Raw genomic sequence first — 113,449 nt, 5'->3', positions numbered from 1 at the left:
CCGGGCGGTGTCCCGTGCGGGTGCCGTCGCCGCGGACGGGGAAAGGGCGTACGTCATCTCGGACCTCCTTGGGTGGGTGGGGCGTTGACACCGTGCCACGCCGCAGGTCCCGGGCTCCATGACCTCCGAGGTCATGGACGGGTGGCCGCGGCCCCCGGATACGGTGAGGTCATGGAGACCGAAGAGCCGCCCCGCGTAGGCCTGTTGCTGCGCGAGTGGCGGCGGCGTCGCAAACTCAGCCAGCTCGACCTGGCTCTGCTGGCGGATACCTCCACCCGGCACCTCTCCTGCGTGGAGACGGGCCGCGCCCGGCCGAGCCGGGAGATGGTCCTCCGTCTCGCCGAACACCTCGACGTCCCGCTGCGCGACCGCAACGGCCTGCTGCTGGCGGCCGGTTACGCCCCCGCCTACCGGGAGTCGCCGCTCGACAGCGAGCGGATGGTGATGGTCCGCTCCGCGGTCAGGGCGATGCTGGCCGGCCACGAACCGTATCCGGCCGCCGCGATCGACCGGATCTGGAACATCGTCGACCACAACGGCGCGATGTCCCTCCTGCTCGGCACCGTGCCGCCGCACCTGACGGAGTCGGGCGGCAATGTGATGCGGCTGATCCTCCACCCGGAGGGGCTCGCCTCGCAGTGTCTGAACTTCGCCCAGGTCCGCGCCCACGCCCTCGGCCGGCTGCGGCACCAGGTCGACACCACCGGCCACAGCGACCTGCGGGAGCTGTACGAGGAGGTGTCCGCCTGCCCGGCCCCGCCGGACCTCGACACCGACCCCGGGCCGGTGGACCCGACGGGCATCGTCGTCCCGCTGCGCATCCGTACGCCGCTCGGCGACATGGCGTTCTTCAGCACGATCGCCACCTTCGGAGCCCCCGCCGACGTGACCCTCTCGGAACTCGCCGTGGAGTCGTTCTTCCCGATGGACGAGCAGACGGACACCCTGCTGCGCACCCTGGCGGCGATGAGCGAGACGGGCGAGACGAGCGGCGAGGGCCGGTGACGACGCGCGCCCCGGGCCGGTAGCGGTCCTGGGCCGCCGAAGGTCAGCGGCGGCCCGGTCCTGAGGTGGATCCCGGACTTCCGTGCGGGTGGGCCCGGTAGTCCCGCCCGTTGCTCCGCAGCTGCTGCGCCCGCAGCCGGGCCTCCTGCTCGATCAGCAATCCGTCCGCGTTCTCGGTGGGCCCGCGGCGGCCGCGCCGCACCAGAACCACCGCACAGCACGCGGCCACTCCGCCCAGCACTGCCAGTAACGCGACCAACGTCCCCATGAAGTCCCGCTTCCCCCTGCTCCGGCCTGCCCGATGGTGGCGATTCTCCTGGCTCCGATCCTCTCTCCGCAAGGACGGCCACGGTGCGAAGGACCACCCGGCGGCCGAGGAGAGCGCGGAGAAGGGTGCGGGGGAGGGGGCGGAGCTGTCCGGCGGTCTCCAGGTCTCCGACGGAGGATTCACCCTCGACCTCAGCACCAAGCGCGTCGAGGCGGGCGAGCCGGCCGAGCTGCGCTTCGCGGTCGTGGACGAGGACACCTCGCGCAACGTGACCGCGTTCAGCCGCGAGCACGGCAAGGAGCTGCACCTGATCGTGGCGTCGAGCGACCTCACCACCTACCGGCACCTGCACCCCGTGCGGGCCGCCGACGGCACCTGGTCCGCCCCCGTCGAGCTGCCCGAGGCCGGCGGCTACCGGGTCTTCGCCGACTTCACCCCGGACGTGGAGAACGCCGAGGGCGTCACCCTGGGCGCGGACCTCGCCGTATCGGGCGGCGCGCGCCCCGAGCCGCTGCCGCGCGAGCAGCGGACCGTGACCGTCGACGGGTACGAGGTGACGCTCGACGGGGCGCTGCGCCCCGGGTCGGGCAGCGAGCTGAAGCTGGAGGTCGAGAAGGACGGCAGGCCGGTCACCGACCTCCAGCCCTACCTCGGCGCGTACGGCCACCTCGTCGCCCTGCGCGCCGGAGACCTGGCGTACCTCCACGTCCACCCGAACGGCGAGCCGGGCGACGGCCGGACGGAGCCCGGGCCGGAGGTCTCCTTCACCGCGACGGCTCCGAGCAAGGGGGCCTACCGCCTCTTCCTCGACTTCCGGCACGAGGGGAAGGTCCGTACGGCCGCCTTCACCGTGCACGCCGGAGGAGCCGCGCCCGAGAAGTCCGCGCCGGAGCACGGCGAATCCGCCGGTCACGGTCACTGAGCGGACAGCCGCGCCCTCCGGTCGGGGCGTCAGCTCACATCGAGGATCTTGCCCACCAGCCGGGTCGGGGTCCGCCGCTCGGCGGCCGTCAGCGAGCCGAAGGCGCGGTCCAGCAGCCGCGGCACCCCGCCCTCCGCCTCCGCCGGCCCCGGCCCCGCCTCCGGGGTGAGGGTCACCGCACAGGCCCGGCGGTCCCGGGAGTGTTCGAACCGGCCACATAACGATCAGCGCACGGGTGCCGCGCTCCGCCGTACGGACGAGAGGCCCTGCCGGCGGCTTCGGCCGCCGGGGGCGGTTCAGCCGCTCTCCACCGGAGTCGCCTCGGGGAGGGCCGGGCGCGAGACTCGGTCCGGCGGCCGTACGACGGGCCGTCAGCGTCGTGAACCCGGGCACCTTCAGGAAGGGTGCCGTCGCGCCGGTGCTGGGCAACGACGTTGCCTGCGGGGCCAGTACGCGGATCGCCGTGCTTGCCCGTGGCGATGCGCAGGCGTGGGGCACCGGACTCGACGGTGCGGAATTATCGTCTTCACATAGATCATCCCTATGCGGATTGCATGGCTCAGGATGATGTCGCGCCCTTGTTTCTCGGGCGCCGGCGGCGGCCTCCGCCGAGTCATCGGACCCGAGGCGTGGCACGGGCTTCCCGGAAGGCGGAAGGGGGGCCTGTCGGAGCGCCGGCGCGGCTGGCTTAGGCTTACCTAACCTTCACCTGCTCGGCCAACCTGAGGACCCTCCATGCTCGGCTTCACCCGCGTGCGTCGCCACACCCTCGCCGCCACGGCCACCACCGTCGCCCTCGCCGTCGCCCTGGTCGGCTGCTCCTCGGAGGACGGCGGCGACAAGAAGAAGGACGAGGCGGCCGTCACGATCAAGAGCTCGCTCGGCACCGCGACGATCAAGGGCAAGCCCGAACGCATCGTCACCCTCGGCCAGGGCTCCGCCGAGACCGCGATAGCCCTCGGCCAGACCCCGGTGGGCATCGAGAGCTACCCGTGGGGCAGTGACAAGTCCGGCTACCTACCGTGGATCAACGAGGCCGTGAAGAAGTCCGGCGACAAGCTCCCCAAGCAGTTCACGGGCGGCGAGGAGATCGACTTCGAGGCGATCACCGAGCTGGAGCCGGACGTCATCCTGGCCCCTTGGTCGGGCATCACGCAGAAGCAGTACGACGTCCTCAAGGACATCGCACCCACGGTCGCCTACCCGGACCAGGCGTGGAGCACCGACTGGGACCAGCAGATGGACATCATCGGCAAGGCGCTCGGCCGGACGAAGGACACCGACGCCCTCAAGAAGAAGATCGAGAAGCAGCTCGCCGACGCCGCGGCCACCCGGCCGAACTACAAGGACGTCACCTTCTCCTACATCTACAACTCCGGCCCCGGCACCCTCGGCGTCTTCAAGCCCGAGGAGCAGCGCGTCAAGATGGTCTCCTCGCTCGGCCTGAAGGTCGACCCGGTCGTCAACGGCTTCAAGGAGACCCCCGGCACCGACTCGGCCCTCATCGGCCTGGAGAACGCCGAGAAGCTCAAGGACAGCGACCTGATCTTCACGTTCTACACGGACGAGAAGAACCGCAAGGAGATCGAGGGCCAGAAGCTGTACGGCGCGATCCCCGCGATCAAGAAGGGCGCCGTCGTCGCGAGCAACGACAACTCCTTCGTCACCGCCTCCTCGATCATCAACCCGCTGACCGTGCCCTGGACGATCGAGCGCTACCTGCCGATCATCGACCAGGCCGTCAAGACCGCCGGCAAGTAACCCCGGCCGGGTATCCGGAACACCAGGGCCACCAGGCACACTCCACTCCCATGGCAACCACCACGGTCGCACCGCCGAGCGGCGCCGGTACCTCCCGTACCGGCGCCGCTCGGACGGCGTTCCTCCTGCTCCTCGGGCTGGTCGCGCTGGCCATCGCGCTCTGCGCGAGCGTCATGTTCGGCAGCCGCTCCACCTCGTTCGGCGATGTGCTCGACGTCCTGCGCGGCAGCGCCGACCCGAACATCACCGTCATCATCGAGAGCCGCTACCCCCGCACCGTCCTCGGTGTTCTCGCCGGACTCTGCCTCGCGGTCGCGGGCACCCTCATGCAGGGCGTCTCGCGCAACCCGCTGGCGGAACCGGGCCTCCTCGGCATCAACGCCGGAGCCTCCGCGAGCATCGTCGCCGCGACCGCCTGGCTCGGGGCCTCCGGCGCCACCGACACCATGTGGTGGGCGCTGCCCGGAGCGCTGGTCGCCGGAGTCCTCGTCCATGTCATCGGCTCCGCCGGTACGGGGACGAGCGTGGTGCGCCTGGTGCTCGCCGGGGCCGTGCTCACCGCCGTACTCATGGCGTTCATCCAGGCGGTGACGCTCAGCAAGCCGCAGGTCTTCGACAGCTACCGCTACTGGGTCGTCGGCGCCCTGGGCGGCCGGGACTTCGACGTGTTCTGGTCCGTCCTGCCCTTCGCCGCCGTCGGCTTCCTGCTCGCCCTCGCCCTCGGCCCCGGCCTCAACGCCCTGGCCCTGGGCGACGCGACCGCCGTCGCCCTCGGCTCGCACCCCGGGCGCACCCGGGGCGGCGGACTGCTCGCCGCCACCCTGCTCAGCGCCGCCGCGACAGCCGCCGTCGGCCCGATCGCCTTCGTCGGCCTCGCCGTCCCGCACGTCGTACGGGCCCTGGTCGGCGTCGACTTCCGCGTCCAGACCCTCTTCTCCGCCCTGCTGGGCCCCACCCTCCTGCTCTTCGCGGACGTGGTGGGCCGGGTCGTCATGCGCCCCACCGAACTCATGGTCGGCGTCGTCACCGCCTTCATCGGCGCACCCGCGCTGCTCATCGCCGTACGCAGGATGAGGGGCACCTCATGACCGTCACCGACCGCACCGTCACCGACCGGACCACCCGTGTCCGCAAGGCCCCCCGCGGCTATCTGGTCATCGGCCGCACCGTGGCGATACCCGTGCGCCGGGCCTCCGCGGCCGCCGGCGCCGGGCTCCTCGTCCTCCTTCTCGCGGCCGCCGTCACGACGCTGACCTGGGGACGCCTCGGCATCGACCTCGCCGACCTGCCCGCCGCGCTGCTCGGCGACGCCGAGGGCAAGGACCGGTTCGTCTTCAACCGGCTGCGCGGCCCCCGTCTCACCGTCGCCATCGGGGTCGGCGCGGCGCTCGGCCTGTCCGGCGCGCTGTTCCAGTCCGTCACCCGCAACCCGCTCGGCAGCCCCGATGTCATCGGGCTCTCCGCCGGAGCGGGCGCGGGCGCCGCGTTCTGCGCGCTGATGTTCCCCGACACCGTCCCCGTACCCGTCGGCGCGCTCATCGGCGCGATCCTCGCGATGGCACTCGTGTACGTCTCCACCGGAACTGGTTTCCGCAACCCCGCCCGGCTCGTCATCGCCGGGATCGGGGTCGCCGCGATGGGCGCGGCTGTCACCCAGTACGTCGTCTACGCCCTCGAACGCGACAAGGCCTCCGTTCTCACCGCCTACGTCAACGGCAGCCTGACGGCCCGCTCCTGGACCGACGCCACCACCGTCTGGCTGGTCCTGCTCGCCGCCACCCTGCCGGCCGCGCTGATCTCCCGGCGGCTCGACATCGGCGAGATGGGCGACGACATCGCCGAGGGGCTCGGCTCCGAGCCGAAGAAGGCCAAGACCCTCGCCGTGCTCCTGGCCATCGCCCTCTCGGCCGCCGCGGTCAGCGTCTCGGGCCCCATCGCCTTCATCGCCCTGACCGCGCCCCAGATCGCCAAACGCCTCACCCGCTCCTCCGGCCCGCATCTGCTGCTCTCCGCCCTGACCGGCGGTCTGCTGCTGGTGCTCGCGGACCTCTGCTCCCAGCAGCTGGCGCTCTTCGACGATCTGCCGGTCGGGATCTACACCATGGCCATCGGCGGCGCCTACCTCGGCTATCTGCTGGTACGGGAGTGGCGCAAGGGCGTGCTCTGAGGGCCCGGCATGCCGAAACACGGCGGCACTCTCGTCCCTCGTCGAGGACCACGACCCGATCGGCGCAGGTCACGGTGGACGGTTGGTGACAGGGCTTCGGCCGTTCCGTGGACGGGAGTTCGCCCGGGCGGCGGGGGCCGGGAGCCGCGCCGCGGCGGTGGCGACTGGTCACGTACAGGTTCGTCGACCATACTGCCCGCCGTGGAGCAGAGCATAGATTCGAACAAGAAGCCCGAGTTCGCCGCAGGCACCGACCCGGCGTTCATCCCCCTGCCCGGACTGGCGGCGCCCGTCGCGACCCGGAAGCCCGAAGCGGAATCGGAGGACGGTCCGGAGGACGCCGCTCCGGAGTCGGAGTCGGGATCGGAGGCGGTGTCGGAATCGGCGTCGGAGTCGGACCGCGACGACGAGTCCGGGGCGGCGGCCGCGCAAGCCGGGGCCGGGGCCGATGCGGAGACGGAAGCGGCCGCGGACGCCGCCGAAGCGGAGGACGGGACCGAGGGTGACGGGGCCGAGGAGGGCCCCGTATTCGAGGTCAGCGACCGGCGCGGTTCGATCCGGGTGGCCCGGGAAGGCGTCCGGTTCCGGCTGGACGACCAGGAGGCCGAGTTCGGCTGGGACGAGATCGGCGCCGTGGAGACCACCCCGGCCCGCTTCGGCCGCAGGTTCACGGTGACCGTCCACCTCTCGACCCTCCGCTGGTTCAACGCCGAGGTCGAGGCGGCGAGCCGCAGCGAACTCAAGGGCTGGCCGGCCGAGCTGGACAAGGTCCTGGACGCCTATTTCGAGGAGTGAGGCCTACGTCGGGTCCGGAGCGGTCGTGCGCGAGACGCCCTCCCGGGGGTGTCTCGTCGACCGGGCGGCCAGGGCGGTCCGGGCAGCGCCTGCGGCCGTGCCGGGCCGAGCCCTGCCGTCAGGGGCGTTCACGCTTGCGGCCCCGGACGCGCAGCGCGACGTAACCGATCAGGGCGACGACGGTCAGCGCCAGCACGGCCTTGGACACGACACCGGCGTACGCCCCGACCACGTCCCACCGGTCGCCGAGCCAGTATCCGGCCATCACCAGCACGGTGTTCCACACCAGGCTCCCCGTCGCCGTCAGCGCCACGAACACCTTCAGCGGCATGCGCTCCACGCCCGCGGGCACCGAGATCAGGCTCCGGAACACCGGCACCATCCGGCCCAGCAGGACCGCCTTGGTGCCGTGCCGGGCGAACCACGCCTCCGTCCGCAGCAGGTCGGACGACTTGACCAGCGGCAGCTTCGCCCACCAGGCGTGCATCCGCTGCCGCCCGAACACGGCCCCGACCCCGTACAGGACCACCGCCCCGACGACCGAGCCGAGCGTCGTCCAGAAGAGGGCCGAGGCGATGCTGAGCACGCCCTGCGAGGCGGCGAACCCGGTCAGCGGCAGGATGATCTCGCTGGGCAGCGGCGGAAACACGTTCTCCAGCGCGATGGCCGCACCCGCGCCGGGCCCGCCGAACGCTTCGACGAGACCGGCGGCCCAGCCGGCGATACCCCCCTGAGGCTCCGTGCCGGCCGACAGCTCCCGGGCCGCTGACAGGGTCAGGTGCATGGGTCCATGGTCCCTCAGGCCCCGTCGAGCACCACCGAACGGCTCAGGTGGCGCGGCAGATCCGGGTCGAGCCCCTGCGCGGCCGCGCGGGCGAGGGCGAGACGCTGTACGCGTACGAGGTCGGCGAGCGGGTCGAGGGCGTCGTCCACCCACCGGGCGCCCGTCGCGCGCACCTGCTCCGGCAGCCCCTCGGGGGCCTCACCGAACATCCAGGTCGCGGTTCCGGCGGTGGAGATGCTGATGGGCCCGTGGCGGTACTCCATCGCGGGGTAGGACTCGGTCCAGGAGAGCGACGCCTCCTTCATCTTCAGCGCCGCCTCATGGGCCAGACCGACCGTCCACCCCCGCCCGAGGAAGGAGAACTGGGTGCTCCGCAGCAGCTCTTCGGGCAGCGGCTCGGCGAGCGCGGTCTCCGCGTCCGCGACCACGGAATCGGAGTGCAGGCCGAGGTGGGCCCGCAGCAGGGTGAGGGCGGTCGTGGCGAAACGCGTCTGCACGACGGACCGTTCGTCGGCGAAGTCCAGGACGACGAGATCGTCGGCCGCCGCCCTGACCGGAGTCTCCGGGTCCGCCGTGACGGCCACCGTGGGGCAGGTGCCGCGCAGCCGGTTCAGCAGCGCCAGCACCTCGGTCGTGGTCCCCGACCGGGTCAGTGCGACGACCCGGTCGTAACCGCGTCCGAAGGGGAACTCGGAGGCGGCGAAGGCGTCCGACTCGCCCTGGCCCGAGCCCTCGCGGAGCCCGGCGTATGCCTGCGCCATGTAGGAGGAGGTACCGCAGCCGACGACCGCGATCCGCTCGCCCGCGACGGGCAGGGCTGCGGCCTCGGGGCCGTCGGCCAGGGCGGCGGCGCGCCGCCAGCATGCGGGCTGACTGGCTGTCTCGGTCTCGGCATACGACACGTCTGCACTCCACGGGAACGAGGTGGGCCACGGGAAAGGGGCTGATGAAGCTCGCATGTAGAATTCTGCACGGTACATGCAGTTATCAAGCAAAAACAAGCAAGGTGCAGGTGGGTGAGGGGCCCGCGAGGGACCCTGTGCGACGCTTGCGGCGGTCCGGCCACCGGCGACCGCGTTCCCGCGAAACGCGGTGCCCGCGCCGGACGGTGAGGAGACGCTCTTGTCCAGGGACGCCCGGTGGGACGCGCTGCTGGAACTGGTCGGCAAGCACGGCAGGGTGGACGTCGAGGAGGCGGCGACGGCGCTCGACGTCTCGGCCGCCACCATCCGCCGCGATCTGGACCAGCTGGCCGAACAGCATCTGCTCACCCGGACCAGGGGCGGCGCGGTCGCGCACGGGGTCTCCTACGAACTGGCGCTCCGTTACAAGACGGGCCGTCACGCCCCGGAGAAGCAGGCCATCGGCCGCGCGGTCTCCGGCCTCGTCGCCGTCGGCGAGGTGGTCGGCCTGACCGGCGGGACGACCGTGACCGAGGTGGCCAGGGCGCTGGCGGTACGCCAGGACATCGTGGGCGAGGCGACGGTGGCGGGCGGACACCCGACGCTGACCGTGGTGACCAACGCCCTCAACATCGCGAGCGAGCTGGCGATCCGGCCGCAGATCAAGATGGTCGTGACGGGCGGGGTCGCGAGGCCCCAGTCGTACGAACTGACGGGCCCGCTCGCCGTCGGCGTGATGAACGAGATCACCCTGGACGTCGCCGTCCTCGGGGTGAACGCCATCGACATCGAACGCGGCGCGTACGTCCACCACGAGGGCGAGGCCAGCGTCAACCGGCTGCTCGCGGAACGGGCCCAGCGGGTGGTGGTCGCGGCCGACTCGTCGAAGATCGGCAAGCGGGCCTTCGCCCGGGTCTGCGACCTGGGGCTCGTCGACGTCCTGGTCACCGACTCGAACATCGCGGCGGAGGCCAGGGACCGGTTCGCCGACGCCGGGGTTCAGGTCATCGCGGTCTGAACCGGCGTCCCCCGGGTACGGGAAGCGCCAGGTGCGGGAGGCCGGATGCGATAAGGGTGGGAACCGGAAGCGATACGGGTGAGTACCGGAAGTGACACAGAGGCCGACTTCGCCGTGTCGTTGGTACGCCGAACGGGTGAGGGACGAGAGGATTGCCCGATGAACAGTGAGTGCAGCCGGCGGCGACCCGACCGGCTCGACGACGGGGTGGCCGCGTGAGCAGGTACGACAGGTACGACAGATACGACGCCACCGACGAACAGTGGGAGGGGCTCGCCCAGGTCGTACCGCTGCGCGGCCGCGACGAGTGGCCGTCCCGGATCGACCACCGCACCGTCCCGGACGAGCGCGCCGCCGAACAGCGCCGCCTCGTCGTGCTGCGGGTGCAGGTCTTCGCGGACGCGCGCGAGGTCGCCGAGTACCTGGTCGCCCAGGTGCCGGTGCTGCTCGACCTGACGGCGGCGGAAACGGACGTGGCGAAGCGGATTCTCGACTTCAGCAGCGGTGTGGTCTTCGGCCTCGGCAGCGGCATGCACCGCGTCGATCGCAATGTCTTCCTGCTCGCGCCGGTCGGCATGGAGGTCGAGGGGGTCACGCCCGCGGGTATCGCCCACTCGTAGGAAGCGGCAGCCGGGGCGGCAGCCGGCTCGGACCGCCGCCCCCGGCCGCGCACGTGCCTCCGCTTCCGCGGGCGGGCGAGAGGGCGCTGTCGGTGGCCGGTGATAGACCTGGGGCTGTGACGGACATCGATGTGGCAGAACTCCAGCGGCGGCTGGCCGCGTTCGCGGCGGCGCGGGACTGGGGGCAGTACCACACCCCGAAGAACCTGGCGGCCGCGCTCAGCGTCGAGGCCTCCGAACTGCTCGAGATCTTCCAGTGGCTGACGCCCGAACAGTCGGCGCGGATCATGGAGGACCCCGGATCGGCCCACCGGGTCGCCGACGAGGTGGCGGACGTGCTCGCCTATCTCCTGCAGTTCTGCGAGGTGTTGGGCATCGACCCGACGGCGGCGCTGGCGGCCAAGGTGGAGCGGAACGAGAAGCGATTCCCCGTGCCGGGCGCTCCGGAACCCCGCGATCGTCACTCTTCGGAGTGATCGAGATATCCACATTCGACTTCCTGTCCACAGATTTCCGATTTCCTCTGGCCTTACGGTGCTGTCTACCTCACTGTGGGTAATGAATGAGGTGAGCGGGTTTTCGTACGGACGGGGGAGACACATGGAAGCGGAGCGACTCATCGAGGCGGGTCGGCGGGCTCTGGCGGGCAGCCGGGGCGCGCTGGACGTCATGGCGGAGGCCTGGCAGGCACAGGCGATCGCCCGGGCGATCGGCAGCCGGCTGGCGCTGTACGGCCCGGTGGAATTACGGAGCGAGGCGCGGGCGCTGGGGGAGATCGGCGCCGGATGCTCGGCGCTGGACCATCCGTCGGTGCTCTCCGGCGGCGCCAGGGCGGCCCAGCTGTCCGGGATCGCCGATGTGCGGCCGGCCCTGGCGGGACTCGCGCTGCTGCTGGGCGAGGCCGGCATCGCGCTGGTCGGGGTGGCCTGCGACACGGGGGAGGACGGTCTGTACTGGCAGTGCATCGAGGCCATGGACGCGGCCGACGAATCACTGGACCGTGTGCACGGGATGCTGAGACGGCTGGCGGAGCGGGAGAGGGAGCGCGACGGCCCCTACGGCGGCATACGCGGCCCCGCGCCGTCGGCGGCGGGGCCCTGAGGAGCCCGGGGAGAGGTGGAGATATCGAGGGGCCCGGCCGGGCCGGTCAGGAGGACCGGGAGCCGGAGGGGCAGGATGGAGGCATGGATCTTCGCATCTTCACCGAGCCCCAGCAGGGGGCCGACTACGACACCTTGCTCACCGTCGCCAAGGCCGCCGAGGACCTGGGCTTCGACGCCTTCTACCGCTCCGACCACTATCTCCGCATGGGCTCCGGCGACGGCCTGCCCGGACCGACGGACGCCTGGATCACCCTGGCCGGGCTGGCGCGCGAGACCCGGCGGATCCGGCTCGGCACGCTGATGACCGCCGGCACGTTCCGGCTTCCGGGGGTGCTGGCCATCCAGGTCGCCCAGGTCGACCAGATGTCCGGCGGCCGGATCGAACTGGGCCTGGGGGCGGGCTGGTTCGAGGAGGAGCACAAGGCCTACGGCATTCCGTTCCCGAAGGAGAAGTTCGGCCGCCTGGAGGAGCAGCTCGCGATCGTCACCGGCCTGTGGGCGACGGAGGTCGGCAAGACCTTCAGCTATGACGGGACCTACTACCAGCTCACCGACTCGCCCGCGCTGCCCAAGCCCGCCCAGGCCAAGGTGCCTGTCCTGATCGGCGGCCACGGCGCGACGCGCACGCCGAGGCTCGCCGCGCAGTACGCCGACGAGTTCAACATTCCGTTCGCCTCGCTGGAGGACAGCGAGAAGCAGTTCGGCCGGGTCCGGGCCGCCGCGCAGGCGCACGGGCGCTCACCGGACGACCTCGTGTACTCCAACGCGCTGATCGTCTGCACCGGCAAGGACGATGCCGAGGTCGCCCGCCGGGCGGCGGCCATCGGCCGGGACGTGGAGGAGCTCAAGGCGAATGGGCTGGCGGGATCGCCCGCCGAGGTCGTCGACAAGATCGGCCGCTACGGGGCGATCGGCTCGTCGAGGATCTATCTCCAGGTCCTCGACCTCGACGACCTGGACCATCTGGAACTGATCTCCTCGCAGATCCAGTCCCAGCTGACCTGACCTGACCTGACCTGACCTGACCTGACCTGACCTGACCTGACCTGACCTGACCTGACCTGACCTGACCTGACCCGAACGAAGGAGGAGGTGGTGGCCGTGAGTACCGGCAGCACGCTCGCCGAGGCACTGGACGCCGGGCCCGTCCTGCTGGACGGCGGGCTCTCCAGCCAACTGGAGGCGCAGGGCTGCGACCTGTCCGACGCGCTCTGGTCGGCCCGGCTGCTGGCCGACGCGCCGGAACAGATCGAGGCCGCTCACCTCGCCTACCTCCGGGCCGGGGCACAGGTGCTCATCACGGCCAGCTATCAGGCCACCTACGAAGGGTTCGGGCGGTACGGGATCGACCGGGCCGGGGCAGACGCCCTGCTCGCCCGCAGCGTGGAGCTGGCCCGGCGCGCCGCCGCCGCGGCGCGCCGGGCCGGACCCGGGCGGCGGACCTGGGTCGCCGCATCCGTCGGGCCGTACGGGGCGATGCTCGCGGACGGCAGCGAGTACCGGGGGCGCTACGGGCTGAGCGTCCGGGAGCTGGAGCGGTTCCACCGCCCCCGGGTGGCGGCGCTGGCCGCCGCCGGGCCCGACGCCCTGGCGCTGGAGACGGTGCCCGACCTGGACGAGGCCGAGGCGCTCGTCCGGGTGGCCGAGGAGACCGGACTGCCGTACTGGCTCTCCTACAGCGTGGCGGGCGGCCGGACCCGGGCCGGCCAGCCGTTGGAGGAGGCGTTCGCGGTGGCGGCGGGGCGGGCGTCGGCCCTCGCGGTCGGGGTCAACTGCTGCGAGCCGGAGGAGGCGCAGGAGGCCGTGGAGCAGGCGGTGGCGGTCACGGGCAGGCCCGCGGTGGTCTATCCGAACAGCGGGGAGGGCTGGGACGCCGGAGCGCGCGGGTGGACCGGGCGGTCCACCTTCGATCCGGGGCGGGTGCGGGCCTGGACCGGGGCCGGGTCCCGGCTGGTCGGGGGCTGCTGCCGGGTGGGGCCGGACCTGATCACGGAGCTGGCCGGGCGGCTGGAGAGCTAGGAAAGCCCCGGGAAGTCCCGGGTGCGTCGCGGGGGTGTCCTGGAGTACGGCGAAAATGCCTGGTGGGGGCGGGGGGTGAGGATCATACTCGGACAGGTGTTCCTGACAATCGGTACGACCGGCACCCCTGAACGCCCCGCCACGGATCTGGGCTTCCTGCTGCACAAGCATCCCGACAAGGCGCAGACGTTCTCCACCTCGCACGGCACCGCGCACGTCTTCTACCCCGAGGCGTCCGCCGAGCGCTGCACGGCCGCACTCCTGCTGGAGGTGGATCCGGTGGCGCTGGTGCGGCGCGGCAAGGGCAAGGGCCGGGGAGGCGCGCCCGACGCGGCGCTCGCGCAGTATGTCAACGACCGCCCCTACGCGGCGTCCTCGCTGGTGTCGGTCGCCATCTCCGCCGTGTTCAAGTCCGCGCTCGGCGGTGTCTGCCGGGCCATGCCGGAGCGGGCCGGAAGCCCGTTGCCGCTACGGATCGAGGTGCCCGCCCTGCCCGCCCGGGGCGGTGCCGAGCTGGTGCGCAAGTTGTTCGCGCCGCTCGGCTGGGAGCGGGTCGAGGTCACGGCCGTACCGCTGGACGAGCAGTTCCCCGCGTGGGGCGACTCGCGCTATGTACGCCTGGTGCTGGAGGGCGAGTTGCGGCTCGCCGACGCGCTGCGACAGCTCTATGTCCTGCTGCCGGTGCTCGACGACGCCAAGCACTACTGGGTCGCACCCGACGAGGTGGACAAGCTGCTGCGGGCCGGGGAGGGCTGGCTGGCCGACCATCCCGAGCGGACGCTGATCACCCGGCGCTATCTGTCCCGGCGCTGGGGGCTCACCCGCCAGGCCGAACAGGCCCTGGAGCTGGTCCGGCTCGCCGAGTCGGACGACCTCGACGTGGAGAGCGTCGACAACGCGGTGGACGAGAACACCGACACCGAGGAGAAGCCGGTGCCGCTCGCCGCGCAGCGGCGCACCGCGATCCTCGACGCGCTGCGCGCCGCCGGGGCGAGCCGGGTGCTCGACCTCGGCTGCGGGCAGGGCCAGTTGGTGCAGGCGCTCCTCAAGGACGTGCGGTTCACCGAGATCGTGGGCGTCGACGTCTCGATGCGCGCCCTCACCATCGCCTCGCGCAGGCTGAAGCTGGACCGGATGGGAGAGCGCCAGGCGGACCGGGGCACCCTGCGGCAGGGTTCGCTGACCTACACGGACAAGCGGCTGGCGGGCTACGACGCGGCCGTGCTCAGCGAGGTCGTCGAGCATCTGGACCTGCCCCGGCTGCCGGCCCTGGAGTACGCGGTGTTCGGCGCGGCACGACCGGGGACCGTGCTCGTGACCACGCCGAACGTCGAGTACAACGTCCGCTGGGAGACCCTCCCGGCCGGACACGTCCGGCACGGCGACCACCGCTTCGAGTGGACCCGCGCCGAATTCCGGGACTGGGCCGGGCAGGTGGCCGAACGGCACGGATACACCGTCCGGTACGAGCCGGTCGGGCCGGACGACCCCGAGGTGGGGCCGCCGACCCAGATGGCCGTGTTCACCCGCACCACCGAGCAGACCGGCAAGACCGACAAGACCGAGCAGACCGAGAAGAAGAAGGAGGCGGAAGCCGCATGAACAGCGACCACAGCACCACCGGCGCGGAGACCGCCGAGACCGCCGAGACCGCCGAGACCGCCGAGACCGCCGAGACCGTCGGCCGGGCCACCGCCGCCGCCCAGAGCCCCGTGCGCACCCTGCCGGTGACCGACCTCTCCCTCGTCGTTCTCATCGGCGCCAGCGGATCGGGCAAGTCCACCTTCGCCCGCAAGCACTTCAAGCCGACCGAGGTCATCTCCTCGGACTTCTGCCGGGGCCTGGTCGCCGACGACGAGAACGACCAGAGCGCCAGCCGCGACGCCTTCGACGTGCTGCACCACATCGCCGGCAAGCGCCTGGAGGCCGGACGGCTCACCGTGATCGACGCCACCAGCGTCCAGTCCGAGAGCCGCAAGCAGCTCGTCCAGCTGGCCCGGAAGTACGACGTCCTGCCCATCGCCATCGTCCTCGACCTCCCAGAGGAGGTCTGCGCCGCGCGCAACGCGGCCCGCCCCGACCGGGCCGGCATGCCGCGCCACGTCATCCAGCGGCACCGCCGCGAGCTGCGGCGTTCCCTGCGCGGCCTGGAGCGCGAGGGTTTCCGCAAGGTGCACGTCCTGCGCACCGAGGAGGAGGCCGAGAGCGCCGAAGTCGTCCTGGAGCGCCGCTTCAACGACCTGCGCCACCTCACCGGCCCGTTCGACATCATCGGGGACATCCACGGCTGCCGCTCCGAGCTGGACACCCTGCTCGGCAAGCTCGGTTACGTGGACGGCGCCCACCCCGAAGGCCGTACCGCCGTCTTCGTCGGCGACCTCGTCGACCGGGGCCCCGACAGCCCCGGGGTGCTGCGCCGCGTCATGTCCATGGTGGCGTCGGGCGACGCCCTCTGCGTTCCCGGCAACCACGAGAACAAGCTCGGCCGCTATCTCGCGGGCCGCAAGGTCCAGCTCACCCACGGACTCGCCGAGACCGTCGAGCAGCTGGAGCGCGAGGACGCCGAACACCCCGAGTTCCGGGGGCAGGTGCGGGAGTTCATCGACGGGCTTGTCAGCCATTACGTCCTGGACGAGGGCAAGCTGGTGGTCTGTCACGCCGGGCTGCCCGAGAAGTACCACGGCCGCACCTCCGGCCGGGTCCGCTCGCACGCGCTGTACGGGGACACGACGGGGGAGACCGACGAGTTCGGCCTGCCCGTGCGCTACCCGTGGGCCGAGGAGTACCGGGGCCGTGCCACCGTGGTCTACGGCCACACCCCGGTGCCCAGCACCTCTTGGATCAACAACACCATCTGCCTGGACACCGGGGCCGTCTTCGGCGGGAAGATGACCGCGCTGCGCTGGCCGGAGCGCGAACTCGTCGACGTACCCGCCGAGAAGGTCTGGTACGAGCCGGCCAAGCCGCTGGCCACCGAGGCGCCCGGGGGCCGGGAGGGCCGGCCGCTGGACCTCGCCGACGTCCAGGGCCGCCGGGTGGTGGAGACCCGGCACATGGGGCGCGTCGCCGTGCGTGAGGAGAACGCCGCCGCCGCGCTCGAAGTGATGAGCCGGTTCGCCGTCGACCCGCAGCTCCTCCCGTACCTCCCGCCCACCATGGCCCCCACCGCCACCTCCCGCGAGGACGGCTTCCTGGAGCACCCGGCCGAGGCCTTCGCCCAGTACGCCGCCGACGGTGTGCAGCGGGTCGTGTGCGAGGAGAAGCACATGGGCTCCCGGGCCGTCGCCCTGGTCTGCAAGGACGCGGAGGCGGCGACCGCGCGCTTCGGCACGACCGGTCCCACCGGCGCGCTGTACACCCGCACCGGCCGCCCCTTCCTGGACGACCCGGCCATGACCGAAGCGGTCCTGGACCGGCTCCGTACCGCCGTCACCGCCGCCGGGCTCTGGGCGGAGTGGGACACCGACTGGGTGCTCCTGGACGCCGAACTGATGCCGTGGTCGCTCAAGGCCGGCGGGCTGCTGCGCTCGCAGTACGCCGCCGTCGGCGCGGCCTCCGGCGCGGTCTTCCCGACGGCCGTCGCCGCCCTGGAGCAGGCGGCCGCCCGGGGCGTCGAGGTGGCGGAGCTCACCGGGCGCCAGCGGGACCGGGCCCACGACGCGGCCGCGTTCACCGAGGCCTACCGGCGCTACTGCTGGCCCACCGAAGGGCTGGACGGGGTGCGCCTGGCCCCGTTCCAGATCCTCGCCGTCCAGGGCCGCTCGATGACAGGCGTCCCGCACGACGAGCAGCTCGCCTGGCTGGACCGGCTGGTGGAGCACGACCCGACCGGGCTGCTCCAGGTCACCCGCCGGCTCGTCGTCGACACCGGCGACGAGGCCTCCGTGCGCTCCGGTGTCGACTGGTGGCTGGAGATGACCGGACGCGGCGGCGAGGGCATGGTCGTCAAGCCGCTCGGCGCCCTCGTCCGGGACGCCAAGGGCCGGCTCGTCCAGCCCGGCATCAAGGTGCGTGGCCGGGAGTATCTCCGCATCATCTACGGCCCCGAGTACACCCGTCCGGAGAATCTGCAGCGGCTGCGCTCCCGGTTCCTCGGCCACAAGCGCTCGCTGGCGCTCCGGGAGTACGCGCTGGGCCTGGAGGCGCTGGACCGGCTGGCGGAGGGCGAGCCGCTGTGGCGGGTCCACGAGGCGGTGTTCGCCGTCCTGGCCCTGGAGTCGGAGCCGGTGGACCCCCGGCTCTGAACGAACCGATGAGCCGTTCGCCGGGTGAACGGCGCTCCGCGCGGTGAGGATGAAGGCATGGGATTCCATGTCGACTCCGAAGCCGGGCGGCTGCGCCGCGTCATACTGCACCGCCCCGATCTGGAGCTGAAACGGCTCACCCCCAGGAACAAGGACGCGCTCCTGTTCGACGACGTCCTGTGGGTGCGCCGCGCCCGGGAGGAGCACGACGGGTTCGCCGATGTGCTCCGCGATCGTGGGGTCGCGGTGCACCTCTTCGGCGATCTCCTGCGCGAGTCCCTCGACATCCCGGTCGCCCGGCGGCTCGTGCTGGACCGGGTCTTCGACGAGAAGGAGTACGGCCCGCTCGCCACCGAGCATCTGCGGGCCGCCTTCGAGGAGTTGTCCTCGCAGGAGCTGGCGGAGGCGCTGGTCGGCGGCATGACCAAGCGGGAGTTCCTGGAGCGGCACAGCGAGCCGACCTCGGTCCGCTTCCATGTGATGGACCTGGACGACTTCCTGCTGGGCCCGCTGCCCAACCACCTGTTCACCCGCGACACCTCGGCGTGGATCTACGACGGGGTCTCCATCAACGCGATGCGCTGGCCGGCCCGGCAGCGTGAGACCGTCCACTTCGAGGCCATCTACCGCCACCACCCCCTCTTCACCGGCTCGGAGGCGGGCGCCTTCCACCACTGGTCGGAGGGCCAGGACGACTACCCCTCGACCATCGAGGGCGGTGACGTCCTGGTCATCGGGCAGGGCGCGGTCCTGATCGGGATGAGTGAGCGCACCACCCCGCAGGCGGTGGAGATGCTGGCCCGGGGCCTCTTCGACGCCGGTTCGGCGCGCACGATCGTGGCGCTCGACATGCCGAAGGCCCGCGCGTTCATGCACCTGGACACGGTGATGACGATGGTCGACGGCGACACGTTCACCCAGTACGCCGGTCTCGGCATGCTCCGCTCGTACACCATCGAGCCCGGCAGCGGCCCCCGGGAGCTGAAGGTCACCGACCATCCGCCCGAGCACATGCACCGGGCCATCGCCGCCGCACTCGGCCTCGACTCCATCCGCGTGCTCACCGCCACCCAGGACGTCCACGCGGCCGAGCGCGAGCAGTGGGACGACGGCTGCAACGTCCTCGCGGTGGAGCCCGGTGTCGTCGTCGCGTACGAGCGCAACGCCACGACCAACACCTATCTGCGCAAGCAGGGCATCGAGGTCATCGAGATCCGGGGCAGCGAGCTGGGCCGGGGGCGTGGCGGGCCGCGCTGTATGAGCTGCCCGGTCGAGCGGGACCCGGTGGCCTGAAGGGCTACGAGAACGCGCACCACCATGGGGGCTGTATAGGGATGCGGTCCATCGTATAGACTTCCAGTTCTGCCGTGCGCAGTGCGCCGATCCCCGCCCGACCCAGGAGCAGTCATCATGGCCATAGACCTCACCGGCCGCCACTTCCTCAAGGAGCTGGACTTCACCTCCGAGGAGTTTCTCGGCCTGGTCTCGCTGGCCGCCGAGCTCAAGGCGGCCAAGAAGGCCGGGGTCGAGGTCCAGCGGCTGCGCGGGAAGAACATCGCACTGATCTTCGAGAAGACCTCGACCCGTACGCGCTGCGCGTTCGAGGTCGCCGCCGCCGACCAGGGCGCCTCCACCACCTACCTCGACCCCTCGGGCTCCCAGATGGGCCACAAGGAGTCCGTGAAGGACACCGCCCGGGTGCTCGGCCGGATGTTCGACGCGATCGAGTACCGGGGCGACAGCCAGCAGGCCGTCGAGGAGCTGGCCGCGTACAGCGGGGTGCCGGTCTTCAACGGGCTCACCGACGACTGGCACCCCACCCAGATGCTCGCCGACGTGCTCACCATGGCCGAGCACGGTGACGGGCCCGTCACCGAGACGGCCTTCGCCTACCTCGGCGACGCCCGTTTCAACATGGGCAACTCCTACCTGGTCACCGGTGCCCTGCTCGGCCTGGACGTCAGGATCGTCGCCCCCGAGGCCTACTGGCCGGACGAGGCCGTCGTGGCGCGGGCCCGGAAGCTCGCCAAGGTCAGCGGCGCGACGATCACCCTCACCGCCGACGTCGCCGAAGGCGTGCGGGGCGCCGACTTCGTCGCCACCGACGTCTGGGTCTCGATGGGGGAGCCCAAGGAGGTGTGGGCCGAGCGCATCGCCGCGCTCGGCCCGTACGCCGTGACGATGGACGTCCTGCGGGCCACCGGCAACCCGGACGTGAAGTTCCTGCACTGCCTGCCCGCCTTCCACGACCTCGGCACCCAGGTGGGCCGGGACATCCACGCCAGGTACGGGCTGACCGAGCTGGAGGTCAGCGACGAGGTCTTCGAGTCCGCGCACTCGGTCGTCTTCGACCAGGCGGAGAACCGGATGCACACCATCAAGGCCGTACTGGTGGCCACGCTGGCCGGAAAGTAGCCACGCCCGCACGGCACCCGGTACGCATACGGGGCAGCGGTGCGTACGCATACGGGGCAGGGGTTCGCATGCTCATACACCGGATTGGGTGAACATGCGTGCTGGTGGCTACGATGTCGGCTCTTGGTGGGGTTCGGACCCGGGGGAGACCCCCTGCGGGGCCCGAGCCCCTTGGGGCGTGTCTGGCAGATCATGACCGGGGCCACGACGCCTGGCACGGCACCTCGCGGCGTTGCCGAAACACCCGAATCGCTCCGCGATGAGGGCGTTCCGGCGCCTTGCGATGCACCGCACCAGACGCCGCGGCCTATCCGGTCCTGATCCGCCGGACACGCCCTGCCTGTGCCGCCGCGCGCCGGCGCACGGGGCCGTCCCCCCACTGCACCACCAGAGATGAGAACGTCCCGCATGAGCACCGGTCTGCCGCGATCCGGCACCCCGAAGCCCTCCGGCCCCCACCCGTCGGGCCTGCGCCGCAAGAGCCCCGAGCAGCTCATCGCCGAATCCGGCGGCGACCTGGAGGGCCACGGCCTCAAGCGCACGATGGGCCTCTTCCAGCTCGTCTGCTTCGGCGTCGGCGCGATCGTCGGCACCGGCATCTTCGTCGGGCTCTCCGACAGCGTCGCCAAGGCCGGGCCCGCCGTCGTGATCTCGTTCGTCCTCGCGGCGATCACCTGCATCTTCACCGCCCTGTCCTTCGCGGAGCTCGGCAGCGCCATCCCGGTCTCCGGAAGCTCGTACTCCTTCGCGTACGCGGCCCTCGGCGAGCGCACCGCCTTCCTCGTCGGCTGGTGTCTGCTGCTGGAGTACGGCGTCTCGGTCTCCGCCGTGGCGGTGGGCTGGAGCCAGTACGTCAACGAGCTGCTGAACAGTCTGTTCGGCTGGGAACTCCCCGCGGCCCTGTCCTCCGGGCCCGGCGACGGCGGAGTGGTCAACCTGCCCGCGGTCGTCGTGATCGCCATGGCCGCCACCCTGCTGGTGCGCGGCGTCCGCGAGAGCGCCACCGCGACCGCCGCCATGGCGGTCCTCAAGATCGGCATCCTGATCGCGTTCTGCGCCGTGGCGTTCAGCGCGTTCCAGGACGACAACCTCATGCCGTTCGCCACCCACGGGCTCGGCGGAATCACCGCCGGCGCGTCGCTCGCGTTCTTCTCCTACATCGGCTTCGACGCCATCACCACCGCCGGCGAAGAGGTCAAGAACCCCCGGCGGAACATTCCGATCGCCATCCTGATCTGCATCGGCGTCGTCACCCTGCTCTACAGCGCGGTGGCGCTCTCGGCCATCGGCGCGATCGGCTCGGACGCCGTCGCCGACAAGAGCGCGGCCCTCTCGATCGCCGTCAACGAGGTCACCGACTCCTCGGTCGGCGGCGGCATCATCGCCTTCGGCGCGGTCGTCGCCATCGCCTCGGTGGTGCTCGCCGTGATGTACGGGCAGACCCGCATCCTGATGTCGATGTCCCGCGACGGACTCATCCCGCGCGTCTTCGAACGGGTCTCGCCCAAGACCCACACCCCGGTCGTCAACACCTGGATCGTCGCCTGCGTCTTCGCGGTCCCGGCCGCGTTCGTCTCGCTCGACGTCGTCGTGAACCTGACGACCATCGGCACGCTCGCCACGATGGTCGCCGTCAATATCGCGGTGGTCGTGCTCCGCCGCCGCAACCCCGAGCTGAAGCGGACCTTCCGGGTGCCGCTCTACCCGGTCAGCCCGCTGCTGGGCGTCGTGTTCTGCCTGTATCTGATGTACGGGACCGGCTGGACGACCTGGGTCCAGTTCGCGGTCTTCCTGGTCGTCGGCTCGCTCCTGTACGCCGGCTACGGCCGCAAGCGCTCCCGGCTGGTCAGCTCCCCGGGGACGGACCCGGCTGCGCCGGTATCGCCGGAAGCGTGAACCACACGGCCTTGCCGTGCTCCGTGGTGCGGTGACCGCACGCGGAGCTGAGGGTCCGGATCAGCAGCAGGCCGCGGCCGTGCTCCTGCCAGGGGTCGACCTCACAGCCCGGCTGCGGCCGGGAGAGGTCGCCCGGCGGGGCGGGGTCGCGGTCGTGCACCTCGACCTGACAGCCGGTGGGCAGCAGCTCCACGACCAGCTCGATGGGCTCGCCGCCCCGCGTGTGCTCGACCGCGTTGGCCACCAGCTCGGCGGTCAGCAGCTCGGCGGTGTCGCTGTCGGCCGGGGCGTCGATGTCCGACAGTGCCGTACGGACGAGAGCGCGCGCGATCGGCACGGCCGCGGTGGAGTGCGGCAGGGCGATGCGCCAGGAGGCGGGAACGGGGACGTCGGGCGGCACGGCAGGGTTTCCGTTCGGGAGCGGGTCTTCCTGAAGCGGGAGGTCTCGGCCCTCGGGTACGCGTTCTTGCGGGGTTCACGCCGTACTCGTGTCGGGACTTCCTGGATTCAACCTTACGAACCGCTCCGGTCCAGCCATAGAGGCGGTCGGCCGGAGCAAAGGGGACTTTCGCCACAACAGTCTCATGGATGCAGTATTGCGACCTCGTGACGGCAGTCACGTATGAGTGATAACTTCGGAGGCGGAACGCGACCCGCGCACGGCCGGCACCAGCCCGATCGCTGAAGGGGACCCCTCCATGAGCCCGTTTCCCAGCTCCGCCCCGAGCACCGAGGAATGGCGATATCTGCGGCTGACCCGGGACGACGGTGTGGTGACCGTCACATTCGACCGGCCCGAGAAGCTCAACGCGCTCACCTTCGGCGCCTACGCGGATCTGCGCGACCTCCTCGCCGAACTCTCCCGGGAACGTTCCGTCCGCGCCCTCGTCCTCGCCGGTGAGGGGCGCGGCTTCTGCTCCGGCGGAGACGTGGACGAGATCATCGGCGCCACCCTGGCCATGGACACCGCCCAGCTCCTCGACTTCAACCGGATGACCGGGCAGGTCGTCCGAGCCCTGCGGGAGTGCCCCTTCCCCGTCGTCGCCGCCGTCCACGGGGTCGCGGCGGGCGCCGGCGCCGTCCTGGCCCTCGCCGCCGACTTCCGGGTCGCCGACCCCTCGGCCCGCTTCGCCTTCCTCTTCACCCGGGTCGGCCTCTCCGGCGGCGACATGGGCGCGGCCTATCTGCTGCCCCGGGTCGTCGGCCTCGGCCACGCCACCCGGCTCCTGATGCTCGGGGATGCCGTCCGCGCCCCCGAGGCGGAGCGCATCGGCCTGATCAGCGAGCTGGCCGAGGAGGGAAAGGCCGACGAGCGCGCCGCCGAGCTGGCCCGCCGCCTCGCCGACGGCCCCGCCCTCGCCCTCGCCCAGACCAAGGCCCTGCTCACCGCCGAGCTGGACATGCCGCTGGCCGCCTCCGTCGAGCTGGACGCCAACACCCAGGCCCTCCTGATGCACGGCGAGGACTACGCCGAGTTCCACGCCGCCTTCACCGAGAAGCGGCCGCCGAAGTGGCAGGGGCGGTAGCCGTGCCGGCCCCAGGAGCGACCCGGCGCCCGGACGCCGCCGTGCCGGACCGCGTGCGGCGCATCGCGGTCATCGGCGGCGGCCCCGGCGGGCTCTACGCCGCGGCCCTCCTCAAGCGCCTCGACCCGGACCGCGAGGTCACCGTCTTCGAGCGCAACGCCCCCGACGACACCTTCGGCTTCGGCGTCGTCCTCTCCGACGAGACCCTCGGCGGCATCGAACACGCCGACCCCGAGGTCTACCGGGCGCTGAGCCGCGAGTTCGTCCGCTGGGACACCATCGACATCGTCCACCGCGGCCGCACCCACACCTCCGGCGGTCACGGCTTCGCCGCCCTCGGCCGCCGCAGGCTCCTGGAGATCCTGCACGAACGCTGCGCCGGCCTCGGCGTCGACCTCCGCTTCCGCACCGTGGCCCCGCCCGCCGCCGAGCTGGCCGCCCACCACGACCTGGTCATCGCCGCCGACGGGGTGCACAGCGCCACCCGCGCCGCGCACGCCGACGCCTTCGGCCCCAGCATCACCGGGCACCGCAACCGCTACATCTGGCTCGCCGCCGACTTCGCGCTCGACGCCTTCCGCTTCGAGATCGCCGAAACCCCGTACGGCGTCATGCAGTTGCACGGCTACCCGTACGCGGCGGACGCCTCCACCGTCATCGTCGAGATGCGCGAGGAGGTATGGCGCGCCGCCGGGCTCGACACCTGTGACGCGGCCGAATCCACCGCCCGCTGCGCCAAGTTCTTCACCGAGGCCCTGGACGGCCGCCCCCTCCACGGCAACCGGTCCTCCTGGCTCGCCTTCCGTACGGTCAGCAACTCCCGCTGGTCCCAGGGCAACACGGTGCTCATCGGCGACGCGGCCCACACCGCCCACTTCTCGATCGGCTCCGGCACCAAGCTCGCCGTCGAGGACGCCCTGGCGCTGGCCGCCTGCGTCGAGGAACAGCCGGACCTGCCGGCGGCGCTGGCCGCGTACGAGGCCGAGCGCCGCCCGGTCGTCGCCTCCACCCAGCGCGCCGCGGCCGCCAGCCTGCGCTGGTTCGAGGAGCTGGCCACCTATGTGGAACAGCCGCCCCGGCGCTTCGCGTTCAACCTGCTCACCCGCAGCCGCCGGGTCACCCACGACAACCTGCGGCTGCGCGACGCCTCGTTCACCGCCGCCGTGGAGGAGGAGTTCGGCTGCCCGCCCGGCACCCCGCCGATGTTCACCCCGCTGCGGCTGCGCGGCCTGGAGCTGCGCAACCGCGTCGTCGTCTCGCCCATGGACATGTACTCGGCCACCGACGGACTCCCGGGCGACTTCCACCTCGTCCACCTCGGCGCCCGCGCGCTCGGCGGCGCCGGGCTCATCATGACGGAGATGGTCTGCGTCAGCCCCGAGGGCCGCATCACACCCGGCTGCACCGGTCTGTGGGCCGACGAACAGGCCACCGCCTGGCGGCGGATCACCGACTTCGTCCACACCTCGGCGCCCGGCACCGCCATCGGCGTCCAGCTCGGCCACTCCGGCCGCAAGGGCTCCACCAAGCTGATGTGGGAGGGCATCGACCAGCCCCTGGAGAGCGGCAACTGGCCCCTGAAGGCCGCCTCTTCGCTCCCGTACGTGCCCGGCGTCAACCAGGTCCCGGCGGAGCTGGACCGGGCCGGACTGGACGCCGTCCGTGAGCAGTTCGTGGCGGCGGCCCGGCGCGCCGCGAGCAGCGGCTTCGACCTCCTCGAACTCCACTGCGCCCACGGCTATCTGCTCTCCGGCTTCCTCTCCCCGCTCACCAACCACCGCACCGACGCCTACGGCGGATCACTGGCGGACCGGCTCCGCTTCCCCCTCGAAGTCTTCGACGCCGTGCGCGAAGTCTGGCCGCAGGAACGGCCGATGACCGTCCGGATCTCCGCCACCGACTGGGCCGAGGGCGGCACCGGAGCGGCCGACGCCATCACGATCGCCCGCGCCTTCGCCGAGCACGGGGCCGACGCCATCGACGTCTCCACCGGCCAGGTAGTGCCCGAGGAGCGCCCCGAGTACGGCCGCTCCTACCAGACCCCGTACGCCGACCGGATCCGCAACACCGTGGACGTCCCCGTCATCGCGGTCGGCGCGATCTCCTCCTGGGACGACGTCAACTCCCTGCTCCTGGCGGGCCGCGCCGACCTCTGTGCCCTGGCCCGCCCCCATCTGTACGACCCGCACTGGACCCTCCACGCGGCGGCCGAACAGGGCTACGGCGGACCGGGCGCGCCCTGGCCGCTCCCGTACGGCGCGGGCAGCCGCACCCCGCCCACCGGCCGCACCGACGCACCGAAGCCCCGGCTCACGCTGGGCTGACCAGGCACGTGTGACAGAGGCGCGGTGCGGCGCGCCGTGGTGGCCCTCGCGGTATCCGGCGGCGAGCCGCTCCAGCAGGCCGGCCAGCTCCTCGGCCTCCTCCCGCGACCGCGGGGTGGCGTCGGCGAACCCCCGCACCTGGGGCCTTTCGTTTGGATCAGGCCGGGCTCGCGGGGGCCGGCACACACATCTGCGGCGTTGTCGTCAGTCGCCGATGCTCCGCAGTGACTCCCTCCTCCGCCTTGCAGCTGCACGCACCGGCCCCCGCTCCCTGATCCAGCCTGATCCAAACGAAAGGCCCCGCGCCACCAGCCGAGCACGGGATCGCCCGCACCGAAGTGATGTGCGCCGGAACGCTTCAGCCGCTCGGTGACCGTCAGCGCCACCGTGTGCTCGACCGGCCGCGCGGCGAGCGAGGCGCCGGCCGAGGCGAGGAACCTGTCGACATCGTCGGTGAAGGTCCAGGTCATGCCTCATCCTGCCCGGGGGCGGGCGGCCGGGGCACCCGGATTTCCCTCCGCTGCGGCCCCACCCCGTGCGAACAGCTCCCCGGCGTCCCGTCCCGCGGTCGGCGGCGGCGTTGCCGTAAGACTCTCGTCATGTGGAAGTGATCGCCGCGGGCGGGGCCGGCCGTATTGAATGGGAGTCCGGAGCCGGTGGAGCTGACCGGCCCAGATGAGCGGAGGGGCACAGGATGGGGCGGGTGCGGGGAATGCTGACGCGGCCGATGGTCGCAGGGGCTCTTGTGGTGGCCGTGGCACTGGTGGGGGTGGGGCTCTACTGGTTCAAGCCGTGGACACTCTGGCAGGACGACACCGTTCAGGAAGCCCTGCCCGAAGTGACGGCCGCGGAGTCCGCTGACACCTCCGCGGGCCGGTCGGCGACGCCGCAGAAGGCTCCCGGCCCCGAACGGGCCGCGCCGGTGACCGTGGCCTCCGGCGATCTGATCAGCCATGAGCACGCCACCTCCGGCACGGTGGAGTTGCTGCGGCTCGCCGACGGTTCGCACATCGTGAGGCTGGAGAACCTCGACACCAGCAACGGCCCGGATCTCAGGGTGTGGCTGACCGATGCACCGGTGAAGGAGGGGCGGGCCGGGTGGTTCGTCTTCGATGACGGGCTCCATGAGAGCCTCGGCGAGCTGAAGGGCAACAAGGGATCCCACAACTACCGGCTGCCCGCCGGCCTCGACCCGGCGGACTTCACCAGCGTCAGTATCTGGTGCGACCGGTTCAACGTCTCCTTCGGCGCTGCCGAGCTGGTCCGCGTCTGACAGCCGACGCGCTCGTCCGTTCCACGCGTGAGGGCTGCCTCGCCCTCACTCCCTCACGAAGAGCTCCCCGGCGTCCCGCAGCCGCTCGTGCAGCCGGCCGAACACCTCCGCCGACCGGCCGCCCGGCCAGTCCGCGGGCAGCAGCTCCGGCGGCAGACCCGGGTCCGCGTACGGGAGTTGCCGCCAGGAGTCCAGCGCCAGCAGATAGTCCCGGTAGGCGGTCTGCGGGCGGGGTTCGTCGTCGGCGTCCCCGGCCGCCTCCCAGTCCCGCAGCACCGGCTCGTGCAGTTCCAGGAAGTCGTGGTGCAGGCGAGCCACCGCACCCAGGTCCCACCAGCGGGCGACCGCCTCGCGGGTGGCGGCGAAGCCGAGGTGCTCGCCGCGGAACAGATCGACGTACGGGGCGAGTTCGAGCCGTTCCAGGGTGTGCCGGGTCTCCTCGTACAGACCGGCCGGGGCGATCCACACCCCGGGCGCGGCCGTGCCGAAGCCGAGGCGGGCCAGCCGGGAGCGCAGCAGATGGCGCTTGCTGCGCTCCGCCTCGGGCACGGAGAACACCGCGAGCACCCAGCCGTCGGCGAGCCGTGGTGCGGGGTGCCGGTAGATCCGCCGGTCGCCGTCGTCCAGCAGCTGCCGGGCGTCCGGCGACAGCGCGTAGCCCGCCGAGCCGTCCCCGGCCCGGGCGGCCACCAGCAGCCCGCGCCGCTTCAGCCGCGAGACGCAGGACCGTACGGACGGGGCGTCGACGCCCACCGCGTGCAGCAGGCGGATCAGCTCCGACACCGCGAACGGCGAACCGTCCGCCGGACGGCCGTAGGCGCCGTAGAGCGTGATGATCAGGGAGCGGGGGGTGCGCAGCTCGGCCACGTGATCACTCTAGGGGGTGTCTTCCCGGAGCAGGAACCGCTGGAGTTTGCCGGTCGCGGTGCGTGGCAGCGACTCCTCGAACACGAAGACGCGCGGGCACTTGTGCGGGGCCAGATGGGCCTTCATATGGGCGCGCAGCGAGTCGGCCGTCTGCTTGGAGCCCTCCGTCAGGACCACATGCGCCACCACGATCTCGCCGCGCAGTTCGTCCGCCCGGCCCACCACGGCGGCCTCCGCGACCTCCGGATGGCGCAGCAGGGCGTCCTCCACCTCGGGGCCCGCGATGTTGTAGCCGGAGGAGATGATCATGTCGTCGGCGCGGGCCACGTAGCGGAAGTAGCCGTCCGGTTCACGGACGAAGGTGTCGCCGGTCAGATTCCAGCCGTGTCGGACGTACTCCGTCTGCCGGGGGTCGGCGAGATAGCGGCAGCCGACCGGGCCGCGCACGGCGAGCAGGCCCGCCTCGCCGTCGGGCAGTTCGTCGCCGTGTTCGTCCACCACCCGGGCCTGCCAGCCCGGCACGGGCACCCCCGTCATGCCCGGCCGGATCGCGTCATCGGCCGCCGAGATGAAGATGTGCAGCAGTTCGGTGGCGCCGATGCCGTTGATGATGCGCAGCCCCGTCGCCTCGTACCAGGCCTGCCAGGTCGCCGCCGGGAGGTTCTCCCCGGCCGACACACAGCGGCGCAGCGCCGAGAGGTCGTGGCCGTTCAGCTGACCGAGCATCGTGCGGTAGGCCGTCGGCGCGGTGAACAGCACCGAGACCCGGTGCCGGGCCAGCGCGGGCAGCAGTTGCTTCGGGCCCGCCTGTTCCAGCAGCAGCGTGGACGCCCCGGCCCGCAGCGGGAAGACCAGCAGCCCGCCCAGGCCGAAGGTGAAGCCCAGCGGCGGGCTGCCCGTGAACACGTCGTCGGCCGAGGGCCGCAGCACCTGGGCGGAGAAGGTGTCGGCGATGGCCAGCAGGTCCCGGTGGAGGTGCATACAGCCCTTGGGGCGCCCGGTCGTACCCGAGGTGAACGCGATGAGCGCGACCTCGTCGGCGGCCGTGTCCACCGCGCGGTACGGGCCGGAGCCGGAGTGCGCGGCGGCCAGTCGGGTGAGGTCCGCGGTTCCGTCCCCGCCGAACACGGTGACCCGCAGACCGGCCACGTCCGCCTCCGTCAGATCCGCCGTCGACCGGGCGTCGCACAGGGCGTGGCTGATCCGCGCCAGTGAGCAGATGGTGGCCAGCTCACTCGCGCGGGCCTGCGCCAGTACGGTGACGGCGATCGCGCCCGCCTTCATGACGGCGAGCCAGCAGGCGGCCAGCCAGGGCGTGGTCGGCCCGCGCAGCAGCACCCGGTTGCCCGGTACGACGCCCAGGTCCTCCGTCAGCACATGGGCGACGCGGTCCACGGTCTCCCGCAGTGCGCCGTAGCTCCAGACGGTTCCGTCGCCGGAACGCAGGGCGGGGCGGTCGGCGCCGTACTCCTCGACGGTGCGGTCCAGCAGTTCGTGCCCGCAGTTCAGCCGGTCGGGGTAGTGCGGCGCCGGATCGTCCAGGAGGAGTTCCGGCCACTGGTCCGGCGGTGGGAGATGGTCGCGCGCGAAGGTGTCGATGTGGGCGCCGGTGGCGCGACCGGCCGGCTCGTGAGGCGCGCCGGGGACGCGTACGGACGCGTCGGCGGCGGCTGTGGGCGTGTTCGGCGAGGAATTCGGCTCCATGAAGGATCGCCCCCTTGTCGCCTCTGGAGCGTATCGTTTGGGTGACGGTAGTCAACGGTCCGCGATAAGACATGAGCCAACGGTCCGCGATGAGACATGACGTGCGGTGCACAAGGGCATGACGTGCGATGCAACGCGACGAGCTGCCGCGCGACGCGACAGGACGCGCGAAACGACGCGACAAGAGAGGCGCCGCCATGACGGCATTCTCCCTCGAACCGGAACAAACCGCCTGGTGCGAGGAGCTGCGCACCCTCGCCGCACAGGAGCTGCGACCACTGGCGGAGAAGGGCGAGCCCGGCCACGTCAACCGCCCGCTGCTGGCCGCCCTGGGCGAGCTGGGCCTGCTGGAACGGATGTTCGGCTCCGGGGCTCTTGATCTGTGCCTGCTCCGCGAGTCCCTGGCCCGGGGCTGCACCGAGGCCGAGACCGCGCTCGCCCTCCAGGGGCTCGGCACCACCCCGATCGTCCAGGCGGGCACCCCCGCCCACCGCGAGCGCTGGCTCCCCGAGGTCCGGGCCGGGCGGGCCGTCGCCGCGTTCGCGCTGAGCGAGCCGGGCGCGGGCTCCGACGCGGCGGCCCTGAGCCTGGCCGCCGAGCACACCCCGGCCGGCTGGGCGCTCACGGGCGAGAAGTGCTGGATCTCCAACGCCCCCGAGGCCGACTTCGCCGTGGTCTTCGCCCGGACGACCCCCGGCGCGGGCTCCCGGGGCATCACCGCGTTCCTGGTCCCGTCCGACCGGCCAGGACTCACCGGCTCCGCCCTCGACATGCTCTCCCCGCACCCCATCGGCACCCTGGAGTTCGACGGCGTACCGGTCACCGCCGACGACGTCCTCGGCGAGCCCGACCGGGGCTTCCGGGTCGCCATGAACACCCTCAACCTCTTCCGGCCCAGCGTCGGGGCCTTCGCCGTCGGGATGGCCCGCGCCGCCCTCGACGCGACCCTGGAGCACACCGCCCACCGCACCGCGTTCGGCGGTCCGCTGAGCGACCTCCAGGCCGTCTCGCACCAGGTCGCCGAGATGGCCACCCGCACCGAGGCGGCCCGCCTGTTGGTGTACGCGGCGGCCGCCGCGTACGACGCGGGGGAGAGCGGGGTGCCGCGCCGCGCGGCGATGGCCAAGCTGTACGCCACCGAGACCGCGCAGTACGTCGTCGACGCCGCCGTCCAACTGCACGGCGCCCGGGCCCTGCGCCGGGGCCATCTGCTCGAACACCTCTACCGCGAGGTCCGCGCGCCGCGCATCTACGAGGGCGCCAGCGAGGTGCAGCGCACCATCATCGCCAAGGAGCTGTACGCGAACGCCGCACAGCGGCCCGGCCCCCACGAACCGCCCGCCCCAGCGCCTGAACCCCCCGCCCAGCAGCCCGCGTCCCCGACCCAGGAGCCGCCCGCATGAGTCCGTCCCACCGGATCAACCCGGCCGAACTCCCCCCGCCCACCGGCTTCTCGCACGCCGTCGTCGCCACCGGCGGGCATCTGGTCTTCCTCGCCGGGCAGACCGCGCTCGACGCGGACGGCAAGGTCGTCGGGGCCACGCTGCCCGACCAGTTCGCCGTCGCACTGGGCAATCTGCTCACCGCCCTCCACGCGGCCGGCGGCGCCCCCGCCGACCTCGCCCGGGTCACCGTCTACGCCACCGACGTCGCCGACTACCGCTCTCACGCGGCCGAGCTGGGCCGGATCTGGCGCAGGCTCGCGGGGCGCGACTACCCGGCGATGGCGGTCATCGGGGTGGCCCGGCTCTGGGACGAGCAGGCGATGGTCGAGATCGACGGGGTCGCGGTCCTGCCGTGAGGCCCCGGCCCCCGAGTGGCGGCGGCGCGGCGGCGGGGTGAGGCTGAACGGGTCCGGATACCGACCCGCCCAGGAGAGTCAGCGGTGCCCAGCCAGCCGCCCCCGCGCCCCGCCGCCCGGTCCTACGACGGCGAGGGCATCGTCGTGGGCTTCGACGCGCACCGCTGTCTGCACGCCGCCGAGTGCGTGAGCGGGCTCCCCGCCGTCTTCGACGTCGGCCGCCGCCCGTGGGTCCAGCCCGACAACGCCTCCGCCGACGAGGTCGCCGACGTCATCCACCGCTGCCCGAGCGGCGCCCTCCAGTACCACCGCACCGACGGCATGCCCGACGAGGTCCCCGACGTCCCCACCCATGTGTCGCTGCACGCCGACGGGGTGCTCCACCTGCGTGGCGACCTCGAAGTCGCCACCCCGTACGGCCCCCGCCACGAGACCCGGGTGATGCTCTGCGGCTGCGGCGCCACCGGCAACACGCCGTACTGCGACCACAGCGGCCCCTGCGCCAAGCACGGCTGAGCCGGTCCGCGCGACCGGGCCCCGGACACAGCGGCCGGGAGGTGCGCGGCGCGCCGGTCGGGTGAACCGGACTGAGGGATATATCTGTATTTAGTGCCCTTTATTCCGGATGCCCCGCCGCCCGACCCGGACACCCCGCTGTGATCGCGCTCATCGTCGCCCACTTCGCGCTGGCGGCCTGCGCGGGCCCGCTGGTGCACCGGCTCGGCCGACGGGCCTTCGTCGTGCTCGCGCTGCCCCCGGCCGCCGCGACCGTCTGGGCCTTCACCCGCTGGAGCACCGCCGCCTCCGGAGCCGCGGACACCTGGACCTGGGAGTGGATCCCGGACTACGGGGTCGCCCTCGGCCTCCGCCTGGACGCGCTGTCCGAGCTGATGGTGCTGCTCGCCGCCGGGGTCGGCGCACTCGTCCTGCTCTACTGCGCCTCCTACTTCACCGACGACACCCCGCAACTGGGCCGCTTCGCCGGAAACCTCCTCGCCTTCGCCGGGGCGATGCTCGCCCTGGTCCTCGCCGACGACCTGATCACGCTCTATGTGTTCTGGGAGCTGACCACGGTCTTCTCCTATCTGCTGATCGGCCACGGCAGCGAACACCGGCACAGCCGCCGCTCCGCCCTCCAGGCTCTCGTCGTCACCACCTTCGGCGGCCTCGCCATGCTCGTCGGCTTCCTGATCCTCGGCCAGGCGGCGGGCACCTACCGGATCTCCGCGATCCTCGCCGATCCGCCCGAGACGACGCTCGCCGTGTCGATCGCCGTCGTCCTGGTGCTCTGCGGGGCCCTGTCGAAGTCCGCGATCTGGCCGTTCTCCATGTGGCTGCCCAACGCCATGGCGGCGCCGACCCCCGTCAGCGCCTATCTGCACGCCGCCGCGATGGTCAAGGCCGGGGTGTACCTGGTCGCCCGGCTCGCCCCCGCCTTCGCCGACGTCCCCGTCTGGAAACCCGTCGTCATCGTCCTGGGCGGCGCGACCATGCTGCTCGGCGGCTGGCGGGCGCTGCGCCTGAACGACCTCAAGCTCGTCCTGGCCTACGGGACCGTCAGCCAGCTCGGCTTCCTCACCCTGCTCGCCGGGACCGGCAACCGCAACGCCGCGCTCGCCGCCGTCGCGATGATCCTCGGACACGCCCTCTTCAAGGCCCCGCTGTTCCTCGTCACCGGCATCGTCGACCACGCCGCCGGCACCCGTGATCTGCGGGAGCTCTCCGGGGTCGGCCGCTCGCTGCCGTACGTCGCCGGGGTCGCCGTACTCGCCGCCGCCTCCATGGCCGCCCTGCCGCCGCTGCTCGGTTTCGCCGCGAAGGAGGCCGCGTTCGAGGCCCTGCTGCACGGCTCCGCCGCCGACCGGTGGGCGCTGGGCGTCGTCGTCGCGGGCTCCGCGCTGACCACCGCGTACACCCTGCGGTTCGTCTGGGGCGCGTTCGCCCGCAAGCGCGGCGTCCCCGACACCCCCGTCCACTCCGTCGGCCGGGCCTTCCTCGCACCGCCCGCCCTGCTCGCCGTCCTCGGCCTGGTCCTCGGCCCCGGCGTCGGCTGGACCGACCGGCTGCTGGGCGCGTACGCCGACACGTTCCCGCCCGAACCGGACCCGTACCACCTCGCCCTCTGGCACGGATTCGGCCTCGCGCTGCTCCTGTCGGCGCTCGCCTGGGCCGCGGGCACCGTGCTCTTCCTCGGGCGCGCCCGGGTCAACCGGCTCTCGCGGCGGATCGCCTGGCCCACCGCCGACAGCGTCTTCGGCCATCTGCTGCTCGGGCAGGAACGTCTCGCCCTGCAGGTCACCGGCTTCATCCAGCGAGGCTCGCTCTCGGTGTACCTGGCCACCACCCTGCTCGTCATGCTCGGCGGCCAGCTCGCCGTCCTCCTGGTCGACACCCCCTGGGACGGGGCCGTACGCCCCCGGGTCTGGGACAACCCGCTCCAGGGCGCGGTCGCCGCCCTGACCTGTGCCGCCGCTCTGCTCTGTCTGACGGTGCGCCGGCGCATGAAGGCCGTCGTCCTGGCCGGGCTGACCGGATACGGCACCGCGCTGCTCTTCGTCGTCCAGGGAGCGCCCGACCTGGCGCTCACCCAGTTCTGCATGGAGACCGTCGCGATGATCGTGTTCGTGCTGGTGCTGCGCCGGATGCCCGTCCACTTCCAGGAGACCGTGAGCACCTGGCGGCGGGCCACCCGCGTCCCCGTCGCCCTCGCGGCGGCGGCCACCGTCGGCGTCGGGATGTGGGTCGCCGCCGCCGCGCGCACCGCCCCGCCGGCCGGCGCCGCCATGGTCCAGGAGGTCGCCGACCACGGGTACAAGGACGTCGTCGCGACGATCCTCGTCGACCTGCGCGCCTGGGACACGATGGGGGAGTCCGCGGTGCTCGCCGCCGCCGCGGTCGGTGTCACCAGCCTCATCTATCTGCACCGCCGCAGCGAGGGCACCATGGCCCAGGAGGAGTTGCGGGGCCGCACCGCCTGGTCCCTCTCGGCGCACCACTCCTCCCGACTGCCGGTCGGCGACGAGGCCGCCCCCGAACGCAGCTGGCTGGCCGCCGGAGCCACCCTCGCCCCCGAGCACCGCTCGATCGTCTTCGAAGTGGTGGCCCGGCTGCTGTTCCACCCGATCCTGGTGCTCTCGGTCTATCTGCTGTTCTGCGCCGAGTCCCTGCCCGGCGGCGGCTTCGTCGCCGGACTCGTCGCCGGGGTCGCCCTGATCACCCGCTATCTGGCGGGCGGCCGCTTCGAACTCGCCGAGGCGGCACCCCTGCAGCCCGGACTCTTCACCGGACTCGGCCTCTTCATCTCCACCGGCGTCGGCCTCATCGGACTCGCGGAAGGCACCGTCCTGCACGCGTTCACGTACTACGGACATCTGCCGGTCTTCGGCAAATACCACCTGAGCACCTCGGTCCTCTTCGACTTCGGCGTCTATCTGCTGGTCCTCGGCGTCGTCCTGGACATCGTGCGGGCCCTCGGCGCCAAGGTCGACCGGCAGATCGAACGGGCGGCGGGCGTCCTCACCCCCGACGGCGGCCCCGAGGCGGGAGGGCCCCGGCGATGATCGTCAGTGCTTCGCTCATCGCCACCGCCGTCGTGCTCTGCGCCGTCGGCGGCATCCTCATGCTCACCCGCCCGCTGACCCGCATCCTGCTCGGCGCCGTCGTCCTCAGCAACGGCATCAACCTGCTGGTGCTCTCCTCCACCGGCCGGGCCGGCGCCGCCCCGCTGCTGTACGGGGTGTCCCTCAGCCGGGTCACCGACCCGCTGCCGCAGGCCATCGCGCTGACCGCCATCGTCATCACCCTGGCCACCACCGCGTTCCTGCTGGCCATGGCCTACCGCAGCCACCAGATCACCGGCACCGACGAGGTCCACGACGACCTGGAGGACCGGCGCATCGTGCTGCGCGCCGAAGTCCTCGGCGAACGGGACCAGTTGCGTGAGCAGTTCCGGTCGGGCGCCGAACCCACCGCCGAGGAGCGCGAACGCTACCGGGAGGAGCGCCGCCGGCTCCGCGACCGGCTCCGCGCCGACCGCGCCCGCCAGGCCCGGGGCCGCGACGCCTCCGGCAACCTGTGGAACGACGTGCTGGGCGCGGACCCCGAGGACTACGCACGCGACGGCGACGCCAAGGCGGACGACCGCTACCCCCGTGACCGAGGAGCCGACGGATGAACGCGCTCGTCCCGCTGCCGGTGCTGCTGCCGCTGTGCGCCACCGGCCTGAGCCTGGCCTTCGGCACCCGGCTGGGGCGCTTCCAGCGCTTCATCAGCGTGGCCGTGCTCACCGCCGTCACCGCGCTCTCGGCGATCCTCATGGTCGCCGCCGACCGGCAGGGCCCGCTCTCCGTCCACCTCGGCGACTTCGCCCCGCCGCTCGGCATCACCCTGGTCGCCGACCGGCTGTCCGGACTGATGCTCACGGTCTCCTCGGCCGTCACGCTCTGCGTGCTCGTCTACTCCCTCGGCCAGGGCATGACCGACCGGGACAAGGAGACCCCGCTCGCCGTCTTCCACCCCGCCTATCTGATCCTCGTCGCCGGGGTCTCCTGCACCTTCCTCGCGGGCGACCTCGTCAACCTCTACGTCGGCTTCGAGATCATGCTGGTCGCCAGCTTCGTCCTGCTCACCCTCGGCGGCACCGGACCCCGGATGCGGGCGGGCTCCACGTACGTGATCATCTCGCTGTTCTCCTCGATGCTCTTCCTCACCGCCATCGCCATGACGTACGCGGCCACCGGCACCGCCAACTTCGGCCAGCTCGCGGTGCGGCTGGCCGACCTCCCCGTCGGCGTACAGACCCTGATCCAGGCGATGCTGCTGACCGTCTTCGCGATCAAGGCCGCCGTCTTCCCGCTCGCCGCCTGGCTCCCCGACTCCTACCCGACCGCCCCGGCCCCGGTGACCGCCGTCTTCGCCGGACTGCTCACCAAGGTCGGCGTCTACTGCATGCTGCGCAGCGAGACCCTCCTCTTCCCCGGCAACCGCCTCGGCGACCTCCTGATGGCCATCGCCCTGGCCTCGATGGTCATCGGCATCCTCGGCGCGGTCGCCCAGACCGACCTCAAGCGGCTGCTCTCCTTCACCCTGATCAGCCACATCGGCTACATGGTCTTCGGTATCGGCCTCGCCACCCGCGAGGCGTACGGCGGGGCCATCGTGTACGTCGCCCACCACATCACCGTCCAGACGACGCTGTTCCTCGTCGCCGGGCTCATCGAACGCCGGGGCGGCACCACGGAACTGACCCGGCTCGGCGGAATGGCCCGAGCGGCGCCGATGCTCGCCCTGCTGTTCTTCGTCCCGGCGATGAACCTCGCCGGGGTCCCGCCGTTGTCCGGCTTCATCGGCAAGCTCGGGCTGATGCGCGCGGGCGTCGCCGACGGCGGCGGCTGGGCCTGGGTCCTGGTGGCCGGCTCGGCCGCCACCAGCCTGCTGACGCTGTACGTGGTCGCCAAGGTCTGGAACCTCGCCTTCTGGCGGGCCGCCCCGCCCGGACAGGCCGCCGCAGGCACGGTCCTGGAGTCCGGCGACGACAGCGACGACGACAGCGACCCCGGTCCGGACGGGGTGTTCGGCACCGGCGACGAGGGCATCGGAGCCACGCCCCCGCCCGCCGGTCAGGCCGTCGCCGCGACCCTGCACGGACGAGCCGTCACCACCACCAGCCGACTGCCCGCCCCGATGATCGCTGCCACCGCCGCCACCATCGCGATCGGCCTCGCCTTCACCGTGTTCGCCGATCCGCTCACCGCCTTCACCGACCGCACGGCCGCCGAACTCCTCCAGCGGACCCCCTACATCCAGGAGGTGCTGGGACGGTGAGACGCATTCTGCGCTTCTCGTTCAGCAACGCCGATCTGCCGCCGTTGAGCTGTGAGTTCGGCACCCGCCGCCGACGGGTGATCGACCTGCCGCTGATCGCCTGGCTCACCGTCATCTGGGTCCTGCTCTGGTCGACGCTCACCTGGGCCAACGTCCTGACCGGCCTGGTCGTCTCGGTCCTCGTCTGCCTCGCCTTCCCGCTGCCCCGGGTCGACCTCGGACTGCGGCTCCACTTCTGGGGCATCGTGTGCCTGGCCGGCTATCTCTTCCACGACATGTACACCTCGGGGGTGAAGGTCACCCGGCAGATCTTCTTCGGCCTGCCGCACCGGGCCGCGGTCATCGGCGTCCCGCTGCGCTGCCGCAGCGACCTGATGCTCGCCGCCACCGCCGTCGCCGTCTCCAACGTCCCCGGCGGCTCCATCATCGAGGTGCGCCGGGCCACCGCCACCGTCTTCCTGCACGTCCTGGACGCCGACCGCCCCGAGGAGCTCGAAGCCGCCCGGCGCCAGGTCTGGCGGATCGAGGAACTGACCGTACGGGCCTTCGGCACCCCCGACGAGATCGCGAGGGTCGCCGAACCCCCGCCACCGCCCCAGCTCGCCGCCGGGAGGCCCGCACCATGACCGCACCCGAACAGGTCGACCGGATCCTGCTGACCACCGCCGTCGTGCTGATCCTCGTCGCCGGGGCGCTGCTGCTGGCCCGGATCTGGCGCGGCCCTTCCATGCTGGACCGGGCGATCTCGCTGGACGTCTGCGCCGCCCTGATCATCGCCGGGCTCGCCGCGAAGTCGGCGTTCGCGCGCGACCCGTTCTACTTCCCGATCATGCTGGTGCTGGCGTTCCTCGGATTCACCGGCTCGGTGGGCATCGCCCGCTTCATCGCCGTACGGGACCGGCCCCGCGGCAGGCCCCGCCACCCGCACCACGGCGACACCCAGGAGGGCCCGCAGTGAGTCTCTGGCTTCAGATCGTCGACACGGCCGGCGCCGTGCTGCTCCTCGTCGGCGCCGCGATCTGTCTGCTCGGGGTGATCGGCATGCTCCGGCTGCCCGACGTCCTCTCCCGCAGCCATGCGGCGACCAAGCCGCAGACCCTCGGCATGATCCTGGTGCTGGCCGGGGTCGCTCTGCGACTGCGTGGCGGCATGGAGCTCGCCACCCTCGCCCTCATCGCCTTCTTCCAGATGCTCACCGGGCCGGTGGCCTCGCACCTGGTGGCCCGGTCCGCGTACCGCACCGGCCAGGTCGAACACAGCGAGCTGCTCTTCGACGAACTCGACGAGCAGCTCACCGACGGGAAGTAAGCGCGTACTCGCACTCCGTCGCGGCCAAACACCCCACGGCTCCGGGCCCGCGTGCCATGATGCGGGCACTGCCGGACGCTGGGGGGCGTAGTGGGAAGCACGGGCACCGTGCTGCGCGAATTGCGCGGCGCACAGAAGAGCGCCAAGGGCGTCTCGCTCTACTCGCGGTACGTGAACCGGCCCGCCGGGCGGGTGCTCGCGGCCGGGGCTCATCGGGCGGGGATGACGCCCAATCAAGTAACTTTGACCAGTGCGCTGTTCACCTACGGTGCGCTGGCGTCGGTGGCGCTCGTCGAGCCGTCGTGGACGCTCGCCGTGCTGGTCTACGCGGCGCTCGCGATCGGCTTCGCCTTCGACTCCGCCGACGGGCAGCTCGCCCGGCTCACCGGGCGGGGCGGGCCGGACGGGGAGTGGCTGGACCATGTCGTCGACTGCGGGAAGCTGGTGCTCGTCCACACCGCCGTCCTGATCTCCTTCTACCGCTTCGGCGAACTGCCCTCGGAAGTTTGGCTGTTGCTGCCACTGGGCTTTCAGCTCGCCGCCGTGGTGACCTTCTGCGCGGGGCTGCTGCGCGAACAGCTGGGCAAGGCGGCGGCGAGCGCCCGGGGACCGTCCTGGGCGGCGCCCGCGGAGCGGGTGTCCCGGGTGCGGGCCGTGGCGCTGCTGCCCGCCGACTACGGCGTGTTCTGCCTGGTGTTCCTGCTGCTCGGCGCACCCGGGGCCTTCCGCGCCGGGTACGCCGCGCTCGCGGTGGTGCACACGCTGTTCCTGGCGGCCTTCCTCGCCAAGTGGTTCAGGGAGCTGAAAGCGCTCCGGGCCGGCTGACGAGCACGTCCAGCGCCCGGCGCAGCTGGGTGCTGGACGTGTGCACGGTGTACGGGAAGTAGACGACCTCCACGCCCACTTCGGCGAAGTCGCGCTCCAGCTTCTGGCCCTTCTCGGTGCCCCGCCAGTCGTCGCCCTTGAAGATCACGTCGAACCGGACCTGCTGCCAGGTCTCGACCTTGTCCGGCACGGTCTCCACGAACGCGGCGTCCACGAACCGCACGCTGCGGACGATCTCCAGTCGTTCGCGGAGCGGGATCATCGGCGTGTGCCCCTTGGCCAGGGCCGCCATCTCGTCCGACACGACCCCCGCGACCAGGTAGTCGCACTGACTGCGGGCGTGCCGCAGGATGTTGAGGTGCCCGACGTGGAACAGGTCGTACACCCCGGGTGCGTAACCCACCCTGTGCTGCACCATCCGTATCTCTCCCCCCACGGTGAACGTGATCCGGTGATGTTCCAACGACCATACTGTGAAGAACACTTGTGCAAGCCGTGAACGGATAAGCTCGGCAGGGGCTGTTCCCCGGTGGGGGCAGCGGTTGTCGTGGGGGGAAGGCGATCGTCCGATGTCCGAAACATCAAGGCCCAGTCCGCTGCGAGGCCGCCGGCTTCTCGTGGTTTCGACCAACTACGCCCCGGAGCTCACGGGCATCGGTCCGTACGCCACCCAACTGGCTGAGCACTGGGCCGCGTCCGGCGCCCGCGTACGGGCGCTCACCGGTATGCCGCACTACCCGTCCTGGCGGCTCGACGAGAACTACCGAGGCGTCTGGCGGACGGTGGAGATACGCGGCGGCGTCGGAGTGCACCGACGAGGGCACTATGTGCCGCCTCGTCAGACCGCTCTCAAGCGAGCCGCGTTCGAGGCGAGTGTGCTCGCCACCGGGCTGATCGCACCACCGCCCGGCCGGCCCGACGCCGTGATCTCCCAGATGCCCAGCCTCGCCGGCGGCGTCATCGGAGCCCGCCTCGCCCGGCGCCACCGCGTCCCCCATCTCCCCGTCGTCCAGGACTTGATGGGCGCAGCCGCCGCACAGAGCGGCATCCGGGGTGGCGGCAGGGCCGCAGCCGTCGCCGCGGCCGCCGAGCGGTACGCACTGCGCGGGGCCGCCCTCGTCGGCGTCATCCATGAGAGCTTCGTCCCCGGCGTCAGGGCCCTCGGCGTCGATCCCGGCCGCATCCGCCTCGTCCCCAACTGGACCCATGTACAAGGCCCCACCGCCGACCGCGCCGCGACCCGCGCCCGGCTCGGCTGGCCCGACGGGGTCCCGGTGATCCTGCACTCCGGCAACATGGGCCTCAAGCAGGGTCTGGACGTCCTGGTGGACACCGCCCGCCTCGCCCCCGGCCTCCGCGTCGTCCTGATGGGCGACGGCAACCAGCGCGACGCGTTGCGCGCCCGCGCCGACCGGCTGCCCAACGTGGAGTTCCTGGAGCCTGCGGGGGCCGAGGAGTTCACCGACGTCCTCGCCGCCGCCGATGTCCTCGCGGTCACCCAGCGCGCCTCGGTCCTCGACATGAGCGTCCCCTCCAAGCTCACCTCCTACTTCACCTCCGGACGCCCCGTGATCGCCTCCGTCGCCGACGAGGGCGGCACCGCCGACGAGGTCCGCCGCTCGGGCGCCGGGCTCCTCGTCGCCCCCGAGGACCCGGCCGCCCTGCTCGAAGCGGTCCGGAAGCTGGCCGCCGACCCGGCCGCAGCCGACGCCCTCGGCGGCGAGGGCCCGCGCTACGTCGCCCGCCATCTGAGCCGGGAGGCGGGCCTCGCACGCTTCGACGACCTCCTCGCCGAGGTCCTGCCGGACGCACAAGGGAGCTCCCGCCGATGACGCCACAGCACCGCGCCCCGGACGACCAGGACGAGCCGGCGCTCCTGCGCGACCAGTTCCGTCAACTCCTGCGCTACCGTTCCCTGCTGGCCACCGGCGTCGTCATCGGCCTGTTCGGCGGCGGCTATCTCGCCCTCGGCGGCGAGGACACCTACACCGCCACCGGCGAGGTCCTCGTCCGCTCCGCGATCTCCGACCCCTTCGCCGCCGGAGCCACCGCCGACAAGGGCATCAACATCGGCTCCGAGCGCCAGACCGCCGTCAGCGACACCGTGGGCACCCTGGCCGCCGGAACTCTCCTCAAGGCGGGCGACGACGTCACGGCCCGCAAGCTGCTCGCCGGACTCCAGGTCACCAACCCGCCCAACACCCTCACCCTCCGCTTCTCCTACACCGGCGACACCCCCGAGCAGTCCCGCGCCCGCGCCGAGGCCCTCGCGAACGCCTACCTGGCCCACCGCAAGGCGCGCACCGAGGAGAGCATCGAGAACATGGCCGATGGCTACCGTGCCCAACTGAAGCCACTGGAGGAGAAGCGCGACCTGCTGGAGGAGCAGGCCGGTGCGGCAGCGGCCGACGACGTCACCAGCGCCCGCGCCAACATCATCGTCTCCATCTCCGAGCTGAGCCGGAAGATATCCGAGCTGAAGGCCCTGGACACCACCCCCGGCTACCTCAACAAGAAGCCCGTCGCCCCCAGCTCGCCCACCGGCCCCGGACTGCCCCTGCTCCTCGGGCTCGGCGGCGTCGTCGGTCTCGCGCTCGGGCTGCTGCTCTCCTGGGTGCGGCTCGTCTTCGACCCCGCCGTACGCTCCACCCGCGAGCTCGTCCACTCGCTCGGCGCACCCCTGCTCGGCACCCTGCCCCGGGAACGCGCCGCCTCCGGCAGTCTGCTCGCCATCGGCCGCGGCGGCTCCAGGCTCGCCGAGGAGTACCGCGCCGTCGCCTTCCGGCTCGCCTACGACCCCTCCTTCGCCGAGAGCCGCCGTCTGCTGGTCACCTCCCCGCGCGGCGACAACGCGGCGGCCGCCGCCGCTGCCGCCAACCTGGCCGCCGCGTTCGCCGAGATGGGACGGGACGTGCTGCTCGTCGAGGCCGATCTGCGCACCCCGTCCCTCGCCGACGACCTCGGCTCCGCCGCCCACGAGGTACGGCCGCCGCGCTGGGCCGCCGAGGAGAGCGACGGCAGCTGGCCCACCGGCGGCCGCTCGAACGTCGACGTCCCCGGCTCCGGAGCCTTCGCCCTGATCCCCGGCACCACCGCCGACAACGTCCCGCGCGCCCTGACCTCACCGTCCGTCGGCCGCATCGTCGCCGAGGCCGACCGGCCCGGCGGTGTCGTCATCGTCCTGGCCCCGCCCGTCCTGTCCTACGCGGACGCGGTCGCTCTGGTCGACCGGGTCGAGGGCGTCATGATCGTCTGCGACCCGCGCGAGGTGCACCGCAGCGACCTGGAACGCATCCGCGAGATCATCGGCGCCTCCGGAGGTTCCGTGCTCGGCGCCCTGCTCCACCCTCGCCGGGGCCGCCTGCGCCGGGCCGAGCGCCGCGCCAAGTCCGCCCGCCGCCGCTCCACCGGCGGCGGCGACGGTGGTGGAGGCCGGGGCGGCACCCCGCCCGCCGAGGCGGACGCCCCCGAACTCACCGGCGATCCCGCCGCGACCCTCGGCCTGCGCTCCGTCAACCTGCCGGCCGCCCGCCGGTGAGAGCCCGCACCGCCGTCCTCTGCTCCGTCGCGGACCAGGGCGTGGCGGCGCTCACCAACATCCTGGTGCTGGTGGCCGCCGCCCGGCTCTCCACCCTCGCCGACTTCGCCCGGTTCTCCGCGGTCTACCTGGTCTTCACGGTGCTCCTCGGCGTCTCGGGCGCGTACACCGGGCAGCCGCTGGTCCTCCGGCGCGGCGCTGGGGAGGAGACCCGGGGCGCCTGCCGGTCCGCCGTCACCTTCACCGTGCTCGCCGCCGCCGCGCTCGGCGCACCGCTCGCCGCTGTCTGCGCCCTCGTCCCCGGCGACACCGCCCGCGCCCTGCTGATGCTCGGCCTCGTCCTCCCGGTGGTGCTGGGACAGGACGCCGTACGGTACGCCTTCTCCACGCTCCAGCGGCCCCATCTCGCGCTGGCCTCCGACCTGTTGCGGCTCGCCTGCGTGCTCGGGGCGCTCTCCGTACAGGACTACGGAGCCTCCCCGGCCCGCCTGATCGCCGTCTGGGGCCTGTCCGCCCTGCCCGCACTCCTGCTCTCCGCCGCCCTCCTGCGCCGTGCCACCGCCGGATCCCCGCTGCGGCTGCGCCCGATGCTGCGGCGCGGCCACCTCGGGCAGCGCTTCACCGTCGAGTTCGGCGTGGGCAACGCGACCGGCCAGCTCTCCGTCCTGGGTCTCGGCGCGGTCGGCAACCCCCTGCTCGTCGGCGCGCTGCGCGGCGCGACGACCCTCTTCGGCCCGCTGAACGTGCTCTACACCTCGGCCACTTCCTTCGGCCCGCCGCTGCTGGGCCGCATCGACGACGCGCGCCGCCGGGTCCGGGCCACCGCGGCCCTCGCCGCCGCCCTCGCCGCGACCGCCGCCCTCTGGGCCACGGTGCTGGCCCTGCTGCCCGACGCCGCAGGCCGCCAACTCCTCGGCGACACATGGCCGGTGGCCGCCGAACTGCTCCCGGCGACGGGCAGCCAGTACGCCGCGATGGCCGTCGGCACCTGTGGCCTGCTCGCCCTTCGCATGCTCGACCCGCGCACCACGCTCTCCATCCAGGTCGTCTTCTCGCTCACTGCCGTGGCGTTCCTCGCGGGCGGCTACGCCGTCGGGGGCGTCCCGGGCGCGGCCTGGGGGCTGTCCCTGGGCTCGCTCTGCAAGGCCGTCGCCACCTGGATCAGAGTGGCGCGGCTGCGCCGGCGCAGCCCGGCCCGCGGCGAGGACGTCAGCGCCGACGCCCTGCCCGCAGCTCCGTGAACGTGGCGATCGCGACCAGACACAGCGCGGCGATGGCCAGCTTCCCCGCCGCCTGGAGGAGCGGGCCGCGCAGCAGGATGAAGGTGTATCCGGCGATCAGCGGCGCGGCGATGGCCAGCACGCTCCCGGGGCCCGGCCCCGCCCGGGTCACGGCCAGGGCGTAGCGGCGGTCGGTGCGGGCCGACGCGTAGCCGATCAGCGCCATCCCGCCGATCACGCCGGACGCGCCGAGATCGACCCAGAACTCCGTCCACAGCGGGGCCGAGAGGTTGGTCATCCGCAGCCCCATCCACTGCCCGACCCGGACCCCGGTGTCCTCCGGCTTTCCGCTCCACACCGCGCGCGGCACGAAGAACAGACCGGAGCCCGCCAGTTGGCGGCCGTAGGTGTGGCCCCGGGTGTCGACCCACGAGATGGTGTTGGCGAACATCACCATCTGGTCGTAGTCCTTGGTCACCAGCGGATCGAAGACCGAGGTCGACTGCACGGACCGCTGGCTCCCCTCCTCGTACCGGAACCTGTCCGCGTACGGGAACAGCACCAGGGCCCCCACCACGCCCGCCGTCAGCACCGTCCGGTAGACCGCCGCACTGCTCGGGAACGCGGCGAACACGAACGCCACCACCACGGTCAGGAACCAGTAGCGGGCGTTGGAGATCGGGTTGTTCACCAGCAGGTTCAGCGCCACCAGCGCCACCCAGACCAGCACCGTCGACGGTCTGCGCCGGGCCCGGTAGGAGGTGGCCAGACGGCGGGTGTAGAAGAGCAGCGCCAGCAGCGCCGGGACCTGGCCGAAGCCCTTGAGGAACGCCGAGCCCACATTGGACCCCTCCGTGACCACCCCGCTCGCCGCCACGGTCTCGTTGATCTCCTGCCTGCTGGCGAAGAAGACCGCGGGCCCGCCCAGCTTCATCACGTAGAACGCGCTCGCGGTGAACGCCACCAGCACCAGCAGCCGCAGCCGCAGCGGATGAGCGACGGCGGGCCCGCCGCCCGAGCCGCGCACGGAGGGGTTCCGGCGGCGCAGCGGGCGCCGGGAGGCCAGCAGCGCCCCCAGGTCGTAGGCGGCACACCCCACCAGGACCATCGCGATGGCCGTGACCAGGTCCTGGCGCGGCCCCACCATCGGCGTCGGCGTCTGACCGATCACCACCTGGGCGAACGGCGCCACGCCCATCGCGATGTACACGAACATCCAGAAGACGCCCTGGAGCAGCCGCCGCCGGGTGGAGAGGATCATCGTCGCGAGACGGGCGCCCGCATAGCAGGTCAGCACCAGCTGGAGCCAGTACGCCGTGTCCCGGACCCCGTCGCCGGGCTGGGCGGCGATCACCGCGGGCAGGAAGCAGACCAGGCCCAGGATGAGCGGCACGGACAGCGCCCGCGACAGCATCGACCAGGCGATCGGCCGCTCCGGAGGGCTCCCGGGAACCCCGGGCCCTCGGGGGCCCACGGCGGTGGGAGCGGCCTGCTCCCGCGCCGACGTGTGCACCGACGTCATGCGCCCCCCCGGGATCAGTGAACCGCTGAACACTCTAACGAATCAGCCCACTTGAGGGGGGCCGATGACTACGCTGTGAATACTTGGCCATAGTCGAGGGGAACTCTGGTGAAAATCCTGCACGTTGTCACGCTCCACACCCCGGATCACGCCTTCGGCGGTCCGACGCGCGTGGCGTTCAACCTCTCCAAGGTCCAGCGGGCGAACGGCGACGACGCACGCGTCATGGCCCTCGGCGACGGCTTCCCCTGCGGTGAACTGCCCAATGAAGTAGAAGGAGTTCTCGTCCATCTCTTCCAGGCGCGGCACCTCCTCCCGATGTTCGAGGTCAGCGGCATCACCTCCGCCGGGCTGCTGCGCACGGCGCACCGCATGATGCGCGGCGCCGACCTCGTCCATGTCCATCTGATGCGGGACCTGGTGACCCTGCCCGCGGCGCTCCTCGCACTCGCGACCCGTACGCCCCTGGTCGTCCAGACCCACGGCATGATCGACCCCACCGAGAAGAAGGTCGCCCAGCTCACCGACCTCCTCGGGGTCCGCAGGGTGCTGCGCGAGGCGGACGCCGTCCTGCATCTGACCGAGATGGAGCGGCTCGACGTGAACGCCGTCGCCGCCCCCGTCCCGCTCACCCGCACCGTACGGCTGGTCAACGGGGTCCGACCGCAGGAGCGCAAGCCCGCCCGCGAGCCCGGCCGCCCGCCCACCGTGCTGTATCTGGCCCGGATCCAGGAGCGCAAGCGGCCCGAGGACTTCGTCTCCGCGATGCCGCACGTCCTCGCCCGCCACCCGGACGCCCGCTTCGTGCTGGCCGGTCCCGACACCGGCGCGCTGGCCGGCACCCTCGCGCTCGCCCGGAAGCTCGGCGTGGCCGAATCCCTGCACCACGTAGGTCCGTTGGAGCACGACGAGGTGCTGGCCGCCGACCGTGAGGCCGATGTGTACGTGCTGCCCGCGATCGAGGAGCCGTTCCCGGTCTCGGTGCTGGAGGCGATGTCGGTCGGCACCCCGGTCGTCATCACCCGCACCTGCGGGCAGGCCCCCGATGTGGCGGGGGCGGGTTCGGGCCGGGTGATCGACAGCCGGGTCGGCGAGGACGCGGCCAACGCCCGCAAGGTCGCCGACGCGATCCTGGAGCTGCTGGAGCCGGAGGCCGCCGAGCAGGCGGGCAAGGCGGCCTGGGAGCTGGTCAACGAGCAGTTCACCATCGAGGCGGTCACCGCCACCCTCCGGCGGACCTACGAGGACGTGGTCCGCCGGAGGCGAGGGTGAGCGTTGACGTGTCAACGGATCGGCCGAGGCGTCAACGTACGGGCTTCTCGCGGGACTTGAGCGCTATCTGCCAGCGGTAGAAGCTCATCGCCAGCGCGAAGTCCAGGCCCGCCCGGCCGTCCAGGAACCCCCGCTTGTAGAGATACATGTAGGCGAAGGACACCACCGGCTTGAACGGCGCCTTGTGGAACAACTGCCCCTGGCGCGACTTGACCTGGCGCACCTGCTCCTTCACCTGGGGGTGCTGCTCCAGCCAGGCCTCCCAGTCCGAGTAGCGGTTGTGCCGCTCGAACCAGGCGGTGACCGGATCGAGGTCCTGGTGCTCGATGGGGTGGGCGAGCGTCCCCACGCTCGCCGCGACCGGCTGGTAGTGGCCCTCCACCTCCCCGATCCCCGGCGCGTCGAGGTCCCCGACCTCCGGGTAGTGGCAGCGGGTCCGGTCGGTCAACGACCGCTTGCGGATGGTGTATCCGTGCCGCAGCCGCTTCCCGGAGAACCAGTAGCCGAGCGGTATGTCGTACGCCGCCGGCTTCGGCGACGACGGATCGCGGAAGGCCGCCCGCAGCTCGGCCAGCAGCCCGGGGCTGAGCCGCTCGTCGCCGTCGAGCAGCAGGATCCAGTCCAGGTCGGTGCGGACGTTCTCCAGGCACCACTGCTTCTTGCGCGGGTGCCCGCCGTCCCAGGTGTACGTGACCACCTCGGCCCCGCACTCCTCGGCGATCTTCACGGTGTCGTCGGTGCTGTGGGAGTCCACCACCACGACCGCCTCGAAGTGGCCCAGCACCGATTTCACCGCCTCCGCGATGTTCAGACCCTCGTTCTTCGTGGGGATGGCCACGGCTATCGGGAGTTTCGGCGTACCTGCGGTCATCCCGCGGCTCCTTCGGGCAGCCAGGCATAACAGCCTGTGGACGTGAACGTAACTGCGGAATCGGGGATGGTGATCTTCCGGGACTTCCCGGTGCCGGACGTGCCGGAGGCCAGCTCCTTGCCGCCCGCCCCCTCGATCTGCCAGGAGCAGTCCGTGGTGGGGGAGGCCGAGCGGTACACGCCCGGCCGGAGCTTCTTCCCGGAGTGCCGGCCGTCCGGGTAGCCGTACGCCGCCTCGTCGACCAGGTCCTGATGCCGGGTGCAGAGCCCGGCGACCGCGTCCTTCGCGTCCGGGATCTCGCCCGTCACGATCGCGCCGACCGCGGTGTCCCGGTCGGCCTTGACGAGGTAGCGCAGCTTGTCGCAGGTCTCCTGGCCGGTCTGGAGCACGGCCGCCGGGTCCATGCCCTTCGGCACCCGGTCCTTCAGATACTCCTTCTGCTTCTCGGTGAACGTCCCCGTGGCGGGGGTGATCTCGTCGACCGGCGTCTTCGGGCCCTCGGCCGTGGCGGCCGGAGCGGACGCCCCCGGGACCGCCGGCTCCTCGGTGGGCGGCGCGGCGGGCTCGGCGGCCGTGGTGGCGGACGGGCCGGGGACGGCGGACCCGGAGGCCGCGGGGCGCTGGGCGCCCGCGGCCTCCGGGTCGTTCCCGTCCGCGGACGAGCCGCAGGCGGCCAGCGCCGCCGCCGTCAGCACGACGGCGGCGCAGGCCAGGAACGGGTTTCTCATCTCTCAGCCGGTCCTCAGGGCGTAGTGCGCGCTGACCTGGGAAGCGCTCAGCGCGGTCGGATAGATGGCGGTCTCGTCGATCTGCCCGGCGAAGAAGTTGCTGGTGGGGCGGCTCGGCCAGCCGGACAGATTGTCCCCGCCGACCCGCCAGTAGCCCGGCTGGCCATCGTTGCCGGAGACCAGGATGTTCGACGCGCGCAGCTGCCCGTCGACGTACAGCGACATGCCCTGCCCCAGCGGGCCCTGGGTGGCGACGACGTGGTGCCACTGGCCGTCGTTGTACGCCCCCGAGGTGACGACGGTGCGGGCCCCGCCGCTCTGGACGCCGAACACGAGACGCCCGTCGTTGCGCATGTAGACGTGCTTGTCGTGACGGGTGCTGTTCTGCTGGGTCTTGTTGCCGAAACCGACGATCTTCCCGCCCCGGGTCGTGGTCGTCCTGATCCAGGTCTCGATGGTGAACCGGGCCGGCTGGGTGTGCAGCCGGTTGCTGTACGCGTACTCGTCGCTCCCGTTGAACCCGATCGCCGTCGAGGGACCGGCCACCGCCGCCGGGGTCTGCCGGTAGGCGGGGCCGTTGCGCATGAACCCGTTGTTCAGACTGCCGCTGCTGTCGTGCGCGAAGGTGGAGGTGCCCTCGTCCCAGCGCCAGTAGAGGCTCGCCCCGTCCGACCTGACCCGTGCCGGGTACGCCTCCGTGGCGCTCGCCACGGTCGCGGACCGGGCAGGGGACTTGGCGCTGGTGTTGGTGCCGTCGCTCGCGGTGATCCGGTACGAGTGGGTCTCGCCCGGGGCGACATCGGTGTCCGTCCAGGTCAGCTGGGGCCGGTCCCAGAAGACCGAGTAGCCGGTCGTCGTGTGGATCGGGGTGTTGGAGCCGTCCTTGTAGATCCGGTAGGTCAGCTCACCGTCGTCGGTGTCGAAGCTGGTCTGCCAGTTCACGTCGATCTGCCCGGGGGTCAGCGTGGAGAGGCTGACATTGGGCACCCACGGCACGCCCGTGTCCGGGCCGTCCGCGAAGCGGGTCAGCCCCTGCTGCGGCTTGGTGTTGACGGTGGTGAACTCGCCGCCCACCCACACGTAGTGGCGCCCGCCGCTGCTCGTCTGGCTCATCACGCGCGGCCCGACCGGCTCCCCGATCCCGTCGTTGGTGTCCGGGAACCAGGGCAGCAGCTTCGGGTCGTCCACCGACTGGGCCAGCAGATGCTTGCGCGGCTGGTCCGGGAACGCGCCCATGCTGGCGCAGTCGTGGGCGTGGCTGCCGCTGTACAGCACCCCGGAGTGCACCAGCACGGCCTGGGTCGCGCCGAGGCAGGTGTCCCGCCAGCGCTGCTCGAAGTCGCTGAGGTTCAGCGCGATGCGTCCGTCGAACACACCGCCGCCGGTGCCTTCGTTGCCGGTGTAGAAGCCGGCTCCGTCCGTGGTGATGTCCTGGACCGTGGAGTTGTTGTGGATGAACCCCGGGTAGGACTTGGTGAGCTGTCCACTGGTGGCGTCGACGACGGCCAGGGCGTGGGTGTTCGTGCCGTTGATCCGGAAGAAGTCCCCGCCGAGCAGCACGTTCTGCCCGTCCGGGGTCACCTCGACGGCCCGTGCGACCTCGTCGGCGTCGGCCGTGAAGGGCAGCAGTGAGGCTCCGGTCGTGACGGCGGCGAAGTGGCTCCTGGTCTGCCCGCCGACGGTGGTGAAGTCGCCGGCCAGATAGACCGTGTCGTCGGTGACGGCGAGCCCGCGCACGGTCGCCGAGACCCCGATCTTGAAGGTGTTGCTGACGGTGCAGGTCTCGGTGTCGATCGCCGCGATGTTGCTCACGCCGACACCGTTGACCCCACCGAACTGGCCGCCCGCGTACAGTGTTTCGCCGTCCGGGGAGAGTGCGAGGGCCCGCACGGTCGCTGTTCCCGAGGAGATGGTGAAGGACAGCGAGCAGTCGGTGGGCGCCCCGGTCGCCGCGTCGAACGCGGCGAAGTTCACCGCGGGCTGTTCGTTCGTGCCGGGGGTCGCGGTGGGGGGCCGCAGGGTGGAGAAGGTGCCGCCCGCGTAGACGACGCCGTCGCCAGCGGCCATCGACCAGACGATGCCGTTGGTCTGCCAGGTGGAGAGGTCGTCCGCGGTGATGGCGACCGGTGGTGTCAGCGCCGCCGCTCCGGCGGCCCCGACCGTGGTCGCGGTCAGGGCTCCGGCCAGCAGGCCGAGAGCGGCGGACACGGCCCGCACACGGCCGCGTCCTCCGCCTCTGCGCCCCGTACTTCCGTTCATCATTCAGCTCCGAAGGTGAGATTCGAGCTGCGGCCGAAAGGCCGCGGATCCTGCCTCGCCCGACCGGCGTCGGGGACGGTGCGTCCCGCCGTGGACCGGGGCGAGTGGGGAGGCGGGGCCGGGGCCCCGCCCATGGCCGGCGCCTTTGAGCTCCACCGAGCGGTCGGTGGAGATCGGCGGTGGCGCCGGTGATCGTCCCGGTCACGGGCGCGGAAGGCGCCGGCCGGGGGTCATGGGTGGCCGCCGGCCCGGTTCGGGCGTCGGCGGTCACACGGTCGGTCGGTCCGGTAAGGGAATGGCGGACCGGCAGCGGTCCTGCCCCGTCATCGGTCCACCCGGACGGCGGCCCCGGTCAGCTGGTCGTCCAGCTGGCGGATGTCGGCGTCGACCATGATGCGGGCCAGCTCCCGCGACTTCACCTCGGGCTTCCAGCCCAGCTGCTCCTCGGCCTTCGAGGCGTCGCCGATCAACGCGTCGACCTCGCTGGGGCGTTCGTACTTCGGGTCATAGCGCACATGCTCGCGCCAGTCCAGGCCCGCGTGCTCGAAGGCGTACTCCAGGAACTGGCTGACCTTGACCCCCTCGCCGGTGGCGACCACATAGTCGTCGGGGGCGTCGCACTGGAGCATCCGCCACATGGCGTCCACGTACTCCGGGGCATACCCCCAGTCCCGGACCGCGTCCAGGTTGCCCAGATGCAGCCGGTCCTGGAGCCCCGCCTTGATCCGGGCGACGCCCCGGGTGATCTTCCGGGTCACGAAGGTCTCGCCCCGGCGCGGCGACTCATGGTTGAAGAGAATCCCGTTCACCGCGTACATGCCGTACGCCTCGCGGTAGTTGACCGTGGCCCAGTAGGAGTAGAGCTTCGCCACGCTGTACGGGCTGCGCGGGTGGAACGGGGTCTTCTCGTTCTGCGGGGGCGGGCTGGCGCCGAACATCTCGGAGGACGAGGCCTGGTAGATCCGGGTCTGGATACCGCTGGCCCGGACCGCCTCCAGAAGCCGGATGGTGCCGAGCCCCGTGACGTCACCGGTGTACAGCGGGGCGTCGAAGGACACCCGTACATGCGACTGCGCGCCCAGGTTGTAGACCTCGTCCGGCTGGATGTCGCGCAACAGGTTCACCAGCGCGACACCGTCGGAGAGGTCCGCGTGATGCAGGACGAAGGAGCGCTCCGGCTCCTCGGGACCCTGGTAGATGTGGTCGATCCGCTCGGTGTTGAAGCTCGACGAACGCCGTATGAGCCCGTGCACGGTGTACCCCTTGTCGAGCAACAGCTCGGCCAGATATGAACCGTCCTGGCCGGTCACTCCGGTGATGAGCGCGGTCTTCGCCACGATTCCCCCTTCTCTGCTGATCGCCTCGACGGCGATGTTCACCGACATATCGGAATTGGAGCGTTCTGCGGCAAAGGGTCACCGCAGTCCTTTTCTGCTGGCACAATCCGAGCCATGACGACCGAACTCCCCGTCCCGCCCCAGGAATCCGCCCGTTCCCTACTGCGGTCCGGCTCCCGCATATTCGTCGCGGGACACCGTGGCCTGGTCGGCTCGGCAGTGGCCCGCCGCCTCGCCGACGACGGCCACGAGGTGCTCACCCGCGGCCGCGACCTGCTCGATCTGCGCGACGCCGCGCGGACCGAGACGTATCTGAAGGAGGTCCGCCCGGACGTCGTGGTGCTGGCCGCCGCCAAGGTCGGCGGGATCATGGCCAACAGCACGTATCCGGTGCAGTTCCTGGAGGACAACCTGCGTATTCAGCTCAGCGTGATCGCCGGCGCGCACGCGGCCGGGACCGAGCGGCTGCTCTTCCTCGGCTCGTCGTGCATCTACCCCCGGCTCGCACCCCAGCCGATCCGCGAGGATGCCCTGCTCACCGGCGAGTTGGAGCCCACCAACGAGGCGTACGCCCTCGCCAAGATCGCCGGAATCGTCCAGACCCAGTCCTACCGGCGGCAGTACGGCGCCTCCTACATCAGCGCCATGCCCACCAATCTCTACGGGCAAGGCGACAACTTCGACCTGGAGACCTCGCACGTCCTGCCCGCGCTGATCCGCCGCTTCCACGAGGCGCGGCGCGACGGCGCCCCCGAGGTGACCCTCTGGGGATCCGGCTCCCCGCGCCGCGAGTTCCTCCATGTCGACGACCTCGCCGCTGCGTGCGTACGCCTGTTGGAGGCCTACGACGGTGAGGAACCCGTCAACATCGGCTGCGGCGAGGACCTCACCATTCGGGAACTCGCCGAGACCGTACGAGATGTGACGGGCTACCAGGGACGCATCGGATGGGACACGTCGAAGCCCGACGGGACGCCCCGCAAGCTGCTCGACGTGACCCGCCTCTCCTCCCTCGGCTTCAAGCCGCAGATCCCGCTGCGTGACGGCGTCGCCCGCACCTACGCCTGGTGGCTCGGCCAACTCCCGTCCGGGCAGTGATGGTCCGCCGCCGCGAGAGCTCTCGCGGCGGCGCACCGGTGCCGATCCCCGCATCCGCACGCCCGCCCCGCCCTCAGTACGCCCCGCGGCCGTCGGTGACGGCGCGCACGGTGCGGGCGAGGAGTCCCAGGTCGGCGGCGACCGACCAGTTGTCGACGTACCACAGGTCCAGCGAGACCGTCTCCTGCCAGCTCAGGTCGGAGCGGCCGCTCACCTGCCACAGGCCCGTGAGCCCCGGCTTCACCGCGAGCCGGCGATGCTCCCGCTCGTCGTAGCGCGAGGCCTCCTCCGGCAGCGGCGGCCGCGGACCGACCAGCGACATATGCCCCAGCAACACATTGAGAAGCTGCGGGAGTTCATCGATCGAGGTGCGCCGCAGCAGCCGTCCGACCGGTGTCACCCGGGGATCGCCGCGTATCTTGAACAGTGGCCCGTCGACCTCGTTGGCCGCGGAGAGCTGTGCCTTGAGCTCCTCCGCGTCCGCCACCATCGTGCGGAACTTCCACATGGTGAACGGCCGGTTGTGCTGCCCCTGCCGGATCTGCCGGTGGAAGACCGGCCCCCGCGAGGACAGCCGGACGCTCAGCGCCACCGCCAGTAACAGCGGCGCCAGGGCCAGCAGTCCGACCAGGGCGCCCGTGCGGTCCAGCACGTTCTTGAACACCGCCTGCGGGCCGCCCCGCAACGGCGGCGCTACGTGCAGCAGGGTGAGCCCGGCCGCCGTGACCGGGCGCACCCGCTCCGCCGCCACCCCGGACAGCTCCGAGAGCACGGACAGGGCGACGCCGCCGTCGTGCAGCCCCCAGCCGAGCCGCCGCAGCCGGTCACCGGTCAGCTGGGGCCCGGGAGCCACCAGCACCAGGTCCGCCGCATGGGCGTAGACCCCGCCGAGCACCGTGCTCACATCGTCGTCGGCCGGGCAGGACGCGAGGCGCCCCGGCATCTGCACCCCGTCCAGCTCCAGCCGGGCGGACCCCACCGGTATCGCGGCGACCAGCGAAAAGTCGTGATCCGTACGGGAGGTGAGCAGCCCGGCCGCCCGGTCCACGCCGGCCGCCTCGCCGACCAGCAGCACCCTGCGGACCCGGTGGTCCCGGCGTCCGGAGAGCGGCCACCGGCGCAGCCCCGCCACCGCGGTGGCGACGAGCAGCCCGGGCGCCACGGCCACCACGGCCGTGGCCGGGTCCACCGGGCTCCCCGCCGCGGTGTGCAGCACGGCCAGCAGACCGATGAGTACGAGCCAGTCCCCGACCGCTCCGAGCGCACCGCCCGGCTCGGTGCTCGGCGGGTCGGTGTACCGCCCCCGGGCGCCCCGCAACCCGGCCCACATCAGCCCCGCCACCGCGGCGGCCGCCACCGGACGGGGCTGGTCGCCCGCGCGCAGCAGCAGCCAGGCCGGACCGGCCAGACCCAGCAGGTCGGTCAGTGCGGCGAGGGCCGGCCCGGGAGCCTTCCTCCGCCGGACCGGCGCCTGGCCGGCCGGGTCGCGCTGTGCCGTCGGGGCCCTCCACAGCTGCTCCAGGGCCGCCGTGCGATTCCGGGAGGCGGCGGTGCGGGGGCGCGGCGCGCCCCGGAGCCCCACCGGTCCGGATAGGTCGGTTTCCGGTATTTCGACATGCCCCATGAACCCCCCAGTCACAGTCGCACCCCCACAAACGGGACGCATCCGTCGATCCCATGGACTGACGGATGCGCCCTCGCCCGGTGCACGATATCCACACACGTGCCATTTCGCTGGAGTTCCCGTGAAGTTCAGACGGCTCGGTCCAGACACCTCCGATCGGCTGGAACCATCCGATGTCGCCTTCTGTGTACGGATGTTGAGGGAGTGGCAGACGGGTAAGCGCTTGTGCCCGGCGGGCGGGCACGGGCGGCGAGCGGAGGCTCCGGCTCCGCTGCACCGTGCCGGGAACGCACGAACCCCCTGGCGGGCGGGTGCCCGGCCAGGGGGTTCGCGTGATCCTCGCCGTGCCGCCAGGGGTGGTGAGCGGACGGAGAGGGGCTCTACGGGGTCTGAACGCTCCGTCCGTGCGCCGCTTGGCGCGCCGGTGGACCAGCAGCCTGGCGCCAACGAGCCCGGCTGCTGCGAGAGTTACCGACATCACAGTTGCTCCGGTGGCGGCCAGGCTGCCGCCGCCCGAGGCCGTCGTGACCGTGAGCGTGACAGCGGTGGTCCGGGTGGTGCCGACGTCGTTGCGGAACTCGGCGCGGTAGCGGTAGCCGTCCTGGGCCGTGCGCGCGGTGAAGGTGAGCGCCGACTCCGTCGCGCCCTCGACGTTCTTCCAGGTCTGCGCGCCGTCCGTGCTGACCTGCCGGCGGACCGTGGGCTCCGGGGTGCCCTCCGCCTCCGCGGTGAGGGCGACCTCCTCGCCGTCCTGGGCCGGACACCCAGTCGATCTGGGGAAGGCACACCTGGATTCACGTCTGTTGGGTTGTCAACGAAGTGGCCCGTACCGGCCGCAGGGGTCAGCCGGCTCCGGCCGACGGGAGGGTCTGCTCGGTCCAGATGGTCTTCCCGGTCGGGGTGTACCGCGTGCCCCACCGCTGGACGAGCTGCGCCACGATGAACAGGCCGCGCCCGCCCTCGTCGTCCTCCGCGCTGTGCCGCAGGTGCGGCGAGGTGTGACCGGTGTCCGATACCTCGCACACCAGGGTGCGGTCCCGGATGAGGCGCAGCCCCAGCGGCCCGCCCCCGTACCGCACCGCGTTGGTGACCAGCTCGCTGACGACCAGCTCGGTCGCGAACGACAGCTCCTCCAGCCCCCAGGCGGCCAGTTGCCCGGTGGCCAGCTCGCGGGCGCGGCCCACCGACACCGGTTCGGCGGTCAGCTCCCAGTCGGCCACCTGTTCCGCGTCCAGCTCGCGGGTACGGACCAGGAGCAGGGCCGTGTCGTCGGCGCTCGTGCCGCCGGGCACCAGCGCGGACACCGCCCGGTCGCACAGCTCCTCCAGCGACGCGCAACCGCCGCCGAGCACCCCGCCCAGCGTGTCGAGGCCCTGCCCGATGTCGTGGTCCCGGGCCTCTATCAGGCCGTCGGTGAACAGCGCCAGCAGGCTGCCCACCGGCAGGTCGATCTCCATCGACTCGAACGGCAGGCCGCCCAGGCCCAGCGGCGGCCCGGCGGGCAGGTCCGGGAACGACACCCGGCCCCCGGGTTCGACGATCGCCGGAGGCAGATGCCCGGCACGCGCCATGACGCAGCGCCGGGAGACCGGGTCGTAGACCGCGTACAGGCAGGTCGCGCCGGTGATCACGTCGTACGTCTCGACCGCCCCGCCGTACGCGTCCGACCGGTCCTCCGCGGGCTGCCCCACCAGGTCGTCCAGCCGGGTCAGCAGCTCGTCGGGGGCCATGTCGAGCTGGGCGAAGGCCCGTACGGAGGTGCGGAGCCGGCCCATGGTGGCGGCCGCCTGGAGCCCGTGCCCGACCACGTCCCCCACCACGAGACCGACCCGGGTGCCGGACAGCGGGATCACGTCGAACCAGTCCCCGCCGACACCGGTCACGTCGTCGGCCGGCAGATAGCGGTAGGCGGTCTCCACCGCGGACTGCGGCGGCAGATGGTGGGGCAGCAACTGTCGCTGGAGGGCGAGGGAGGCGGTGCGTTCGCGGGTGTAGCGGCGCGCGTTGTCGATGCAGACGGCGGTCCGGGCCGTCAGCTCGTCGGCCAGCGCGACCTCGCCGTTGTCGAACGTGGTCGCCCGGTCGGGGGCGAGCGCCCGGCCCGAGGCGTCGGGGCCCGCGCCCCGTTCGAAGGTGACGAGCCCCAGGATGCCGCCCCCGGCCCGCAGCGGGACGACGAGGGTGCCCTCGTCGAGCACGAGCCCGCCGGAGGACAGGCTGCGGTGCTGCGGCGAACCGGGCGGATAGCCGACCGGCGGATACGGCGCCGGGGTCTCGCGGGAGGCTGCCGGGGCCTCGCCGGAGGCGTCGGGGGCCTGTGCGGCTTCCGGCGGGACGGTCTCCGGCAGGGCGAGGTCCGGCGCACCGGCGCCCGGCTCCGACCGTTCCGCGACCCGCAGTAGGGACATGTCCGCCGTGCTGCCCACCGCCGCCGTCTCCCCGGTCATCGCGGCCCGGGTGACATCGACCCGTACGGCGGCGGCGAAGTCCGGCACGGCCACCTCGGCGATCTCCTCGGCGGTGGTGGCCACGTCCAGGACCGTGCCGATCCGGCGGCCGGCCTCGACGAGCAGGGCCAGCCGTTCCTGGACGCGGTAGCGGTCGGTGATGTCGAAGGCGTCCTCGCAGACGCCGAACACATGCCCGTGGGCGTCCTCCAGCCGGTAGTAGGCGCAGGACCACAGATGGTCCCTCCCCGGATCGCTGGGCGGCTGCCCCCGGAAGTTCAGGTCGAGGATCGGCTCGCCGGTGTCGATCACCTGGTGCATGACGCCGTCGAGCGTCTGCGGATAGCCCGGGCTCACGAAGGAGCCGTCGGAGTAGAGCTCATCGGCCCGCATGCCCCGGAACGCGGCCAGCGGCTGCCCGATCTCCCGTTCGTAGGCGGTGTTGCACCAGGTCAGCCGCAGATCGGTGTCGTAGATCGCCAGTCCGACGGGCGACTGGGTGGCCAGCCCCTGGAGCAGGGCGATCCGGGACTCCCAGTGGCGCAGCTCGCCCACCTCGGCCGCCACCATGATCCGGTCCGGCGCGCCCGGAGTCCCGCTGCCCGCGGTGCCGCCCGGCAGCGGACAGGTCGCCGTCGCCACCAGCAGCTCACGGCCGTCGCGGGTGCGCGCCACGTGGATCTCGTTGCCGACGAGGGACGAGGGTCCGAGACCGGGGGCGGCCGCTGCGGCGACGGGGGCCGGTTCGACCGCTTCGGGCGGCGGGGACGGACGGGGCGGCCCGTCCGGGGAAGCGCCGCCGGCCGTGACCGGGTGCGCCGAGAGGAACGTGCCAAGGGGCCGCCCCAGGACCTCGGAGGGCCCGTAGCCGAGCAGCTCGGCGGCCGCGGGGCTCCAGCCGATGACGGTGCTCTCGGCGTCCAGGACCATCGTGGCCGCCCTGGTTATGTCCAGGGGGCCACGGAAATCGGCGCTCTCCGCCGTGTTCGCCGCGCTCACGGCGCGACCCCGGCCCGTTTCATTACCCTCAGAATCCGCCCTGCCCGGGACCGGCACAACCGCGGTGACCCGGTCCGGGCCTGCGGGGCACCGGCGTCAGCGCACCCCGTCGGGCCGGAACTGCACACTGACGCGCGGCCCGACGGCCCGCGCGGTCTTGGGGATCGCATGCTCCCAGGTGCGCTGGCAACTGCCGCCCATGACGATCAGGTCGCCGTGGCCGAGCGGCCTGCGCACGGGGGCGGGGCCCGGGCGGCGCGGCCGCAGGGCGAGGTGCCGGGGCGCGCCCAGCGAGAGGATCGCGACCATGGTGTCCTCGGTGCCTCCCCGCCCGACGGTGTCCCCGTGCCAGGCGACCCCGTCCCGCCCGTCCCGGTAGAAGCACAGCCCCGCCGTGGTGAACGGTTCGCCGAGCTCGGCCGCGTAGTGCCTGCTCAGTTCGGTACGGGCGGCCTCCAGCGCCGGATGCGGAAGAGGGTCGTGGCGGCCGAAGTGGGCCAGCAGCCGGGGGACCGCCACCACGCGCTCGTACATGACGCGCTGCTCGGCCCGCCAGGCGACATCGCGTACCAGTGTCTCGAACAGCGTGTCCGCGCCCCGGAGCCATTGCGGCAGCACGTCGATCCAGGCCCCGTGGCCCAGGTCGGTACGGTGCAGCCCGCTCAGGGGGCGGGTGCCGACCTCGGCCTCCTGGTCGAAAAGTGAGCTCTGCAGGTGTACGGCCATGGGGTGAGCGTAACGCTATTCGAGCAAGTGTGCGAATATCTGGGCGGTGGCGACGCATGCTCAACCGGTGACGGGGAGGGGCCCTTCCTTGATCAGATCGGCACACTTCTCGCCGATCATCATCGTGGTGATGCACGGATTGACCGTCGGCAGGAACGGCATGACGGACGCGTCGGCCACCCGCAGACCCCGGACCCCCTTGACCCGCAGCTGCGGGTCGAGCGGCGATTCCACGTCCTCGACCGGGCCCATGCGGACGGTGCCGGCCGGGTGGTACACGGTGTTGTGCGTCTCGCGGATGTAGTCGAGCAGCTCGGCGTCCGTGGTGGCGCCCGGCCCCGGCGCCAGCTCCGCGCCCGCCCAGTCGGCCATCCGGGGCCGCGCGACGATCTCCCGCGCCAGCCGCAGTCCGTACGTCATCACCCGTACGTCGTGCTCATCGGTGAAGTAGCGCGGATCGACCCGGGGCTTGTCCCGGAAGTCCCGGGTCCGCAGCCGTACCGTGCCCCGCGACCGGGCGCGGGTGACGTTCGGGGTCAGGCAGAAGGCGTTGTCCGAGGTCGGGTAGCCGCGCCGGTAGGTGTTCATGTCGAACGGCACCGAGCCGTAGTGGAACATCAGGTCGGGCCGGTCGAGCCCCGGCTCGGTGTCGGCGAAGATCCCGATCTCCCACCACTGGGTGGAGGTGGTGACCATGGGCCGCTTCGCCTCCCACATGATCACGCCCTCCGGGTGGTCCTGGAGGTGCGAGCCGACGCCGGGGGAGTCCACCCGTACGTCCACGCCGGTGTCCCGCAGATGCCCGGCCGGGCCGATGCCGGACAGCATCAGCAGCTTCGGGGAGTCGATCGCCCCGCAGGAGACGATCACCTCGCGCCGCGCCTGCACCGCACCGCTGTGGACCGTGTCGGGCTCCAGATACTCCACCCCGGAGCACCGGTCGCCGTCGAACAGCAGCCGCTTCGCCTGGAGCCCGGTCCGTACCTCCAGGTTCGGCCGCTTCCCCAGCACCGGGTGCAGATACGACACCGAGGCCGAGGAGCGGGTGCCGTCCTCGCGGGCGTTGATCTGGAACCAGTGCGCGCCCCGGACCACCGTGGAGCCCGTGTTGAACGGCACGGTGGGAATGCCCGCCTCCGCGCAGGCCTCCAGCAGAGCCGTACCGCACGGGTCGCGGGGCGGCACGGTCCGGATGGTGACCGGACCGGAGCGGCCGTGGTGGTCGCCGGGCGCGTCGTTCGTCTCAAGACGCCGGTAGAGCGGGAAGCAGTCCGCCGCGCTCCACCCGGTGCAGCCCAGCGCACCCCACTCGTCGAGGTCCTCGGCCGGGGCCCAGAAGGCGATGCAGGAGTTGTGCGAGGAGCAGCCGCCGAGCACCTTGGCGCGGGCGTGCCGCATGAAACTGTTGCCCATCTCCTGCGGCTCCACCGGGTAGTCCCAGTCGTAACCGGACTCCAGCAGCGCCATCCACCGCTCCAGCCGCAGGATGCTGTCGTCCCCGACGTCCGAGGGGCCCGCCTCAAGGACGCAGACGGTGACGTCCGGGTCCTCGGTGAGCCGGGCGGCGATGACGGCGCCGGCCGTACCGCCGCCGACGACGACGTAATCGAACGCGGGTACAGGGCTTGCTTCGGACATCGGGTCTCCAGGGCTCAGGCGGCCGGCGGGGCGGAGGCGGGGGAGGAGCGGAAAGGGCTGCGAGGTCGCCCCGGGCCTCGAACCGGATGGCGATCGCTATGTTGATGATCACCGAGAGGGCCTGCGGCTGGTGGATGTTCACCACCGGGATCACGCTTCGATCCGGCGGGCAGGCTGTCGTCGTGTGCCTTGGTGGACATCAGCTCACCGATCGCGTTGCCGTCGTGCCCTGTCTGCGACCACTTCCCGCTTCCGGGCGCGGAACCGGGCCCCGGCCCCGTACCCGTGGTCACTCGAACCACCGCTGGGGGACCGCCGCGACGTTGCGCCAGATGTGCTTGGCCTCCTGGTACTCGGCGAGACCGGCCGGACCCAGCTCGCGGCCGAAGCCGGACTGCTTCATACCGCCCCACTCCGCCTGCGGCACGTAGGGGTGGAAGTCGTTGATCCACACGGTGCCCGCCCGCAGCCGCGAGGCCACCCGGTGCGCGCGCCCGCCGTCCTGCGTCCAGACGGCGCCCGCCAGCCCGTACACGGTGTCGTTGGCCAGCCGGACCGCGTCGTCCTCGTCCCGGAACCGCTCGACCGTGAGCACCGGACCGAACGACTCGTCCTGCACCACGGACATCGAGGTGGCGCACTCGTCCAGCACGGTGGGCGGGTAGTAGAAGCCGCCCGCCAGCGCCGGATCCTCGGGCCGCGCGCCCCCGCAGCGCAGCACCGCGCCCTCGGCGATGCCCTCGGCCACGTACGCCTCGACCTTGTCGCGGTGCGCGGCGGAGATCAGCGGCCCGCTGCGCGCTTCCTCGTCGAACGGCCCGCCGAGCCGGATCCGGCCCGCTCGCGCCACCAACTCGTCGGTGAACCGGTCGTGCAGCTCGTCCTGGACGAGGAGCCGCGCCCCGGCGGAGCAGACCTGCCCCGAGTGCAGGAAGACCGCCATCAGCGCGTAGTCGACGGCGGTGTCGAAGTCGGCGTCGGCGAAGACGATGTTCGGATTCTTGCCGCCCAGCTCCAGGGCGACCTTCTTCACGGTGGGCGCGGCGGCCGCCATGATGCGCCGCCCGGTCGCGAGCCCGCCGGTGAACGACACCAGGTCGACCCGCGGATCCTCGGTCAGCGGCGCCCCCACCACACCTCCCGCCCCGAGCACCAGATTGGCGACCCCGTCCGGCAGCCCGGCCTCGGCCAGCAGCCGCATGAGGAGGATGGCGGTGTGCGGGGTCAGCTCGCTCGGCTTGAGCACGAACGTGTTGCCGGCCCCGAGCGCCGGGGCGACCTTCCAGGCGGTCTGGAGCAGCGGATAGTTCCACGGCGTGATGAGCGTGCAGACGCCGACGGGCTCGTACACGATCCGGCTGTCGACGTCCGCGAGCCCGGTGTCGACGACCCGGCCCGCGTCCCCGGCCGCGACGAGGTTGCCGAAGTACCGGAAGCAGTTCGCGATGTCGTCCATGTCGTAGGCGCTCTCGACCAGCCGCTTCCCCGTGTCCAGCGACTCGGCCCGGGCGAAGACGTCCTTGTCCCGCTCCAGCAGCTCCGCCACCCGCAGCAGCAGCCGTCCCCGCTCGGCGGCCGGTGTCCCCGGCCAGACCCCCTGGTCGAAGGCGCGCCGGGCCGCGGCGACGGCCGCGGCGGCGTCCTCGGCCCCACCCTCGTCGACCTCGGCCACCGGCGTGCCGTCGGCCGGACAGCGGATCTCCCGCTTCCGCCCCTCGGCGGCCGCGGTCCACTGGCCATCGATGAACAGCTCCGGCATGGGTTCCTCCTGTACGGGGGCGGGACGGGCGCCCCGCCGGGTGCGGGCCACGGCGACGACCGGCTCCCCGGGTGACGACGTCAGCACAGACAGTAGGGGTGGCCGGGTGCGTGCGCAGCGCGGGCGCGGCCGTTCGGAGCATGCGACCCCGCCGGCCCGCCGGCCGGGCACGCACCGCACGGGGCCGGGCACTCCTCGCCCGATAGGATCCGGTCCGGCCCCTGACCTCAGGTCATGGGCCGGTCAACAGTCGCTGAAACAGGGCGATTTACGCCCTGCCGCGCCGCCATGAGAAGCGCGTCCGCCGGGCGGCCGGAACAGCCGGAACACCGAGTGAGTGGAGCGCCAGTCATGCGTGGAGGCAGTGTCGCCGTGGTCGGCGGCAGCATAGCGGGGTGTGCCGCGGCCCTGGCCGCGTCGCGCGGGGGAGCGGAGCGGGTCACCGTCCTGGAGCGCGCCGACGACCGGCTCCGGGACCGAGGGGTGGGCATCGCCCTCCAGAGTGACCGGTACGAGGAACTGCGGGAGGCCGGGTACGTCGCGCCGGAGATGCCCTGGGCGCCGCTGACCCGGCGGGTGTGGAGCGTGCGCGACGGCGAGGCCGACCACGGCCGGGCCGTCGGCGAGCAGCCGTTCCCCTTCCGGGCCTACAGCTGGGGCTCGCTGTGGAGCGAGCTGCGCCGCCGGGTGCCCGAGGAGGTCACCTACCGGTCCGGCGCGGTGGTCACCGGGGTGGAGCCGGACGCCGACGGTGTGACGCTGCGGCTCGCGGACGGGTACGAGGAGCACTTCGACGTGGTGATCGGGGCCGACGGATACCGCTCCGTCGTCCGCGAGGCCATGTTCCCCGGCGCGGACGCCACGTACGCCGGGTACATCGGCTGGCGCGGGACCTCGTCGGACGTCGCGGACCTTCCGTCGGACGGCGACGACGCGCACAACATCGTCTTCCCCGGCGGTCATTGCATGATCTACCGCATCCCGGACGGCGTCGGCGGCCACCGGCTCAACTGGGTTCTCTACACCGCGCCGCCGCAGGCCGACGGTCTCCATCCCGACCTGCGGACCCCCACCTCGCTGCCGCCGGGCCGGCTCAACTCCGAGCTCACCGAGCGTCTTCGGGCCCTGGTCGCCGACAACTTCCCGCCGTACTGGGCCTCCAGGGTGCTCCGCACCCCCGCCGACACCACCTTCATCCAGCCCATCTACGACCTGGAGGTGCCGCACTACACCTCCGGGCGGATGGCGCTCGTCGGCGATGCCGCCAGCGTGGCCCGCCCGCACATCGGCGGCGGCAGCGTGAAGGCGCTCCAGGACGCCACCGCGCTGGAGGCCGCCTGGAAGGCCGGGAGCAGCTGGAAGGAGGTCCTGGAGCGTTACGACGCCGGGCGCGGGCCCGTCGGGTCCGCCATGGTCGCGCTCGCCCGCCGGATGGGCGACGCGCAGGTCGAGAACACCCCGGACTGGTCCGCCATGGGCCAGGCCGAGTTCGACGCGTGGTGGCAGGGCCAGAACAAGGGCTCCGACCGGCGCAGCGGCTTCGGCGGCCACAGCATGAAGGCCGGGTAGGCGGGCGCGGAGTGCGCGCGGCACGGGTGCGGTGACCCCGCGGGGGTCGTCGCGCTCGTGCCCGTACCGCGTCGTGCCCGTACCGCGCCCGTGCCCGTACGGCCGTCGTGTCTCAGGCCGCCGTCGGGGCCAGCTCCAGCGCCGCGTGCAGCGCGGTGGCATCGGCGCGGGCGTCCGCACCGGCCATGCGCAGCGTCACCCGCCCCGAGGTGAGGACCGTGAGCGTACGGGCGCACTCGGCGGCCTGGGCGGGGCTGGGCGACACCAGCAGGACCGCGATGCCCTCGGCCGCCAGCGTCGTCACCAGCTCGTGGACCTGCCGGACGAGCACCGGCGCGAGGCCCTCGGTCGGCTCGTCGAGCAGCAGCACCCGTGGCGAGCCGAGCAACGCGCGGGCCAGCGCCAGCATCTGCTGCTCGCCGCCGGACAGATCCGTACCCCGGTTGCCCCGGCGCTCGCCCAGCCGGGGCAGCAGTTCCAGGACCCGCGCGGGGGTCCATACGCTGGGGCGCGTCGTGTCGCCCCGGCGCGGCGGACGGTAGGACAGCCGCAGGTGCTCCTCGACGGTGAGCCCGGCGAACACCCGGCGGCCCTGCGGTACGAGCCCGATCCCGGCGCGGGCGATCCGGTGCGCGGGCCGGCCCGTCACCTCGCGGCCGTCCAGGGTGACGGTTCCGGCGCTCGGGCGCATCAGCCCGGCGACGGTGTGGACGAGGGTGGTCTTGCCGGCGCCGTTGTGGCCGACGACGGCATGGACCGTGCCGGCGGACACCGACAGGTCGAGCGCGTGGAGGACGGTGCCGCCGTGGTAGCCCGCGGTCAGGCCGGTGAGTTCGAGCATCGGGGGCCGGTCATCCTCTCGCTTCGGTGACGGGCGCCGCTTCGGTGGCGGGATCCGCTTCGGTGACTGGTGCCGCTTCGCCGACTGCTGCCGTCGAGCCGGAGCCGTGGTACGCGTCGCGGACCTCGGGGTGCGCCAGCACCTCCTGGGTCTCGCCGGTGACGAGCACCTTCCCGGCGGCCAACACCGTGACCGTCGAGGCGATCTGGGCGACCACCTCGACATGATGCTCCACCAGGATGACCGCCACGCTCGCCGGCAGACCGCCGAGGATGCCGAGCAGCCGGCCGATGTCGCCGTCGGTCAGTCCGGCCGCGGGCTCGTCCAGGAGCAGCAGCCGGGGCGCGCCCGCCAGCGCGGCGGCGAGGTCGAGCATGCGGCGCTGCCCGTGCGAGAGGGTGGAGGCCGGGCGACGGGCGAGGTCCGCCAGTCCCACGGTCTCCAGATGGCGGCCCGCGGACTCGGTGTGCTGCCGGTAGCGGGACGGGCTGCGCCACGCCCCGCGGCGCTTCGGATGGTGCGGCCAGCCGGCCAGGACGACATTGTCCAGCACCGACAACTCCGCTATCACGGAAGGCTGTTGGAAGCTGCGGGCGATGCCGAGACGGCTGCGCCTGGCGGTGGATGTACGGGTGATGTCGGCGCCGTCGAGGGCGATCGTGCCGTGATCGGGTCGGTCCGTGCCCGCGATGAGGTTGAGCAGGGTGGTCTTGCCCGCGCCGTTGGGGCCGATGACGGCGTGCCGGGCGCCCGCCGGGAGCCGCAGGCCGACGTCGTCGACGGCGGTGAGCGTGCCGTATCTGCGGGTGAGCCGGGTGAGGTCCAGCACGGGCGGCGGGGTGGTCGCGGGGGCGGACGCCGGTGCCGCGGTGGTCGGTTCGGGTGTCATGGGGAGACCTTCCCGGCGGGGGCCGAGGTGGGGACGGGCGGCGGCTGATCCGGTGGCCGGGGCGCGTCACAGGACGGCCCGCCGCCGGATCCGCGGCGCAGACCCGCAAGACCGCGCGGCAGCACGTACACCGTGGCGACGAAGAGCACGCCGAGCAGCAGCGGCCCGTGGCCGGGCCAGGAACCGGCGACCCAGTCCCGGGTGGCGACGATGAGCCCGGCGCCCAGCAGTGCGCCGATCACCGACGTCGTACCGCCGATGACCACCGCCAGCAGGGCGAACGCGGCGATCTCGAACCCGACGTCGGCGGGGGAGAGGTACTGCTGGACGGTCACCATCAGCGAACCGCCCACACCGGCCAGCGCGCCCGCGCAGATGTGGGCCACCAGCAGATAGCGCCCCACCGGATGCCCGGAGGCGCGCATCCGCGCCTCGGCGCCCCGGGTGCCCGTCAGCAGCTTCCCCGCCGGGGAACGCAGGACGAGCAGGGTGAGGGCCACGGCGACGACGGCGACGACGAGCGCGTAGGTGTACAGCTCGCTCTCCTCCAGCATCCCGTCCCCGCCCCAGAGCGCCTGCGTGGCCGGGAAACCGACGAGACCGTCGGCGCCGCCGGTCACGGACTTGAGCTGGTTGACGACCGCACCGGTCAGCTCGCCGATGGCCAGCGTGATCATCAGGACGGTGGTGCCGCGGGCCCGGATCACCGCCGGCCCCACCACCGCCGAGAAGACGGCGGCGGCGAGCGCCGAGAGGACGATCTGGACGGGGCCCACCGTCCACCCGGCGTCCGCGAGGTTCGCCGTGGCGTACGCGCCCACGGCGAACGGCGCGGTCTGCCCGAGGGTGGGCAGCCCGGCGTAACCGGTGAGGATGGTGACGCTGACCGCGAGCAGCCCCAGGGCCAGTGCGGAACCGGCCAGCGAGATGCTGTACGCGTCGAGCAGGGCCGGCAGGGCGATCAGCACCACGAGCAGCACGAGCAGCGGAGCCGCCTGCCACCACGCGGCCCTGCCCGGCAGCCGGCCGACCCACACCGGCACCCGGTTCCCGCCCGCTCGGGGGGCCGTGACGCTCCGGTCCGTGGCCCGGTCCTGACCTCGGCCCCGGTCCGCCTCCGACGCCTTCGCCGACCTCGCCGCATTGCCCGACGGCCGTCGCAGCCGGGCCGCGAGAGCGCCCCGCAGCCGGGCGATCGGGTCCGCGACAGGGCCCTCGGGTCCGTGCCCCGTCGCCGGTTCCGCGAAGCGGGAGCGCAGCACCAGCACCGCCGCCATCGCGGCGAAGAGCAAATACGGCGCCAGCTCGGGCGCCAGCGAGACGCCCAGCGTCTGCACCTCGCCCACGGCGACCGCCGCGAAGAAGGTCGCCCACAGCGAGCGCAGGCCGCCGAGCACGACCACCACCAGGGAGAGCATCAGCACGTTCTCGGACGTGCCGGGCCCGGGGCCGATGATCGGCGCCCCGAGCACACCCGCCGCCCCGGCCAGCGCACCCGCCGCCGCGAGGACGCCGGTGTGCACCGCCCGGGGGCTGAGCCCGGTGGCCGCGAGCATCTGCGGATCGTCGGCGGCGGCCCGTACCGCCGCACCCATCCGGGTCCGGGTCAGCACCCAGGTACCGAACGCGGCGAGCAGCACGGCCATCACGATGAAGCAGAGCCGGTAGGCGGGGTAGCGGTGCCCCAGCAGCCTCACCGAGGAGTCGAGCGCCTCGGGTACGCGTACGGGGAGCTCGTCCGCCCCGAAGAACTGGATGAGCAGATCACCGCCGATCAGGGCGAGCCCGAACGTCAGCAGTGCCTGCGCGAGATGCCCACGCCGGGCGAGCGGAGCCGTCGCGGCGGACAGCCCCGCCCCGGCGACGCACGCCGCGGCGGTTCCGGCGGCCAGACCGAGGACGAGCCCGCCCCAGGTCCCGTCGCTCAGCTCGGCCCCGGTGTAGGCGCCGATCGCGTACAGCGTGCCGTGCGACAGATTCAGCACACCCGCCGTGCCGAAGGCGAGACTCAGACCGGCGGCGACCACGAACAGCAGCAGCCCGAAGGCCACTCCGTCCACCGCCGGTACGAGGTGGGCATCCAGGAGATCCATGTCAGCTGCCGAGCGTCGCCAGGTCCTGGACCATGACGTTGGCCAGCTGGGAGCCGTCCGGCCGCACCTGGCGCAGATACCACGTCTGCACCGGCGAGTGCGCCTTGTCGCCGAACTCCCAGGCGCCGCGCGGACTGTCGATCTGGCCGAGACCCGCGATGGCCTTGTTGATGGTCTGCGGCGTCACGTCGCCGTCCTTCGCCGCGTCGGCGATCGCCTTGTCCAGCACGGCGGCCGCGTCGTACGACGACATCGCGTAGGTGGTGGGCTGGGTGTCGTGCTCCGCGGTCCAGTCGGCGGCGAACTTGCGGTTCGCCTCGTTGTCCAGGTCCGCCGCGTAGTTCAGGACGGAGTAGATGTCCTTCGCCGCGGGCCCCTGGGCCTGGAGCACGCTGCCCTCGGTGACGAACGCCGTGTACAGCGGCAGATCGGCGATGTCGGACTGGGCGTACTGCTTGGCGAAGTCGATCGCGGCCTTGCCGGCGTAGAAGCAGTACACCGCCTTGGCGTCCGTCTTGGCGATCTCCGCGAAGTACGGCATGAAGTTGGTCGTCTTCGGGAACGGCGTCCAGGTGGTCTTGCCGTCCGGATTGGCGAGCTTCCCCTTCACCCGCTTGAACTCATCGGTGAAGCCGCGGAGTTCGTCGTAACCGCCCTGGTAGTCCGGGCCGATCGCGTAGACCGGTCCGTCGACCTTCTCCTTGATGTACGGAGCGATGGCCTTGCCCGGCTCGTCGGACAGGAAGCTCGTCGTCCACACGTACTCGATGTCCTTGACCGGCGGCCGGGCGTTCGACCCCAGGAAGGGGATCTTCGCCTGCTGGGTCAGGGGCAGCACCGCGTTGACCGATCCGCCGCCGACGAGGCCCGTCAACACGTCGACCTTGTCCTTCTTTACCAGCTTGGTGGCCGCGGGCACGGCGGTCGGCGGGCCGTCGCCCTCGTCCGCCACGATGAGCTCGACCTTGCGGCCGCCCAGCTTGTTGCCGTGGGTGTCCAGATACAGCTTGAAGCCGTCCCGCAGCTCCGTGCCGACCGGCTCGTACGTGCCCGACAGGGAGGCCACCAGGCCGACCTTCACGGTGTCGTCGGAGGAGCCGCTGTCGCCGCTGCACCCGGTGACGGCCGCGAGGCCGAGGGCCAGGACGGCGGCGCCGACGGGACGGAATCTGCGGTGGCGGGGACTCGATGGGGCGAAGGGGAACATGAGGGCTCTCATCAGGGGTGGAGGGGCAGCGGGCGTGGCGGGGGGCGGCAGGATCGAGGGGTCCCGGTCGGGACCGGGCGCGGCCGGGGGAGGCCGGGGGAGGCCGGGGGAGGCCGGGCCGGAGGTCAGCGCGCCGGCGGCAGGCTCGCGTCGCGGACCTGGGGGGACAGCGAGTCGCCGACCTGGTTGATCAATTCGGACATCATGTAGCTGACCTCACCGATGTCCGCGTCCCTGGTGGTGGTCACGAGCAGCGAGGCGCCGCTGGAGACGGCCATCGAGAACATGTAGCCGCCCTCCATCGCGGTGAGGCTGTGCTCCACGGGGTCGGTATTGGTCAACTGGGCCGCTGCGGACAGCAGGTTGACGACGCCGGACGCGATGGCGGCCAGCCGCTCGGCGTCGTCGCGTTCCACGCCGGTGTACGCCAGCGCGAGTCCGTCCACGGACACCGCTATCGCCTGGGTGACTTCCGGGAGACGCCCGGCGAAATCGCTCAGGATCCAGCTCAGGTCGGAGGAGGTGGTCATTTCTCGGTCCGTTCGGTGTTGTCGTCCGGGGCGGAACGCCCCCGGTGGTTCGTGCTCCGGTTGATCCCCTGGGCGTAGGCCGCCAGTACGTCGGAGACCTGCCGGGAATCCCGGCGGCGGGGCGACGGTCGCGGAGCACCGGTGCCGGGCCGCTGTTCGGCGCCGGCCCGCTTGCCCCCGGCGGGCCACTGCTGAGGTGTTCTGCGCTGCCGCAGCGGCAGCCCCGAGGAACTGACCCCGGCGACCCGCGACACCGGCTCGTCGTGCACGGGATGCGGTGCGGGAGCGGTGTCGTGCCCCCGCTCACCCGTGGGGGCGGACGCGGGTACGGACGCCGTGTCGTGCCCGTGCCCGTGCGCTGGCGCGGCGGCGGGCGCGGTGTCGTGCCCCCGTTCACGGCCGGCGATCCCCGAGCCGACCGGGGCGCCCCCGTGGCCGGGCCGCGTGTCCGCCGCGGTGGGCCGGCGGCGACCGCTCGGCCCCGGCGGTGTGATCGGGCGCGGCGCCTCGTAGCCGACATCGCTGCCGAGCCCGCCCTGCGACGGCCCCTGGTCCTCCTTGAAGTCCAGGGCCAGCACCTTCGCGGGCAGCGTGACCTCGGCGATGGTGCCGGGGCCCGAGGAGTCGCGCAGTTCGACAACGATGCCATGGCGCGCGGCGAGCCGTGCCACCACGTGCAGACCCATGGACCGTACGTCGCCGATGCCCGCCTGCGGTTCGCGCAGCGCGGCGTTGTGGACCGCGCGGCGCTCCGCCGTGATGCCCACGCCCTCGTCGACGATCTGCACGACCGCCCGGTCCCACAGCCGCCAGACGGCGACCCCGACCTGCTTGTCCGGGGGCGAGTACCGGGTCGCGTTGTCGAGCAGCTCCGCCAGGATGTGCGCCACGTCGTGCACGGCGCGGGCGGTGACGCCGATCCCCGACTCGATCACGCCGAGCGAGACCCGGTCGAAACGCTCGATCTGCTGGGCGGCGGCCACGATGACGGTGGAGCACCCGACATCGGCGGACCGCACCCGGGCGTTGCCGTAACCACCCAGCACCAGCAGGTTGTTGGTGTTGCGCTCCATGCGGACCGCGAGGTGGTCGAGAGCGAAGAGGGTCTTCATCCGTACGGGGTCGGCCTCGTCGCGTTGCACGGTGTCCAGCTCGGACACCATGACCGCGGTCAACCGGGCTCCCCGGCGCGCGACCCCGACCAGCGTCTCGGCCAACTGCTCGTGCGTCTGAGCCTGTTGCGCGGCAAGACGGACGGCCTCGTGGTGGACGGCGTTGAACGCCTCACCGACCTCGCCGATCTCGTCCTGGCCCGTGGTCCTGACCGGGTCGCCGGTCCGCCGGGCCACCTCCTCGGGCGTCGCCCCGCGCAGCGCGCCCGGCCGGGACAGCTCGTTCATCACGGCGGGCAGCCCCGAGTGGGCGACCTCGTGCGCGGCGTTGCGCAGATCGCGCAGCCGCCGGATCATGACGCGGCCCAGGCGGATCGCGACGACGACGACGCCGACCAGGGTCAGGATCACCAGGGCGACTTCCGCGCCGGCCGTCCAGACGAGGGTGGTGCGTGCGTCGGAGACCTGGGCGTAGACGGCGGCGTCGACCCGCTTCTCCACCGAACGCAGGAGGCCCTGACGGTCGTTGGCGGCCTTCTGCCACTCCTCGGGAGTGACCGTGATGTCCTTGCCGGTGCCCGTGCGCCCGATCTCGTCCTCCAGCCGGCGGGCCTCCAGCGCCTTCGCCCCGGAGAGGGTGCGCTCCAGCCAGGTCCGCCATTCGCCGGGCCCGAGGTCGAACATGACGCCGATCGACTCGGTGTAGCCCAGCCGGCCGGCGTCGAAGGTCCGCTGCGAGGCGGTCGTGAAACCGCCCGCGGCCTGGGCCCTCGCCACGGTGACCTGCTGCTGGGCGGTGTGCTCGGCGGCCTCGGACAGGGCGGCCGCGGCACGGATCCGGTCCGCGATGTCGGCGTCGACGCCGTCCGCCTGCGCGATGCCGTCGCGGTAGCTGTTGAGGTCGGCGATCACGATCCGATAGCCGAAGGCGAGTGCGGAGACGGTGCTGCTGCCCGAGCGTACCTGGGCGCGCAGCCCGGGCATCTCCTCGATGAAGCGCTCGATACGGTCCAGGGCGCCCTGTGCGCTGCCGGGCACCGAGGAGAGACCCTTGGTCCGGCTGCGGAACGTGGCGATGCTCTTGTCGGTGGCGCTCGCACGTAACCGGAAGGCTTCCGCGTCCCCCTGTTCGGAGATCAGGGCGGTGGCCGCCGCCCGTTCACGCTGCAACCGGTGGGCCAGCTCGCTCGCTCCGTCGGCGGCATCGACCATCGAGGTCAGCCGGCCTGCCTGGAGCGCCTGGTTCGTCGCCGGTGCGAGGGCGAGAACCGAGAAGGCGACGGCGACGGTGAGCGGTGCGGTGACGAGGAGTACGAGGCGACGATTGATTTTCACTGCGCGGCTCCGTGGCCGGAACCGGGCTCGAATATCGGTGACACTCAGATACCTGTTAACGGGTTGTGGGGGTGTCGGTGAGGTCGTGCAAACGGGGTCAGCGATGCTGGTGGGGCAGCAGAGGCCCCAGGGGCACGCGGCATGATCCTATGCCGTAGTGCGCTCCTCCGGATGGGGGAATCTCTGAAAAATCTGCGCACCGACCGCACAAAGGTGGCCTGACCTCGATCACAAGTGTGCGAAAGAAGACGGCTATTGAGCCAACGCGGCGTGTCCGGGCGCCGCTCAGGGCCTCGGTGGCGTCACCGAGAAGCGTGCATCCACGCCTCGATCGCGTCCGCACCGCGCGGAAGATCCGACGACAGGCACAGCGCGCCCTCGGCCGTGATGACGAAGTCGTCCTCGATCCGCACGCCGATGCCGCGCAGCTCCTCGGGAAGCGTCAGATCGTCGGGCTGGAAGTACAACCCGGGCTCCACGGTGAGCACATGACCCTCCTCCAGCACACCGCCCGAGTACGTCTCGCTGCGGGCGGCCGCGCAGTCGTGGCAGTCCAGGCCGAGCATGTGGCCCGTGCCGCAGACGGTGTAGCGGCGGTACAGGCCGGGCTCGTGCGGGATCGCCCCGCCGCCGGGCCGCAGGCCCCAGGCGTCCAGCCCCTCGGCGATGACGCGCGTCGCGGCGTCGTGGAACGCGCCGTACGGCGCACCGGGCCGCAGCGCCGCGATGCCGGCCGACTGGGCGGCGAACACCAGGTCGTACACGCGGCGTTGGACATCCGTGAAACGGCCGCCGACCGGCAGGGTCCGGGTGACGTCCCCCGTGTAGAACGAGTCCGCCTCGACACCCGCGTCCAGCAGGAGCAGCTCCCCTTCCCGTACCGGACCGTCGTTGTGCATCCAGTGCAGTACACAAGCGTGCGCGCCGGCCGCCGCGATCGTCTCGAACCCCAGGCCGTAACCTTCCAGCCGGGCGCGCCGGTTGAAGGTGCCCTCGACCCACCGCTCACCCCGCGCGAGGCGGCCGGCGCGGGGCAGTTCACCGACGACGTCGTGGAAGCCGGCGACCGTGTGCCCCACGGCGGCGCGCAGCTGCTCGATCTCCCACTCGTCCTTGACCAGCCTCAACTCAGAAAGGAAAGACAGCAGTTCGGCGTCGGCCGGTGCGGACGGCGGGACCAGCGCGTCGACGAACGCGTCCGTGCCGCGCACCACTCGGGTCGGTACGCCACCGCCGAGCGCCCGCTCCAGGCCGTCCCGGGCGGCCGCGTCGACGCCGAGGGCGTCGGAGGTCTCCCGGAGGGTACGGCGGCGGCCGACCCAGAACTCGCCGTGCTGCCGGTCGCTGTAGAACTCCGCCCCGGACGGACCGGCGTCGCGCGGTGACCGCGGCCGGGTGAACAGGGTGACCTCGTGCCCGCTGCCGGTGGGTTCGAGGACGAGCACGCTGTCCGGCACCGCCGACGTCCCCTGCTCGGCGGTGAGATGGATGAACGCGGAATGCGGCCGGAAGGCGTAGTCGAAGTCGTTGCTGCGCGTCCTGAGCCCGCCCGCCGGGACGACGATCCGCTCGCCGGGGAACCGCTCGGACACCGCCGCACGCCGCTTGGCCGCGCTCGCGGCCCCGGAGACGGGCGGAAGCCTCCGGTCCGTGTCCGCCCACCCCTGCCGAAAGACCTCGGCGACCACGGCCGGTGTCCGACGGTCGTGGTTCCTGGCCCCGCGCGAGCCGTCCCGCTGTTCCATCGCACGCCCTCCCGTCATCCGGCACCTGTGCCATCAGGTGTCCGGGTCGTGTGCCCGTTCCCGTCGTCAGCCCCGCAGCCGGGCCATCCACGCCTCCACCTCGTCGGCGGCCCGTGGAAGACCGGCCGAGAGGTTCTCGTTGCCGTCCTCGGTGACCAGGACGTCGTCCTCGATCCGCACGCCGATGCCGCGGAGCTCCTCGGGTACGGTCAGGTCGTCCGGCTGGAAGTACAGGCCCGGCTCCACGGTGAGCACCATGCCCGCCGCCAGCGTCCCGTCCACGTACAGCTCGGTGCGGGCCTTCGCGCAGTCGTGGACGTCCAGGCCGAGCATGTGCCCCGTGCCGGCCAGCGTCCAGCGGCGGTGCAGCCCGAGTTCGTACGCCTCGTCCACCGACCGCCCGCCGAACAGGCCCCAGGAAGAAAGGTGCTCGGCCAGCACCCGCTGGGCGGCATGGTGGAAGTCCCGGTACTTCGCGCCGGGCCCGACCGCGGCGATACCGGCCGACTGCGCCGCGTACACCGCGTCGTACACCCGGCGCTGGACCGGCGTGAAGCGGCCGTCGACCGGCAGGGTCCGGGTGACGTCGGCGGTGTAGAGGTTGCGGCTCTCCACTCCGGCGTCGATGAGCAGCAGCTCGCCCGGGCGGGTCTCGCCGTCGTTGCGGCCCCAGTGCAGGGTCGTGGCGTGCGGTCCCGCCGCGCAGACCGACGCGTAACCGACGTCGTTGCCCTCGATCCGCGCCCGCATCCAGAAGGTGCCCTCGACGACCCGCTCCGGGGTCGGTGTGTCCGTGCCGAGGGCGCGTACCACGTCCTCGAAGCCACGGACGGTCGCCCGGCAGGCGTGGCGCAGATCGGCGATCTCGAACGCGTCCTTGATCAGGCGCAGTTCGGACAGCGCGGCGCGGAACTCGGTGTCGCGCTCGGCGGTCACCCTGTCGGCGAGGGCGGCGTCGACGTCCGCGTCGTGGCCGCGCAGCAGCCGGATCGGGCCGGTGGCCGCGGCGAGCCGCTCGGTGAGGGTGCGGACATCGCGGCAGGGCAGGCCGAGAAGCCGCTCGTTCTCGGTGAGGCTGTTGCGGCGGCCGTCCCAGAGCTCACCGTGGTAGTCGCGCCAGAACTCGCCGTTCTCGCGGTCGGACCGGGGGAGCAGATAGGCGATGGCCCGGTGCTCGCGGCCCGGGCCGGGCTCCAGGACCAGTACGGAGTCCTGCGACTGGTCGCCCGTCAGATGGACGTAGTCGGAGGACGGCCGGAACGGATAGTTCGTGTCGTTGGCGCGGACCTTCGGGTTTCCGGCGGGGATCACCAGGAGATCACCGGGGAACCGGGCGGAGAGCGCCGCCCGGCGGCGCGCGGTGTACGCCGCCTGCGCCACGGGTTCGAGGTCATGACGCTCGGTGTCCGCCCAGCCCTGCCTCATGTTCTCGGCGAGCTCGCTGCTCACCTCCCCGTACAGGCCGTTCTTCCGCGCCCTGTTCTCGTCCGGTTCATCGGCCACGATCTGCCCCTGACGCGCATCCGTCATGCTCGTTCCTCCTCGACCGTGGACCGGAACTCGCAATGTACGGTGTGACATTGCACAAGGCAAGGAGGGTGCCCCACCGGTGTTCGCCCGAGGGGGCGCGATGCTCCGGTCAACGCCCCGGCGGAGATTCGGGTCAGCCCTCGAGAACGCGCATGTCGAAGCGTTCCGGCGGGTCACCGAGCGTCCGGACCCGCCGGCAGACGCCCCGCGCGGCAGCGCCGACGGACTGGGCGGCCAGTGTTCCGAAGATCGCCGATATCAAGACGCACGGCCGGAAGTTCTACGAGCAACTGCACACCGCATGGCCGGATTCCGAGCGGACGCACACCAAGCCGGGCTGCTGAGGATCGCGGAGCGGGCGGGGCCGACCGCGCGGAAGATCCGTTCGCTGGAATCCACCCTGCACATGATCGAGGGCACCGCCCCGATGCAGCCGTAGGTCGGTTCTCGACGGCGGCAGCCACGGGCCCGGCTCCCGGCGGGAGAGGGCCCGCTGCCCCCTTGCGGGGGCGGGTGCCCTCAGTCCTGGTGCGGGTTGCCGTGCGGCTTGCGCCGTTCCCGGTGGTTGAGGTGACGGATGGCCACACCGGCCATGCCGCCGGCCCCGGTGAGCCTGATCAGCGGCGTGCCCGGGAGCCGGTCGGACGTGGGTGACAACAGATCGATACGGGCAGAGCGCGACGCCCGGAGGTCGTTCACCCGCACCCCTCTCCGCCCCGCTGAACAGCAGGCCGGAGAGGGCCTGCGGTGGCATGCGGCCGTCAGATGTCCCGGAAGAGACTAGCGAGTGCCGTGACCTGCTGTGATGGGAGTGTGGAGGCTGCTGACGTGCACGAATGGCCGTTCGGCTCTTTCATACTCGTGCCGGTTGATGGGGCTGAAAGTCCCAGAAAGGTCCCAGGGGACTCCCACGGCTGACGGGCGCCTTTCGGCTCTGTGCGGCAGTGCGGGCTCGTCGGCCGCCTCGTTCTCGACGAGAGTGCTGCAGCCTCGAGGTCGAACGCCTCGCGCTCAGTGGATGCCTTGCGGGATGACCGACGACGACTCTTCGGCCGCCGACGGCACTGAGCCGACGAGGCCGTGCATCCCTCGCACGCCCTACGGTGAGCGGCCTGTCGCGCGAGCCCGGCGCGAGCTCACTCGCCTACGGCGTGGAGGCCGACAGGGCGGCCGGACGGCCTGCCCGCAGCACATAGGACGCCACGGTCCTGCTGTTCGCCGGCATGTTCGTTCCGCTCACGGCCCCACGGAGCTCCCGTTCCGGCTCAGTGCATGGACCGGCATCCCCAAGCACACAGTGGACCAGTGGCTCGCCGACGAGCCGGGGGCGTCCGTCACGGGCGTCGACGCGACTTCCCGGACCATGTACATCCGCGTACGCACCCCGGAGGTATCCCGCCGGTGCAGTCTCTGGTCGACCGGTTCGGGGCGGATTCCGGATGGCGTTCCCGCCGTGGTGGACACGCCACGTGGTCGGCGCATCGCCGTCGGGGTGGTCGGAGGCCGAGCGTCGGACCGGCTCGGTCCAGCCGCGCCCGGCCCCGCGGATCGTGCGCTCGCGGGTGACCGGACACGGGTGGCAGTGTCTTTCGGCGGGCAGGTGTGACGGCCGAAGGATACTGAGCGGGGTCAGGCGAACTGGCCGTCAGCTCTTCGTGGTCGACGGTGCGTCAGTCCTGCAGGGCTCGCAGGGTGGCGTCCAGGTCGGTGGTGCGGGGCTGGTTGTGGGGGAGTTTGGCGAGGGCGGCGGCCATGCCGCAGGTGTTGGTGGCGGCGGAGAGGACGAGGCCGGTGCCGATGGCAGCGGACAGCCAGCGGGCGGGGCGCCAGCGGAGGCCCGCGGCGAGGCCGAGGACGGTAAGGGATCCGGCGGCGAAGCGGACCTGGCGCTCCATGGGCCAGGGGGCCTGTGCGTTTTCGGGGCGGTGGAGGGCGTGCCCCGCGGCGGCCCAGGCGGTGGTGCCGCCGGTGAGGGTGGTGGCGGGGATGCCGCCGGCGGCGAGTTCGGCGCAGGCGGTGGTGGAGCGGTTGCCGGAGGCGCAGACGATGAGGAGGTTGCCGCCGTTGGCTGCTGCCTTGAGGGCGGGCAGGGCGGTGTGGAGGTGGTCGAGGGGGATGTTGTGGGCACCGGGGAGGTGGCCTGCGGTGTATTCGCCGGGGGTGCGCACGTCGATGACGGTGTAGTCGTCGAGGCATGCGGCGGCCTGGGCGGGGATGAGGGCGGTGGGGGTGGTGCTCATGTGCGGAGTGGTCCTTCCGTGGTCCTCCCGGGGGTGGATGTCCGTACCCGGGTATGATACCCCTAGGGGTATTTCCTTCGGTGGAGGTGGATGGTGGAGCTTGAGATGGCGGCCGACGAGCTGAAGGCGGTGCTGAACCGGCTGCGGCGGGCTCAGGGGCAGATCGCGGGGATCATCAAGATGATCGAGGAAGGCCGGGACTGCGAGGATGTGATCACGCAGCTCGCGGCGGTCTCCCGCGCGTTGGACCGGGCCGGGTTCGCGATCATCGCGACCGGCCTGCAGCACTGCATGGCTGAGGGCGGGCAGGCGGCCGGCGACCGGGACGAGATGCGGGCCCGGCTGGAGAAGCTGTTCCTGTCGCTGGCCTGAGTGCGGCAGTGGCTGGTGTGTTCATGCGATCACGTCGATGAGCATGAACACGGCCACTGCCAGGAGCACGCCGGCGAAGACTTTTTGAAGGCCGTCGCCGGAGACCTTGGCGCTGAGGCGTTTGCCGTCCCAGGCGCCGAGTATCGCCGCTCCGGTGAAGGGGCCGATCAGCGCCCAGTCGAGGCCGCCACCGCTTCCCGCGCGGGCGGTCAGAGCGGCCAGCGAATTGACGGTGATGACGAGCAGGCTGGTGCCCACCGCGCGGCGCATGGTCAGGCCGAGGACGCCTACCAGGGCGGGGACGGCGAGGAATCCGCCGCCGACGCCGAGGAATCCGGTCACCGCGCCGAGTCCTGCGCCTGCCCCGGCTGCCTTACCGGCCCGTGTCCGGCCTGCCGGCTCTGACGTGGAGGGGCGAAACATGCGCACGGCCGCCAGTGCGGCAATCACCGCGAACGCTATGGTCAGGACCGCGTCGGCTACGTGGCCGGATGCTGCTCCGGTGAGGTAGGCGGGGATGATGCCCGCGGCGGCGAAGAGTGATCCGGCTTTCCAGGCGACGTGGCCGTCGCGTGTGTGGGCGTACAGGGCGGTGGCGGAGGTCGCGGCCACGATGATCAGACTGGCGGTGGTGGCCGCAGCCGGGGTGAAGCCGAGCAGGTAGATCAGGGCGGGCACGGCGAGGACGCTGCCGCCGCCGCCCAGGGCTCCGAGGGCGAGGCCGATGACGGCTCCGGCGATGAGGGCGAGAACGAGGGCACTCACGCTATCCGGCCGCTGTTCCCGCGTTCGTCGCTGACCGGGTATCCGCACGCGGCCCACGCGTTCATGCCGCCCTTGACATCCACTGCTTGCTCTCCGCGCCGGGTGAGGAGTTTGGCTGCCTGCTGGGAACGGTGTCCGCTGCGGCAGATGACCACGAGCGGCCGGCCCGACGCTCCGGGCGGCAGGTCACTGCCGGCGACGAGCTTCGACAGCGGGGCGTGCACCGCGCCGGGGGCATGGCCGGCGATCCACTCAGGCTTTTCGCGGACATCGAGCAGGACCGCGTCCGGGGCCGGGCCACTGGTACGGCTGCGGGCCTGTTCCACGCTGACGCGGGACTGGCTGCGGCGGGAGAGGAACATGACGTTCTCCCCTTTCTCGTGCTGGGGTGAGGGTCAGCCGGTGGTCAGCGGCAGGCCGGCGTCGGTGGCGACGTCGAAGCCGTCGTCGACGGCGACGACAGCCCGGCCTGCCGCGTCCAGCAGGGATGCGGCGATCGCGGCGCGCATTCCGCCGGCGCAGTGCACCCACACTTCTCCCTGCGGCACCTCGGCAAGACGCCCGTGGAGCTCGTGGATGGGGATGTGCACCGATCCCTCGATCCAGCCGTTCGCCCGCTCGGAGTCGCGGCGCACGTCCAGGACCACCACCCCGTCGCTGTCCTGTGCGGCGAGCCCGGCGAAGGTGGAACGCGGGAAGGAGACGGGTGCCTGTCCCGCGGGAAGCCATGAGGCTGGGCCACCGGTGGCAGCGGCGGCCGGCCGGTCGATGCCCACCCTCACCAGTTCGCGCTGGGCGTCGGCGAGCTGCTCGGCCGACTCGGCGAGCAGGGTGACCGGCTTGCCCCAGGGGATCATCCAGGCGAGGTAGGTGGCGATCTTGCCGTCGGCCTCGAAGTTGAACGCCCCCGCCACGTGCCCCTCGGCGAAGGCCACCCGGTTGCGCAGGTCGACCACCCACTCCCCGGCCGCAAGCCGCGTAGCGATCTCGGCGGGGTCCGCGAGCACGGGCGGGGTCAGATCCACCGGCGCCGGACCTGCGGTATTGGCCGGGCCCATGTACGCGTAGTAGGCGGGCACATCCTCCAGCCCGGCCAGCAGGTCGGCGACGAAGGTGTCCACATCGACGGTGAGCGCCGCATTGACGCTCTTCTCCTTGCCGATGGTGCTCTCCTCCCCCTCGGACTGGGCCGAGGAGCAGAAGCTGCCGAAGCCGTGCGTGGGCAGCACCGCCGTTTCGTCCGGAAGGCCGGAGGCCAGACGGCGGGCGGAGGCGTGCTGGGCGCGGGCGAGCTGTTCGGTCAGCCGCGGCTCGACCAGGTCCGGCCGACCTACCGTGCCGATCAGCAGCGACCCACCGGTGAAGACGACCACCGGGCGCCCCGCCTCGCGCAGCGCGTACGAGATGTGGTGCGGGGTGTGGCCGGGGGTCGCGATCGCCACCAGCGTCACCTGGCTGACCGTGTCGATCTCCACGGTGTCGCCGTCGGCGACAGCCACCCGCGTGAACGGGACGTTAGCACCGGCCGGCACGAGGTACCGAGCGCCGGTGATCCGGGCGAGTTCCAGGCCGCCGCTGACGTAGTCGTTGTGGATGTGCGTCTCCACCACGTGTGAGATCCGCACACCGCGCCGGACGGCTGTCGCCAGGACCTGGTCGATGTCACGCGGCGGGTCCACCACCACCGCCGTGCGCTCACCGCCGGCCAGATAGCTGCGGTTGCCGAGACCTTCCAGCTCAATGGTGTCAACGAAGAACACGCGGATACTCCTTTCGCATGGAAATTACCCCAGGGGGTATCTGTCTTCACCGTAACACTTGTACCCCGGGGGGTATATTCCGTGGGTGGGCCGTCACCGGGCGGGTACCCGGAGATCCCCGCGCGAAGTGGGACCAGCGGACGAGGAAGAGGCGATGGCGATGACCTACAGCCGCACCGTGTACGTGGAGAGCGACTTCGAGGAGGCCGTGAGGGCCGTACGCGAGGCCCTGGCCGAGCAGGGCTTCGGCATCCTGACCGAGATCGACGTGCGGGCCACGCTGAAGGAGAAGCTCGGCCACGACATGGAGAACTACCTGATCCTCGGCGCCTGCAACCCGCCGCTCGCCCATCAGGCGATCGAGGTGGACCGCTCCATCGGCCTGCTACTGCCCTGCAATGTCGTCGTCCGAGCTGACGGTGCGCGCATCGTGGTCCAGGCCCTCGACCCCGCCACGATGGTCACTCTGACCGGCCAGGACGCCCTCGAGCCCCTTGCTGAAGACGCCACCCGGCGACTGGACGCAGCCCTGTCCGCCCTCAACCAGCAGCAGGCATAGCACCGCCCGCACCGCCGATCCGCTCCGCCGCCTTCTGCGATCACTGTCCAGGGGCGATCAGTGCCTGCTTCTCGACTGCTCCGCCGTGTCCGATCCATCTGGCATGATCGGCCCATGAGCCGGCCCTCGGTGACTTTGGACGAGATCGCGTTCGACGACTGGCAGGACGTCCACTCATGGGCCAGCCTCGCCGAGGCTTGTCGTTTCCAGCCCTGGGGGCCGAACACCGAGGACCAGACGCGCCACTTCGTGAAGGCCGCCGTCGCGGCGCGGTCGGACGAACCTCGGCGGCGGTTCGCCCATGTGGCCCGCTGCGGGGGCGCCGTCGTCGGTATGGGCGAGCTGTATGTGCGTAGTCACAGACGGCGGCAGGGTGAGATCTCCTACCTCGTGCATCCGCGGGTATGGGGCCGAGGCATCGGCACCGAAGTCGGGCGCTCGCTTCTCTCGCTCGGGTTCGACCAGTTGGGGCTTCACCGGATCCACGCCACCTGCGACCCGCGGAATCGTGGATCCTCCCGGGTGCTGGCAAAGCTCGGAATGACGTACGAGGGGCACCACCGACACACGGCATGGATCCGGGACGGCTGGCGGGACTCCCTGGTGTTCGGCATCCTCGAGGCGGAGTGGCGTGCGGGAACTCGGAGCGGTGTCGACGCAGCTGATCCCCGCCCGGGCGGGCCCGGTCCGTTCACGGCAGTGGCCTTCGTGGACGAGGCGGCGCGCCGCAAGGGCGAAGGCTGACCAGGTCGGATGTGATGCGCTCTGCCCGCGGGTCCGGATGCACCCCGGATTCCCGTGCGTAGATGCTCGAGTCATGCAGGGCCTTCTCTCTCCGCCCTTGGTTCCCGGCGCACGATCCGAACCCGTAGGCGATGCTTGCTCCACCCGACTGCCACTCTACGGCCGCCGACCGTGGCCAGGACGAGCCCTGTTGTCGTGGCGGTGCAGGCGGCCACGGCGCCGGCTGTCACAAGGCCGACGCGAGGTCCGTACGTGTCGGAAATCCATCCGACGACCGGAGCGCCGACGGGTGCACCCCCCAGTAGGACCATCATGTACAGGGCTGTCACACGGCCCCGCATCGTGGAGTCCGTCGACGTCTGGATGGTGGTGTTGGTGCTGACGTTGACGACCATGGCGAACAGCCCCATGGGCAGCATGAGCAGAGCGAAGCTCCACAGGGACGGCGTCAGTGCGGCCGCGATCTCCACGATGCCGAAAGCCAGCGCGGCCAGGAAGGGCAGTCTCAGCCGTGCCGTTCCCATCCTGGCGGCGAGCAGCGCACCGGCCAGGGAGCCGGCCGCCACCAGAGTGTTGAGGAGGCTGTAGGTACCGGCACCGGCATGGAAGGCGTCGTCGGCGAAGGCGGAGAGGTGGACAGGGAAGTTCAGGGCGAAGGTACCGACGAACCCGACCAGAACAATGGTCCACACCAGCTCCGGGCGGTCGGCGACGTAGCGAAGGCCCTCGCGTAGTTGTCCCCTGCCACGCGGGGCACGCTCGACGGTACGCAGTTCAGCTGTGCGCATCAGCAGCATGCAGGTCAGGGGAGCGGCAAAGGAGAGACCGTTGAGCAGGAACGCCCATCCGGTGCCGATGCCCGTGATCAGCAGCCCCGCTACGGCGGGACCAATGAGGCGGGCGGACTGGAAGTTCGCCGAATTGAGGCCGACGGCGTTCCGTAGCTGATCCGGGCCGACCAGCTCGGAGAGGAAGGACTGGCGGGCAGGGTTGTCGAGAACGGTCGCGAGGCCACCCGCGAACGCGGCGGCGTACACGTGCCATACCTGGACGCTGTCTGTCAGCGTGAAGGCAGCCAGGGCGAGAGCGGCGAACGCCATGACTGTCTGGGTCAGCGCGAGCACGGGGCGCTTGCGCAGGCGGTCGACGAGGACGCCGCCGTACAGTCCGAAGAGGAGCAGGGGCAGGAACTGCAGCGCGGTGGTGATGCCGACGGCGGTCGCGGAGCCCGTGAGACTGAGTACGAGCCAGTCCTGGGCGATGCGCTGCATCCAGGTGCCGTTGTTGGAGACGACCTGGCCGAGAAAGAACAATCGGTAGTTTCTGACCTTCAGTGAGGAGAACAGGGATCCTCCGGAGCGTGGGGCTTCGGTGGAGTCACCGGGGTCGGCCGCGGAAGAGGATTCGACTCCTCGTCCCGTACTCAACTGGATCGCCTCCAGGGCTCGGCAGTGGTGCCAGGCATGTCGGGAGCGCCGGTTCCCGGGACCGGCTCTGCTGTGGATGTCGTGTCGGCCTCCGGCCAGTTCGTGCGCTACGGCCAGTGGACCGGCCGCTGCCGCTGAGGAGAGCGCTGTTCGCTTCCAGCGTCCGTAGCCCCAGGTGGCCGCCCGCTTCGCGCCCGGCCGGTTCCCCCGGGGCTCCTGGTTCAGAGGTGCTCGTTCAAAGTCTTCCGCCCTGGTTCACGGGAGCCTTCACGGTGGAGGCAGCCGGCGTCGCGGTCGAGTCACGGACAATGAGCCGGGGCCGATGGAGCACGGAGTGCCCTGCCGAGTCACCGGAGTTCTCCATGCCCTGCCTCACCCTGGTGAACGCGGTGGACGCCATCTCCTCCACCGGCTGCCGTACGGTGGTGAGCCCGGGCATCGCCATGCTCGCGAGCATGATGTCGTCGTAACCCACAACCGAGATGTCACGTCCCACGGTCAGGCCGGCCTCCCTCACGCCCGCGATGACGCCGAGGGCGCACATGTCGTTGATGGCGACGATGGCGGTCGGGGGGTTTGCGGCCGCGAGGAGCTCGCGCGCTGCTGAGCGTCCCAGCTCAGCGGTGTCCCGGTCGTCGAAGTCCAGGGTGTCCGCTCCCGACCACACGATCCCGGCCTCCGGGGACAGGCCGGCGGCCTCGATGGCCTGTCGGAACCCGCTGTAGCGTTCGGCCCGGTTGATGCTGCCGATCGATCCTGATACGAAGGCCAGCCTGCGGTGTCCGAGCCCCAGCAGATGTTCTGTGGCCAGGCGCATTCCGAGCACGTTGTCCGTCCCGATGTTCACCACGCTGTGCGGGTCGCCGGGTTGGGCGGTGCGGTCGAAGGCCACCAGCCTGAGCCCTGCCTCGACAGTCGGCTTCACGTGGTCGAGTGACGGGAGCGAGGAGCACAGGACCACGCCACCGATGCCGTCGCCCCAGAGTTCCTCGATGTAGTGGCGCTCACGATCGCGGTCACGCTCACTGTTGCACAGGAGCATGTAGAAACCTTCCGCCAGCGCGGCGGCTTCGAGGTGACGCGCGAACGTGCCCCAGAACGGGTTGGCGACCGACGGCACGATGAGCCCGAGCATCTGGATCCGCCCGGTACGCAGCTGCTGGGCGGCCCGGTTGGGGCGGTAGCCCAGACGTCGGATCGCCGACTCGACCCGTGCCCTGGTCTCCGGGAGCATCTTGCCGGTGCGGCCGTTGAGCAAATTGGACACCGTGCTGGGTGAGACCCCCGCCTCCTGCGCCACCTGGTAAATCGTTGTTCCGGCCACAGTTGGCCCCCGCTCTCCTTGAAAACCCATTGTTTCCACGATGTTGACATCAAGTATGGGTGTTCCTAGTCTCATGCATCGATGCACCAGTAAATCGGTGCACCGCAATCAACGCAAGTCTCACCCACCCAGTGCATGCTCTGTTGTCGGGAGTCAGTTATGCGTTCACATCCCTCTTCCCTGTCCAGACGAAGCCTGCTGGGTCTGGGCGCCGCGACGGTCGCCGGAGCTGCACTGACCGCGTGCGGCGGGGCTGCCCCCGGCAAGTCGGGCGGTGGCAGTGCGTCGCTCCGCCTGCTCACGCCGATCTTCGACCGCGCGGACGGGCAGAAGCTCCTCACGTCCCTGCTCGCCGACTTCAAGAAGGGCAACCCCGGCGTCAGCATCCAGGTCGATTACACCGAGTACGGGAAGCTCAACGAGAAGCTGACCACCTCGATCGTGGGCGGCCAGCCCTACGACGTCATGCTCATGGGTGTCGGCTGGATACCACCCTTCGCGGAGAAGGGGGTTCTGGCCGACCTGGAGACGACGGAGGATGAACTGGCTCGGCTGTACAACCCCCGCGTGACCCAGCCCGGTGTATACGACGGCAAGGTCTACGCCCGGCCCATCCTGCTCGACACCAGGATGGGCATCTACCGCAAGGACATCTTCGCCGAGGCGGGCATCGATGCCCCGCCCAAGGACCTCACTGAACTGAAGGAGATCGCGAAGGAGTTGACGGTCCGCAAGTCCGGCAAGCTGACGCGGGCCGGCGTCGACATCCTCAGCAACGACCTCCGCCAGACCTACCTTCCTGTGATGTGGGCCCACGGTGCCGACCTGTTCGACGGCGGCAAACCGGTCCTCGACTCCGACGAAGCGGTGGACGCCCTCCAGTGGATGGTGGACATCATCCGTACGGACAAGATCGAGGACTACGGGTTCACCCAGAAGGGGGCCGTCGTCGCTCCCCTCGTGCAGGGGCGGTCGGCCATGATGATCGGCCACAACGACATGTGGCGCCAGATCTCCGAGAGCGCGCCCGAGCTGATCGCCGAGGACAAGGTCGCCGGGTTCATGCTGAACCAGCAGCGTCCCGCGCTCTTCCAGGGTGGCACGCTGGCCACCATGTCGGCGAAAACAAGCCACCCCGAGCAGGCCAAGAAGCTGGTGGAGTTCCTGTCCGGCGAGAAGGTGTCGCCCCAGGCGGCCGAGCAACGGGGGAACATCCCGGCTGTCCTCAGCGCGGCCGACTCCTCGTACGTGAAGAGCAACAAGCTCGTCTCCTTCGCCGTGGACAACCTCGACCACGCCTTCTCCGAGGGCGGGGTGCCGACCTGGCTCGAGATTCGTGAGGAGTTCAAGCCGGCGCTGGAGAGCGCGCTGCTCGGCAAGGCCACTCCCGCCGAGGCCCTCCACGGACTTGCCGAAAAGGCCGAGGCGATCATCGCCAAGGGGGCGTGATGCCGACGTCCACCCGCCCGGCTGCAGACACGAGCAGGGAAGGGCCGCCAGTGCATCGTTCTACCAAGCACTCGGGGTCCTCGCCCTGGAGCGGTCGCCCGCCGCGTACGAAGAAGTTCGGCCATGACCGGCGCAGGGCGGCCGTGCTTCTGCTTACGCCCTCGGTCATCCACCTCGTCTGGTGGATCGGAATTCCCGTGGTCGCGACCTTTGCCCTGGCCTTCACCGACTACGACATACTTGCCGGCACGGTCACGTTCAACGGCCTGGACAACTTCCAGGAGATCTTCAACGACGAGACGTGGAACGCCTCCATCTGGCACACGGTGGTTTTCACCTTCTTCACCGTGCCCGTCGCCATGGCCATCGCGGTGGTCCTGGCCATCCTGCTCAGCGTGAAGATGCGGGCAGCCGCCTGGTATCGCACCGCCGTCTTCATGCCCCACGTCACCGCGACGGTGGCCATCGCGCTCGTGTGGATGTGGATGTTCGAACCACGGCTCGGTGTGGTCAACACCATGCTCGGCTGGGTGGGCATCGACGGGCCGGCCTGGCTCGCCGACCCGGACTGGGCGCTCACCGCGGTGATCGTCGTCAGTATCTGGAAGGGCATCGGCATCAAGATGCTCATCTACTTGGCCGCTCTGCAGGCGATGCCGGAGGACGTGTACGAAGCGGCCCGGATCGACGGGGCCTCGCAGGTCCGGCAGTTCTTCTCCATCACGCTACCCCTGCTGAAACCGGCGACGTTCTTCGTCCTGGTGGTGTCGATCATCGACTCCTTCCAGGCGTTCGACCAGCTCTACGTGCTGACACCGGATGGTGGGCCCGGCAACTCGACCACGGTCATGACCTACGAGATCTACCGAACGGCGTTCAAGGAGTTCAACATGGGCGCGGCCTGCGCCCAGAGCGTGGTGCTGTTCGCGTTCCTGCTGGTGCTGATGCTGATCAGCCGGCGTCTCACCGGAAAGGAAGACGATGTCCGCTGAGAAGCTCCTTCGGAGGGACACGGACACGGCTCGCGGAACTGTGCTCGCGGATCGTCCCTTGCTGGCCCGTCGGTTGCGGAGGACGGCACTGCACCTGGTGCTCGTCACGGTATCGCTCGCGATGGTCGTCCCCTTCCTGTGGATGGTCATCACCTCGCTGAAGACGGATCCCGACCTCGCCTCCTATCCGCCCAACCTGCTGCCGCAGGTATGGGACTGGAGCAACTACTCCGAAGCGCTCGAATACGCCCCCTTCGGCACGTACTTCAAGAACAGCCTGCTCATTTCGCTCGGACACACGGCGCTCAATCTCGCTCTGGCGTCCATGGCGGGGTACGCCCTGGCCCGCGTGCCGTTCCGAGGCAGGACCGTGGTGTTCATGGGGGTGCTGGCCACCATGATGATTCCGACGTATACGAAGATCGTTCCGCAGTACCTGATAGCCAAGGGCATTCCGTTCTTCGGCGGGAACGACTATCTGGGGCGGGGCGGGCACGGCTGGCTCGACTCCTGGTGGGGTCTGATCGTTCCTGGGGCGCTGACGCCGTTCGCCATCTTTCTCTTCCGCCAGTTCTACCTCTCCCTGCCGCGTGAGCTGGAGGAGGCCGCCCGCATCGATGGCATGGGTGAGTTCGGAATCTACGCACGGGTGATGACGCCGCTGGTCAAGCCGGCTATCGCCACCGTCGGACTGCTCACCTTCGAGAGCAGCTGGAACAACTTCCTCTGGCCGTTGATCATTACCAGCGACACCGATCTGCGCGTCATCCAGGTGGGTCTGTCCGCCTTCCAGCAGGCCGACCAGAACGCCTGGGCGTATCTGATGGCGGGCACGACGCTGGCCACCGTTCCGATGGTGGTGCTGTTCCTCTTCACCCAGCGTTACTTCGTCCAGGGATTTGCCAACTCAGGCATCAAATAGCCCCTCTTCCTACTTTTCTACATAACCATGGAGAATTCTCATGTCTTTTGATCTCACAGGTCGCCGAGCGCTCGTCACCGGCGCAGGCCACGGCATCGGCGCATCGGTCGCGCTCGGGCTGGCAAGGGCGGGCGCGGACGTGATCGTTCATCATGGACACTCCGCCGATGCCGCTGAGACGGTGGTGGCCGAGATCATCGCGATGGGGCGCAAGTCCGCCTGTCTCGCCGCTGATGTCACCGACCCCGGCGAGGTCACACGACTGGTCGACGAGAGTGTCGCCGTTCTCGGCGGACTCGACATCGTCGTGGCCAATGCGGGGCACCTGGTAGGCCGGGTTCCGGTCGCAGAGATGAGCGAAGAGCACTTCCGCAGCGTGGTCGATGTCAATCTCTTCTCCGTCTTCCGCACGTGCCGGGCGGCGCTGCCGTATGTGAAGGAGGCGGGCCCCGCGGGCCGCTTCATCCTGATGGCCTCCCAGGCGGCCCACGACGGTGGCGGCCCCGGAGCTGCCGCCTATGCCGCGGCCAAGGCAGGAGTGATCGGCTTTGCCAAGGGGCTGGCCAAGGAGGTCGGAGGCACCGGCGTCACCGTCAACGCGCTCGCCCCCGGGTACATCGGCGGGACCAGCTTCCACAACACGTTCACCTCCTCCGAGGCTCAGCAAGGCATTGTCGAGAAACTTCCCATCGGCCGTGGTGGCACCGTGGAGGACGTCGCGGGTGCGGCCGTCTACCTCGCCTCGCACGAGGCCGGCTACATCACCGCAGCGACCCTCGACATCGGTGGTGGCGTATGGCCGCGCTGACCATCACACGCGAGAGGGGCGGCTGGTGGCACGCCTACGTGTGCCCGGCCCATGGTGTCGAGCTCGACCACGGCGATCTGCTCGGTGATCCCTTCCCGAGAACCGGAGCCGCATGCCGGTACGGCTGTCGGGTGGACAGCGAGGCGGTGCGCGGTGCGCGGACCGTGCTGGCCCATCAAGCCGCCGCCCAGCGCCTGCGGCATCTCGCCTGCGGCGGGCCAGCCGAGCGCTCCGAGGCCCTGCGGCTGCTTCTGGAGTACGCGGAGCTGTACGCCGGTCTTCCCAGCACCCACCCGGGGGCAGCCGGATGGATGCTGCACGGCAGGCTCTTCCACCAAGCCCTCACCGAAGCCATCTGGGCGGTGGCCGTCTCCCATGCAGTGCGCACGCTCGCCGAGCACCGGGGGATGCGCGCCGAACTCGGTGCCCTGCTGCCCTTCCTCCGGTCGCTCGGGGACTGCGCTGGCGAGGCCCGCGCGGAGTTGCGGCACAAGGGGGAGAGCCGTTCCAACTACACGGCATGGCTCGCCGCTGCGGAGACCTGCTGCCGGTCGGCCGCACTCGCCGTCGAGGGTGTCGAACCCGACACCGTGAAACTGGCAAGCCACTACGGCCTGTTCAAGCACATGCGCACGGCGGTGCACGAGGACGGTTGGGAGTGGGAGGGCAGTACCTACTACCACCTCTTCGTCCTGCACGCCTATCTGCTCGCCCTGCGGGGCAGCAGTCCCGAACAGCTGCCGCGGGATATTGCCGGAGTGCTGGGCGCGATGATCACGGCCCTGGCCGGCATCGCGACTCCCGCCGGTACTCTTCCGGCCCTGCACGACGGCCCGTACCGGCGCGAAGCGCAGTCCGCCGAGATACGCGAAGTAGCGACACTGGCAGATCAGTTGTTCGCCGGCGCCCCGCTGTCCGCGGTGGCGGGCGCCGCGGACAAAGACACCGCAACCGAGCTACCCGCGGACCTCGCGGGATGGTTCACCGTTCCTTCGCTGTCCGCCCTGACCGTCCGGCGGACCTTCCCGGACGCGGGATACGCAGTGTTCCGTACGGCCGGAGTCCACGCGCTGCTGGACTCCGGACCGCACGGTGGAGGGCACGGGCATCTGGACAAACTGGCCCTCTACCTCTACGCCGACGACGGCACCGCCTGGCAGCCGGATCCGGGCCAGGTCCCCTACGCCCACCGGAGCTATCGGACGTACTACGCCGGCACGAAGGCCCACCCGACGTTCTGTGTCGACGACTCGGAGCAGGCCCCCTGCGATGCCGTTCTCGACGGCGACACCGGGAGATGCACCGGGGCCTACGAAGGTGTGGCCGCCAGTCGGCGGGTCGTCACGGACCCCCGGTACCTCCTCGACATCCTCGTCCTTGAAGCCGACACCGAGCGCCGGCTCACGGCCCAGTTGCGGCCTGGAACGGATCTCGACGTCGTGGCTCAAGGCCCTGATCGTGCCCGCACCGTCTGGGGCGACAGCGGGAGCGCCGTCATGACCGGCCAGCACGTGTCGCGTACACCGGCCGACTTCACCGTCGTCGCCCACCCTGGCCCCGCCGACGACCCGGCGCGTTCATGCCGGGGCGTCGACTGGTCCACGACCGGCAGAAGTGCGGTGTTCGTCTCCGTCTACCAGTCCGTAGAAGCGACGCCACCCGTCCGCCGGGTGAGCCTGTCCGAGCGAACCGTTCACATCGATCTGGCCGACGGAACCGTCGCCACCCACTCCATCGGAAGGTGAGTCCGCACATGCTGCTCCTCGAAGGCCGGCTCGAGTTGCTCCGAAGCGAGCTGAACGGTACGCGTGCCGCCCAGTGGCGACGGCTGTACGAGCAGTGCGACTGGTACCGCAGGCAGTCGCCGCCGACGGAGCACCCCGAGGCGAGCATCACCTACTTCGGGCCCGCCGCCGCCAACCTCGCACTCGCCTACCGTCTCACCGGGCAGCGAGGATATCTGGAGGAGGCATGGCGCTGGATCTCGACCTGCGTCGCCTTCCCCCACTGGGGGCGAGCCCATATGCCGGACCACGACCTGGACGCGGGATGGCTGCTGCACGGTCTCTCGCTCGCCTACTCGTGGCTGGGTGAGGACCTGGAGCCGGAACGGCGGGAGATCCTGCGGGCCAAACTGGAACTCCAGGGAGAGCGGCTCCACTCGTACGCCGTGGAGACCACCGGCAGTTGGTGGTCGAGCGCCTACTGGCAGAACCACAACTGGATCTGCTGGACCGGTATCGCCACCGCGGGCTACGCACTGGGACGTTCCGAGTGGACCAAGGCGGCCCGGGCGAATCTTGAGACGGTCCTGGGGATGCTTCCCGAGGACGGTTCGGACTCCGAAGGGGTCGTCTACTGGCGGTACGGCGTGCCCTGGCTCGCCATCCACACCGACCTCGTGCAGCAGCAGGAGGGGGCCGATCTCTGGTCGGCGGGCGGCTTCCTGCGCAACACCACGCACTGGCGCCTGCACCAGAGCGCGCCGGGCTTCGAGGAGAACATCGACCACGGCGACTGCCATGACCGGCGCAGCGGCCACAGCGTCGCCCTCTACTACCGCCTGGCCTCCGCCTACCGGGACAGTACGGCGCAGTGGCTGGGCGACCTGGTCGCCGAGCGCCACTTCTGGCGTGAGGCGTACGAGTCGGGTGTGCGCCCCGGTGTCATGCCCGAAGCCTTCCTCGAACTGCTCTGGTACGACCCGGAGGTCGTGCCCGTCGCTCCCGACCGGGAGCCCCTCACCACGTACTTCCCGGACCTCGGGCAGATCACGGCGCGCACGGGCTGGGACAACGCCGCCACCTGCGTCAGTTTCAAGGCCGCGCCCGGCGGCGGCCACCGTGCCTGGGAGGAGGGACACAGGCTGAAGGCCGCCGGCGGCTGGGACGCCATGAGCGCGGGCCACCACCACCCGGACGCCGGCGCCTTCGTCCTGCACTCGCACGGCGCCTTCCTCGCGGTGGACGAGGGGTACAGCAACCAGAAGCGCGCCGGGCACCACAACCTGATCCTGGTCGACGGCCAGGGGTGGGCGGACGAGGGCCGCTACCACGTGTACGAGGGCATACCGTACGAGCGCCGGGCGAGCGTACGGGACGTGCTCGCGGAGGGCGGGTTCGCCCATGCCACGTCGGAGTCCGCGGCGATGTTCTCCGAACGGCTGGGAGTGCGAACCCTCGACCGTACGCTGGTCGTGACTCCGCGCGGGCGTGTCGTCATCCTCGACGAGCTCGAGGCCGACTCCCCTCGCGAGTGGGCCTACCTGCTGCACACCGACTGGCCCACCACCCAGCTGGACCCGGACGGCTGGCGGCTGGAGTCGGGGCCCGGAAGCGCACGGCTCACCCGGCTCCTGCCCACGGACGCCGCGGCGGCTCAGGAGCGCACCGAGGTGGAGGCGAACCCCACGTCCAGCACCCCGAGCCTCAAGGTCAGCAAGACGATGCACACCCTGCGGCTCACCACCACCAGGAGCCGAACGGCCACGTTCCTGACCGTCCTCGACAGCACCGGGTCGCTCGACCCGCAGCCCGGACCTGCCGTTCTCCTGCCCTCGGACCAGGGACACGCGGTGTCCGTAGGCGAGGGCGCCGAGAGCGAACTCGTCCTCCTCGCGCCGAGCACAGGGGTCATCGAGACAGAGCGCGTACGCGCCGACGCGGCGGCGGTTCTCCTCTCCGGTACGCACATCGCGGCCGTACGGGCGCGCAGCATCGAGTTCGACGGCAGCAACAGACTGCGGGCCGATCAGCCCTTCACGGGCCTTCTGAGCATCTGACCGACCGAGAACCGGGAGTACGCCATGAAGGGCTGGGAACGCGGTGCACTGCGGGCGATGGAGTTCGTCGCACAGCCGGCGCTGGCAGGCGCCGCGTTCTGTCTGCTGGCCCTGGGAGTCGTCACCTGGCTCCCGGCGCTGGCCGCCGCGGGAAGCGCGCTGCAGGACTGGCGTGGTGAAGGGGCCGGACGTCCCTTCACCGGAACGCTGCGTGCCTTCCCACGGCTCTGGGGCGCCTTGTGGAGAGAGAGCCTCGTCGCCACCGCCGTGCTCGCCGTCCTCACCCTGAACTGCCTCTTCCTCCTGGACACGGGAAGCGCGACGGGCCTGGTGCTGCTTCCCGTCCAGGTGGGACTGATGGCCGTGTCGGCGGTGTACGCCCTGTCGCTGGCCGCCGTCTGCGCGGTCGGCGCCGACGCAGACCCGCGCCGCAGGGCGGCCGTCCTGGCCTTCGGTTCGCCACGGCGAACCGTCGCCCTGCTGCTCGTCCTCGTACTCGCCCCGCTCGCCGTGCTGCCGATCCCTCTGGGACCCCTGCTGCTCGGCCCTACCCTTCCCCTGCTCCTGGCCCTCTCCCTGCTCACACCCACGGATACGAGGAGACCGGTATGAGACTCACCCGCTGCATCGCCGCTTCAGCCGCATTAGGTGCCCTACTGGCGGCGGCGCCCGCCGCATCCGCGGGCGTGCCCAGGAGCGTCCACGACTACTACGTCTCTCCGCACGGCAGCGACACGAACACCGGTACGCGCAGCTCGCCCTTCGCCGGCATCCAGCGGGCACTGGACGCGGCCGGGCAGGGATCAACGGTCCATCTGGCCCCTGGCCGCTACCTCCAGGACTTCGTCAGCCGGAGTCCCGGCGTCACCGTCACCGGCCCCCCGTCCGCCGTCGTCCAGGGCTCCGGTATCGGCCGCGCGGTCGCCGAGATCCAGCACGACGACGTCCGCCTCACCGGCTTCACCGTCGACGGGCTCATCGGCGACCCCACGCAGAAGTCCGGCTACCGCAAGAAGCTCATATATGTCATGAGCACGACTGCTGGTGACGGGGTGGGCGGTCTGCGCATCACCCGTATGAACCTCCGCAACGCGGGGGAGGAGTGCGTGCGGCTGCGCTACCTGATCACCGGTGCCGAGGTCGCCCACAACCGGATCACCGGCTGCGGGGTGTGGGACTTCCGCTTCGACGACGGCGGCAAGGTCGGCGAGGGCATCTACCTGGGGACGGCGCCCGAGCAGCAGGGCATGAACGGTGCGCCCGACGACCGGCCGGACGTCAGCCGTGACAACTGGATCCACCACAACCGGATCAACACGCAGGGCAACGAGTGCGTGGACATCAAGGAGAACTCCACCGCGAATCTCGTGGAACGCAACGACTGCACCGGTCAGAAGGACCCCAAGTCGGCCGGTCTCGACGCACGCGGCAGCGGCAACACCTTCCGGGCCAACCGCAGCCACGACAACGTCGGCGCCGGGGTCCGCGTCGGCGGAGACACCCCCACGGACGGCACCCGTAACCACATCTACGGCAATGCCCTCCTCTCCAACGCTGCGGGGGGCATCAAGTTCGAAGCCACCCCGCAGGGCCAGGTGTGCGGAAACACCCTGGCAGGCAACACCGGCGGCGACGCGACAGGAACGTACGGGAACGAGCACGCCCCGTCGCGCCCCTGCTGACCGCACCACACACGGCACCCGACACAACCAACCGTAAGGAAACAGCTGACATGCGTCTCACTCGCAAGCGCACGCTCACCACGGCCGGCGTGGCCGCACTGTCCGCCCTCGCGGCACTGACCGCGCCCGTCGTCGCCTCCGGCACCGCGGCCGCGGCCGCCCCCTGCGACTACCCGGCCCAGAAGCTCAACCTCACCAACTGGAAGGAGACCCTGCCGACCGGGTCCTCCGGCTCGCCGACCGAGATCAAGCAGCCCGCACTCGCCACCTACTCCTCGAACCCGTGGTTCATGGTGAACGCCGCGTGCACGGGAGTGCAGTTCCGCTCCCCGGTCAACGGCGTGACCACCTCCGGCTCCAGCTACGCGCGCTCCGAACTGCGCGAGATGACGAGCAACGGCACGAAGAACGCCTCCTGGTCGGCGACCTCGGGCACCCACACCCTCACCTTCCGGGAAGCCTTCAACAAGCTCCCGAGCACCAAGCCGCACGTCGTCGGCGCGCAGATCCACGACGGCGACGACGACGTCACGGTCTTCCGCCTCGAAGGAACCAGCCTCTACATCACCAAGGGTGACACCACCCACCACAAGCTCGTGACCAGCAACTACAAGCTGAACACGGTCTTCGAGGGCAAGTTCGTCGTCAGCGGCGGCCAGATCAAGGTGTACTACAACGGCGTCCTCCAGACGACCATCGCGCACACGGCCTCCGGCAACTACTTCAAGGCCGGCGCGTACACCCAGGCCAACTGCGACAACTCCTCCCCGTGCAGCAGCTCCAACTACGGCCAGGTGAGCATCTACAAGCTGGAGGTCACCCACTCCTGACGCAAGGGGGTGCCGGGCCTCGGAGTGGGAGGCCCGGCACCTCGCAGCACGGTACAACGAGCGGCGCGGATCTCCGCCCCGTATGCCACTGGCGTGCGCGGTGTGAGAGACACCGTGGCCCACGGTCTGCGCCGCGCATTCGCACATCACCGATACGGGTCATCGACTGCCATCTCCTTGTCACCCGGCCTCCGCCGGCCGGCGTGACCACAGCCCTGACGCGCAAGCACCGCAGGCCGTCCCATCAGCACCGGGACGGCCTTCTTGTCCAGCGCTGGGTTGCTCGACATCGCATGCCCATCTCTACCGTGCGGAGAAGCGACATGAACAGACCAAGGCTCAGCACCTACGCCGCGATCACCGTCGCGGCCATCACGATCGCGGCCCTCACCACCGCAGCACCCGCTCTCGCCTCCACCGGCGATACGTCGTCGCGCACCCCCAGCGGGAACTCGACCCCACAGGCCAACGCCACCATCGTCAACGTCTCGTCGTCGACGCAGTTGACCACCGCGATGGCCAACGCCGTGGCCGGCCAGACGATCGTCCTCGCCAACGGCTCCTACTCGATCGGCAAGCTCAACGCCAAGAACGGCACCTCCAGCGCACCCATCACGATCATGGCCGCCCAACAGGGCAAGGCGATCATCACCGGAGGGCAGCTCGAGGTTCTCAGCTCGTCGTACGTGACGTTCTCCGGGCTGAAGTGGACGAACCGCAACACGTTGAAGATCAGCAGTTCGCACCACATCCGGTTAACTCGCAACCACTTCCGGCTCACCGAGTCGAGCTCGTTGAAGTGGATCATCATCCAGGGAGCCGGCAGCCACCGCAACCGGATCGATCACAACCTGTTCGAGGAGAAGCACCAGCTCGGCAACTTCATCACCATCGACGGGTCTTCGACCCAGCAGTCGCAGTACGACCAGATCGACTACAACCACTTCCGCAACATCGGTCCGCGCGCCACCAACGAGATGGAGGCGATCCGGGTCGGCTGGAGTGCGATCTCCAAGTCGGACGGGTTCACCACGGTCGAGAACAACCTCTTCGAGAACTGCGACGGCGACCCAGAGATCGTCTCCGTGAAGAGCAACGCGAACACCGTCCGGTACAACACCTTCCGGACGTCACAGGGTTCGGTGTCCCTGCGCCACGGCAACCGCAGTCAGGTCCACGGCAACTTCTTCTTCGGGGGCGGCAAGACCGGTACCGGTGGCGTCCGGGTCTACGGCCAGGACCACAAGATCTACAACAACCACTTCGAAGGACTGACCGGCAGCGGCTACGACGCGGCGCTGCAACTTGACGGCGGAGACGTGGACACCTCGGGCGCACTCTCCTCGCACTGGCGGGTGTACCGGGCCACGGCAGTGCACAACACCTTCGTCAACAACGTCTCGAACATCGAGATCGGCGCCAACTACAGTCTCGCCCCGGTCGACAGCCTGGTCGCCGACAACATCGTCGTCGGTTCTTCCGGCAAGCTCTTCAACGAGCTGAAGACGCCCAAGAACATGACGTATGCGGGCAACATCGGCTGGCCCACCGGTTCCGCCGCCATCGGGATCACCACCGGCGTCCGGACCGTGAACCCGCTCCTGGCCAAGCAGGGTGAGGTGTACCGCCTCGGCACCGGCAGCCCCGCTGTGAACGCCTCGTCGGGCAACTACGGTTTCCTCACCGAGGACATGGACGGTCAGTCACGCAGAGGAACGGCCGATGTCGGGGCGGACGAACTGTCCACCGGCACCGTGGTCCACAAGCCGCTCAACTCCGCCGACGTCGGGATCAGCGCCCCCTGACAGGGCCGGAAGAGCGCTGCCCGCCACACCACGAGGTGTGGCGGGCAGTCACCGATGCCTTCGAGCGCAAGTTCGCCGTGACGACGTCGCGTATCGCGCTCATGCCGCTGGCTCCGGCGCAATCTCGTTGATCAGGCCCTCGACGATGACCTTGGTCTCGTCGCGGTTCGGGCGTACCGAGGCGACGCCTTGGCCCACCGGATCCTCCAACTCCCAGTCCGGGTGGCGCTTGCCGGGAAGACGGGTTAGGTGTGTCGCCGCAGCCCAGGGTGATGCAGACGTCCGACTCCTTGACCGGCCTGTCGGCCCTCGGCGAGAAGGCCGCGGCCGACCGCGTCGAACTCACTGTCCCCGAACCGGGGTCTGTGGCCGGGCCGGACTCTTCGACGACCCGGCCGCCGCAGAGTTCGACGCCGTGGTCTGCCGCGTGACGCCGGAACCCGCCCTGGTTCAGCTCGGTGCCGGTGCGCCGACCGCTGACGCAGCCGTGGACGAAGCACCGGCTGGCGGTTGCTGCGGCGCTTGACCGATCCCAGCGCCCCTGAGCGCGGGGCCGTGACCGGAACGGCGTTCCGGTCACGGCCCCGCCGAGCGCTACGCAGATCACTGTCGCCACGCGGTTACTTCACCTTCGGCGCGTCGGGCGTGTGACGCGCGGTCGTGCGCACTTCGACGATCGGCAGCAGGGTGCGCAGCGCCGCGTTCTCCGCAGGGTCGAGGACGGCGTGCTGCACGCAGGCGGGGACGAGGGTTCCGTTCTCGGGGTGGGCCATGGCGTAGTGGCAGGCGGCCAGCCGCTCCTGGGTCTCGCGCAGACGGGGTTCTTCGGCCTGTTCGCCGCGCTGCATCATCTCCCAGGCCGGGGCGACGACGTCGGCGTCCATGAACTGGTGCATGACGAAGGTGACCGGGTGGACCCGCATCCGGTGGCGGACCAGCCGCAGCAGCCCGACGCGGCGGGCGGTACGGCCCAGCCAGCGACCCCCTGTCACCACGGTGGACGGATGGCGGACCGCCACCCGCACGATCCTGGCCGCGAGGAGGGCGGGCGGGGTGCCGGTGAAGGTCATCTTCCCGAAGTAGCGGAAGAACGCGTCGCGGACGGCGAGGTCGCGCGGGTCGTCGCCGTCGAGGAACGGATACCAGCGGTGGCCGACGTAGAAGCCGTAGGCGGTGCGGTTGCAGCGCACGTCGCCGTTTTCGAAGACCCGGTAGTCCAGGCGGGTTCCGGCGCCGCGTTCGATCTCCGCCCATACCGCGTCCGGGGTCGCCTCTCGGAATTTCTCCTTCCAGCGGCGGTCGTCGCCGAGGAAGGCGGCGGGCTGGAAGGAGAACATGCCGTAGCCCATGGCGTGGCAGTCGCGGATCACCTCCGCGATCTCGTCGAGGTTGCCGGGGGTGACGGTCATGTTGTGGGCGAGGAAGAACCGCACACCGTGCTCGCGCCGGAGGCGGCGGAACATGGCGGCGAACCGGGCGCGGTAGGGGTTCAACGACTCCTCGTCCGGCGGGCGTTCGATGCCGCGCCGGCCGTACATGAACTTGTCGAAGTGCGCGGCGAAGGACAGCCGGTCGAAGCGCCGTGTGCCGTCCGGGCCGAGTGCGAGGCGGGTGAGGTATTCGTCGTCGAAGTCGCCGTGGGTGAAGCTCATCGGTTCCCGGCCGTGGTCCCGCATGATGGCGAGGGCGGCGGCGTGGTCGTCGGGGGTGAGCAGGCTGACCTCGCCGCCGATGAGCTGGGTGTGGGCGCGGGGGCCGCGTAGTTCGCGCAGCAGGTGCATCTGGGCGGTGATCTGTTCGTGGGTGTGGGGGCCGTCGACGCGGACCTGGTTGGCGTCTCTGGAGTGGTAGCAGGGGGTGCACTTGAGGTTGCACTTGGGGAAGACGCCGTGGGTGCCCTCGCAGCCGACGCCGTGCCGGCCGAGGATCTGGCCGGGGGTCCGGGCGGTGTCGGGGAGCTCCTTCCAGCGGAGCTCCATCGCCTTCGCGAACTCGGAGTCGTAGGGACGGGTGGTGCGTTCGAGGAACCGCAGTGCCCTGAAGATCCGCATCACTGGCTCCCCCGTCCGGTCCGGGCTGCGGTGACCGTGGCTGAGGGCGCCGGAGGGTTGAACAGTTCACACCGCAGCAGCCAGGCGCACGGCGGCCTCTGCGACAGGGCGGCGGAGCACACGCCGGAACCGCCGCGGTGTTCGAGGAAGACGAACTGGAGGATCAACGGACCACCCCTCTGCGGACCTTCAGCAACGAGCCGGTGAGGCCGCTGCCGCGGGCGAGACGGGCGTAGACGTCGGCCAGCGCCGTGTGCCAGGGCCCGTCGGCGTAGGTGGGGTAGGGGTGCACGGTGCGGGCGTAGTCGGAGGGTGTCCAGCCCAGGCGTACCGCCGCCGCGAGATGGGCGATGGTCTCTCCGGCCCTCGGTGACACGACCGTGGCCCCGACGATTCTTCCGCGCGGGCCCAGGACCAGGGTGGTGAAGCCCTCGGTGCGGCCGTCGGCGACCGCCCGGTCGACCCGGTCGTTCTCCAGGGTGTGGATGCGTGCGCTGTCGCCGTACTTCGCGTGTGCCTCGTCGGAGGTGAGGCCGACGCCGGCGATCTCGGGATCGGTGTACGTCACCCGGGGCACCGCCCGGTAGTCGATGGGGCGGCGCACGCCCAGCAGAGCGTCGACGGCGGCCGCTCCGCCCTGTGTGCCGCCCAGGTGGGTGAAGGCCGAGCGGCCGGTGACATCTCCGGCGGCGTAGATGCGGTGGTTGGCGGTGCGCAGCCGGGCGTCGGTCCGAACGTGACCGGTCTCGGTCAGCTCCACACCGGCAGCCTCCAGGCCGAGCCCCACGGTGTCGGCGTGGCGGCCCGTGACGGCCAGAAGCGAGTCGTACGGCAGAGGACCACCAGGTCCGTGGACGGCGTCGGTGCAGACTCGCTCGGCGCGGTAGCCGGTCAGCACGGTGACGCCCTCGGACTGGAGCCGTTCGCGCAGCCTCTGGGAGGCCCGGGGTTCCTCGCGGGGCACCAGGCGGTCCATCGCCTCCACGAGTGTGACCTGCGAGCCGAGTCGGGCGAACGCCTGGCCCAGCTCGCAGCCGATGGGCCCGCCGCCGAGTACCACGAGACGGCGGGGGAGTTCGGCGAGCTCCCAGACGGTGTCGCTGGTCAACGGCTTGGCCTCGGCCAGGCCGGGCACCAGCGCCAGGGCCGGCGAGGAGCCCGTGGCGATCAGCGCGTACCGGAAGGAGACCACCCGCTCGCCCGCGGTCAGGGTGCCCGGACCGGTGAAGGACGCCGTGCCGTGGGTGACGTCGACTCCGTACGGGGCGAGCGCCTCGGCCGAGTCGTGCGGTTCGATGGCGCCGATCGCCCGCCGCACCGCTCCCATGGCCGCCGCGAGGTCGGCCGGGCCGGCCACTTGAGGGAGCCCGTAGGCGGTGGCACGGCGGGCCGCCTGGACGTCGGCGGCCACGTGGAGGAGCGCCTTGCTAGGTACGCACCCCGTCCACAGGCAGTCGCCGCCCAGCCGGTCGCGCTCGACGAGCAGCGTGCGGGCGCCGAAGCGCCCGGCGGTGCGGGCTGCGGTCAGGCCGGCGCTTCCGCCGCCGATGACCACCAGGTCGTACCTGTTCATGGTTCGGGCTCTCCTGTCGGTGCGCCGTCGTGGGGCGGCCGGCACGCGGTTGTGGGGTGTGAGGGGAACCCGGTGACACAGCCGGGACCTTCCCTCTCCCTGCCCCACGATCATCGTCATGGTGGCAGTCCCGCGTTATCCGTCCGCTTCCGGCGTGTCCGACGTGTCCGAAACGGAATGCGGGACAGGCTCGGCAGGGTTCCCGGGGGCGAGTACGGCGGGGCGACCTGCACCCATGGTTCGGAAGAGGGGCGAGGCCGGATGGACGAACCGGACTGGCGGCGCTTCATCACGGCGTACCACCAAGCGCACCCCAGTATCACGGAGCAGCTGTTCTCCCTGTCCGACGTCTCCCCTTACGCCTGGCTGGCCGAACCGCTCCGGGGTACCGAGGGCGTGGTCCTCGACCTCGCCTGTGGTTCGGCACCCACCCGGGCAGAGCTGCCGGACGCCGACTGGACCGGGATCGACCTGTCGGCGGCGGAACTCGCCGAAGCGGCTCGCCGGGGCCGCGGACCGCTGGTGCGGGCCGCCGCGGATGCGATCCCAGCGGCCTCCGCGAGCGTCGGGGCGGTCTGCGCGGCGATGTGTCTGCCAGTGGTCACGCCTCTGCCACAGGCACTGGGGGAGATCCGGCGCGTGCTCCGGCCCGGCGGGACGCTCGCGGCGCTGGTGCCCTCACAGTCCGGGCTCTCCCCGTCCGGCATGCTCGGCTGGGTCCGGGTGATGGCGGCCTTGAGAGCCGTGCGCCAACCCTGGCCCAACCCGCAGGCCCGCGACGGGCTGGCCGCCCTACTGCGCGCGACCGGCTTCCGCGTTCGCGCCGATGAGCGGCGGGTCTTCACTCTGGCGATCGGCTCCGCCGACTCCGCCGCACTGCTGGCGGACGCCCTGTACCTGCCCGGCCTGACACAGGACCGCGCCCGGGCCGCCAAGCGTTCCCTGGCGCGTTGGGCGGACTCGGGACGATGCCTGGAGCTGCCGCTGCGCCGTGTGGTGGCCGACCTTCCCACTGAACGACCGTCACAGGAGCCGCTATGAACCGCCCGGCAGCCCCCTCGTCAGCAACAAGCCCTTCTCCGTCCGACATGGCCTTGGACGATACGGCGCGGGGGGCGGCGCGCGCGCCGTGGGTACGGCTGTCCTTCCTCGTGGTCCTGCTGGTGGTACTCGGCTCCTGGGTGGCGCTGGGCGGCGGGGACCTGTTGCGCGACGTGCGCCAGTGGGTCGATTCGCTCGGAGTGTGGGGGCCGGTCGTCTTCGCGGTCGTCTACGCCCTGGCCGTGACGGCTCTGCTGCCAGGCTCTGTGCTCACCGCCTCCGCCGGCGCGCTGTTCGGACTTGCGGTGGGGGCCGGTGCGGTGCTCGTGGGGGCGACTGCGGGTGCGGCCCTTTCGTTCGGCCTGGCTCGTTGGCTGGGGCGTCCGGTGGTGGCCCGCTACGCCGGTTCGGGGCGGCTGGCCCGGCTGGACGACTACCTGACACGCCGCGGGTTCGTAGCCGTCCTGCTGGTGCGGCTGGTGCCGCTGTTTCCCTTCTCCGTGATCAACTACGGGGCAGGGGTGGCCGGTGTCCGCTTCTCCTCCTACGTCGCGGCCACAGCCCTGGGAATCATCCCGGGCACCATCGTCTACACCGGGCTCGGCGGATCCTTGGGTGACCCCGGCTCTCCCGGGCTGTGGATCGCGCTGGCCGCCCTGCTCGCGCTGAGCGCGGGCGGCTGGTGGGCCGCACGGCTCATCCGCTCCCGCGGCACGGGGGTCAGCGCAGCTGCCGATAGCCGGTGACCACTCGGTGGGCCGCGGTGACAGCGACCACCGCGGCCCACACCCAGGCGATGGTGTGGGCGAAGCCGGGCAGCAGACACCACAGGGTGTGCACGGCGATGGTCTCGCCGCCTTCGGCCAGGCCGCCCAGGAAGTTCAGCGACCGGCCTCGGGACAGGCGGTCGTCGCGACGCCCGGTGCGCTCGGCGATGGAGGAGAAGGCCAGGAAGGCCGTGCCGTTGACGTAGTAGGCGAGCAGGACGAGCAAGAACGGCAGTGCCGGACCGCCCACACCGACGGCGACACCGACGACGAACGCTCCGTAGACCAGGAAGTCGGCACAGATGTCGAGGAATCCCCCCGCTCCACTGCGGTCCGCCGTGCCGCGGCGACGGGCCAGCGGACCGTCCAGACCGTCGGCGAGCCGGGACAGCAGCCACAGCGCGGCGGCGGCCGGCCACCAGCCGGCCGCAGCGGAGCCGGCCGAAGCAAGACCTGTCAGCAGGCCGAGCGCAGTCAGACGATCGGGCGTGACGGCCGGGCGGTCCAGCAAGGCGGCGGCCCGGTCCAGGGGGCCGCTCAGCAGTGCTCTCGCGCGCACGTCCAGCATCGCTCGTCTCCTTCCGCCACACCGGCACCGTACCGGCGGACGCAAAGGGAAGTCTGCGAGCACCCGGCCGTGTTCCCTTTCCGCGCGATGATGTTCGCAAGCCCGTCGCGCGTCGCGCGGGAGACAGCACCGGAAGAACAGCCTAAGGAGCAGCGCACATGCGGATACGGACGCGGCACACCGGGCGGCGCGTCGGCAGAGGCACAGCTCTGGCCGCCGGAACCGTCGTGGCCGGGCTGCTGACGGCCGCCTGCTCCGGCCCCGGCAGCAGTGAGGCGGAGCCGCTCGCGAAGGACTGGGCTCAGCTGCGCACCGCCGCGAAAGGCCAGAGCGTCAACCTGTTCATGTTCGGCGGCGACAAGGGAGCCAACTCCCACATCGACGACGAAGTCGCCCCCGCTGCGAAGAAGCTCGGAATCACGGTCAAGCGCGTCCCCGTGGCAGACACCCAGGACGCCGTGCAGAAGATCCTCGGCGATCAGCGTGCCGGCAAGGACGGCGGCGGCGCGGTGGACCTGGTGTGGGTCAACGGCGAGAACTTCCGGACCGGAAAACAGGCGGACCTGTGGTTGTGCGGATACACCGGCCTGATGCCAAATCAGAAGTACGTGGACGGTACCGATCCCACCCTCACCCAGGACTTCGGTACCCCGGTCGACGACTGCGAAACGCCGTGGAGCCGGGCCCAGTTCGCGTTCGTCCACGACTCGGCCAAGCTCGCCGAACCGCCCCGCACCATGGGTGCCCTGACCGAATGGATCAAGGAGAACCCCGGTCGGTTCACCTATCCGGCGCCCCCGGACTTCACCGGTTCGGCCTTCGTGCGGCAGATCCTGCTCGCCGGTGCCCAGGACGAGCCCGTCACCCCGGGCTACAGCAAGCGGACGTACGAAGCGGTCACCCCCGGTCTGTGGAGGGACCTGAACATGCTGAAGCCCGCCCTGTGGCGTCAGGGCACCACCTACCCGAAGGACCAGGCGGCGCTGAACGACCTCTTCGCCAACGGCGAGGTCGACATGACGATGACCTACAACCCGGCGGAGGTCCCCGCCCTCGTCGACAAGGGCCAGTTCCCCCCGAGCGCGCGGGTGTTCGTACCCGAGGACGGAACCCTGGGAAACACCAGCTATCTCGCGGTGCCCAAGAACGCCGCCCACCGGGAAGCGGCACTCGTGCTCTCCGACCTGATGCTCTCGCCCGAGCTGCAGTACGCCAAGGCCCGTCCCGGCGGCTGGGGCGCCTACACGGTGCTGGACCAGGAACGGCTCCCCGAGCAGTGGCGAGAGAGGTTCGCTTCGCTGAGCACGCCGGAGACCACTCTCCCGATCGAGGAACTGTCCCGAAACGCCCGCCCCGAACTGAGCGGTGGCTGGGTGGGGCCGCTGGACAAGGGCTGGAAGCAGGAAGTCGCCCCCGCCTCGTGACCGTGCCGATGCCGCGATGGCGGGGGCTGCTACTGGCGGCTCCGGCTCTGGCCGTCGTCGCCTTCGCAGGTGGTGCCTTGCTGCTCGCAGGCCGCGGCAGCCTCGCTGATGGCCTGGGCCGTGGCTGGAGCCTTTCCGCCTACGAGGGATTCCTGCATGACCCGGCCTTCGCCGATTCCCTGCTGCTCAGCCTGAAGATCGCGACGCTCAGCACCACTGTGTCCGCTGCGCTGGCACTGGCCGTGGTGGGTGCGGTCAGCGCCTCCCGTCGTGGCCGGGCCGCCCTGGAGACCGCCGCCCGCGCCACGCTCGCCGTTCCGCACCTGCTCGCCGCCTCCGCGTTCGGACTGCTGCTCTCCGGGTCGGGGCTCATCCCCAGGCTCACCCACGCCGGCGGGTGGACCGACGGACCCGCGGACTTCCCCGCGCTCGTCGCCGGTCCCAATCCCAGCGCCGTTCTCCTGACATACGTGTGGAAAGAGGCCCCCTTCATCACGATCATGCTGCTGGCGGCGTACACACCGGCCGTACGCGATCTGGAGAGCGCGGTACGCACCCTGGGGGCGGGACGGCTGCGCCGGCTGAGACACGTCACGCTGCCGCTGCTCGCCCCGGCTCTCACCGAGGCGTGCCTGCTGGTGTTCGCGTTCACTTTCGCCGCCTACGAGACCCCGGCGCTGCTGGGGGCGACCGTCCCGCGTGCGCTGCCGGTGGAGGCCGTCGAGCTCTACCGCTCGGCGGAACTCGACGACCGGCCCGCCGCCCTGGCCCTCGCGGTCGTGATCGGCATGGTGATCGCCCTCCTGGCCCTCGCCGCTGCAACGATCTCCCGCCGACTGCTCCGAGCAAGGTCCGGATCGTGAGGCGAGCCCTGCGCACGGCGGCATTCGCGGTGCTCACCCTCTGGATCGCAGCACCCCTGCTGCCCCTGCTGATCTGGGCCTTCGCCGGGCGATGGGTATACCCGGCGCTCGTGCCCCAGGAGTTCTCCCTCCGCGCATGGGGTCAGGCTGCCGCCCCCCAACAGCAGGTTATCGCGGCGACCGGCACCTCGCTGGCACTCGCGCTGACCACTGCGCTGACCGCCACCGCGCTCGGAGCCCTGGCCGCGCGGGGCCTGGTCCTGTACCGCCCACCGGCCGCGGGACTGGTGCGCCTGCTGCTGCTCGCCCCCGTCCTGGTCCCCCCGTTCGCACTGGCCGTAGGTGTCCAGGAAGTGTTCGTCCGGGCCGGACTGTCCGACCACCCGACCGGGGTCGCCCTCGTTCACCTGGTGCCCGCCCTGCCCTACACGGTCCTCGTCATGATCGCCGGCTACGCCACCTACGACCTGCGCATGGAGCAGACCGCCCGCACCCTCGGGGCGTCCCGTACCGCCGTCCTCCGCCACGTCACCCTGCCCGCACTCTCCCCGGCCCTGCTGGCTGCGGCGACCCTGGCCTTCCTGGTGTCGTGGAGCGAGTACCTGATGACTGTTCTGGTCGGCGGCGGGGTCGTCACCACCCTTCCGCTCCTGTTGTTCGCCACGGCCGCGGGCAGCGGCAACCAGGCACTGACCGCCGTATTGGGAACACTCACCGTCGCCCCACCCGTCCTGCTGTTCGGTGTGGGTGCGGCCCTGCTTCGCCGCAACAGGGCAGTCTGGGCCGACCCCGACCACGACCCTTCTCCTTCCTTCGCCACCCCGGAAATCGAGCGCTGACCGTCATGACTTCCTCGTCCTCCGCTCCCGTCCCCGGTCTGAGTCTGAAACGGATCACCGTCACCTATCCCGGGCACCGCGAACCCGTTCTGGACGGTCTCGACCTCGATGTTGCCGACGGCCAGCTGCTGGCACTGCTCGGCCCTTCAGGCTGCGGCAAGACCACCACCGTGCAGGTTGCCTCCGGACTGCTCACACCCAGCCGGGGCGCCGTGCACCTCGGTGGCACCGATGTGACCCGGATTCCGCCGGAGCACCGTGGCGTCGCGGTGGTCTTCCAACAGCCCATGCTCCTGCCGCACCGTACGGTGCTGGACAACGTGGCCTTCCCCGCCCGCATGCGCGGCCGGTCCCGCCGGGACGCCCGCACCGCAGCACTCGCCCAGCTGGAACGCGTCGGCCTGGATGCACTCGCAGCCCGCTACCCTCGCCAGCTCTCCGGGGGCCAGGCCCAGCGCGTCGCCCTCGCCCGCGCACTGGCCGCCGAACCGGCCGTACTGCTCCTCGACGAACCATTCAGCGCCCTTGACCCGAGCCTGCGGCACACCATGCGCGACCTGCTCACCACGGTCCAGCGGGAGCTGGCCGTGACCACCGTCCTGGTCACCCACGACCAGACGGAAGCCGCCGCGGTCGCCGACTCCGTCGCCCTGCTCGACCAGGGCCGTCTCCTTCAGCAGGCGCAGCCCGCCGACCTCTACGCCCGCCCGGCCTCCCTGGCCGTGGCCCGCTTCCTCGGCTGCCCCACCGCGCTCGCCGGCCACGTCACACCGCAGGGACGCTTCGCCTGCCTCCTGGGAGAGCTCGACCTGCCCGACACCGTCGCCCACCGCGGCCCCGGGCACCTGGTGATCCGCCCCGAAGCCGTCCAGGTCGGCACAGGCCCGGACACCGTGGCCGCCGTGGTGCACAGCGCACGCCCGGAAGGAGCATTCACGGCTCTCGTGGCTGACACGGCCGCAGGCCCCGTACACGTGCTCCTGCCGCCGGGCACGTCACCCGCCCTCTCGGAACACCTCCGACTGCGTCTGCCCGTCGCACACCGCTGGGTGGTCCCCGACCGGCATTCGCCTGCCGGACCGCCGTCCATCAATGGCGTGGCCGGTCCTGGTCCGGCGGCGTGCTGAGGTGCCGAGCGAAGCGCCGTACCCGGGCCGATGCGAGGGTGGGCGGTGTCCGATGGGGACTAGCCCTGAGGGACGCCTTGACCAGCCGCAGCAGTTGCAGACGGCCACTGCATGCCCAGCAGCAGGCGATGTGGGCGGCCACCCGCATCCGGTGCGCACCGGTGAGCTGCCCGTCGGCGTACGCCTCCACCTCGCCCCGCAGCCGAGCATGCCGAAACCTCTCCCGGCACTCGGCCCACACTCGCCCTGGTCCGGGAACGTGCTGCCTCTCCATGCAGCGGAAACCCCTTCAGCCGCACGCGACATTCCAGGCCGCGCACGCCGCCCGGCCCAGACGTCGGCCACGGCGGCACCCGAGCACAAGGAGAACGGAGAAATGGGGAATGCGGGCCCTGACCGAAGGGGTTTCCGCCGTGTGGAAGACGAAGTGACAGCGCCGCCGGGCTCTGGGGACCCACAGGGGCAGGCGTTCGCCGCTTACGTGCTGCCCGAGGTGGATGTGCTGCTGCGTGTGGCGATGACACTCACCGCGCAGCCGGCGGACGCCGAGGACCTCGTGCAGGACACGCTGCTTCGCGCCTACCGGGCCATCGAGGGCTTCGACGGGAAGCACCCGCGCGCCTGGCTGCTGACGATCATGCGGCGGGCCGAGATCAACCGCCACCGTCGCCGCCGTCCCCACCTTCTGGACGACCCTGACACGGACCTGGACCGGCTCAGCTCTGCGGGTCCCAGCGGATCGGCGGAAGAGATCGTGGTGGGTGAGGCGTTCGACGAGGTGGTGGACGAGGCACTGTGTGCCCTGCCGGACAAACACCGTCACGTGGTGCAGCTGGTGGACATCGACGGCCTCACCTACGCGGAGGCCGCCCACCTGCTGGACGTACCGGAAGGCACCGTGATGAGCCGGCTGCACCGGGCACGGAAGCGGATTCGGGCGCGACTTGCCACGGCCGGACTGGCACCGAAGCGAGGTGTGATGTGATCAAGCTTCCATGGCGGCGTTCAGCGGCCGAGCGCCGGATGAACTGCCTTCAGGCCGCACGCGTGTTGCAGCCCTACCTGGACGGCGAGACGGACGAGAAGACCGCACGCCGGGTTGCCGCGCACCTGAAGGACTGCCGCCGCTGCGGTCTGGAGGCATCGGTCTACCAGGAGATCCACAACGCCCTGGCCCGTCGGACATCGCCGGACAGGGGTGCGATGGAGCGCTTGCACGCCTTCGGCGTCTCCCTCCTCAGTGACCCGCCGACCGGGGCCGACGACGCGGACCACGGCACGACATCCCCGGAAAGCGCCTCCTGAGGTGGAACTGGCCGACTTCCCGCCCCGCACGCCATACGATCTCAGGACGACGTGTGCGGGCCGTGAGCGGTGGGACGCGCGGGTCAGGACAGGGCGTTGGATGCGTCGAGACCAAGTACGACCAGCGAGGCAAGAGCGTGGAGATCATCGGCTTGAACAGCCCGAGCGCCGACCTGCATGGCAAGCTCACCGGCGAACTCTCCAGTCACTGACCTGCCCCAGCCGCTGCGACGGCCGCCCGGCCCATCTGTCGCCACGGCGGTCGTCGTTCTGTCCGGGGCCGGGCTGGCTCTCACGCTCCGCGTGGGCGGCTGGGTCCTGATCAGTGCTCTCCGATGGACGGGGAGCCGGCGCAGACGTCGGCCACGCGACTCTCCGGGCTCACCAACGGCGCTGTAATCCCCGCAGATCTCTGACGCTCCAGGTGACTGAAGGCCCGCCCGCAGCGTGGGCGGATGGCCTCTGACCTGAGGTTCTTCCTCTGTCGAGTCCTTGTGACGTCTTTTCGATGACTCATCATGGGGTGAGCGCGGTGTCGTAAGCCGTCGCTCCTGGTTCAAAGTCCCAGAAAAGTCCCAGGGACTCCGTCACACCCCACCTCGACTCGCATTTGTGCAGGTCAGAGGGGGTGTGACGGTGTCATTTCTGCAGGCTTTCAGATGTCCCGGAAGATCTCGATCTGCGCGCCCACCGAGTTGAGCCGCTCGGCCAGTTCCTCGTAACCGCGGTTGATCACATAGACGTTGCGGAGTACGGAGGTGCCTTCCGCCGCCATCATCGCCAGCAGTACCACCACGGCGGGCCGCAGGGCGGGCGGGCACATCATTTCCGCGGCGCGCCAGCGGGTCGGGCCCTCGACCAGGACCCGGTGGGGGTCGAGGAGTTGGAGGCGGCCGCCGAGACGGTTGAGGTCGGTGAGGTAGATCGCGCGATTGTCGTAGACCCAGTCGTGGATCAGGGTCTGGCCGTGCGCGGCGGCGGCGATCGCCGCGAAGAACGGGACGTTGTCGATGTTGAGGCCGGGGAACGGCATCGGGTGGATCTTGTCGATCGGGGCCTCCAGCTTGGAGGGCCGCACGGTCAGGTCCACCAGGCGGGTGCGCGCGTTGTCGGCGGCGTACTCCGGGGTGCGGTCGCAGTCGACGCCCATCTCCTCCAGGACCGCGAGCTCGATCTCCAGGAACTCGATCGGCACCCGGCGGATGGTGAGTTCGGACTCGGTCACCACCGCGGCGGCCAGCAGGCTCATCGCCTCGACCGGGTCCTCGGAGGGGGAGTAGTCCACGTCCACGTCGATCTGCGGGACCCCGTGCACGGTGAGCGTCGTGGTGCCGACGCCGTCGACCCGTACGCCCAGCGCCTCCAGGAAGAAGCACAGGTCCTGGACCATGTAGTTGGAGGAGGCGTTGCGGATGACGGTCGTACCGTCGTGCCGGGCGGCGGCCAGCAGGGCGTTCTCGGTCACCGTGTCGCCGCGCTCGGTGAGCACGATGGGGCGGCCCGGCGAGACGGAGCGGTCGACCTGCGCGTGGTACAGCCCCTCCGTGGCCGCGATCTCCAGGCCGAACCGGCGCAGCGCGATCATGTGCGGCTCGATCGTGCGGGTGCCGAGGTCGCAACCGCCCGCGTACGGCAGGGTGAACTGCTCCATCCGGTGCAGCAGCGGGCCGAGGAACATGATGATCGAGCGGGTGCGGCGCGCGGCGTCGGCGTCGATCGCCTCCATGTCCAGCTGTGCGGGCGGCACGATCTCCAGGTCCACGCCGTCGTTGACCCAGCGGGTGCGCACTCCGATGGAGTTCAGCACCTCCAGGAGCCGGAACACCTCCTCGATCCTGGCCACCCGACGCAGAACCGTGCGGCCCTTGTTCAGGAGCGTGGCGCACAGCAGCGCGACACAGGCGTTCTTGCTGGTCTTGACGTCGATGGCCCCGGAGAGCCGCCGGCCGCCGACGACCCGCAGATGCATGGGCCCGGCGTAACCGAGCGACACGATCTCGCTGTCGAGGGCTTCACCGATGCGGGCGATCATCTCAAGGCTGATGTTCTGGTTGCCGCGCTCGATGCGGTTGACGGCGCTCTGGCTCGTGGCGAGCGCCTCGGCCAGCTGGGTCTGTGTCCAGCCCCGGTGCTGGCGGGCGTCACGGATGAGCTTGCCGATACGTACGAGGTAGTCGTCTGACATGGCGGCAGGTTATCTCAGATATGAGATGAGGATGATGTGGGGGTGTGCCGTTCGAGTGACAGGTGTGTACCGGCTCCGCGCGGCCGGGTCTCCCCATCGTCGCCCGCGCGAGCGGAGACGGCGCGGTCGGTGCGTCCGTACGGGGACGGGTCCGGCCCCGCCCCTGCCGGTGTTCAGCTCGCCCGGCCGTGCCGACGGGCGGTGGCGCGCTTGCGGTGGATGAGCTTGATGGGGACCAGGGCCAGCCAGCACCACATGGCCGCGGGAGGCGAGACGAGAAAGGCCACCGGCACCGTCGCGGCGAAGAGCGCGGCGGTCGAGGCCAGATCGGCGGTGACCGCTTGGCCCACTTCGCTGCGGGAGGCCTCCGTCGCATGCTCCGTCTGCCGCCGGCCCGCAAGGAACATCGCCAGCTCCAGCAGGTTCGTGACGGCGACCATGCCCGCGTAGGCGGCCACGGCCAGCGGGCGCGCGGCGTACTCGGACAGCAGGGCCGTCGGGAACGGGACGAGAGCGATGGCGCCCAGCCACATCAGCGCGAACCGCAGCGCCACCCCCTCGAAGCGCGGGACAAGCCGCACGATCAGCCGGTGGTCGCGCCAGAACCCGGCCAGGATCGTGAAACTCAGGGCATACGCACCGAGGTCCGGCAGCGCCTGCCGCACCGCATCGGTGAACTCGTCCTTGTCCAGGCCCGGTTCGATGTGGAGGTCCAGGACCAGCAGGGTCATCGCGATGGCGAAGATCCCGTCGGACAGGGTCGTCAGGCGGTCCGCGCTCTTCTCGTCGGCCTGCTCGGCGGCGGCTCGGGCTCGGGCATCGCTCACCCGCCTCAGGGTGAGGGGACGCGGAGGCTCACCCCGTCATTACGCCGACGGCGGGCAAGCCGGTCCTTCGGGCTCCGGCTCGTCGAGGACGGCGGCCACGGCTTCGACCTCGACGAGCTGGTCGGCGTAGCCGAGCACGGTGACGCCCATCAGGGTGCTGGGCACGTCGTGGTCGCCGAAGGAGTCCCGGACCACCTGCCAGGCGGCCACGAGATCCTCCTGCCGCGCCGACGCCACGAGGACCCGGGTGCTGATGACGTCCTCGACCGAGGCGCCGGCGTCGGCGAGCGCGGTCCGCAAGTTCGCGACGGCCTGCGCCGCCTGGCCGGCGTAATCCCCGACGGCCACGGTCTCGCCGTGCTCGTCGAGCGGGCACGAACCGGCGAGGAAGATCAGCCGGGACCCGGCGGGCGCCGTGGCCGCGTAGGCGTACTCGGCAACGCCGGAGAGGGTACGGGAACGGATCAGCGAAACGGCGCTGGTGCGGGTCACGGTGGGTGCGTCTCCTGCAGGGTGGGGCGTCGCGTGCGAGTGCGTACGGGGGTGATCCTTTCAGCGCGCCCCGGGTCCGCCTCTCCTTTTTGTACGGCGGCTCGCAGGGCGACTCGCACGGTGGCTCGCGCAGTGACCCGTCCGGCGAGGAAATTCGGATGCTCGTCGAACGGCGCCCCTTTACGGTGGCCCGATGCCGTCGATCAAACAGGTCCAGATCACCTTCGACTGCGCGTCACCCTCGCGCGTCGCCCGCTTCTGGTGCGAGGTGCTGGGGTACGTCCTCCCGCCGGTGCCCGAGGGGTTCACCACGTGGGACGCGTACGCCCTCTCCCTGCCACCGGAGAAGCGGGACGCGGGAGCCGTCTGCCAGGACCCCACAGGGGTGGGCCCGCGGATGTACTTCCAGCGCGTTCCCGAGGGCAAGGTCGTCAAGAACCGGGTGCATCTCGACGTACGGGTCGGCACCGGGCTGGTGGGCGAGGAGCGCGTCGCCGCACTGGAGGCCGAATGCGCGCGACTGCTCCCGCTCGGGGCGACGCGGGTGGAACTGCTGGTCGCCGACGAGGAGAACGAGTCCTGCCTCGTGATGCAGGACGTCGAGGGCAACGAGTTCTGTCTCGACTGACCCGGACGGGGTGAGGCGCCGGAGCGATCCGCTCGGGCGTTCTCAGCCGTCGCCCGGAAGCTGCCGGGCGAAGCGGCGGACGGCGTCGGTGAAGGCGTCCGGGGCGTCGAAGTTCGCGAGATGCCCGGCCCGGGGGATCAGTTCGACACGGGCGTCCGGGTGCGCGCGGGCGAAGTCCGCCTCGCCGGACCGGAAGACGCTGTCCTTCTCGCCGTTGAGGATCAGCGCCGGAGCCGCCACATGGCGCATCGCTCCCGCGTCGAAGCGTCCCAGCACCTCGCCCCAGGCGGCGGGCAGGGTGTGGAAGGCGTATCCGGACCGGATGGTCGCCTCCACCACGTCCTTCGGGTAGCGCCGCAGCAGCAGCCGGTCGTTCCACCGGGCCAGCCGGTCCGCCGGTATCCGGGGAACCAGCCCGGCGACCCACCGGTACGGCGTCGTCCACGGCCCCCGGGTGGAGGCGCTGGCACCCGCGAGGACCAGTCCGCGCAGCTGCTCCGAACGCCGCCGGGCGAACTCCAGCGCGACATACCCGCCGAGCGAGCGCCCGACGACCAGGGCCGGCCCGCGGCCGAGCGCGTCCACGGCGCAGGCGATGACCTCGGCCGCGGCGCCCAGGCTCCAGGGCTCGGCCGAGCGCGCTCCGTGGCCCGGCAGATCGACGGCGGCCACCGGGAACTCCTCCCGGAGTGCGGCGAGCTGGGTACTCCACTGTCCCGCGCCGAAGCGTGTCCCGTGCACGAAGACGATCGGTGGTGCGTCCGCTGCCGTCATCAGGCCCCCCGGTGATGTCGTACTCACCGGGACTCTATCGGCGACTCCGTCGCCGGCCCGGAACGGATGCGCGATCCGGGCCTTCTCCTCCACACCGTTTCCCCGGACCGCTCTCGCGGGCCTGCGATAAGTTGCCCGCCATGCCTGAACTCGGATCCGTCCCCTGGCCGCCCGCACCGATCACGACCGAGCGGCTCCTGCTCCGCGAGCCCGAGGCCCGGGACCGGCCGGCGTTTATCGAGCTGCTGGCCTCGCCGGAGGTGGGC

General features: G+C 71.4%; 102 protein-coding genes and 3 pseudogenes (2 of these 105 only partly in view). 61 read left to right on the top strand and 44 right to left on the bottom strand.

The window, feature by feature from the left end; genetic code table 11:
• Nucleotides 1–57, bottom strand: partial view of a hypothetical protein gene (locus tag AC0VY3_RS24675; protein ID WP_475550623.1) — the 5' end (the start) only. 384 nt of this gene lie to the left of the window's left edge; the window shows 57 of its 441 coding nt (coding positions 1–57); the start codon lies at nt 55–57; the stop codon falls past the left edge of the window.
• Nucleotides 58–171: 114 nt separating this feature from the next.
• Between AC0VY3_RS24675 and AC0VY3_RS24670 the strand changes: the two genes are divergently transcribed.
• Entirely contained in the window at nt 172–1,005 is an 834-nt protein-coding gene (locus tag AC0VY3_RS24670; protein ID WP_475550622.1) for an MmyB family transcriptional regulator, read from the top strand.
• A 43-nt stretch (nt 1,006–1,048) separates the two neighbouring features.
• On the opposite strand, the gene AC0VY3_RS24665 is transcribed toward AC0VY3_RS24670, so the two are convergent.
• Complete coding sequence (locus AC0VY3_RS24665; protein ID WP_475550621.1) at nt 1,049–1,273, bottom strand: hypothetical protein; 225 nt, start codon at nt 1,271–1,273, stop codon at nt 1,049–1,051.
• On the opposite strand from AC0VY3_RS24665, the gene AC0VY3_RS24660 reads away from it, so the two are divergent.
• Entirely contained in the window at nt 1,272–2,195 is a 924-nt protein-coding gene (locus AC0VY3_RS24660) for a hypothetical protein (protein ID WP_475550620.1), read from the top strand. The two genes, AC0VY3_RS24665 and AC0VY3_RS24660, sit on opposite strands and share 2 nt — an antisense overlap.
• A gap of 29 nt (nt 2,196–2,224) precedes the next feature.
• Here the strand turns inward: AC0VY3_RS24660 and AC0VY3_RS24655 are convergent, their stop codons facing one another.
• Nucleotides 2,225–2,371 carry a hypothetical protein gene (locus tag AC0VY3_RS24655; RefSeq protein WP_258047171.1) on the bottom strand — a complete coding sequence of 49 codons (147 nt, stop codon included), beginning with the start codon at nt 2,369–2,371 and terminating at the stop codon, nt 2,225–2,227.
• Between the two features lie 559 nt (nt 2,372–2,930).
• Here AC0VY3_RS24655 and AC0VY3_RS24650 point away from each other — a divergent pair.
• From AC0VY3_RS24650 to AC0VY3_RS24635, 4 genes are all read left to right on the top strand, one after another.
• The gene (locus tag AC0VY3_RS24650; RefSeq protein WP_475550619.1) at nt 2,931–3,956 is read left to right on the top strand and encodes an iron-siderophore ABC transporter substrate-binding protein; all 1,026 of its coding nucleotides are present in this window, start codon (nt 2,931–2,933) and stop codon (nt 3,954–3,956) included.
• Between the two features lie 50 nt (nt 3,957–4,006).
• Nucleotides 4,007–5,044: a FecCD family ABC transporter permease gene (locus tag AC0VY3_RS24645; RefSeq protein ID WP_475550618.1), complete on the top strand. Its 1,038-nt coding sequence runs from the start codon at nt 4,007–4,009 to the stop codon at nt 5,042–5,044.
• Nucleotides 5,041–6,123, top strand: a complete 1,083-nt coding sequence (locus tag AC0VY3_RS24640; protein ID WP_475550617.1) for a FecCD family ABC transporter permease — start codon at nt 5,041–5,043, stop codon at nt 6,121–6,123. The genes AC0VY3_RS24645 and AC0VY3_RS24640 overlap by 4 nt, the downstream gene beginning before the upstream one ends.
• Nucleotides 6,124–6,324: 201 nt before the next feature.
• Nucleotides 6,325–6,918, top strand: coding sequence for a hypothetical protein (locus tag AC0VY3_RS24635; RefSeq protein ID WP_475550616.1), 594 nt, complete (start codon nt 6,325–6,327; stop codon nt 6,916–6,918).
• 118 nt (nt 6,919–7,036) lie between these two features.
• Here the strand turns inward: AC0VY3_RS24635 and AC0VY3_RS24630 are convergent, their stop codons facing one another.
• On the bottom strand, nt 7,037–7,702 hold the full coding sequence (locus AC0VY3_RS24630) for a DedA family protein (RefSeq protein WP_475550615.1): 666 nt from the start codon (nt 7,700–7,702) through the stop codon (nt 7,037–7,039).
• A gap of 14 nt (nt 7,703–7,716) precedes the next feature.
• Nucleotides 7,717–8,604: an SIS domain-containing protein gene (locus tag AC0VY3_RS24625; RefSeq protein WP_103509309.1), complete on the bottom strand. Its 888-nt coding sequence runs from the start codon at nt 8,602–8,604 to the stop codon at nt 7,717–7,719.
• Nucleotides 8,605–8,824: 220 nt separating this feature from the next.
• Here AC0VY3_RS24625 and AC0VY3_RS24620 point away from each other — a divergent pair, with 220 nt between their 5' ends.
• The 11 genes from AC0VY3_RS24620 (at nt 8,825) to AC0VY3_RS24570 (ending at nt 21,919) form a co-directional block, all read left to right on the top strand.
• Nucleotides 8,825–9,622 (top strand): DeoR/GlpR family DNA-binding transcription regulator, encoded by a 798-nt coding sequence (locus tag AC0VY3_RS24620; protein WP_242742792.1) that lies wholly within the window; start codon nt 8,825–8,827, stop codon nt 9,620–9,622.
• 215 nt (nt 9,623–9,837) lie between these two features.
• Nucleotides 9,838–10,242: a cell division protein SepF gene (locus AC0VY3_RS24615; RefSeq protein ID WP_030079892.1), complete on the top strand. Its 405-nt coding sequence runs from the start codon at nt 9,838–9,840 to the stop codon at nt 10,240–10,242.
• A gap of 116 nt (nt 10,243–10,358) precedes the next feature.
• On the top strand, nt 10,359–10,718 hold the full coding sequence (locus AC0VY3_RS24610; RefSeq protein ID WP_181010882.1) for a nucleotide pyrophosphohydrolase: 360 nt from the start codon (nt 10,359–10,361) through the stop codon (nt 10,716–10,718).
• Nucleotides 10,719–10,842: 124 nt separating this feature from the next.
• Nucleotides 10,843–11,343, top strand: coding sequence for a DUF6099 family protein (locus tag AC0VY3_RS24605; RefSeq protein ID WP_103509307.1), 501 nt, complete (start codon nt 10,843–10,845; stop codon nt 11,341–11,343).
• 83 nt (nt 11,344–11,426) lie between these two features.
• Nucleotides 11,427–12,350, top strand: a complete 924-nt coding sequence (locus AC0VY3_RS24600) for an LLM class F420-dependent oxidoreductase (protein ID WP_030079886.1) — start codon at nt 11,427–11,429, stop codon at nt 12,348–12,350.
• A 96-nt stretch (nt 12,351–12,446) separates the two neighbouring features.
• Complete coding sequence (gene mmuM, locus AC0VY3_RS24595) at nt 12,447–13,364, top strand: homocysteine S-methyltransferase (protein ID WP_475550614.1); 918 nt, start codon at nt 12,447–12,449, stop codon at nt 13,362–13,364.
• Nucleotides 13,365–13,460: 96 nt separating this feature from the next.
• Nucleotides 13,461–14,966: a 3' terminal RNA ribose 2'-O-methyltransferase Hen1 gene (locus AC0VY3_RS24590; protein WP_475550613.1), complete on the top strand. Its 1,506-nt coding sequence runs from the start codon at nt 13,461–13,463 to the stop codon at nt 14,964–14,966.
• Nucleotides 14,963–17,608, top strand: coding sequence for a polynucleotide kinase-phosphatase (locus tag AC0VY3_RS24585; protein ID WP_475550612.1), 2,646 nt, complete (start codon nt 14,963–14,965; stop codon nt 17,606–17,608). Before AC0VY3_RS24590 ends, AC0VY3_RS24585 begins: the two co-directional genes overlap by 4 nt.
• 57 nt (nt 17,609–17,665) lie before the next feature.
• Entirely contained in the window at nt 17,666–18,901 is a 1,236-nt protein-coding gene (locus tag AC0VY3_RS24580; RefSeq protein WP_103509305.1) for an arginine deiminase, read from the top strand.
• A 117-nt stretch (nt 18,902–19,018) separates the two neighbouring features.
• Nucleotides 19,019–20,023: an ornithine carbamoyltransferase gene (gene argF / locus AC0VY3_RS24575; RefSeq protein ID WP_475550611.1), complete on the top strand. Its 1,005-nt coding sequence runs from the start codon at nt 19,019–19,021 to the stop codon at nt 20,021–20,023.
• 408 nt (nt 20,024–20,431) lie between these two features.
• The gene (locus AC0VY3_RS24570; protein ID WP_475550610.1) at nt 20,432–21,919 is read left to right on the top strand and encodes an amino acid permease; all 1,488 of its coding nucleotides are present in this window, start codon (nt 20,432–20,434) and stop codon (nt 21,917–21,919) included.
• Here the strand turns inward: AC0VY3_RS24570 and AC0VY3_RS24565 are convergent.
• Nucleotides 21,870–22,319, bottom strand: a complete 450-nt coding sequence (locus AC0VY3_RS24565; RefSeq protein WP_030079871.1) for an ATP-binding protein — start codon at nt 22,317–22,319, stop codon at nt 21,870–21,872. The genes AC0VY3_RS24570 and AC0VY3_RS24565 overlap by 50 nt on opposite strands.
• A 298-nt stretch (nt 22,320–22,617) precedes the next feature.
• On the opposite strand from AC0VY3_RS24565, the gene AC0VY3_RS24560 reads away from it, so the two are divergent.
• The 3 genes from AC0VY3_RS24560 to AC0VY3_RS24550 all read left to right on the top strand — a co-directional run bounded on the left by AC0VY3_RS24560 (nt 22,618) and on the right by AC0VY3_RS24550 (nt 27,042).
• Nucleotides 22,618–23,445 carry an enoyl-CoA hydratase family protein gene (locus AC0VY3_RS24560; RefSeq protein WP_103509302.1) on the top strand — a complete coding sequence of 276 codons (828 nt, stop codon included), beginning with the start codon at nt 22,618–22,620 and terminating at the stop codon, nt 23,443–23,445.
• Between the two features lie 2 nt (nt 23,446–23,447).
• Nucleotides 23,448–25,769, top strand: coding sequence for a bifunctional salicylyl-CoA 5-hydroxylase/oxidoreductase (locus tag AC0VY3_RS24555; protein WP_475550609.1), 2,322 nt, complete (start codon nt 23,448–23,450; stop codon nt 25,767–25,769).
• 694 nt (nt 25,770–26,463) lie between these two features.
• Nucleotides 26,464–27,042, top strand: coding sequence for a DM13 domain-containing protein (locus AC0VY3_RS24550; protein ID WP_103509300.1), 579 nt, complete (start codon nt 26,464–26,466; stop codon nt 27,040–27,042).
• Between the two features lie 45 nt (nt 27,043–27,087).
• Here AC0VY3_RS24550 and AC0VY3_RS24545 read toward each other — a convergent pair whose 3' ends face one another.
• Together AC0VY3_RS24545 and AC0VY3_RS24540 are read right to left on the bottom strand one after the other, a co-directional pair.
• Nucleotides 27,088–27,909: a PaaX family transcriptional regulator gene (locus AC0VY3_RS24545; RefSeq protein WP_103509299.1), complete on the bottom strand. Its 822-nt coding sequence runs from the start codon at nt 27,907–27,909 to the stop codon at nt 27,088–27,090.
• A gap of 9 nt (nt 27,910–27,918) precedes the next feature.
• Nucleotides 27,919–29,613 (bottom strand): AMP-binding protein, encoded by a 1,695-nt coding sequence (locus tag AC0VY3_RS24540; RefSeq protein WP_242742806.1) that lies wholly within the window; start codon nt 29,611–29,613, stop codon nt 27,919–27,921.
• Nucleotides 29,614–29,810: 197 nt separating this feature from the next.
• Here AC0VY3_RS24540 and AC0VY3_RS24535 point away from each other — a divergent pair, with 197 nt between their 5' ends.
• From AC0VY3_RS24535 to AC0VY3_RS24490, 10 genes are all read left to right on the top strand, one after another.
• On the top strand, nt 29,811–31,016 hold the full coding sequence (locus AC0VY3_RS24535; RefSeq protein ID WP_381793769.1) for an acyl-CoA dehydrogenase family protein: 1,206 nt from the start codon (nt 29,811–29,813) through the stop codon (nt 31,014–31,016).
• Nucleotides 31,013–31,414 carry a RidA family protein gene (locus tag AC0VY3_RS24530; protein WP_475550608.1) on the top strand — a complete coding sequence of 134 codons (402 nt, stop codon included), beginning with the start codon at nt 31,013–31,015 and terminating at the stop codon, nt 31,412–31,414. Before AC0VY3_RS24535 ends, AC0VY3_RS24530 begins: the two co-directional genes overlap by 4 nt.
• Before the next feature lie 84 nt (nt 31,415–31,498).
• Complete coding sequence (locus AC0VY3_RS24525) at nt 31,499–31,930, top strand: (4Fe-4S)-binding protein (RefSeq protein WP_103509295.1); 432 nt, start codon at nt 31,499–31,501, stop codon at nt 31,928–31,930.
• 140 nt (nt 31,931–32,070) lie between these two features.
• Nucleotides 32,071–34,974 (top strand): Na+/H+ antiporter subunit A, encoded by a 2,904-nt coding sequence (locus AC0VY3_RS24520; protein WP_475550607.1) that lies wholly within the window; start codon nt 32,071–32,073, stop codon nt 34,972–34,974.
• Entirely contained in the window at nt 34,971–35,588 is a 618-nt protein-coding gene (locus AC0VY3_RS24515) for a Na(+)/H(+) antiporter subunit C (RefSeq protein ID WP_103509293.1), read from the top strand. Before AC0VY3_RS24520 ends, AC0VY3_RS24515 begins: the two co-directional genes overlap by 4 nt.
• The gene (locus AC0VY3_RS24510) at nt 35,585–37,237 is read left to right on the top strand and encodes a Na+/H+ antiporter subunit D (RefSeq protein WP_475550606.1); all 1,653 of its coding nucleotides are present in this window, start codon (nt 35,585–35,587) and stop codon (nt 37,235–37,237) included. The genes AC0VY3_RS24515 and AC0VY3_RS24510 overlap by 4 nt, the downstream gene beginning before the upstream one ends.
• On the top strand, nt 37,234–37,863 hold the full coding sequence (locus AC0VY3_RS24505; protein WP_103509291.1) for a Na+/H+ antiporter subunit E: 630 nt from the start codon (nt 37,234–37,236) through the stop codon (nt 37,861–37,863). Before AC0VY3_RS24510 ends, AC0VY3_RS24505 begins: the two co-directional genes overlap by 4 nt.
• Nucleotides 37,860–38,195, top strand: a complete 336-nt coding sequence (locus AC0VY3_RS24500; protein ID WP_103509290.1) for an MrpF/PhaF family protein — start codon at nt 37,860–37,862, stop codon at nt 38,193–38,195. Before AC0VY3_RS24505 ends, AC0VY3_RS24500 begins: the two co-directional genes overlap by 4 nt.
• Nucleotides 38,192–38,545: a monovalent cation/H(+) antiporter subunit G gene (gene mnhG / locus AC0VY3_RS24495; protein WP_103509289.1), complete on the top strand. Its 354-nt coding sequence runs from the start codon at nt 38,192–38,194 to the stop codon at nt 38,543–38,545. Before AC0VY3_RS24500 ends, mnhG begins: the two co-directional genes overlap by 4 nt.
• 90 nt (nt 38,546–38,635) lie before the next feature.
• The gene (locus tag AC0VY3_RS24490; RefSeq protein WP_475550605.1) at nt 38,636–39,370 is read left to right on the top strand and encodes a CDP-alcohol phosphatidyltransferase family protein; all 735 of its coding nucleotides are present in this window, start codon (nt 38,636–38,638) and stop codon (nt 39,368–39,370) included.
• On the opposite strand, the gene AC0VY3_RS24485 is transcribed toward AC0VY3_RS24490, so the two are convergent.
• A complete protein-coding gene (locus AC0VY3_RS24485; RefSeq protein ID WP_030079843.1) occupies nt 39,339–39,788 on the bottom strand; it encodes an FAD synthase family protein in 450 nt (149 codons plus the stop codon). The two genes, AC0VY3_RS24490 and AC0VY3_RS24485, sit on opposite strands and share 32 nt — an antisense overlap.
• A 151-nt stretch (nt 39,789–39,939) precedes the next feature.
• Between AC0VY3_RS24485 and AC0VY3_RS24480 the strand changes: the two genes are divergently transcribed.
• From AC0VY3_RS24480 to AC0VY3_RS24470, 3 genes are read left to right on the top strand one after another with little or no spacing between them, the layout of a single operon-like run.
• Nucleotides 39,940–41,202, top strand: coding sequence for a glycosyltransferase (locus AC0VY3_RS24480; RefSeq protein WP_475550604.1), 1,263 nt, complete (start codon nt 39,940–39,942; stop codon nt 41,200–41,202).
• Complete coding sequence (locus tag AC0VY3_RS24475; protein ID WP_475550603.1) at nt 41,199–42,908, top strand: P-loop NTPase family protein; 1,710 nt, start codon at nt 41,199–41,201, stop codon at nt 42,906–42,908. Before AC0VY3_RS24480 ends, AC0VY3_RS24475 begins: the two co-directional genes overlap by 4 nt.
• Nucleotides 42,905–44,149 carry an MATE family efflux transporter gene (locus AC0VY3_RS24470; RefSeq protein WP_103509285.1) on the top strand — a complete coding sequence of 415 codons (1,245 nt, stop codon included), beginning with the start codon at nt 42,905–42,907 and terminating at the stop codon, nt 44,147–44,149. Before AC0VY3_RS24475 ends, AC0VY3_RS24470 begins: the two co-directional genes overlap by 4 nt.
• Here the strand turns inward: AC0VY3_RS24470 and AC0VY3_RS24465 are convergent.
• Nucleotides 44,118–45,650: a hypothetical protein gene (locus AC0VY3_RS24465; protein WP_475550602.1), complete on the bottom strand. Its 1,533-nt coding sequence runs from the start codon at nt 45,648–45,650 to the stop codon at nt 44,118–44,120. The two genes, AC0VY3_RS24470 and AC0VY3_RS24465, sit on opposite strands and share 32 nt — an antisense overlap.
• Nucleotides 45,651–45,758: 108 nt before the next feature.
• Here AC0VY3_RS24465 and AC0VY3_RS24460 point away from each other — a divergent pair, with 108 nt between their 5' ends.
• Nucleotides 45,759–46,922 (top strand): glycosyltransferase, encoded by a 1,164-nt coding sequence (locus tag AC0VY3_RS24460; protein WP_475550601.1) that lies wholly within the window; start codon nt 45,759–45,761, stop codon nt 46,920–46,922.
• A 31-nt stretch (nt 46,923–46,953) separates the two neighbouring features.
• On the opposite strand, the gene AC0VY3_RS24455 is transcribed toward AC0VY3_RS24460, so the two are convergent.
• The 4 genes from AC0VY3_RS24455 to gmd all read right to left on the bottom strand — a co-directional run bounded on the left by AC0VY3_RS24455 (nt 46,954) and on the right by gmd (nt 52,117).
• Nucleotides 46,954–47,793 carry a glycosyltransferase family 2 protein gene (locus tag AC0VY3_RS24455; protein WP_475550600.1) on the bottom strand — a complete coding sequence of 280 codons (840 nt, stop codon included), beginning with the start codon at nt 47,791–47,793 and terminating at the stop codon, nt 46,954–46,956.
• Complete coding sequence (locus AC0VY3_RS24450; RefSeq protein WP_475550599.1) at nt 47,790–48,521, bottom strand: hypothetical protein; 732 nt, start codon at nt 48,519–48,521, stop codon at nt 47,790–47,792. The genes AC0VY3_RS24455 and AC0VY3_RS24450 overlap by 4 nt, the downstream gene beginning before the upstream one ends.
• Before the next feature lie 3 nt (nt 48,522–48,524).
• Nucleotides 48,525–50,783, bottom strand: a complete 2,259-nt coding sequence (locus AC0VY3_RS24445; protein WP_103511777.1) for a LamG domain-containing protein — start codon at nt 50,781–50,783, stop codon at nt 48,525–48,527.
• A 320-nt stretch (nt 50,784–51,103) separates the two neighbouring features.
• Nucleotides 51,104–52,117, bottom strand: a complete 1,014-nt coding sequence (gene gmd / locus AC0VY3_RS24440; RefSeq protein WP_103511780.1) for a GDP-mannose 4,6-dehydratase — start codon at nt 52,115–52,117, stop codon at nt 51,104–51,106.
• Nucleotides 52,118–52,231: 114 nt separating this feature from the next.
• Here gmd and AC0VY3_RS24435 point away from each other — a divergent pair, with 114 nt between their 5' ends.
• Nucleotides 52,232–53,215 (top strand): GDP-L-fucose synthase family protein, encoded by a 984-nt coding sequence (locus tag AC0VY3_RS24435; RefSeq protein ID WP_475550598.1) that lies wholly within the window; start codon nt 52,232–52,234, stop codon nt 53,213–53,215.
• Between the two features lie 73 nt (nt 53,216–53,288).
• On the opposite strand, the gene AC0VY3_RS24430 is transcribed toward AC0VY3_RS24435, so the two are convergent.
• From AC0VY3_RS24430 to AC0VY3_RS24405, 6 genes and pseudogenes are all read right to left on the bottom strand, one after another.
• Entirely contained in the window at nt 53,289–54,839 is a 1,551-nt protein-coding gene (locus AC0VY3_RS24430) for an exopolysaccharide biosynthesis polyprenyl glycosylphosphotransferase (RefSeq protein WP_475550597.1), read from the bottom strand.
• A 394-nt stretch (nt 54,840–55,233) separates the two neighbouring features.
• A pseudogene (locus AC0VY3_RS24425) lies at nt 55,234–55,596 on the bottom strand (hypothetical protein); the annotation flags it as partial.
• 85 nt (nt 55,597–55,681) lie between these two features.
• Nucleotides 55,682–58,285, bottom strand: coding sequence for an ATP-binding SpoIIE family protein phosphatase (locus tag AC0VY3_RS24420; protein ID WP_475550596.1), 2,604 nt, complete (start codon nt 58,283–58,285; stop codon nt 55,682–55,684).
• 96 nt (nt 58,286–58,381) lie between these two features.
• The gene (locus AC0VY3_RS24415; RefSeq protein ID WP_103509522.1) at nt 58,382–59,011 is read right to left on the bottom strand and encodes an alpha-ketoglutarate-dependent dioxygenase AlkB; all 630 of its coding nucleotides are present in this window, start codon (nt 59,009–59,011) and stop codon (nt 58,382–58,384) included.
• Between the two features lie 60 nt (nt 59,012–59,071).
• A complete protein-coding gene (locus tag AC0VY3_RS24410; protein WP_103509523.1) occupies nt 59,072–60,649 on the bottom strand; it encodes a GMC family oxidoreductase in 1,578 nt (525 codons plus the stop codon).
• A gap of 289 nt (nt 60,650–60,938) precedes the next feature.
• Nucleotides 60,939–62,408: an aldehyde dehydrogenase family protein gene (locus tag AC0VY3_RS24405; RefSeq protein ID WP_242742825.1), complete on the bottom strand. Its 1,470-nt coding sequence runs from the start codon at nt 62,406–62,408 to the stop codon at nt 60,939–60,941.
• A 351-nt stretch (nt 62,409–62,759) separates the two neighbouring features.
• Here AC0VY3_RS24405 and AC0VY3_RS24400 point away from each other — a divergent pair, with 351 nt between their 5' ends.
• Nucleotides 62,760–63,977 (top strand): FAD-dependent monooxygenase, encoded by a 1,218-nt coding sequence (locus AC0VY3_RS24400; RefSeq protein WP_103509526.1) that lies wholly within the window; start codon nt 62,760–62,762, stop codon nt 63,975–63,977.
• A 112-nt stretch (nt 63,978–64,089) separates the two neighbouring features.
• Here the strand turns inward: AC0VY3_RS24400 and AC0VY3_RS24395 are convergent, their stop codons facing one another.
• The 8 genes from AC0VY3_RS24395 to AC0VY3_RS24360 all read right to left on the bottom strand — a co-directional run bounded on the left by AC0VY3_RS24395 (nt 64,090) and on the right by AC0VY3_RS24360 (nt 75,259).
• Entirely contained in the window at nt 64,090–64,818 is a 729-nt protein-coding gene (locus AC0VY3_RS24395; protein ID WP_103509527.1) for an ABC transporter ATP-binding protein, read from the bottom strand.
• Nucleotides 64,819–64,828: 10 nt separating this feature from the next.
• Nucleotides 64,829–65,707 carry an ABC transporter ATP-binding protein gene (locus AC0VY3_RS24390; protein WP_475550595.1) on the bottom strand — a complete coding sequence of 293 codons (879 nt, stop codon included), beginning with the start codon at nt 65,705–65,707 and terminating at the stop codon, nt 64,829–64,831.
• Nucleotides 65,704–67,800, bottom strand: coding sequence for a branched-chain amino acid ABC transporter permease (locus tag AC0VY3_RS24385; protein WP_475550594.1), 2,097 nt, complete (start codon nt 67,798–67,800; stop codon nt 65,704–65,706). Before AC0VY3_RS24385 ends, AC0VY3_RS24390 begins: the two co-directional genes overlap by 4 nt.
• A gap of 1 nt (nt 67,801) precedes the next feature.
• A complete protein-coding gene (locus AC0VY3_RS24380) occupies nt 67,802–69,007 on the bottom strand; it encodes an ABC transporter substrate-binding protein (protein ID WP_475550593.1) in 1,206 nt (401 codons plus the stop codon).
• 125 nt (nt 69,008–69,132) lie between these two features.
• Nucleotides 69,133–69,537: a roadblock/LC7 domain-containing protein gene (locus AC0VY3_RS24375; protein ID WP_103509534.1), complete on the bottom strand. Its 405-nt coding sequence runs from the start codon at nt 69,535–69,537 to the stop codon at nt 69,133–69,135.
• Nucleotides 69,534–71,984: a sensor histidine kinase gene (locus AC0VY3_RS24370; protein ID WP_475550592.1), complete on the bottom strand. Its 2,451-nt coding sequence runs from the start codon at nt 71,982–71,984 to the stop codon at nt 69,534–69,536. The genes AC0VY3_RS24375 and AC0VY3_RS24370 overlap by 4 nt, the downstream gene beginning before the upstream one ends.
• A 302-nt stretch (nt 71,985–72,286) precedes the next feature.
• Nucleotides 72,287–73,729: an aminopeptidase P family protein gene (locus AC0VY3_RS24365; protein ID WP_475550591.1), complete on the bottom strand. Its 1,443-nt coding sequence runs from the start codon at nt 73,727–73,729 to the stop codon at nt 72,287–72,289.
• A gap of 66 nt (nt 73,730–73,795) precedes the next feature.
• Nucleotides 73,796–75,259: an aminopeptidase P family protein gene (locus tag AC0VY3_RS24360; protein WP_475550590.1), complete on the bottom strand. Its 1,464-nt coding sequence runs from the start codon at nt 75,257–75,259 to the stop codon at nt 73,796–73,798.
• A 301-nt stretch (nt 75,260–75,560) separates the two neighbouring features.
• Here AC0VY3_RS24360 and AC0VY3_RS24355 point away from each other — a divergent pair, with 301 nt between their 5' ends.
• Nucleotides 75,561–75,698, top strand: a complete 138-nt coding sequence (locus AC0VY3_RS24355; RefSeq protein WP_475550589.1) for a hypothetical protein — start codon at nt 75,561–75,563, stop codon at nt 75,696–75,698.
• 80 nt (nt 75,699–75,778) lie between these two features.
• Here the strand turns inward: AC0VY3_RS24355 and AC0VY3_RS24350 are convergent, their stop codons facing one another.
• The gene (locus AC0VY3_RS24350) at nt 75,779–75,958 is read right to left on the bottom strand and encodes a hypothetical protein (RefSeq protein WP_475550588.1); all 180 of its coding nucleotides are present in this window, start codon (nt 75,956–75,958) and stop codon (nt 75,779–75,781) included.
• Between the two features lie 971 nt (nt 75,959–76,929).
• The gene (locus AC0VY3_RS24345; protein WP_412082588.1) at nt 76,930–77,499 is read right to left on the bottom strand and encodes a rhodanese-like domain-containing protein; all 570 of its coding nucleotides are present in this window, start codon (nt 77,497–77,499) and stop codon (nt 76,930–76,932) included.
• 93 nt (nt 77,500–77,592) lie between these two features.
• On the opposite strand from AC0VY3_RS24345, the gene AC0VY3_RS24340 reads away from it, so the two are divergent.
• Nucleotides 77,593–77,871, top strand: a complete 279-nt coding sequence (locus AC0VY3_RS24340) for a metal-sensitive transcriptional regulator (RefSeq protein ID WP_103531405.1) — start codon at nt 77,593–77,595, stop codon at nt 77,869–77,871.
• A gap of 21 nt (nt 77,872–77,892) precedes the next feature.
• Here AC0VY3_RS24340 and AC0VY3_RS24335 read toward each other — a convergent pair whose 3' ends face one another.
• From AC0VY3_RS24335 to AC0VY3_RS24325, 3 genes are read right to left on the bottom strand one after another with little or no spacing between them, the layout of a single operon-like run.
• Nucleotides 77,893–78,636, bottom strand: a complete 744-nt coding sequence (locus AC0VY3_RS24335; RefSeq protein WP_412082587.1) for a sulfite exporter TauE/SafE family protein — start codon at nt 78,634–78,636, stop codon at nt 77,893–77,895.
• Complete coding sequence (locus AC0VY3_RS24330; RefSeq protein WP_103509362.1) at nt 78,633–78,998, bottom strand: rhodanese-like domain-containing protein; 366 nt, start codon at nt 78,996–78,998, stop codon at nt 78,633–78,635. Before AC0VY3_RS24330 ends, AC0VY3_RS24335 begins: the two co-directional genes overlap by 4 nt.
• Before the next feature lie 33 nt (nt 78,999–79,031).
• Nucleotides 79,032–80,396 carry a rhodanese-like domain-containing protein gene (locus AC0VY3_RS24325; protein ID WP_475550587.1) on the bottom strand — a complete coding sequence of 455 codons (1,365 nt, stop codon included), beginning with the start codon at nt 80,394–80,396 and terminating at the stop codon, nt 79,032–79,034.
• A gap of 160 nt (nt 80,397–80,556) precedes the next feature.
• On the opposite strand from AC0VY3_RS24325, the gene AC0VY3_RS24320 reads away from it, so the two are divergent.
• Both AC0VY3_RS24320 and AC0VY3_RS24315 read left to right on the top strand, forming a co-directional pair.
• Entirely contained in the window at nt 80,557–80,955 is a 399-nt protein-coding gene (locus AC0VY3_RS24320) for a DUF302 domain-containing protein (protein WP_412082693.1), read from the top strand.
• 114 nt (nt 80,956–81,069) lie between these two features.
• Entirely contained in the window at nt 81,070–81,699 is a 630-nt protein-coding gene (locus AC0VY3_RS24315) for a GNAT family N-acetyltransferase (protein WP_412082585.1), read from the top strand.
• A gap of 71 nt (nt 81,700–81,770) precedes the next feature.
• Here AC0VY3_RS24315 and AC0VY3_RS24310 read toward each other — a convergent pair whose 3' ends face one another.
• Entirely contained in the window at nt 81,771–83,126 is a 1,356-nt protein-coding gene (locus AC0VY3_RS24310; RefSeq protein WP_412082584.1) for an MFS transporter, read from the bottom strand.
• Nucleotides 83,127–83,361: 235 nt separating this feature from the next.
• The gene (locus tag AC0VY3_RS24305; protein WP_475550586.1) at nt 83,362–84,426 is read right to left on the bottom strand and encodes a LacI family DNA-binding transcriptional regulator; all 1,065 of its coding nucleotides are present in this window, start codon (nt 84,424–84,426) and stop codon (nt 83,362–83,364) included.
• A gap of 183 nt (nt 84,427–84,609) precedes the next feature.
• Here AC0VY3_RS24305 and AC0VY3_RS24300 point away from each other — a divergent pair, with 183 nt between their 5' ends.
• The 10 genes from AC0VY3_RS24300 (at nt 84,610) to AC0VY3_RS24255 (ending at nt 96,719) form a co-directional block, all read left to right on the top strand.
• Nucleotides 84,610–85,899: an ABC transporter substrate-binding protein gene (locus AC0VY3_RS24300; protein ID WP_103509367.1), complete on the top strand. Its 1,290-nt coding sequence runs from the start codon at nt 84,610–84,612 to the stop codon at nt 85,897–85,899.
• Complete coding sequence (locus AC0VY3_RS24295) at nt 85,899–86,891, top strand: carbohydrate ABC transporter permease (RefSeq protein WP_103509368.1); 993 nt, start codon at nt 85,899–85,901, stop codon at nt 86,889–86,891. The genes AC0VY3_RS24300 and AC0VY3_RS24295 overlap by 1 nt, the downstream gene beginning before the upstream one ends.
• Nucleotides 86,881–87,813: a carbohydrate ABC transporter permease gene (locus tag AC0VY3_RS24290; protein WP_475550585.1), complete on the top strand. Its 933-nt coding sequence runs from the start codon at nt 86,881–86,883 to the stop codon at nt 87,811–87,813. Before AC0VY3_RS24295 ends, AC0VY3_RS24290 begins: the two co-directional genes overlap by 11 nt.
• Before the next feature lie 40 nt (nt 87,814–87,853).
• Nucleotides 87,854–88,621: an SDR family NAD(P)-dependent oxidoreductase gene (locus AC0VY3_RS24285; protein ID WP_475550584.1), complete on the top strand. Its 768-nt coding sequence runs from the start codon at nt 87,854–87,856 to the stop codon at nt 88,619–88,621.
• The gene (locus AC0VY3_RS24280) at nt 88,609–90,366 is read left to right on the top strand and encodes a heparinase II/III domain-containing protein (RefSeq protein WP_412082580.1); all 1,758 of its coding nucleotides are present in this window, start codon (nt 88,609–88,611) and stop codon (nt 90,364–90,366) included. The genes AC0VY3_RS24285 and AC0VY3_RS24280 overlap by 13 nt, the downstream gene beginning before the upstream one ends.
• 8 nt (nt 90,367–90,374) lie before the next feature.
• A complete protein-coding gene (locus AC0VY3_RS24275; protein ID WP_475550583.1) occupies nt 90,375–92,402 on the top strand; it encodes a heparinase II/III family protein in 2,028 nt (675 codons plus the stop codon).
• Between the two features lie 24 nt (nt 92,403–92,426).
• A complete protein-coding gene (locus AC0VY3_RS24270; protein ID WP_412082578.1) occupies nt 92,427–93,014 on the top strand; it encodes a YesL family protein in 588 nt (195 codons plus the stop codon).
• A gap of 74 nt (nt 93,015–93,088) precedes the next feature.
• Complete coding sequence (locus tag AC0VY3_RS24265) at nt 93,089–94,084, top strand: DUF1565 domain-containing protein (RefSeq protein WP_412082577.1); 996 nt, start codon at nt 93,089–93,091, stop codon at nt 94,082–94,084.
• Nucleotides 94,085–94,134: 50 nt separating this feature from the next.
• Nucleotides 94,135–94,914, top strand: a complete 780-nt coding sequence (locus AC0VY3_RS24260; protein WP_103509374.1) for a polysaccharide lyase family 7 protein — start codon at nt 94,135–94,137, stop codon at nt 94,912–94,914.
• A gap of 323 nt (nt 94,915–95,237) precedes the next feature.
• Nucleotides 95,238–96,719: a polysaccharide lyase 6 family protein gene (locus AC0VY3_RS24255; RefSeq protein ID WP_475550582.1), complete on the top strand. Its 1,482-nt coding sequence runs from the start codon at nt 95,238–95,240 to the stop codon at nt 96,717–96,719.
• A 99-nt stretch (nt 96,720–96,818) separates the two neighbouring features.
• On the opposite strand, the pseudogene AC0VY3_RS24250 reads toward AC0VY3_RS24255, so the two are convergent.
• Nucleotides 96,819–97,014: pseudogene (locus AC0VY3_RS24250) on the bottom strand (phosphotyrosine protein phosphatase); the annotation flags it as partial.
• A 16-nt stretch (nt 97,015–97,030) separates the two neighbouring features.
• Between AC0VY3_RS24250 and AC0VY3_RS24245 the strand changes: the two are divergent.
• Nucleotides 97,031–97,245, top strand: a pseudogene (locus tag AC0VY3_RS24245) (flavoprotein); the annotation flags it as partial.
• 94 nt (nt 97,246–97,339) lie between these two features.
• Here AC0VY3_RS24245 and AC0VY3_RS24240 read toward each other — a convergent pair.
• Both AC0VY3_RS24240 and AC0VY3_RS24235 read right to left on the bottom strand, forming a co-directional pair.
• Nucleotides 97,340–98,770, bottom strand: coding sequence for a radical SAM domain-containing protein (locus AC0VY3_RS24240; protein ID WP_475550581.1), 1,431 nt, complete (start codon nt 98,768–98,770; stop codon nt 97,340–97,342).
• Nucleotides 98,771–98,933: 163 nt separating this feature from the next.
• The gene (locus AC0VY3_RS24235; protein WP_475550580.1) at nt 98,934–100,343 is read right to left on the bottom strand and encodes a dihydrolipoyl dehydrogenase family protein; all 1,410 of its coding nucleotides are present in this window, start codon (nt 100,341–100,343) and stop codon (nt 98,934–98,936) included.
• A 261-nt stretch (nt 100,344–100,604) separates the two neighbouring features.
• Between AC0VY3_RS24235 and AC0VY3_RS24230 the strand changes: the two genes are divergently transcribed.
• Both AC0VY3_RS24230 and AC0VY3_RS24225 read left to right on the top strand, forming a co-directional pair.
• Nucleotides 100,605–101,384: a methyltransferase domain-containing protein gene (locus AC0VY3_RS24230; protein WP_475550579.1), complete on the top strand. Its 780-nt coding sequence runs from the start codon at nt 100,605–100,607 to the stop codon at nt 101,382–101,384.
• Between the two features lie 47 nt (nt 101,385–101,431).
• Nucleotides 101,432–102,130 carry a TVP38/TMEM64 family protein gene (locus tag AC0VY3_RS24225; RefSeq protein ID WP_412083369.1) on the top strand — a complete coding sequence of 233 codons (699 nt, stop codon included), beginning with the start codon at nt 101,432–101,434 and terminating at the stop codon, nt 102,128–102,130.
• Here the strand turns inward: AC0VY3_RS24225 and AC0VY3_RS24220 are convergent.
• A complete protein-coding gene (locus AC0VY3_RS24220) occupies nt 102,105–102,719 on the bottom strand; it encodes a CDP-alcohol phosphatidyltransferase family protein (protein WP_412083368.1) in 615 nt (204 codons plus the stop codon). The two genes, AC0VY3_RS24225 and AC0VY3_RS24220, sit on opposite strands and share 26 nt — an antisense overlap.
• A 158-nt stretch (nt 102,720–102,877) precedes the next feature.
• Between AC0VY3_RS24220 and AC0VY3_RS24215 the strand changes: the two genes are divergently transcribed.
• The 4 genes from AC0VY3_RS24215 to AC0VY3_RS24200 all read left to right on the top strand — a co-directional run bounded on the left by AC0VY3_RS24215 (nt 102,878) and on the right by AC0VY3_RS24200 (nt 106,972).
• Nucleotides 102,878–104,143, top strand: a complete 1,266-nt coding sequence (locus AC0VY3_RS24215; RefSeq protein WP_412083367.1) for an ABC transporter substrate-binding protein — start codon at nt 102,878–102,880, stop codon at nt 104,141–104,143.
• Nucleotides 104,144–104,220: 77 nt separating this feature from the next.
• Nucleotides 104,221–105,006, top strand: a complete 786-nt coding sequence (locus AC0VY3_RS24210; protein WP_475550578.1) for an ABC transporter permease — start codon at nt 104,221–104,223, stop codon at nt 105,004–105,006.
• Nucleotides 105,003–105,845, top strand: coding sequence for an ABC transporter permease (locus tag AC0VY3_RS24205; RefSeq protein WP_412083365.1), 843 nt, complete (start codon nt 105,003–105,005; stop codon nt 105,843–105,845). Before AC0VY3_RS24210 ends, AC0VY3_RS24205 begins: the two co-directional genes overlap by 4 nt.
• A gap of 5 nt (nt 105,846–105,850) precedes the next feature.
• Nucleotides 105,851–106,972: an ABC transporter ATP-binding protein gene (locus tag AC0VY3_RS24200; RefSeq protein WP_412083364.1), complete on the top strand. Its 1,122-nt coding sequence runs from the start codon at nt 105,851–105,853 to the stop codon at nt 106,970–106,972.
• Here the strand turns inward: AC0VY3_RS24200 and AC0VY3_RS24195 are convergent.
• Entirely contained in the window at nt 106,935–107,246 is a 312-nt protein-coding gene (locus AC0VY3_RS24195; protein WP_412083363.1) for an anti-sigma factor family protein, read from the bottom strand. The genes AC0VY3_RS24200 and AC0VY3_RS24195 overlap by 38 nt on opposite strands.
• Nucleotides 107,247–107,399: 153 nt before the next feature.
• Here AC0VY3_RS24195 and AC0VY3_RS24190 point away from each other — a divergent pair, with 153 nt between their 5' ends.
• A complete protein-coding gene (locus tag AC0VY3_RS24190) occupies nt 107,400–107,957 on the top strand; it encodes an RNA polymerase sigma factor (protein WP_475550577.1) in 558 nt (185 codons plus the stop codon).
• Between the two features lie 38 nt (nt 107,958–107,995).
• A complete protein-coding gene (locus AC0VY3_RS24185) occupies nt 107,996–108,277 on the top strand; it encodes an anti-sigma factor family protein (RefSeq protein ID WP_475551730.1) in 282 nt (93 codons plus the stop codon).
• A 655-nt stretch (nt 108,278–108,932) separates the two neighbouring features.
• On the opposite strand, the gene AC0VY3_RS24180 is transcribed toward AC0VY3_RS24185, so the two are convergent.
• The 3 genes from AC0VY3_RS24180 to AC0VY3_RS24170 form a co-directional block, all read right to left on the bottom strand.
• Complete coding sequence (locus AC0VY3_RS24180; RefSeq protein ID WP_137230472.1) at nt 108,933–110,462, bottom strand: helix-turn-helix domain-containing protein; 1,530 nt, start codon at nt 110,460–110,462, stop codon at nt 108,933–108,935.
• Nucleotides 110,463–110,635: 173 nt separating this feature from the next.
• Nucleotides 110,636–111,289 (bottom strand): TMEM175 family protein, encoded by a 654-nt coding sequence (locus AC0VY3_RS24175; RefSeq protein ID WP_103510269.1) that lies wholly within the window; start codon nt 111,287–111,289, stop codon nt 110,636–110,638.
• A 39-nt stretch (nt 111,290–111,328) separates the two neighbouring features.
• Nucleotides 111,329–111,781 (bottom strand): RidA family protein, encoded by a 453-nt coding sequence (locus AC0VY3_RS24170; RefSeq protein ID WP_475550576.1) that lies wholly within the window; start codon nt 111,779–111,781, stop codon nt 111,329–111,331.
• Nucleotides 111,782–111,974: 193 nt separating this feature from the next.
• Here AC0VY3_RS24170 and AC0VY3_RS24165 point away from each other — a divergent pair, with 193 nt between their 5' ends.
• A complete protein-coding gene (locus AC0VY3_RS24165; RefSeq protein ID WP_103510271.1) occupies nt 111,975–112,409 on the top strand; it encodes a VOC family protein in 435 nt (144 codons plus the stop codon).
• A gap of 42 nt (nt 112,410–112,451) precedes the next feature.
• On the opposite strand, the gene AC0VY3_RS24160 is transcribed toward AC0VY3_RS24165, so the two are convergent.
• A complete protein-coding gene (locus AC0VY3_RS24160) occupies nt 112,452–113,183 on the bottom strand; it encodes an alpha/beta fold hydrolase (protein WP_475550575.1) in 732 nt (243 codons plus the stop codon).
• Nucleotides 113,184–113,323: 140 nt separating this feature from the next.
• On the opposite strand from AC0VY3_RS24160, the gene AC0VY3_RS24155 reads away from it, so the two are divergent.
• On the top strand, nt 113,324–113,449 hold the 5' portion of the coding sequence (locus tag AC0VY3_RS24155) for a GNAT family N-acetyltransferase (protein WP_475550574.1). The gene runs 438 nt beyond the window's last position; 126 of the gene's 564 nt are visible here — the first part of the coding sequence; it begins with the start codon at nt 113,324–113,326; its stop codon lies beyond the right edge, outside the window.

The organism is Streptomyces sp. iso_384, from assembly GCF_056172905.1.
The sequence above is the reverse complement of the archived record's forward strand: the minus strand, read 5'-3'. Positions and strand labels throughout refer to the sequence as shown.

What these genes read in the sequence shown, in the direction of transcription:
- AC0VY3_RS24670 (WP_475550622.1), top strand. Translation starts at nt 172, where the DNA reads ATGGAGACCGAAGAGCCGCCCCGCGTAGGCCTGTTGCTGCGCGAGTGG.
- AC0VY3_RS24660 (WP_475550620.1), top strand. Translation starts at nt 1,272, where the DNA reads ATGAAGTCCCGCTTCCCCCTGCTCCGGCCTGCCCGATGGTGGCGATTC.
- AC0VY3_RS24665 (WP_475550621.1), bottom strand. Translation starts at nt 1,273, where the DNA reads ATGGGGACGTTGGTCGCGTTACTGGCAGTGCTGGGCGGAGTGGCCGCG.
- AC0VY3_RS24650 (WP_475550619.1), top strand. Translation starts at nt 2,931, where the DNA reads ATGCTCGGCTTCACCCGCGTGCGTCGCCACACCCTCGCCGCCACGGCC.
- AC0VY3_RS24645 (WP_475550618.1), top strand. Translation starts at nt 4,007, where the DNA reads ATGGCAACCACCACGGTCGCACCGCCGAGCGGCGCCGGTACCTCCCGT.
- AC0VY3_RS24640 (WP_475550617.1), top strand. Translation starts at nt 5,041, where the DNA reads ATGACCGTCACCGACCGCACCGTCACCGACCGGACCACCCGTGTCCGC.
- AC0VY3_RS24630 (WP_475550615.1), bottom strand. Translation starts at nt 7,702, where the DNA reads ATGCACCTGACCCTGTCAGCGGCCCGGGAGCTGTCGGCCGGCACGGAG.
- AC0VY3_RS24605 (WP_103509307.1), top strand. Translation starts at nt 10,843, where the DNA reads ATGGAAGCGGAGCGACTCATCGAGGCGGGTCGGCGGGCTCTGGCGGGC.
- AC0VY3_RS24600 (WP_030079886.1), top strand. Translation starts at nt 11,427, where the DNA reads ATGGATCTTCGCATCTTCACCGAGCCCCAGCAGGGGGCCGACTACGAC.
- AC0VY3_RS24585 (WP_475550612.1), top strand. Translation starts at nt 14,963, where the DNA reads ATGAACAGCGACCACAGCACCACCGGCGCGGAGACCGCCGAGACCGCC.
- AC0VY3_RS24580 (WP_103509305.1), top strand. Translation starts at nt 17,666, where the DNA reads ATGGGATTCCATGTCGACTCCGAAGCCGGGCGGCTGCGCCGCGTCATA.
- argF (WP_475550611.1), top strand. Translation starts at nt 19,019, where the DNA reads ATGGCCATAGACCTCACCGGCCGCCACTTCCTCAAGGAGCTGGACTTC.
- AC0VY3_RS24570 (WP_475550610.1), top strand. Translation starts at nt 20,432, where the DNA reads ATGAGCACCGGTCTGCCGCGATCCGGCACCCCGAAGCCCTCCGGCCCC.
- AC0VY3_RS24560 (WP_103509302.1), top strand. Translation starts at nt 22,618, where the DNA reads ATGAGCCCGTTTCCCAGCTCCGCCCCGAGCACCGAGGAATGGCGATAT.
- AC0VY3_RS24550 (WP_103509300.1), top strand. Translation starts at nt 26,464, where the DNA reads ATGGGGCGGGTGCGGGGAATGCTGACGCGGCCGATGGTCGCAGGGGCT.
- AC0VY3_RS24540 (WP_242742806.1), bottom strand. Translation starts at nt 29,613, where the DNA reads ATGGAGCCGAATTCCTCGCCGAACACGCCCACAGCCGCCGCCGACGCG.
- AC0VY3_RS24535 (WP_381793769.1), top strand. Translation starts at nt 29,811, where the DNA reads ATGACGGCATTCTCCCTCGAACCGGAACAAACCGCCTGGTGCGAGGAG.
- AC0VY3_RS24530 (WP_475550608.1), top strand. Translation starts at nt 31,013, where the DNA reads ATGAGTCCGTCCCACCGGATCAACCCGGCCGAACTCCCCCCGCCCACC.
- AC0VY3_RS24515 (WP_103509293.1), top strand. Translation starts at nt 34,971, where the DNA reads ATGATCGTCAGTGCTTCGCTCATCGCCACCGCCGTCGTGCTCTGCGCC.
- AC0VY3_RS24510 (WP_475550606.1), top strand. Translation starts at nt 35,585, where the DNA reads ATGAACGCGCTCGTCCCGCTGCCGGTGCTGCTGCCGCTGTGCGCCACC.
- AC0VY3_RS24500 (WP_103509290.1), top strand. Translation starts at nt 37,860, where the DNA reads ATGACCGCACCCGAACAGGTCGACCGGATCCTGCTGACCACCGCCGTC.
- AC0VY3_RS24485 (WP_030079843.1), bottom strand. Translation starts at nt 39,788, where the DNA reads ATGGTGCAGCACAGGGTGGGTTACGCACCCGGGGTGTACGACCTGTTC.
- AC0VY3_RS24480 (WP_475550604.1), top strand. Translation starts at nt 39,940, where the DNA reads ATGTCCGAAACATCAAGGCCCAGTCCGCTGCGAGGCCGCCGGCTTCTC.
- AC0VY3_RS24475 (WP_475550603.1), top strand. Translation starts at nt 41,199, where the DNA reads ATGACGCCACAGCACCGCGCCCCGGACGACCAGGACGAGCCGGCGCTC.
- AC0VY3_RS24465 (WP_475550602.1), bottom strand. Translation starts at nt 45,650, where the DNA reads ATGACGTCGGTGCACACGTCGGCGCGGGAGCAGGCCGCTCCCACCGCC.
- AC0VY3_RS24455 (WP_475550600.1), bottom strand. Translation starts at nt 47,793, where the DNA reads ATGACCGCAGGTACGCCGAAACTCCCGATAGCCGTGGCCATCCCCACG.
- AC0VY3_RS24450 (WP_475550599.1), bottom strand. Translation starts at nt 48,521, where the DNA reads ATGAGAAACCCGTTCCTGGCCTGCGCCGCCGTCGTGCTGACGGCGGCG.
- AC0VY3_RS24445 (WP_103511777.1), bottom strand. Translation starts at nt 50,783, where the DNA reads ATGATGAACGGAAGTACGGGGCGCAGAGGCGGAGGACGCGGCCGTGTG.
- AC0VY3_RS24435 (WP_475550598.1), top strand. Translation starts at nt 52,232, where the DNA reads ATGACGACCGAACTCCCCGTCCCGCCCCAGGAATCCGCCCGTTCCCTA.
- AC0VY3_RS24430 (WP_475550597.1), bottom strand. Translation starts at nt 54,839, where the DNA reads ATGGGGCATGTCGAAATACCGGAAACCGACCTATCCGGACCGGTGGGG.
- AC0VY3_RS24415 (WP_103509522.1), bottom strand. Translation starts at nt 59,011, where the DNA reads ATGGCCGTACACCTGCAGAGCTCACTTTTCGACCAGGAGGCCGAGGTC.
- AC0VY3_RS24410 (WP_103509523.1), bottom strand. Translation starts at nt 60,649, where the DNA reads ATGTCCGAAGCAAGCCCTGTACCCGCGTTCGATTACGTCGTCGTCGGC.
- AC0VY3_RS24405 (WP_242742825.1), bottom strand. Translation starts at nt 62,408, where the DNA reads ATGCCGGAGCTGTTCATCGATGGCCAGTGGACCGCGGCCGCCGAGGGG.
- AC0VY3_RS24400 (WP_103509526.1), top strand. Translation starts at nt 62,760, where the DNA reads ATGCGTGGAGGCAGTGTCGCCGTGGTCGGCGGCAGCATAGCGGGGTGT.
- AC0VY3_RS24395 (WP_103509527.1), bottom strand. Translation starts at nt 64,818, where the DNA reads ATGCTCGAACTCACCGGCCTGACCGCGGGCTACCACGGCGGCACCGTC.
- AC0VY3_RS24390 (WP_475550595.1), bottom strand. Translation starts at nt 65,707, where the DNA reads ATGACACCCGAACCGACCACCGCGGCACCGGCGTCCGCCCCCGCGACC.
- AC0VY3_RS24385 (WP_475550594.1), bottom strand. Translation starts at nt 67,800, where the DNA reads ATGGATCTCCTGGATGCCCACCTCGTACCGGCGGTGGACGGAGTGGCC.
- AC0VY3_RS24380 (WP_475550593.1), bottom strand. Translation starts at nt 69,007, where the DNA reads ATGTTCCCCTTCGCCCCATCGAGTCCCCGCCACCGCAGATTCCGTCCC.
- AC0VY3_RS24375 (WP_103509534.1), bottom strand. Translation starts at nt 69,537, where the DNA reads ATGACCACCTCCTCCGACCTGAGCTGGATCCTGAGCGATTTCGCCGGG.
- AC0VY3_RS24365 (WP_475550591.1), bottom strand. Translation starts at nt 73,729, where the DNA reads ATGGAACAGCGGGACGGCTCGCGCGGGGCCAGGAACCACGACCGTCGG.
- AC0VY3_RS24360 (WP_475550590.1), bottom strand. Translation starts at nt 75,259, where the DNA reads ATGACGGATGCGCGTCAGGGGCAGATCGTGGCCGATGAACCGGACGAG.
- AC0VY3_RS24355 (WP_475550589.1), top strand. Translation starts at nt 75,561, where the DNA reads ATGGCCGGATTCCGAGCGGACGCACACCAAGCCGGGCTGCTGAGGATC.
- AC0VY3_RS24345 (WP_412082588.1), bottom strand. Translation starts at nt 77,499, where the DNA reads ATGAGCACCACCCCCACCGCCCTCATCCCCGCCCAGGCCGCCGCATGC.
- AC0VY3_RS24330 (WP_103509362.1), bottom strand. Translation starts at nt 78,998, where the DNA reads ATGTTCCTCTCCCGCCGCAGCCAGTCCCGCGTCAGCGTGGAACAGGCC.
- AC0VY3_RS24320 (WP_412082693.1), top strand. Translation starts at nt 80,557, where the DNA reads ATGACCTACAGCCGCACCGTGTACGTGGAGAGCGACTTCGAGGAGGCC.
- AC0VY3_RS24315 (WP_412082585.1), top strand. Translation starts at nt 81,070, where the DNA reads ATGAGCCGGCCCTCGGTGACTTTGGACGAGATCGCGTTCGACGACTGG.
- AC0VY3_RS24300 (WP_103509367.1), top strand. Translation starts at nt 84,610, where the DNA reads ATGCGTTCACATCCCTCTTCCCTGTCCAGACGAAGCCTGCTGGGTCTG.
- AC0VY3_RS24295 (WP_103509368.1), top strand. Translation starts at nt 85,899, where the DNA reads ATGCCGACGTCCACCCGCCCGGCTGCAGACACGAGCAGGGAAGGGCCG.
- AC0VY3_RS24290 (WP_475550585.1), top strand. Translation starts at nt 86,881, where the DNA reads ATGTCCGCTGAGAAGCTCCTTCGGAGGGACACGGACACGGCTCGCGGA.
- AC0VY3_RS24285 (WP_475550584.1), top strand. Translation starts at nt 87,854, where the DNA reads ATGTCTTTTGATCTCACAGGTCGCCGAGCGCTCGTCACCGGCGCAGGC.
- AC0VY3_RS24280 (WP_412082580.1), top strand. Translation starts at nt 88,609, where the DNA reads ATGGCCGCGCTGACCATCACACGCGAGAGGGGCGGCTGGTGGCACGCC.
- AC0VY3_RS24275 (WP_475550583.1), top strand. Translation starts at nt 90,375, where the DNA reads ATGCTGCTCCTCGAAGGCCGGCTCGAGTTGCTCCGAAGCGAGCTGAAC.
- AC0VY3_RS24270 (WP_412082578.1), top strand. Translation starts at nt 92,427, where the DNA reads ATGAAGGGCTGGGAACGCGGTGCACTGCGGGCGATGGAGTTCGTCGCA.
- AC0VY3_RS24260 (WP_103509374.1), top strand. Translation starts at nt 94,135, where the DNA reads ATGCGTCTCACTCGCAAGCGCACGCTCACCACGGCCGGCGTGGCCGCA.
- AC0VY3_RS24255 (WP_475550582.1), top strand. Translation starts at nt 95,238, where the DNA reads ATGAACAGACCAAGGCTCAGCACCTACGCCGCGATCACCGTCGCGGCC.
- AC0VY3_RS24240 (WP_475550581.1), bottom strand. Translation starts at nt 98,770, where the DNA reads ATGCGGATCTTCAGGGCACTGCGGTTCCTCGAACGCACCACCCGTCCC.
- AC0VY3_RS24235 (WP_475550580.1), bottom strand. Translation starts at nt 100,343, where the DNA reads ATGAACAGGTACGACCTGGTGGTCATCGGCGGCGGAAGCGCCGGCCTG.
- AC0VY3_RS24230 (WP_475550579.1), top strand. Translation starts at nt 100,605, where the DNA reads ATGGACGAACCGGACTGGCGGCGCTTCATCACGGCGTACCACCAAGCG.
- AC0VY3_RS24225 (WP_412083369.1), top strand. Translation starts at nt 101,432, where the DNA reads ATGGCCTTGGACGATACGGCGCGGGGGGCGGCGCGCGCGCCGTGGGTA.
- AC0VY3_RS24220 (WP_412083368.1), bottom strand. Translation starts at nt 102,719, where the DNA reads ATGCTGGACGTGCGCGCGAGAGCACTGCTGAGCGGCCCCCTGGACCGG.
- AC0VY3_RS24215 (WP_412083367.1), top strand. Translation starts at nt 102,878, where the DNA reads ATGCGGATACGGACGCGGCACACCGGGCGGCGCGTCGGCAGAGGCACA.
- AC0VY3_RS24200 (WP_412083364.1), top strand. Translation starts at nt 105,851, where the DNA reads ATGACTTCCTCGTCCTCCGCTCCCGTCCCCGGTCTGAGTCTGAAACGG.
- AC0VY3_RS24195 (WP_412083363.1), bottom strand. Translation starts at nt 107,246, where the DNA reads ATGGAGAGGCAGCACGTTCCCGGACCAGGGCGAGTGTGGGCCGAGTGC.
- AC0VY3_RS24185 (WP_475551730.1), top strand. Translation starts at nt 107,996, where the DNA reads ATGAACTGCCTTCAGGCCGCACGCGTGTTGCAGCCCTACCTGGACGGC.
- AC0VY3_RS24180 (WP_137230472.1), bottom strand. Translation starts at nt 110,462, where the DNA reads ATGTCAGACGACTACCTCGTACGTATCGGCAAGCTCATCCGTGACGCC.
- AC0VY3_RS24165 (WP_103510271.1), top strand. Translation starts at nt 111,975, where the DNA reads ATGCCGTCGATCAAACAGGTCCAGATCACCTTCGACTGCGCGTCACCC.
- AC0VY3_RS24160 (WP_475550575.1), bottom strand. Translation starts at nt 113,183, where the DNA reads ATGACGGCAGCGGACGCACCACCGATCGTCTTCGTGCACGGGACACGC.